At 70.9% G+C, this 112,505-nt stretch carries 97 protein-coding genes, 1 tRNA gene and 4 pseudogenes (2 of these 102 running past the window's edge); 51 read left to right on the top strand and 51 right to left on the bottom strand.

From position 1 onward, the window contains the following. On the bottom strand, window positions 1-1,706 hold the 5' portion of the coding sequence (locus ACOZ90_RS10665) for a S8 family peptidase (RefSeq protein WP_422893630.1). Its footprint begins 196 nt before the window's first position; only the first 1,706 of its 1,902 coding nucleotides appear in the window; the start codon lies at window positions 1,704-1,706; its stop codon lies off the left edge, out of view. A 554-nt stretch (window positions 1,707-2,260) separates the two neighbouring features. On the opposite strand from ACOZ90_RS10665, the gene ACOZ90_RS10660 reads away from it, so the two are divergent. After that, window positions 2,261-5,110, top strand: coding sequence for a winged helix-turn-helix domain-containing protein (locus ACOZ90_RS10660; protein WP_422893629.1), 2,850 nt, complete (start codon window positions 2,261-2,263; stop codon window positions 5,108-5,110). Here ACOZ90_RS10660 and sufT read toward each other — a convergent pair. After that, complete coding sequence (sufT, locus tag ACOZ90_RS10655) at window positions 5,107-5,658, bottom strand: putative Fe-S cluster assembly protein SufT (RefSeq protein WP_422893628.1); 552 nt, start codon at window positions 5,656-5,658, stop codon at window positions 5,107-5,109. The two genes, ACOZ90_RS10660 and sufT, sit on opposite strands and share 4 nt — an antisense overlap. Before the next feature lie 64 nt (window positions 5,659-5,722). Between sufT and ACOZ90_RS10650 the strand changes: the two genes are divergently transcribed. Further along, window positions 5,723-6,136 (top strand): hypothetical protein, encoded by a 414-nt coding sequence (locus tag ACOZ90_RS10650; protein WP_422893627.1) that lies wholly within the window; start codon window positions 5,723-5,725, stop codon window positions 6,134-6,136. Between the two features lie 33 nt (window positions 6,137-6,169). On the opposite strand, the gene ACOZ90_RS10645 is transcribed toward ACOZ90_RS10650, so the two are convergent. Both ACOZ90_RS10645 and ACOZ90_RS10640 read right to left on the bottom strand, forming a co-directional pair. Next, entirely contained in the window at window positions 6,170-7,573 is a 1,404-nt protein-coding gene (locus ACOZ90_RS10645) for an NAD(P)(+) transhydrogenase (Re/Si-specific) subunit beta (protein WP_422893626.1), read from the bottom strand. After that, window positions 7,570-7,884 carry an NAD(P) transhydrogenase subunit alpha part 2 gene (locus ACOZ90_RS10640; RefSeq protein ID WP_422893676.1) on the bottom strand — a complete coding sequence of 105 codons (315 nt, stop codon included), beginning with the start codon at window positions 7,882-7,884 and terminating at the stop codon, window positions 7,570-7,572. The genes ACOZ90_RS10645 and ACOZ90_RS10640 overlap by 4 nt, the downstream gene beginning before the upstream one ends. Window positions 7,885-8,091: 207 nt before the next feature. On the opposite strand from ACOZ90_RS10640, the gene ACOZ90_RS10635 reads away from it, so the two are divergent. The 3 genes from ACOZ90_RS10635 to ACOZ90_RS10625 are packed head-to-tail and all read left to right on the top strand — an operon-like array spanning window position 8,092 to window position 9,440. Beyond that, complete coding sequence (locus ACOZ90_RS10635) at window positions 8,092-8,640, top strand: RNA polymerase sigma factor (protein WP_422893625.1); 549 nt, start codon at window positions 8,092-8,094, stop codon at window positions 8,638-8,640. Then, window positions 8,637-9,023, top strand: a complete 387-nt coding sequence (locus ACOZ90_RS10630; protein ID WP_422893624.1) for a hypothetical protein — start codon at window positions 8,637-8,639, stop codon at window positions 9,021-9,023. Before ACOZ90_RS10635 ends, ACOZ90_RS10630 begins: the two co-directional genes overlap by 4 nt. A 3-nt stretch (window positions 9,024-9,026) precedes the next feature. After that, window positions 9,027-9,440, top strand: a complete 414-nt coding sequence (locus tag ACOZ90_RS10625) for a DUF3106 domain-containing protein (protein ID WP_422893623.1) — start codon at window positions 9,027-9,029, stop codon at window positions 9,438-9,440. A gap of 9 nt (window positions 9,441-9,449) precedes the next feature. Here ACOZ90_RS10625 and ACOZ90_RS10620 read toward each other — a convergent pair whose 3' ends face one another. The 3 genes from ACOZ90_RS10620 to ACOZ90_RS10610 all read right to left on the bottom strand — a co-directional run bounded on the left by ACOZ90_RS10620 (window position 9,450) and on the right by ACOZ90_RS10610 (window position 15,194). Next, window positions 9,450-10,556 carry an NAD(P) transhydrogenase subunit alpha gene (locus tag ACOZ90_RS10620; protein ID WP_422893622.1) on the bottom strand — a complete coding sequence of 369 codons (1,107 nt, stop codon included), beginning with the start codon at window positions 10,554-10,556 and terminating at the stop codon, window positions 9,450-9,452. Window positions 10,557-10,596: 40 nt separating this feature from the next. Further along, window positions 10,597-12,735: a DUF1631 family protein gene (locus ACOZ90_RS10615; protein ID WP_422893621.1), complete on the bottom strand. Its 2,139-nt coding sequence runs from the start codon at window positions 12,733-12,735 to the stop codon at window positions 10,597-10,599. 110 nt (window positions 12,736-12,845) lie between these two features. Continuing rightward, window positions 12,846-15,194, bottom strand: coding sequence for a DUF1631 family protein (locus tag ACOZ90_RS10610; protein ID WP_422893620.1), 2,349 nt, complete (start codon window positions 15,192-15,194; stop codon window positions 12,846-12,848). A gap of 117 nt (window positions 15,195-15,311) precedes the next feature. Between ACOZ90_RS10610 and ACOZ90_RS10605 the strand changes: the two genes are divergently transcribed. From ACOZ90_RS10605 to ACOZ90_RS10595, 3 genes are read left to right on the top strand one after another with little or no spacing between them, the layout of a single operon-like run. Next, window positions 15,312-15,902, top strand: a complete 591-nt coding sequence (locus ACOZ90_RS10605) for a nitroreductase family protein (RefSeq protein ID WP_422893619.1) — start codon at window positions 15,312-15,314, stop codon at window positions 15,900-15,902. Then, window positions 15,890-16,828: a 5'-3' exonuclease gene (locus ACOZ90_RS10600; protein ID WP_422893675.1), complete on the top strand. Its 939-nt coding sequence runs from the start codon at window positions 15,890-15,892 to the stop codon at window positions 16,826-16,828. Before ACOZ90_RS10605 ends, ACOZ90_RS10600 begins: the two co-directional genes overlap by 13 nt. Continuing rightward, window positions 16,825-17,379: an NUDIX hydrolase gene (locus ACOZ90_RS10595; protein WP_422893618.1), complete on the top strand. Its 555-nt coding sequence runs from the start codon at window positions 16,825-16,827 to the stop codon at window positions 17,377-17,379. The genes ACOZ90_RS10600 and ACOZ90_RS10595 overlap by 4 nt, the downstream gene beginning before the upstream one ends. Before the next feature lie 27 nt (window positions 17,380-17,406). Here ACOZ90_RS10595 and pip read toward each other — a convergent pair whose 3' ends face one another. Next, window positions 17,407-18,351, bottom strand: coding sequence for a prolyl aminopeptidase (gene pip, locus ACOZ90_RS10590; protein ID WP_422893617.1), 945 nt, complete (start codon window positions 18,349-18,351; stop codon window positions 17,407-17,409). Window positions 18,352-18,398: 47 nt separating this feature from the next. Then, window positions 18,399-19,253 carry a peptide chain release factor N(5)-glutamine methyltransferase gene (prmC, locus tag ACOZ90_RS10585; protein ID WP_422893616.1) on the bottom strand — a complete coding sequence of 285 codons (855 nt, stop codon included), beginning with the start codon at window positions 19,251-19,253 and terminating at the stop codon, window positions 18,399-18,401. Between the two features lie 531 nt (window positions 19,254-19,784). On the opposite strand from prmC, the gene ahpC reads away from it, so the two are divergent. The 4 genes from ahpC to rnk all read left to right on the top strand — a co-directional run bounded on the left by ahpC (window position 19,785) and on the right by rnk (window position 23,669). Next, window positions 19,785-20,348, top strand: coding sequence for an alkyl hydroperoxide reductase subunit C (gene ahpC / locus ACOZ90_RS10580; protein ID WP_422893615.1), 564 nt, complete (start codon window positions 19,785-19,787; stop codon window positions 20,346-20,348). A gap of 199 nt (window positions 20,349-20,547) precedes the next feature. After that, window positions 20,548-22,137, top strand: coding sequence for an alkyl hydroperoxide reductase subunit F (gene ahpF / locus ACOZ90_RS10575; RefSeq protein WP_422893614.1), 1,590 nt, complete (start codon window positions 20,548-20,550; stop codon window positions 22,135-22,137). Between the two features lie 28 nt (window positions 22,138-22,165). Further along, window positions 22,166-23,119, top strand: coding sequence for a DNA-binding transcriptional regulator OxyR (gene oxyR / locus ACOZ90_RS10570; protein ID WP_422893613.1), 954 nt, complete (start codon window positions 22,166-22,168; stop codon window positions 23,117-23,119). 124 nt (window positions 23,120-23,243) lie between these two features. Further along, the gene (gene rnk / locus ACOZ90_RS10565; RefSeq protein WP_422893612.1) at window positions 23,244-23,669 is read left to right on the top strand and encodes a nucleoside diphosphate kinase regulator; all 426 of its coding nucleotides are present in this window, start codon (window positions 23,244-23,246) and stop codon (window positions 23,667-23,669) included. 19 nt (window positions 23,670-23,688) lie between these two features. On the opposite strand, the pseudogene msrA reads toward rnk, so the two are convergent. From msrA to ACOZ90_RS10550, 3 genes and pseudogenes are all read right to left on the bottom strand, one after another. Next, a pseudogene (gene msrA, locus ACOZ90_RS10560) lies at window positions 23,689-24,249 on the bottom strand (peptide-methionine (S)-S-oxide reductase MsrA); the annotation flags it as partial. A gap of 92 nt (window positions 24,250-24,341) precedes the next feature. Further along, window positions 24,342-25,280, bottom strand: a complete 939-nt coding sequence (locus ACOZ90_RS10555) for a DMT family transporter (protein ID WP_422893611.1) — start codon at window positions 25,278-25,280, stop codon at window positions 24,342-24,344. 62 nt (window positions 25,281-25,342) lie between these two features. Then, window positions 25,343-27,502: a GGDEF domain-containing protein gene (locus tag ACOZ90_RS10550; RefSeq protein ID WP_422893610.1), complete on the bottom strand. Its 2,160-nt coding sequence runs from the start codon at window positions 27,500-27,502 to the stop codon at window positions 25,343-25,345. Between the two features lie 246 nt (window positions 27,503-27,748). On the opposite strand from ACOZ90_RS10550, the gene ACOZ90_RS10545 reads away from it, so the two are divergent. The 4 genes from ACOZ90_RS10545 to rlmM are packed head-to-tail and all read left to right on the top strand — an operon-like array spanning window position 27,749 to window position 31,557. Beyond that, window positions 27,749-29,503, top strand: a complete 1,755-nt coding sequence (locus tag ACOZ90_RS10545; RefSeq protein ID WP_422893609.1) for a glutamine--tRNA ligase/YqeY domain fusion protein — start codon at window positions 27,749-27,751, stop codon at window positions 29,501-29,503. Between the two features lie 33 nt (window positions 29,504-29,536). Next, entirely contained in the window at window positions 29,537-29,899 is a 363-nt protein-coding gene (locus ACOZ90_RS10540; protein WP_422893674.1) for a hypothetical protein, read from the top strand. Then, the gene (locus tag ACOZ90_RS10535) at window positions 29,896-30,486 is read left to right on the top strand and encodes a nucleoside deaminase (protein ID WP_422893608.1); all 591 of its coding nucleotides are present in this window, start codon (window positions 29,896-29,898) and stop codon (window positions 30,484-30,486) included. The genes ACOZ90_RS10540 and ACOZ90_RS10535 overlap by 4 nt, the downstream gene beginning before the upstream one ends. Window positions 30,487-30,510: 24 nt before the next feature. Continuing rightward, window positions 30,511-31,557: a 23S rRNA (cytidine(2498)-2'-O)-methyltransferase RlmM gene (rlmM, locus tag ACOZ90_RS10530; protein WP_422893607.1), complete on the top strand. Its 1,047-nt coding sequence runs from the start codon at window positions 30,511-30,513 to the stop codon at window positions 31,555-31,557. Here the strand turns inward: rlmM and ACOZ90_RS10525 are convergent. Together ACOZ90_RS10525 and ubiH are read right to left on the bottom strand one after the other, a co-directional pair. Then, window positions 31,554-32,723 (bottom strand): FAD-dependent oxidoreductase, encoded by a 1,170-nt coding sequence (locus ACOZ90_RS10525; RefSeq protein WP_422893606.1) that lies wholly within the window; start codon window positions 32,721-32,723, stop codon window positions 31,554-31,556. The two genes, rlmM and ACOZ90_RS10525, sit on opposite strands and share 4 nt — an antisense overlap. Beyond that, window positions 32,720-33,952 carry a 2-octaprenyl-6-methoxyphenyl hydroxylase gene (gene ubiH, locus ACOZ90_RS10520; protein ID WP_422893605.1) on the bottom strand — a complete coding sequence of 411 codons (1,233 nt, stop codon included), beginning with the start codon at window positions 33,950-33,952 and terminating at the stop codon, window positions 32,720-32,722. The genes ACOZ90_RS10525 and ubiH overlap by 4 nt, the downstream gene beginning before the upstream one ends. 45 nt (window positions 33,953-33,997) lie before the next feature. Here ubiH and ACOZ90_RS10515 point away from each other — a divergent pair, with 45 nt between their 5' ends. The 3 genes from ACOZ90_RS10515 to ACOZ90_RS10505 are packed head-to-tail and all read left to right on the top strand — an operon-like array spanning window position 33,998 to window position 36,087. Then, window positions 33,998-34,582 (top strand): DUF6580 family putative transport protein, encoded by a 585-nt coding sequence (locus ACOZ90_RS10515; RefSeq protein ID WP_422893604.1) that lies wholly within the window; start codon window positions 33,998-34,000, stop codon window positions 34,580-34,582. A 12-nt stretch (window positions 34,583-34,594) separates the two neighbouring features. Next, a complete protein-coding gene (locus ACOZ90_RS10510) occupies window positions 34,595-35,149 on the top strand; it encodes a cob(I)yrinic acid a,c-diamide adenosyltransferase (protein WP_422893603.1) in 555 nt (184 codons plus the stop codon). Beyond that, the gene (locus tag ACOZ90_RS10505; protein ID WP_422893602.1) at window positions 35,146-36,087 is read left to right on the top strand and encodes a histone deacetylase family protein; all 942 of its coding nucleotides are present in this window, start codon (window positions 35,146-35,148) and stop codon (window positions 36,085-36,087) included. The genes ACOZ90_RS10510 and ACOZ90_RS10505 overlap by 4 nt, the downstream gene beginning before the upstream one ends. Window positions 36,088-36,115: 28 nt before the next feature. Here the strand turns inward: ACOZ90_RS10505 and msrB are convergent, their stop codons facing one another. Further along, on the bottom strand, window positions 36,116-36,526 hold the full coding sequence (gene msrB / locus ACOZ90_RS10500; protein ID WP_422893601.1) for a peptide-methionine (R)-S-oxide reductase MsrB: 411 nt from the start codon (window positions 36,524-36,526) through the stop codon (window positions 36,116-36,118). A gap of 106 nt (window positions 36,527-36,632) precedes the next feature. Here msrB and lptD point away from each other — a divergent pair, with 106 nt between their 5' ends. From lptD to ACOZ90_RS10470, 6 genes and pseudogenes are all read left to right on the top strand, one after another. Further along, a complete protein-coding gene (lptD, locus tag ACOZ90_RS10495) occupies window positions 36,633-39,014 on the top strand; it encodes an LPS-assembly protein LptD (RefSeq protein ID WP_422893600.1) in 2,382 nt (793 codons plus the stop codon). Next, window positions 39,011-40,315 (top strand): peptidylprolyl isomerase, encoded by a 1,305-nt coding sequence (locus ACOZ90_RS10490; protein ID WP_422893599.1) that lies wholly within the window; start codon window positions 39,011-39,013, stop codon window positions 40,313-40,315. The genes lptD and ACOZ90_RS10490 overlap by 4 nt, the downstream gene beginning before the upstream one ends. Window position 40,316: 1 nt before the next feature. Next, window positions 40,317-41,300, top strand: coding sequence for a 4-hydroxythreonine-4-phosphate dehydrogenase PdxA (pdxA, locus tag ACOZ90_RS10485; protein WP_422893598.1), 984 nt, complete (start codon window positions 40,317-40,319; stop codon window positions 41,298-41,300). Next, window positions 41,297-42,100, top strand: coding sequence for a 16S rRNA (adenine(1518)-N(6)/adenine(1519)-N(6))-dimethyltransferase RsmA (gene rsmA, locus ACOZ90_RS10480; RefSeq protein ID WP_422893597.1), 804 nt, complete (start codon window positions 41,297-41,299; stop codon window positions 42,098-42,100). The genes pdxA and rsmA overlap by 4 nt, the downstream gene beginning before the upstream one ends. 35 nt (window positions 42,101-42,135) lie before the next feature. Next, window positions 42,136-42,519 (top strand): Co2+/Mg2+ efflux protein ApaG, encoded by a 384-nt coding sequence (gene apaG / locus ACOZ90_RS10475; RefSeq protein ID WP_422893596.1) that lies wholly within the window; start codon window positions 42,136-42,138, stop codon window positions 42,517-42,519. A gap of 13 nt (window positions 42,520-42,532) precedes the next feature. Next, window positions 42,533-43,469, top strand: a pseudogene (locus ACOZ90_RS10470) (symmetrical bis(5'-nucleosyl)-tetraphosphatase); the annotation flags it as partial. Here the strand turns inward: ACOZ90_RS10470 and ACOZ90_RS10465 are convergent. The 5 genes from ACOZ90_RS10465 to ACOZ90_RS10445 all read right to left on the bottom strand — a co-directional run bounded on the left by ACOZ90_RS10465 (window position 43,375) and on the right by ACOZ90_RS10445 (window position 46,857). After that, entirely contained in the window at window positions 43,375-43,857 is a 483-nt protein-coding gene (locus tag ACOZ90_RS10465; protein WP_422893595.1) for a dihydrofolate reductase, read from the bottom strand. The pseudogene ACOZ90_RS10470 and the gene ACOZ90_RS10465 overlap by 95 nt on opposite strands. A gap of 69 nt (window positions 43,858-43,926) precedes the next feature. After that, window positions 43,927-44,721 carry a thymidylate synthase gene (locus ACOZ90_RS10460; RefSeq protein ID WP_422893594.1) on the bottom strand — a complete coding sequence of 265 codons (795 nt, stop codon included), beginning with the start codon at window positions 44,719-44,721 and terminating at the stop codon, window positions 43,927-43,929. Continuing rightward, window positions 44,721-45,611 (bottom strand): prolipoprotein diacylglyceryl transferase, encoded by an 891-nt coding sequence (lgt, locus tag ACOZ90_RS10455; protein ID WP_422893593.1) that lies wholly within the window; start codon window positions 45,609-45,611, stop codon window positions 44,721-44,723. Before lgt ends, ACOZ90_RS10460 begins: the two co-directional genes overlap by 1 nt. Before the next feature lie 33 nt (window positions 45,612-45,644). Beyond that, complete coding sequence (locus ACOZ90_RS10450) at window positions 45,645-46,424, bottom strand: TerC family protein (protein WP_422893592.1); 780 nt, start codon at window positions 46,422-46,424, stop codon at window positions 45,645-45,647. 40 nt (window positions 46,425-46,464) lie between these two features. Beyond that, on the bottom strand, window positions 46,465-46,857 hold the full coding sequence (locus ACOZ90_RS10445) for a diacylglycerol kinase (protein ID WP_422893673.1): 393 nt from the start codon (window positions 46,855-46,857) through the stop codon (window positions 46,465-46,467). Window positions 46,858-46,995: 138 nt separating this feature from the next. Between ACOZ90_RS10445 and ACOZ90_RS10440 the strand changes: the two genes are divergently transcribed. Then, window positions 46,996-47,388: a hypothetical protein gene (locus tag ACOZ90_RS10440; RefSeq protein ID WP_422893591.1), complete on the top strand. Its 393-nt coding sequence runs from the start codon at window positions 46,996-46,998 to the stop codon at window positions 47,386-47,388. Window positions 47,389-47,400: 12 nt separating this feature from the next. Here the strand turns inward: ACOZ90_RS10440 and ACOZ90_RS10435 are convergent, their stop codons facing one another. The 11 genes from ACOZ90_RS10435 to nudE all read right to left on the bottom strand — a co-directional run bounded on the left by ACOZ90_RS10435 (window position 47,401) and on the right by nudE (window position 57,659). Beyond that, window positions 47,401-48,051: a LysM peptidoglycan-binding domain-containing protein gene (locus tag ACOZ90_RS10435; protein WP_422893590.1), complete on the bottom strand. Its 651-nt coding sequence runs from the start codon at window positions 48,049-48,051 to the stop codon at window positions 47,401-47,403. Between the two features lie 119 nt (window positions 48,052-48,170). Next, complete coding sequence (locus ACOZ90_RS10430; protein WP_422893589.1) at window positions 48,171-49,178, bottom strand: isoaspartyl peptidase/L-asparaginase family protein; 1,008 nt, start codon at window positions 49,176-49,178, stop codon at window positions 48,171-48,173. 247 nt (window positions 49,179-49,425) lie between these two features. Further along, a complete protein-coding gene (locus tag ACOZ90_RS10425) occupies window positions 49,426-50,658 on the bottom strand; it encodes an ABC transporter permease (RefSeq protein ID WP_422893588.1) in 1,233 nt (410 codons plus the stop codon). Beyond that, a complete protein-coding gene (locus ACOZ90_RS10420) occupies window positions 50,655-51,359 on the bottom strand; it encodes an ABC transporter ATP-binding protein (RefSeq protein ID WP_422893587.1) in 705 nt (234 codons plus the stop codon). Before ACOZ90_RS10420 ends, ACOZ90_RS10425 begins: the two co-directional genes overlap by 4 nt. Beyond that, entirely contained in the window at window positions 51,356-52,855 is a 1,500-nt protein-coding gene (locus ACOZ90_RS10415) for an efflux RND transporter periplasmic adaptor subunit (protein ID WP_422893586.1), read from the bottom strand. The genes ACOZ90_RS10420 and ACOZ90_RS10415 overlap by 4 nt, the downstream gene beginning before the upstream one ends. A gap of 95 nt (window positions 52,856-52,950) precedes the next feature. Then, on the bottom strand, window positions 52,951-54,222 hold the full coding sequence (locus ACOZ90_RS10410; protein WP_422893585.1) for a sensor histidine kinase: 1,272 nt from the start codon (window positions 54,220-54,222) through the stop codon (window positions 52,951-52,953). Between the two features lie 22 nt (window positions 54,223-54,244). After that, window positions 54,245-54,958, bottom strand: coding sequence for a response regulator transcription factor (locus tag ACOZ90_RS10405; RefSeq protein ID WP_422893584.1), 714 nt, complete (start codon window positions 54,956-54,958; stop codon window positions 54,245-54,247). 167 nt (window positions 54,959-55,125) lie between these two features. Next, window positions 55,126-55,428, bottom strand: coding sequence for an Mpo1-like protein (locus tag ACOZ90_RS10400; RefSeq protein WP_422893583.1), 303 nt, complete (start codon window positions 55,426-55,428; stop codon window positions 55,126-55,128). Continuing rightward, the gene (mazG, locus tag ACOZ90_RS10395; RefSeq protein WP_422893582.1) at window positions 55,425-56,258 is read right to left on the bottom strand and encodes a nucleoside triphosphate pyrophosphohydrolase; all 834 of its coding nucleotides are present in this window, start codon (window positions 56,256-56,258) and stop codon (window positions 55,425-55,427) included. The genes ACOZ90_RS10400 and mazG overlap by 4 nt, the downstream gene beginning before the upstream one ends. 44 nt (window positions 56,259-56,302) lie before the next feature. Beyond that, window positions 56,303-57,118, bottom strand: a complete 816-nt coding sequence (cysQ, locus tag ACOZ90_RS10390; protein WP_422893581.1) for a 3'(2'),5'-bisphosphate nucleotidase CysQ — start codon at window positions 57,116-57,118, stop codon at window positions 56,303-56,305. Next, window positions 57,105-57,659: an ADP compounds hydrolase NudE gene (gene nudE, locus ACOZ90_RS10385; RefSeq protein WP_422893580.1), complete on the bottom strand. Its 555-nt coding sequence runs from the start codon at window positions 57,657-57,659 to the stop codon at window positions 57,105-57,107. The genes cysQ and nudE overlap by 14 nt, the downstream gene beginning before the upstream one ends. Before the next feature lie 50 nt (window positions 57,660-57,709). Here nudE and bioA point away from each other — a divergent pair, with 50 nt between their 5' ends. Next, the gene (bioA, locus tag ACOZ90_RS10380; RefSeq protein ID WP_422893579.1) at window positions 57,710-59,113 is read left to right on the top strand and encodes an adenosylmethionine--8-amino-7-oxononanoate transaminase; all 1,404 of its coding nucleotides are present in this window, start codon (window positions 57,710-57,712) and stop codon (window positions 59,111-59,113) included. Further along, on the top strand, window positions 59,104-59,838 hold the full coding sequence (locus tag ACOZ90_RS10375; protein ID WP_422893578.1) for a 16S rRNA (uracil(1498)-N(3))-methyltransferase: 735 nt from the start codon (window positions 59,104-59,106) through the stop codon (window positions 59,836-59,838). Before bioA ends, ACOZ90_RS10375 begins: the two co-directional genes overlap by 10 nt. 22 nt (window positions 59,839-59,860) lie before the next feature. Here the strand turns inward: ACOZ90_RS10375 and ACOZ90_RS10370 are convergent, their stop codons facing one another. From ACOZ90_RS10370 to ACOZ90_RS10360, 3 genes and pseudogenes are all read right to left on the bottom strand, one after another. Next, window positions 59,861-60,334 carry a chemotaxis protein CheW gene (locus tag ACOZ90_RS10370; RefSeq protein WP_422893577.1) on the bottom strand — a complete coding sequence of 158 codons (474 nt, stop codon included), beginning with the start codon at window positions 60,332-60,334 and terminating at the stop codon, window positions 59,861-59,863. Continuing rightward, a complete protein-coding gene (locus tag ACOZ90_RS10365) occupies window positions 60,331-61,647 on the bottom strand; it encodes a chemotaxis protein CheB (RefSeq protein ID WP_422893576.1) in 1,317 nt (438 codons plus the stop codon). Before ACOZ90_RS10365 ends, ACOZ90_RS10370 begins: the two co-directional genes overlap by 4 nt. Beyond that, window positions 61,640-63,916: pseudogene (locus ACOZ90_RS10360) on the bottom strand (response regulator); the annotation flags it as partial. The gene ACOZ90_RS10365 and the pseudogene ACOZ90_RS10360, both read right to left, overlap by 8 nt. Before the next feature lie 146 nt (window positions 63,917-64,062). Here ACOZ90_RS10360 and ACOZ90_RS10355 point away from each other — a divergent pair. Continuing rightward, window positions 64,063-64,878, top strand: coding sequence for a pentapeptide repeat-containing protein (locus tag ACOZ90_RS10355; RefSeq protein ID WP_422893672.1), 816 nt, complete (start codon window positions 64,063-64,065; stop codon window positions 64,876-64,878). A gap of 454 nt (window positions 64,879-65,332) precedes the next feature. Here ACOZ90_RS10355 and ACOZ90_RS10350 read toward each other — a convergent pair. The 5 genes and pseudogenes from ACOZ90_RS10350 to pilG all read right to left on the bottom strand — a co-directional run. Next, window positions 65,333-67,519: pseudogene (locus tag ACOZ90_RS10350) on the bottom strand (Hpt domain-containing protein); the annotation flags it as partial. A gap of 85 nt (window positions 67,520-67,604) precedes the next feature. Continuing rightward, window positions 67,605-69,626, bottom strand: a complete 2,022-nt coding sequence (locus ACOZ90_RS10345; protein ID WP_422893575.1) for a methyl-accepting chemotaxis protein — start codon at window positions 69,624-69,626, stop codon at window positions 67,605-67,607. A 30-nt stretch (window positions 69,627-69,656) separates the two neighbouring features. Continuing rightward, window positions 69,657-70,214 (bottom strand): chemotaxis protein CheW, encoded by a 558-nt coding sequence (locus tag ACOZ90_RS10340; RefSeq protein ID WP_422893574.1) that lies wholly within the window; start codon window positions 70,212-70,214, stop codon window positions 69,657-69,659. Continuing rightward, window positions 70,211-70,582: a response regulator gene (locus ACOZ90_RS10335; RefSeq protein WP_422893573.1), complete on the bottom strand. Its 372-nt coding sequence runs from the start codon at window positions 70,580-70,582 to the stop codon at window positions 70,211-70,213. The genes ACOZ90_RS10340 and ACOZ90_RS10335 overlap by 4 nt, the downstream gene beginning before the upstream one ends. Before the next feature lie 19 nt (window positions 70,583-70,601). Further along, the gene (pilG, locus tag ACOZ90_RS10330) at window positions 70,602-71,003 is read right to left on the bottom strand and encodes a twitching motility response regulator PilG (RefSeq protein ID WP_422893572.1); all 402 of its coding nucleotides are present in this window, start codon (window positions 71,001-71,003) and stop codon (window positions 70,602-70,604) included. A gap of 193 nt (window positions 71,004-71,196) precedes the next feature. Between pilG and gshB the strand changes: the two genes are divergently transcribed. After that, a complete protein-coding gene (gshB, locus tag ACOZ90_RS10325; RefSeq protein ID WP_422893571.1) occupies window positions 71,197-72,141 on the top strand; it encodes a glutathione synthase in 945 nt (314 codons plus the stop codon). A 13-nt stretch (window positions 72,142-72,154) separates the two neighbouring features. Beyond that, on the top strand, window positions 72,155-73,033 hold the full coding sequence (locus ACOZ90_RS10320) for an energy transducer TonB (RefSeq protein ID WP_422893570.1): 879 nt from the start codon (window positions 72,155-72,157) through the stop codon (window positions 73,031-73,033). A 7-nt stretch (window positions 73,034-73,040) separates the two neighbouring features. Here the strand turns inward: ACOZ90_RS10320 and lepB are convergent, their stop codons facing one another. The 7 genes from lepB to mrcB form a co-directional block, all read right to left on the bottom strand. Further along, window positions 73,041-73,670, bottom strand: a complete 630-nt coding sequence (gene lepB / locus ACOZ90_RS10315; RefSeq protein ID WP_422893569.1) for a signal peptidase I — start codon at window positions 73,668-73,670, stop codon at window positions 73,041-73,043. Window positions 73,671-73,696: 26 nt separating this feature from the next. After that, a complete protein-coding gene (gene tsaB, locus ACOZ90_RS10310) occupies window positions 73,697-74,395 on the bottom strand; it encodes a tRNA (adenosine(37)-N6)-threonylcarbamoyltransferase complex dimerization subunit type 1 TsaB (RefSeq protein WP_422893568.1) in 699 nt (232 codons plus the stop codon). An 85-nt stretch (window positions 74,396-74,480) separates the two neighbouring features. Next, window positions 74,481-74,993, bottom strand: coding sequence for a hypothetical protein (locus ACOZ90_RS10305; RefSeq protein WP_422893567.1), 513 nt, complete (start codon window positions 74,991-74,993; stop codon window positions 74,481-74,483). 98 nt (window positions 74,994-75,091) lie between these two features. Then, the gene (locus tag ACOZ90_RS10300; RefSeq protein WP_422893566.1) at window positions 75,092-76,189 is read right to left on the bottom strand and encodes an alpha/beta hydrolase; all 1,098 of its coding nucleotides are present in this window, start codon (window positions 76,187-76,189) and stop codon (window positions 75,092-75,094) included. 66 nt (window positions 76,190-76,255) lie between these two features. Continuing rightward, on the bottom strand, window positions 76,256-78,232 hold the full coding sequence (gene yoaA / locus ACOZ90_RS10295; protein ID WP_422893565.1) for a DNA repair helicase YoaA: 1,977 nt from the start codon (window positions 78,230-78,232) through the stop codon (window positions 76,256-76,258). Window positions 78,233-78,243: 11 nt separating this feature from the next. Beyond that, window positions 78,244-78,765, bottom strand: coding sequence for a hypothetical protein (locus ACOZ90_RS10290; protein WP_422893564.1), 522 nt, complete (start codon window positions 78,763-78,765; stop codon window positions 78,244-78,246). After that, entirely contained in the window at window positions 78,762-81,203 is a 2,442-nt protein-coding gene (mrcB, locus tag ACOZ90_RS10285; RefSeq protein WP_422893563.1) for a penicillin-binding protein 1B, read from the bottom strand. The genes ACOZ90_RS10290 and mrcB overlap by 4 nt, the downstream gene beginning before the upstream one ends. 125 nt (window positions 81,204-81,328) lie before the next feature. On the opposite strand from mrcB, the gene ACOZ90_RS10280 reads away from it, so the two are divergent. Beyond that, the gene (locus ACOZ90_RS10280; RefSeq protein WP_422893562.1) at window positions 81,329-83,419 is read left to right on the top strand and encodes a glycosyltransferase; all 2,091 of its coding nucleotides are present in this window, start codon (window positions 81,329-81,331) and stop codon (window positions 83,417-83,419) included. 3 nt (window positions 83,420-83,422) lie between these two features. On the opposite strand, the gene ACOZ90_RS10275 is transcribed toward ACOZ90_RS10280, so the two are convergent. Together ACOZ90_RS10275 and ACOZ90_RS10270 are read right to left on the bottom strand one after the other, a co-directional pair. Further along, the gene (locus ACOZ90_RS10275; protein ID WP_422893561.1) at window positions 83,423-84,958 is read right to left on the bottom strand and encodes a hypothetical protein; all 1,536 of its coding nucleotides are present in this window, start codon (window positions 84,956-84,958) and stop codon (window positions 83,423-83,425) included. 51 nt (window positions 84,959-85,009) lie between these two features. Beyond that, the gene (locus ACOZ90_RS10270; protein ID WP_422893671.1) at window positions 85,010-87,184 is read right to left on the bottom strand and encodes a RelA/SpoT family protein; all 2,175 of its coding nucleotides are present in this window, start codon (window positions 87,182-87,184) and stop codon (window positions 85,010-85,012) included. Window positions 87,185-87,223: 39 nt separating this feature from the next. On the opposite strand from ACOZ90_RS10270, the gene ACOZ90_RS10265 reads away from it, so the two are divergent. Beyond that, complete coding sequence (locus tag ACOZ90_RS10265; protein ID WP_422893560.1) at window positions 87,224-87,736, top strand: hypothetical protein; 513 nt, start codon at window positions 87,224-87,226, stop codon at window positions 87,734-87,736. Here the strand turns inward: ACOZ90_RS10265 and hrpA are convergent. Continuing rightward, window positions 87,729-91,742: an ATP-dependent RNA helicase HrpA gene (gene hrpA, locus ACOZ90_RS10260; protein WP_422893559.1), complete on the bottom strand. Its 4,014-nt coding sequence runs from the start codon at window positions 91,740-91,742 to the stop codon at window positions 87,729-87,731. The two genes, ACOZ90_RS10265 and hrpA, sit on opposite strands and share 8 nt — an antisense overlap. Window positions 91,743-91,902: 160 nt before the next feature. Here hrpA and recQ point away from each other — a divergent pair, with 160 nt between their 5' ends. After that, a complete protein-coding gene (gene recQ / locus ACOZ90_RS10255; RefSeq protein ID WP_422893558.1) occupies window positions 91,903-93,744 on the top strand; it encodes a DNA helicase RecQ in 1,842 nt (613 codons plus the stop codon). 72 nt (window positions 93,745-93,816) lie between these two features. Here recQ and ACOZ90_RS10250 read toward each other — a convergent pair whose 3' ends face one another. Then, window positions 93,817-94,503 (bottom strand): response regulator transcription factor, encoded by a 687-nt coding sequence (locus ACOZ90_RS10250; RefSeq protein ID WP_422893557.1) that lies wholly within the window; start codon window positions 94,501-94,503, stop codon window positions 93,817-93,819. 144 nt (window positions 94,504-94,647) lie between these two features. Continuing rightward, a tRNA-Lys gene (locus ACOZ90_RS10245) sits at window positions 94,648-94,723 on the bottom strand. A 240-nt stretch (window positions 94,724-94,963) separates the two neighbouring features. On the opposite strand from ACOZ90_RS10245, the gene ccoN reads away from it, so the two are divergent. The 17 genes from ccoN to ACOZ90_RS10160 form a co-directional block, all read left to right on the top strand. Beyond that, window positions 94,964-96,442: a cytochrome-c oxidase, cbb3-type subunit I gene (gene ccoN, locus ACOZ90_RS10240; protein WP_422893556.1), complete on the top strand. Its 1,479-nt coding sequence runs from the start codon at window positions 94,964-94,966 to the stop codon at window positions 96,440-96,442. A 15-nt stretch (window positions 96,443-96,457) separates the two neighbouring features. Then, complete coding sequence (gene ccoO, locus ACOZ90_RS10235; RefSeq protein WP_422893555.1) at window positions 96,458-97,093, top strand: cytochrome-c oxidase, cbb3-type subunit II; 636 nt, start codon at window positions 96,458-96,460, stop codon at window positions 97,091-97,093. A gap of 1 nt (window position 97,094) precedes the next feature. After that, window positions 97,095-97,235, top strand: coding sequence for a cbb3-type cytochrome oxidase subunit 3 (locus tag ACOZ90_RS10230; protein ID WP_422893554.1), 141 nt, complete (start codon window positions 97,095-97,097; stop codon window positions 97,233-97,235). Then, window positions 97,232-98,176, top strand: a complete 945-nt coding sequence (gene ccoP, locus ACOZ90_RS10225; RefSeq protein WP_422893553.1) for a cytochrome-c oxidase, cbb3-type subunit III — start codon at window positions 97,232-97,234, stop codon at window positions 98,174-98,176. Before ACOZ90_RS10230 ends, ccoP begins: the two co-directional genes overlap by 4 nt. 41 nt (window positions 98,177-98,217) lie before the next feature. Then, on the top strand, window positions 98,218-98,469 hold the full coding sequence (locus tag ACOZ90_RS10220; protein WP_422893552.1) for a hypothetical protein: 252 nt from the start codon (window positions 98,218-98,220) through the stop codon (window positions 98,467-98,469). Window positions 98,470-98,473: 4 nt separating this feature from the next. Beyond that, a complete protein-coding gene (locus tag ACOZ90_RS10215) occupies window positions 98,474-100,024 on the top strand; it encodes a 4Fe-4S dicluster domain-containing protein (protein ID WP_422893551.1) in 1,551 nt (516 codons plus the stop codon). Continuing rightward, complete coding sequence (locus ACOZ90_RS10210; RefSeq protein WP_422893550.1) at window positions 100,021-100,539, top strand: FixH family protein; 519 nt, start codon at window positions 100,021-100,023, stop codon at window positions 100,537-100,539. Before ACOZ90_RS10215 ends, ACOZ90_RS10210 begins: the two co-directional genes overlap by 4 nt. Further along, window positions 100,536-103,046, top strand: a complete 2,511-nt coding sequence (locus ACOZ90_RS10205) for a heavy metal translocating P-type ATPase (protein WP_422893549.1) — start codon at window positions 100,536-100,538, stop codon at window positions 103,044-103,046. The genes ACOZ90_RS10210 and ACOZ90_RS10205 overlap by 4 nt, the downstream gene beginning before the upstream one ends. After that, complete coding sequence (gene ccoS / locus ACOZ90_RS10200; RefSeq protein WP_422893548.1) at window positions 103,043-103,252, top strand: cbb3-type cytochrome oxidase assembly protein CcoS; 210 nt, start codon at window positions 103,043-103,045, stop codon at window positions 103,250-103,252. Before ACOZ90_RS10205 ends, ccoS begins: the two co-directional genes overlap by 4 nt. Next, window positions 103,242-103,967, top strand: coding sequence for a sulfite exporter TauE/SafE family protein (locus tag ACOZ90_RS10195; protein WP_422893547.1), 726 nt, complete (start codon window positions 103,242-103,244; stop codon window positions 103,965-103,967). Before ccoS ends, ACOZ90_RS10195 begins: the two co-directional genes overlap by 11 nt. A gap of 126 nt (window positions 103,968-104,093) precedes the next feature. Then, window positions 104,094-104,543, top strand: coding sequence for an azurin (gene azu, locus ACOZ90_RS10190; RefSeq protein ID WP_422893546.1), 450 nt, complete (start codon window positions 104,094-104,096; stop codon window positions 104,541-104,543). A gap of 234 nt (window positions 104,544-104,777) precedes the next feature. Further along, window positions 104,778-105,944, top strand: coding sequence for a copper-containing nitrite reductase (gene nirK / locus ACOZ90_RS10185; RefSeq protein ID WP_422893545.1), 1,167 nt, complete (start codon window positions 104,778-104,780; stop codon window positions 105,942-105,944). Window positions 105,945-106,238: 294 nt separating this feature from the next. Then, window positions 106,239-107,642, top strand: coding sequence for an oxygen-independent coproporphyrinogen III oxidase (gene hemN / locus ACOZ90_RS10180; protein WP_422893544.1), 1,404 nt, complete (start codon window positions 106,239-106,241; stop codon window positions 107,640-107,642). Between the two features lie 19 nt (window positions 107,643-107,661). Then, a complete protein-coding gene (locus ACOZ90_RS10175) occupies window positions 107,662-108,411 on the top strand; it encodes a helix-turn-helix domain-containing protein (protein ID WP_422893543.1) in 750 nt (249 codons plus the stop codon). 112 nt (window positions 108,412-108,523) lie between these two features. Further along, a complete protein-coding gene (locus ACOZ90_RS10170; RefSeq protein WP_422893542.1) occupies window positions 108,524-110,797 on the top strand; it encodes a nitric-oxide reductase large subunit in 2,274 nt (757 codons plus the stop codon). Window positions 110,798-110,969: 172 nt separating this feature from the next. After that, window positions 110,970-112,193, top strand: coding sequence for an NnrS family protein (locus tag ACOZ90_RS10165; RefSeq protein WP_422893541.1), 1,224 nt, complete (start codon window positions 110,970-110,972; stop codon window positions 112,191-112,193). Between the two features lie 12 nt (window positions 112,194-112,205). Continuing rightward, window positions 112,206-112,505 carry the 5' portion of a SirB2 family protein gene (locus ACOZ90_RS10160; RefSeq protein ID WP_422893540.1) on the top strand. It continues 102 nt past the right edge of the window, so only the first 300 of its 402 coding nucleotides appear in the window; its start codon is at window positions 112,206-112,208; the stop codon falls past the right edge of the window.

Raw genomic sequence — 112,505 nt, 5'->3', positions numbered from 1 at the left:
CTGATCCGGATGGCGAGGTTGCTGGCACCGGACGGCACGTTGAACGTGTACCGGCGTTCGCTGTTCGCCGCTCCGGACAGGCCGGTGACCGGCACGCCGTTCTGCAGCTGGTTTCCGCCACCGCCGCCCCCGGCCTGGTAGCTGCCGGTCAGGGTCACGCCGGAGAACGAGGAGTAGCCGCGCACCATCACGTGGTACACGCCGGCCTGCGGCGCGTTGAAGGTGCAGGTCTCGTTGTTGCCGGAGCGGTACGGGCGGCAGTCGTACGTGGAGGTGGTCGGCTGCGCGCCGCGGCGCACGTACAGGTCGGCATCCCCGCTGCCACCGGCCATGCTGATGGTCAGGCTGGTGGCGCCCGACGGCACCGTGATCGTCCAGTACTGGGTGCTGCCGCTGCCACCCGAAACGCCCGTCACCGGCACCCCGTTGCCCAGCTCACCGGGACCGGGGCCCGGGCCGGGACCCGGATCACCGCCACCGCCGCCGAACCGGGAGTACAGCAGCCGGTTGGGCGAGCCGCTGCCCGGATTGCCCACCACGCCGGTGGTCGCGTTGGAGTTGATCGCGCTTTCCACCTGGGCCGGGGTCGCGCCCGGGTTGTTGGCCAGGTACAGCGCCGCGGCGCCGGCCACGTGCGGTGCCGCCATCGAAGTGCCGCTGATGGAGTTGGTGGCCGTATTGCTGGTGTGCCAGGCGGAGGTGATCGACGAGCCGGGGGCGAAGATGTTCACGCAGCTGCCGTAGTTGGAGAACGACGAGCGTGCATCGGTGCTGGTGGTCGAGCCGACCGTAATCGCCGAGGTCGAGCGCGCCGGCGAGAAGCTGCAGGCGTTGGCGCTGTCATTGCCCGCGGCGACCACCACCGTGACGCCGGCGTTGCGCATGCGGGTGACGGCCTGGTCGGTCGCGGTGGAGGCACCGCCGCCCAGGCTCATGTTGGCCACCGCCGGCTTGGTGTGGTTGCCGGCGACCCAGTCCATGCCGGCGATCACGCCGGAATTGGTGCCCGAGCCGTTGCAGCCCAGCACCCGCACCGGGTACAGCCTGACCTGCTTCGCCGCGCCCCAGGTCGCGCCGCCGACGGTGCCGGCCACGTGGGTGCCGTGGCCGTTGCAGTCGTTGCTGCCGCGGCCGTCGTTGATCGCGCTGTAGCCGCTGCCCACGCGGCCACCGAAATCGTTGTGGGAGGCACGGATGCCGGTGTCGATCACGTAGGCATGCACGTTGGACGCGGTGGTGTCGTACACATAGGTGCCGTTGAGCGGCCGGTTGCGCTGGTCGATGCGATCCAGGCCCCAGGTCGCGTTGTTCTGGGTGGCCGAAATGCTGACGATGCCGTCCTCTTCGACGAATTCGACCCGCGGGTCGGCAAGCAGGCGCGCCAGCGCCCTGTCATCGGCACGGGCCACGAACCCGCGCAACACGTTCTCATACGAGTGCACGACGTCCAGGCGATGCGAACGCGCCAGCGACGTGGCGACTTCGGCGACCTGCGGACGGGCAGCCTGGGGCCCCATCTGCAGCGCCTCGCTTGCCAGCGCGGCGGTGTCTTCCTTCAGAACCACGATGTACTGCCCCCTGATCGGCTTCTGCGCCAGCTGCAGGTTGGACAGCTCGTCCGCGGCATATGCGGACATCGAAAGGGAAAGCGCGGTCGCGGCGGCGAGCGCCTTGACCTGCATTGGCAATCCGGTTGCAAGCTTCATCTTGTAGCCTCCCACGATATTGAGCCAAAGGCCGCGGTTGTCCCGCGGACGCGGTTGTCGCACCGGCATGGCTGGATCCCGCCTGCGCCCCCGATCGCCTGCATATCCGGCTGCCGCCGGTCACACGTCCAAAGACACCGGGCAAGGCCCTCCTTGCCATTGCCCGGGTCCGCCGGCCCGGACGTGCGGCCCGACCGGCTTGCAGCGGCTGCTGCCACCACCGACTTCCCTGTCCCGGCGCCTCCCTGACACCGGCATCGCACTCGCCTCCGGGCGTTGTCCGCTTGCGCAGGCCCGCCGGGAAGTCACGCTCGGCCGCCTTCCGGTGCGACCGCACACCGACGTTTTAGGTCGATATCCACCCCAACACTTGCGCCTGCGGGTCAAAAAGTTCTCAAATACGTCACAAACTGTGACCGTGATCGGGTTATTGGCACGCCGAACCGCCGTTCGGGGCCGGCCGGTGGATTTCCCGACCACAATGCAATGCCGATCCCCGGAAGGATCGGACGACGCGCCGTGTCGCAGCTGGCTGTTCCTGGGAGGGAAACTACGTGGCAGCAACCACCGCCGGACCCCCTGGCCCGCCCTGGGCCGCGGACACCCTGCGCCTGGCCGTGGACGACCTGCAGATCGACCTGGTCTACCGCCGGGTCGAGCGCCCGGATGGACACGCCGAACTGCCCAACCGCATGTTCGAGCTGCTGCTGCTGTTCCTGGCCGAGCCCCGGGTGCTGCACACCCGCACCGCGCTGTTTGAACGCGTCTGGAGCGGGGTCGTGGTCGAGGATGCCAACCTGTCCCAGAGCGTGTGGATGCTGCGCAAGGCCCTGGGCCCCGAGCGCAGGCACTGGATACGCACCGTGGCCGGGAGCGGCTACGTGTTCGAACCCCCGGGCCCGGTCGAGGCCCTGGCAGCCGCGGACGCCGCCACGCCCGCGGCAACGGCGGCACCCGCGCCGCCCGCCAGCTCACGGCACGCCGCCGGATACCGGCTCATGGCCGGCGCCCTGGCCATGCTCGCATGCCTGGCCGCCGGCGTTTTCAGCTGGCAGCAGACCCGCGGGGCCGCAGCCGCCGCCGCCGAGGCGCCGATCGCGGTGGCCCTGGTCGAAGTGGGCAAGCACGCCGACGACGACAGTGGCTGGCCGGCCAGGCTGCTGCAGGCGTGGCTCGGCTGGAAACTCGCCCAGCTGCCGGAAGTGACCGTGCTGGACGAAGCGGATCTGGCCTCGGACATCACCCCGCTCAAGCCCGTCATCCTGCTGCTCTCGTCCGGGCAGTCGACCGCGGACGCCGGCGAAGCCTTCCTGCGGGTACGGCTGGCAGCGGATCCCGGCGGCGAGGAGTTCCAGACCGAGCTGCGCGGGCCGGCGGCGCAGATGCCGGCGCTGGTCGACGAACTGTCGCAGCAGCTGCTGGCAAGACTGCTTCCGGGGCGCGCAAAGAGCCAGTGGCCAACGCTGGAGCTGGACGCCGACAGCGCCCGCGACTACGCCCGCGTCCACGCGGCCGTGGAGGCGCGCGACTGGCCCGGCGTGGTGTCCAGCGCGCAGCAGGTCATGCACGACGCACCCGGATTCGGCCTCGTCCGGCTGGATCTGGCACACGCCCAGGCCAGGCTGGGGCAGACCGCGGCGGCCATGGAACAGGCGTCGCTGGCCCGCCGGCTGCTGCGGCCGCTGCCCGACGAGGCCGCGCAGCTGCTCCAGGCGCAGGAGCTGTCGATCAACCCGCGCAGGATCGCGCAGGCGGCCGAAGCCTACGGCGCGCTCGTCCGGCAACACCCCGGGCGTCCCGGCCTGGCCCTTGAGCAGGCCCGCCTGCTGGTGCGCTCGGGCAACGCGGAACAGGCGCTGCAGATCCTGTCCGGGCCGGCGTGGGAACGCCAGCCGACCGGAATCCAGATCGGCCGGCAGCTGGGCCTGGCCCACGCCGGCCTGATGCGGGGGGATCCGGACAGCGCCCGCTCCAGCGCGCGCGAAGCCGCCCGCCTGGCCCAGATGGCGGGCAGCGGATGGGAGCTTGAACGCGGCCACGCCCTGATGATGCTCGGCCAGGCCGAGCTGAACCTGATGCGCACGGATGCCGGGCTGGTGATGCTGGAACAGGCCGCCCGCCAGTTCGAAGCCGCCGGCAGCCCCGTCAATGCCAACTACATGCGCTACCAGGCCGAGCTGGTGCAGTCCCCCGACGCCGCCGACAGCCCGATGCTGGACACCCTGCTCGGGGAAGCCCGCCGGGGCGGCTACCGGAACGTGGAGATCGAGCTGCTGCGCCTGGTCGCCTACCGCCACTACCAGGCCGGCCAGCACGATCGCTTCCGCGAACGCCTGGACCAGGCGTTCGCGGTGGCCAGGGAGGCCGGCAACGCCTTCTGGCAGCACCAGATGGATCTGGATCTGCTCAACGAAGACGTGATGCTGGGCGACCTGGACAGCGCCGCCCGGCGCATCGCCCGGCTGCGCGAGGCCGCCCTGCAGGGTGACCGGGCCAGCTGGGTCGCCCACTTCGACGCCTACCTGCTGCAGCTGCGCGGGCTGACGGGCCAGGCGCTGGCCGTGCTGGAACAGCACGCGCCGGCGGACGCGGCCATTGATGCGCCCGCGGAAATCTCCGCGCTCGCCGCCGCGCGGACGGCGTGCGTGCGCACCGGCCTGTTCCTGCAGCAGGGCGACCTGGCCCGGGCGCGGGCCGAGCTGGCGCGCTGCGGGGCCGCCGGACACCCGGGCATCGCCATCCAGGCCCGGCTGCTCGAAGCCGAGCTGCTGCAGCTGGGCGGACATGGCCAACAGGCGCTCGCCCAGCTGGATGCGGCGGCCACCGACATGGAAGCGCTGGCCCTGCAGGGCCCCGACCAGCTGTGGCTGCAGCTGGCCCGCGCGGCGCTGCTCAGTCGCTCCGGCATGCCCGACCAGGCGCGCCACCTGTTCGACGAAGTCCGCACCCGGGCCGGGGAATCGGGCCACGGCTGGATGCTGGCGCTGGCCGAAACCGGCCTGGCCGAAGCCGCAGCGGCCAGCGGCGACTGGGACGCGGGCGAACGCCACCTTGCCGCCGCCTGGCACCACGTGCCCGATGACACCTGGACGCTGGCCCGGCGGCTGGAGCAGGTCGAGGTGGTGCTGTCGCTGGCGCGCGAGGAAGGCGACCGCGCCAGCGAGCTGCTGGCGCGGCTGGATGCCCAGGCACACCTGCTCAAGGACGCCCCTGCCGTGCTCGAAGTGCACAGCCTGATCCCCGCACGTACGCGTTCGGACGCCTGCCGCGAACACGCCGGCCCGCTCCTGGCTGCGGACAAGGGCCTGGCCGGCGCCGACCTGTCGTGGCTGACCGCCGCGCTGCCCTCACCCGACGACCGCGCGCTGGCCCTTGCGGATGCCGACGCGCTCGCCGAGCGCTAGAACATCCCGGTTTCCAGGCGCGCGGCCTCGGACATCATGGTCGCGTTCCAGGGCGGGTCGAACACCAGCTCCACGTCGGCCTCGGCCACCGTCGGGATCATCTCGATCCGGCTGCGGGCGTCGTCCACCAGGATCTCGCCCATGCCGCAACCCGGCGCGGTCAGGGTCATCTGCACCGAGACCTTGCGCTGACCGTCGCCGGCCGGCTCCACCACCACCTCGTACACCAGGCCCAGATCAACCACGTTGATCGGGATCTCCGGGTCGAAGCAGGTGCGCAGCTGCGCCCACACCAGCTTTTCCACCGCGCTCTCATCGGCACCCTCGGGCAGCTCGATCGGCGGCGGCACCTCCTTGCCGATCGCGTCCGCGTCCTTGCCGGCAATGCGGAACAGGTTGCCTTCCACGAACACCGTATAGCTGCCGCCCAGGGCCTGGGTGATGTAGCCGGCGCTGCCCACGGGCAGGGTCACCGCATCGCCCTGGGGCACCAGGACGGCGGGGCAGTCGCGCTCGAAACGCACGGGTTCGCTGGTTCGGGAGTACATGGCGCCCATTGTATCGCCCCGCCCCGGTGACGGTATGCTGTCGCGCCCCGGAATCCGCGCCTCCATGACCTCGATCAACCCCCCGCCCCGGCCCTGGCTCGCGGTGCTGCTGCTGTTGCTGGGCATCGCCGGCTGCGCGGCGCTGTGGGTGCTGGTGTCGATGGCGACCGCCGGCGTGGCCAGCTGGATGGCGGTGGTGGCGGCGCTGGACGCGGCCCTGCTGCTGCGGATGGCACAGGTGCGCCCGGGCGCCTGGCGGGCGCTGTGGGGCGTGCTGGCCACCGCGGTCTGCATCGCGGTGTCACTGTGGGTGGTGGTCGGCGGCCTGCTGGGGCGGATGTTCGGCCTGACGCCGTGGGAGGCCGCCACCAGGCTCGGCCCCTACCACGTCTGGAACCTGATCCAGACCAGCCACTCGGCCGCCGATGCCGCGTGGCTGGCGGCCGGCGTCATCATCGCCGCGGTGCTGTCGCGCTGAGCCCGGGGCCCTTGCCGGAGCCCGCGGCGGCCGTCAGTGCCCGCCGTCGAGCGCCTTGAGCTCCGTCACCAGGGCGTTGGCCATGTCGGCGCCGTCGCCGTACAGCATGCGGGTGTTGTCGGCGTAGAACAGCGCGTTCTCGATCCCGGCGAAGCCGGTGCCCTTGCCGCGCTTGATCACGATGGTGTTCTTCGAATCCACCACGTCCAGGATCGGCATGCCGTAGATCGGGCTGGCCGGATCGGTCCTGGCCACCGGGTTGACCACGTCGTTGGCGCCGATCACCAGCGACACGTCGGTATTTTTGAACTCGGGGTTGATGTCGTCCATGTCCACGATCAGGTCGTAGGGCACCCCGGCCTCGGCCAGCAGCACGTTCATGTGCCCGGGCATGCGCCCGGCGACCGGGTGGATGGCGAACTTCACCTTCACCCCGCGCTCGATCAGCTTCTGGCTCAGCTCCCAGATCTTGTGCTGGGCCTGGGCCACGGCCATGCCGTAGCCGGGCACGATCACCACCCGCTCGGCGTAGGCCATCATCGCCGCCACGTCGCCGGCCTCGATCGGCTTCTGGCTGCCCTCGATCGCCTGCGCCTCGCCACCACCGCCGAAGCTGGAGAACAGCACGCTCTTGATCGACCGGTTCATGGCCTTGGCCATCAGCCGGGTGAGCAGGATGCCGGCCGCGCCGACCATCATGCCGGCGATGATCAGCGCCTCGTTGCCCAGCACGTAGCCCTCGAAGGCCACCGCCAGCCCGGTCAGCGCGTTGTACAGCGAGATCACCACCGGCATGTCGGCGCCGCCGATGGGCAGGGTCATCAGCACGCCCAGCGCCAGCGCCACCAGGAAGAAGGCGATGATCCACGGCACGCCCAGCGTCCACATCGCCAGCCCGCCCAGCACGATGGCCGAAGCGAACACCAGGAAATTGAACACCTGCATGCCCGGGAACGCGTAGCGCTTGTCCATGCGCCCGTCGAGCTTGGCCCAGGCGATCAGCGAGCCCGACAGCGCCACCGCGCCGATCAGCGCGCCGGTCACCGCCAGCACCTGCCCGGTCACGCCCGGTGAAGGATTGCCGCCCGACCAGCGCAGCAGCTCCACCGCGCCGATCGCCGCCGCCGAGCCGCCGCCCAGGCCGTTGTACATCGCCACCATCTGCGGCATGTCGGTGATGGGCACCTTCTTGCCCGAATACCACGCCAGCGCCGTTCCCATCACGATCGCGACCAGGATCAGGGCGATGTTCTCCAGTCCGGGCTGGAAGAAGGTCACCACCGTGGCCAGCAGCATGCCCACGCCGGCCCACTGGATGCCGCTGCGCGCAGTCCGTGGCGAGGCCATGCGCTGCAGGCCCAGCAGGAACAGGGCCGCGGCCACCAGGTAGCTGGACTCGACCACCAGCCGCAGCGTTTCGGGAAGTGTCCAGCTCATGGCGCGCCCTCCTTGCCGCCGTCCCCGGGCTTCTTGCTGGACTTGAACATCTCCAGCATGCGCTCGGTGACCACGTAGCCGCCGGCCGCGTTGCCCGCGCCCATCATCACCGCGATGAACCCGATGACCTTTTCGGCGGTGGTGTCGGCATGGCCGAGCACGATCATGGCCCCGATCAGCACCACGCCGTGGATGAAGTTGGAGCCCGACATCAGCGGCGTGTGCAGGATCACCGGCACCCGCGAGATGATCACGTGGCCGGCGATCGCGGCCAGCATGAAGATGTACAGCGCGGCGAATCCGTCCATCAGTGCCTGCTCCCCTGCCCGGATAGGCGTTGCCCCGCATCATAACCGGACATGAATCGCGCGCCAGTACGTCAACCCCGGCGGCACTGGCGCGTTGACGTTGGCGAACCCGGAATGGAACGCGACTCGACGGTGGACGGCAATCTCGCCAGGCGATCCCCCCTGCCCCAGGCCGCGCCGGCGCGGGCGGCCGGCGGTAAGCTGGCCGGGATGGACGTATCCGCCACCGCCGCCAACGCCGAGACCCGCCCGGCGCAGACGCTGGAAGAATTCTTCGCGTCCGTGCGCGGCCGCGCGTTCCGCTTCGCCGAGCTCGGCCTGCGCAGCCGCGACGACGCGCTGGACGTGGTGCAGGACGCGATGACCCGGATGCTCGGCTATGCCGATCGCCCGGAGAACGAGTGGACGGCGCTGTTCTGGACGATCCTGCGCAGCCGGATCATCGACACCCAGCGCCGGCGCACGTTCCGGCTGGGCTGGATGACCAGCGCCGACGAGCGCGAGGGAGAAAGCCTGGACTGGGCCGACAGCGGGCCCGACCCGTCCCGGGCCCACGACGGCCGCGAAGCCTGGAAACGGCTGTCCCAGGCGCTGCGCGAACTGCCGCGGCGCCAGCGCGAGGCCTTCACCCTGCGGGTGCTGGAGGAGATGGACGTGGCCACCACCGCAAAGGTGATGGGCTGCAGCGAGGGATCGGTCAAGACACACCTGTCGCGCGCCCGCGGCGCGCTGCAAAAGCAACTGGAGGAGTTCCAATGAACGGCGAGTACGAGAGCAGCGAGCGCATCGACCAGATCGCACGGGCGATCCACGCCGAAGCGGTCGACCGCGTGCCGCAGCACACCCTGGCGCGGCTGCGCCCGCGCAGCGCCGCCGCCCCGGCGCGCCGCGGCTGGCGGCCGACGCCCGCGCTGGGCTGGTCGCTGGCGACCGCCTGCGCCGCGGTGTTCGTGTTCGCGGTGGGCATGCATGCGCTGGTGGCACCTGAAGACCCGCAGGCCCTCCCGGCCCCGGCGCTGGCCGAGGCACCGGAAACGCTGCCCGCCTTCGACCCCTATGACGACCCGCTGATCGCGTTCAACGAAGACCCCGACCTGTTCGTGTGGCTGGATTCGGACGCCCAGCCCCTGGCGATGGAGTAACCCATGCGATTCCCCACCCTCACCCTGACACTCGCGCTGGCCGCCGCCCTGGCGATGCCGGCGATGGCGCAATCCGGGCAGCAGCTGCCGCAATGGGATCAGCTCACCGCCGACCAGCGCGAGACGCTGATGTCCACCGTGCGCGACCGCTGGAACGATGCCCCCGAGCACCGCGAGCGCATGCTGCGCCACGCCGAGCGCTGGCAGCAGATGACGCCCGCCGAGCGCCGCAGCGCGCACCACGGCATGAAGCGCTGGCGTGACATGAGCCCGGAGCGCCGCGAGGAAGCGCGCGCCCTCTACCACCGCATGCGCGAGATGCCCGACGCCGAACGCGAGGCGCTGCGCAAGCGCTGGAAGGAGATGAGCCCCGAGCAGCGCCGCGCCTGGCTGGAAGCCAACCCGGCATCGGAGTAGGAGCGCGTCTTACGCCGGTGGCGCCTCGCGCTCGGGCCAGACGGTCTTCGCCAGCAGCTCGTCTTCCCAGTCGAACGCGAGCGCGCCCTCCTCGCTGATCAGCAGCCGGGTGAAGTTGAGCACGTTGCGCGCGTACATCTCGCTGGCGTGCTGGGCACCCTGGCTGGCCAGGTTCAGCGGGCCGGCGATCGACACCCCGCCGTGCTCGACGGTCTCGCCGGGCCGGGTCAGCTCGCAGTTGCCGCCGGTTTCGGCGGCCAGGTCGACCACCACGGTGCCGGGCTTCATGCCCTCCACCATGGCCGCGCTGACGATCTTCGGCGCCGGCCGCCCGGGTACCGCGGCGGTGCATACGATCACGTCGATGTTCTTCAGGTACTCGCCCAGCCGCCGCTGCTGCTCGGCGCGCTCCTCGTCGGTGAGCTGGCGCGCATAGCCGCCCTCGCCCGCGGCGCTCACGCCCAGATCCAGGAAACGGCCGCCCAGCGACTCGATCTGCTCGCGGGTCTCCGGGCGCACGTCGAAGCCCTCCACCTGCGCGCCCAGCCGCTTGGCGGTGGCGATCGCCTGCAGGCCCGCCACACCGGCGCCGATCACCAGCACCTTCGACGGCCGGATGGTGCCGGCCGCGGTGGTCAGCATCGGGAAGAACCGCGGTGCCAGCCAGGCCGCCGCCAGCACCGCCTTGTAGCCGGCCATGCCGGCCTGCGAGCTGAGCACGTCCATGGCCTGGGCGCGGGTGGTGCGCGGCAGGCGTTCGAGCGGGAAGGCGACGATGCCGCGCGCGGCCAGCGCCTCGGCGCGCGCCGGATCCGACTGCGGCTGCAGGATCCCGACCAGCGCCGCGCCCTGCTTCAACAGCGGGATCGCCGTGGCTTCCGGCGGCTGCACGCACAGCACCAGGTCGGCATCGCCAAGCGCGGCCGCGGCCGAGTCGGCCAGCGTGGCGCCTGCGTCCTCATAGGCCTGGTCAGGAAAATGCGCGCCGGCACCGCTGCCACGCTCGACCCGCACGCTGGCGCCGGCGGCGACGAGCTTGCCGCAGGTTTCCGGCGTGACGGCGACCCGCCGCTCCCCTTGCGCGGTCTCGCGCGCGACACCGATGGTCAGGCTCATCCCGCTCTCCGTGTTCCCTCTTGGCCCATCCTAGCGCGAATCAGTCCGCGTCCGGAGATGCCGCCGCCGCTTCCAGGCCGGCCAGCGCGGCCTCCACCGGGCCTTCCGTCGGCCGCGGCACGAGGCTGCCGTCAGCCAGCATCCGCGCAAGCTCTTCCGGACGCAGCAGCAGCTCGCGCGTGCCCTGGGTATTGACCAGCAGGCTGGCGCCGGTCAGCGGGCTGCGCCACACCAGCCGCAGCGCGCGCGCCGGCTCGCCATCCCTGATCCATGCCAGCACCTGTCCGGGCTCCACGCCGGACGATGCCTGGCCGCCGCCATCTGCGGTGCCACCGGGAGCGGACTTCGACAGCGGCGTGAAGTCGTGGTTCCGGCGCGGCATGTCGGGATTGGCGAACTCCGACACCAGCCCGGCCAGCAGGTTGCCCGCGGCCGACGCGTCCAGCCCGCAGGCCAGGTAGCACGCCTGCAGCCTCGGCTGGAGATCGACCAGCTGATCCGCGACCGCCGCGCCGCTTGCCTGCGCAGCCGCAGCGTCCAGCTCCACCAGCGCATCCCCCAGCGCCGCCGCTTCGGCGTAGCGCTGCGAGTCGGGGCCTGACCGCAGCCACGCCTGGGCCAGCGACTGCCGCCACTGATCCTGGAGGAAGCCGGCCACCGCGGGCAGCAGCGGCCTGTCGCCCACGCGTGCAGCCAGCGCCCGGTCGGCCGCCTGGCGGGCGGCGTCAAGGCGTTCGCCGCCCTCGATGGCCTGCCAGGCCCGGCGGCCGCTGATCGTGGCCCGCCGCTCCAGCGGCTCAAGGGCGGCGTCCAGGCGCGCCAGGACATGTGCGAATACCCCGGCATCACCGTGGTATTCCTCCACCAGCTCGCGGGCGGCAACGTCGGCCAGACCGTGCCGCTGTGCATCCTGGTCGGATTCGGCCGGGTTGGCGTCCCACAGCGCCACCAGGCGTGCCAGCAGCTCCAACGCGGGCGGCGCCGGCCGTTCGAAAAGCCGCGGGTCTTCCAGCGCCAGGCGCAGGTAGGGCAGAACCAGCCCGCCCAGCTGCTCCCGCGCGGCGTCCTGCAGCTGGTGGTTGCCGGCCAGCTGGTCGAACAGCAGGCCGACCAGATCCAGCGCATCCTCCTGCTCGGGCGAGGGTGCCGCTGAATTGCTGTCGATCCCGAGGCTGGCCGTCACGCCCAGCAGGCCTGCGCGCGTCGCGTCGGCGTAGCCGCCGCCCGGAACCGGCGCTGGTGCCGCCCCCTGCAGCAGCGAAAGCGCGGCCATGAACTCCTCCGGCCGCAGGTGACGCACCCCGTCACCGCGGCCGGCGGCCGTGGCCGCGCGGCGCTTGCGCATTGCGTGCCGCAGGGCGACGCCGCGGCCGGCATCCCCCGCACCCCCCTCGTCGGCGGGGTTTGCGCGCCAGCTGGCCCGGGCCGGCTCGAGCGCGTTGTCGGCACCCCACATCTGGATCCTGGCCGCACTGGACGCCGGATGGGACGCGACGGTCGCCGCGGCCAGGGTGGCGTAGTCGCTGGTGCCCGCCAACGCGATTCCGGCCTCGGCCAGCTGGCGGTTGCACCAGGCGTAGGCCTCGCCCAGCGCCTCTCCGGCCAGGCGCTCGAAGCGGCGCACCAGCGCGGCGCGCAGCCGCGGCCCGCAATCGGCCGGGGTGAAGGTGTCGAGGAATCCCTGCACCAGGTGGCGCGGCGCGAACGGATTGTCCGGACGCACCTCCCCGCCCAGGGCGGCGGCCAGCGACCACAGGCGCTTGTCGATGGTGTCGAGGATGTCGGCATGGCGGCGCTCGAGCGCCTCGATCGTCGGCTGGCCGATCAGCTGGCCCTGCAGTTCGTCGTCGGACACCAGGCTGAAGGCGTCGCGCGCCACCGAGGCGGCGGGCACCGGCCAGGTGCGCAGCGGATGGCTGAAGCGCGCGCGCCAGCGGCGCTCGTAGGCGGTGATCTCGCCGGCGAGGATATTGAGGTTGGCCAGATCCTCGGCGCCATCCGACGGCGGGGAGTCTTCACGCATCCGGCGCGCCAGTCCGCTGCGCTCGGCGTCGATGGTCGCCAGCAGCAACGGCTGCAGCTGGGCGAGCATGCCGCTGCCCAGCGAGGGCATGAGCTCGGCGCGCGGACTGCCGGCGCGCCCATGCTCATGGCCACCCTTGGTCTGCACACCGGACATGTCCCTGTTCTGCTCCCCCCGCTCGCCGCACGGACTGTAGCAGCCCGTGACGAGCTTGGCAGTTTACGCCAGCGGTTTCACGCACACCGTGAATGCGCGGGCGGATGCGGTCAGCCGTTGGCAGCGCGTGGCGGGACGTCGGACGCCTTGTTCAAGCGCTGCCACAGCTGCTTCATCGCTTCGTCGAACGGCGCATCGACAGATCGCACCACCACCCTGCCGTTGGCCACCAGCATCGCGAGCTCTTCCGGCGAGACCACCATCTGCCGCGCACCGCGGCGGTTGACGATCAGGAAACGCGAGGTCAACGGACTGATCCAGGCGATGCGCCCGGCCGACTCGCGGCCGTGGCGGTCGATCAGGCGCAGGCCCTGTCCGACCCGCAGCCGGCGCATCCGTGCGGCGATCGCGGGATCGTGCTCAACGCTGTCCAGCCCGCCCGCCAGGCGCAGCGGGACGCCGTTGTCCTCGTCTTCGGGCTGCTCGGGCGCCAGGCCCCGCGGCTCGTGGGTGGCGCGCGGGGTATCGGGCATCGCCAGGGCGGAAATGATCCGCGCCAGCGTGTCACGCGCGCCGGCCGCATCCAGTCCGCAGCTGGTGTAGCACTCGCCCAGCGGCGACTGCAGCGCCAGCAGCTGGGCGGCAACCGCCGAACCGCGCACCTGGGCGGCATCGGCATCCACCTGCACCATCGCGTCGCCAAGGCCGATCGCCCTGCGGTGGCGCTCGGACTCCGGCCCCTCGCGCAGCCAGGTCTGGGTGAGGTAGTGGCGCCAGTGTTCATCGATGAACTGCGCGATCGGCTGGGTCAGCGGGCGTCCGGCCAGGCGCGAGGCCACCAGGCTCTCGGCGTTGCGGCGTGCGGCCAGCAGCCGCTCGCGGCCGTGGATGGCTTCGGCGACCCGCTTCTCGGCCACTTCCGAACGCCGGTGCTGCTGGTCCAGCTGGTCGCGCAGCTCGCTGGCGGCCAGTTCGAAGATCGCCTGGTCGTCCTGGTACTCCTCCACCACCCGGTCGACCGCGTGCTCGGCGCGATCCAGGGTTTCGCGATCCTGCGGGCTCTGCCCGGTGTTGCCGTCGCAGGCCTCGGTCAGCGCGTCCAGCAGGCGCCGCGCCGGGTGGCTGCGGCGGTTGAACATGGAGTCGTCGGTCAGCGCCACCTTGACGTACGGCACCACCAGCCGGCCGTACATCGAGCGCGCCCGCTGCAGCAGGTCGTTGGCCTCGCACAGCGACTGGAACAGGATGCCGACCAGGTCGATCGCATCCTCCTCGTCGGCGGCGAAGCGGGTGGTCTTCGGATCCAGGCCCAGCTGCTCCACGCCGCCGAGGATCTCCGCGCGGATCACGTCCGCCAGCGCGCGCCGGTCTTCCCCGGCCAGCACCCGCGCGTACGGCGCCGGATCCTCGCCCTGCAGCAGCGAGGCGACGTTGAGCATGTCCTGGGTTTCCAGCAACTCGCCCGCGGCGTCGGCAGCCGCATCGGCGAGCGCGGTGACCTCGTCGGCCACGCTGTCGCCTTCTTCGGCGGCCACCGGCTGGAAGCCGCCCCGGGCGCGCCAGGCGCGCAGCTGTTCGCGCACGATGTCGCGATAGCGCAGCGGCTGGCCGGCTTCACCCGCAGCCAGGGCCCCGCCGGGGCCACCGCTGCCGCCACCCGGGCCGGCCGCACCTGCCTGCCCGCTTCCCGCGACCGGTGACTGTGCGGCGGAGCCGCCGCCCTGGGGGACGGTCTCCACCACCCCGCCGTCGGGAGTCCACTGGCCACGATCCTCCGCCGTGCGGGCCTGGCCGCTGGCGGCCGGCCGCCCCGACCGTGGCCGGTAGCCGCCCTGCCGGTTTCCGCCGTACGCGGCCTCGGCCAGGGTGGCGTTGGCCTTGGAGTAGACCTCGCCAAGGAGCTTGGGCAGGCGCTTGTCGAACTGCTGGAACACCATCGTGCGCAGGCCGGGAGTGAGGTCGTCGGCCTCGAACAGATCCACGAACGCGGACACCGCGACCTCCGGGCGCAGCGGATTGCGCGGAGTGCCTTCGATCCCGATGCTCGCCGCCAGCGCTTCCAGCCGCTCGTCCAGCTGGGCCAGCGGATGCAGGAACTGGTGTTCGAGCAGTTCGATGATCTGCTGCCCGGCCAGGTGCGTCTCCAGCTCGCCTTCGGACATCAGCTCCAGATCGTGCGGGCGTTCCGGCTCGCTCACGGACTCGCGCCAGCCTTCGAACGCCGCCTCCACCGCCTCGCGGTAGCGGGTGGCAAGCTCCAGCGCGCGATGGCTGAGCGCGAGCACGGCGACGCGGTCTTCCTGGGCGGCGCTGAAGTCATGGCCGGCCAGCGCCGCGAGCCTGACCTGCTCTTCGATCGAGCTCCAGAACCCGGACAGCACGCCCACCAGTTCGGTCACGGCCTCGCGCTTGAGCCGCTCAAGAATCCGTTCCGCGTCCCTGCTGCCGGAAGATGCCATGCGGGGGCGCGGAATGTCTGCGATGTCGTCTCTGGACGCCATTCGGGTCACAATCGGGGGAAAGGCGCGGGCTGCGCGCCATGCCGCATACCATCCTGAATACACGAGGTTACGTCTGTGAACCCCGTCCCAAATGATACCAACGGCCCGCCGGCGCTGGCCAACCGCCGCTCCACCCCGGCCCGCCTGCTCGGCGCCCCCGGCCCCGACCGCGACACCCTGCTGCGCATGCTGACCGCCGCCGTGCGGGTGCCCGACCACGGCCGCCGGGTTCCGTTCCGCTTCATCACCATCCAGGGCGATGCCCGGCACCGGCTCGGCGAGGAGCTGGAGCGCATCACCCGCGAACGCGACCCCGACGCTCCGGCCGCGGTGCTGGACAAGGATCGCGGGCGCTTCTCGCACGCGCCGCTGGTGGTCGCCGTGGTTGCCGTGCTGGATCCGGAGGATGAAAAGATCCCCGCCCAGGAGCGCCTGCTCAGCGCCGGCTGCGTGTGCTTCTCGCTGCTCATCGCGGCGCAGGCCGAAGGCTTCGGCGCCCAGTGGCTGACCGGCTGGCCGTCCCATGACGAACAGGTGCTGACGCGCCTGGGGCTGTCCGCCGACGAGCGTATCGCCGGCTTCATCCACATCGGCACCGCATCGGGCGAAGTGCCCGAGCGCGAGCGCCCGGATCCCGCCGCGCTGCTGAGCGACTGGCAGCCGTGAGCCCCGCGCCACGCCCGCCGCTGCACCTGGTGGACGCCAGCCTGTACGTGTTCCGGGCCTGGCACTCGATGCCGGACGACTTCCACGACGCCGACGGCTGGCCGACCAACGCCGTGCACGGCTTCGCCCGTTTCCTGCTGGAGCTGCTGGAGCGCGAGCGCCCCCGGCACATCGTGGTGGCCTTCGACGAGGCCCACGACAGCTGCTTCCGCAACGCGCTTTACCCGCCCTACAAGGCCAACCGGCCGCCCGCGCCGGATACGCTCAAGCGCCAGTTCGCCTACTGCCGCACGCTGTGCATGGTGCTGGGCCTGCCGGTGCTCTCGCACCGCGAGTACGAGGCCGACGACCTCATCGGCAGCGCCCTGCGCCAGGGCCGCGCGCTGGGCCATCGCGGCGTGATCGTGTCCGCGGACAAGGACCTCTCGCAGCTGCTGGAAACCGGCGACGAGCAGTGGGACTTCGCCCGCGGCGTGCGCTGGGGCCGCGACGGCGTGCATGCGCGCCACGGCGTGCACCCGGAGCAGATCGCCGACTACCTGGCCCTGAGCGGCGACAGCATCGACAACATCCCCGGCGTGCCCGGCGTCGGCGCGCGGACGGCGGCGGCGCTGCTGGCCCACTTCGGCAGCCTGGATGCGCTGCTGGAGCGGATTGACGAGGTGCCGTTCCTGCGCCTGCGCGGCGCGGCCGGGATCGCCAGCCGCCTGCGCGAACACCGCGAGGAGGCGCTGCTGTACCGGCAGCTGGCGACGGTTGCCTGCGATGCGCCCGTCACCGGCGCGCCGTTCGCACGCGCGCCGGCAGACGGCGACGCCCTGCCGGAGCTGTGCCAGGCGCTGGCGTTCGGCCCGATGACCCGGCGGCGGATGCTCGAGGCCACCGGCCTGCCGCTGGCCGGCACGCATCCGGAGGTACCGGCATGAGCGAAGCAACCGCAGCAACCACCGAGCTGCTGCACGAAGGCAAATGGCTGCGGCTGGTCAAGCGCGGCCGCTGGGAATGGTGCGAGCGCACCCACAGCAGCGAAGGCCTGGCGGTGCTGGTGATCGCGGTGACGCCCGATGACGAAGTGCTGTTCGTCGAGCAGCATCGCGAAGCGCTTGGCGCGCCGGCGATCGAGATGCCGGCCGGCCTGATCGGCGACGACTTCGACGACGACACCATCGAACGCGCCGCGCACCGCGAGCTGGTCGAGGAAACCGGCTGGGAGCCCGGCAGGCTGGACGTGCTGCTGGCCGGCCCGACCACCGCCGGCATGAGCAACGAGCGCATCGTGCTGGTGCGCGCGCGCGATCTGCGCAAGGTCGGCGAAGGCGGCGGCGTGGGCGGCGAGAACATCACCGTCCACGCGGTGCCGCGCGCGGACGTCCCGGCCTGGCTCATGCAAAAACACGCCGAAGGCTACGAACTCGACCTCAAGCTCTGGGCCGGGCTGTGGATGATCGACCGCAACCCGGATGGCAGCCCCGCGTAGTCCGGGGCCAAGCCCCCGGCGCCCTGCTCAGCCGGCGAACCGGTCGGTCGCCTGCACCAGCGCGTCGACGTTCTCCGCCTCGAAGGCGGAGTGGCCCGACGCCGGGGTGATCACCAGGTCCGACTTCGGCCAGGCCTTGTGCAGGTCCCAGGCGTTGGCCACCGGGCAGACCACGTCGTAGCGGCCGTGGACGATGACGCCGGGGATATCGATCATCCGGTACACGTCGCGCAGCAGCTGGCCGTCGACTTCGAAAAAGCCGCGGTTGCTGAAGTAGTGGTTCTCGATCCGCGCGAAGGCGAGCGCGAACTGCGGATCCTCGTGATCCTGCATGAACGCCTCGTCCACGTGCAGGAACGACGTCGCCGCCTCCCACACGCTCCAGGCGCGCGCGGCCGCCAGCCGGGTCGCCTCGTCATCGCTGGTCAGGCGGCGGTGGTAGGCGCCGATGAAGTCGTCGTGCTCGTCCTCCGGGATCGCCGCCTCGTACTGCTCCCAGGCCTCCGGGAACAGGCGCGAGGCCCCCTGCTGGTAGAACCACTCCACCTCCCAGCGGCGCAGGGTGAAGATGCCGCGCAGCACCAGCTCGGTGACCGCGCGCGGATGGCTCTGCGCGTACGCCAGCGCCAGGGTCGAGCCCCACGAGCCGCCGAACACCTGCCAGCTCTCGATACCCAGGTGCCCGCGCAGGGTCTCGATATCCTCCACCAGGTGCCAGGTGGTGTTGTCGGTCAGATCCGCGTGCGGGGTAGAGCGGCCCGAGCCGCGCTGGTCGAACAGCACGATCCGGTACCTGGTCGGGTCGTGGAAGCGGCGCATCTTGTCGCTGCAGCCGCCGCCCGGGCCCCCGTGCAGCAGCACCACCGGCTTGCCCTTGGGGTTGCCGCACTGTTCGTAATAGAGGGTGTGGCGCCCGTCCACCGGCAGCATGCCGCTGTCGTAGGGTTCGATCTCCGGATACAGCGTGCGCATGCGGGACTCCCAGCCTGTGTCTGCAAACCGCGCAGTTTACCAGCCGCTCATCCGCCGCCCGCGGCGGCGGCCGGCAAGCGGCCGAGCGTCACCCGCTCCCGATCCTCGAGGTCGCGGGCGGATTCCACCGCCGCCAGCCCCGCCGCGACAAACAGCGCGCGCACCGCGGCGCCCTGCTCCAGCCCATGTTCAACCAGCAGCCAGCCGCCGGGGCTCAGATGCTCCGGCGCCCCGGCGGCGATCATGCGCAGAGCGTCCAGGCCATCGCCCCCCGGGGACAGCGCCCCAGCAGGCTCGAAGCGCAGGTCGCCGCGCTCCAGGTGCACGTCCCCGCCGGCGATGTAGGGCGGGTTGGAGGCGATCAGGTCGAAACGCATCCCTGCCACGGGCCGGTACCAGTCCCCCTGTACGAAGCGCACGTTGGCGATGCCGTGGTCAAGCGCATTCCGGCGCGCCACCTCCAGCGCCCCTGCGCTGCAATCGGTGGCCGTGACCTGTGCCCCGGGCCGCTCGCTGGCCAGGGCCAGCGCGATCGCGCCGCTGCCCGTCCCCATGTCCAGCAGCCTCACCGGCGCACCCGCCGGCACCCGCTCCAGCGCAAGCTCCACCAGCCGCTCCGTTTCCGGCCGTGGAATCAGGGTGTCGCGGTTCACCGCAAGATCAAGCGTCCAGAAGCCGCGCCGGCCGGTCAGGTAGGCCACGGGCTCCCCCGCGACGCGGCGCTCGACCAGCGCATAAAAGCGCCGGACATCCGCCTCCGCAAGCACATCACCCCCATGCGCATACAGCCACGCGGGAGCCTGCCCGAGGACGTGCGCCAGCAGCAGCGACGCCTCGTGCGGCGCGATACGCGCACGCGCCTGCCGCAGCAGCGCGTCGGAAGTCGGGGGCACCTGGTTCATCGGCGCATCCTATGGTTCCCGGCGGAAGGTCGCCAGCAGACTGCAGTTCGGGCCCTGTCTGCAACAGAACGTGCCTCGGGCGCATGGCGTATCCCTGCAGCAAGAGGGGGAGCGCGGTGATACGACGACGGGGCCCATCAGCTCACGGCGCTGGACAACAAAAGCCATTCAGCCCCACCCGACACGGCCCGGTCATTTCCGCTGGCGAAACTCCATGCCAGCACCACCGGATCCACGCGCAAAAAGAAAGGCGGCCGAAGCCGCCTTCCGAAATTCCGTATACGCGTGGGAGGGAGTACGGATACGGAAAAGGTCAAGCAAACACCTGACCTGGATCAATGCTGCTGCATCGCAGCATAAATGACAATAGCCCCTGCCCGCCTACCCAAACCACGAACTCGATTGATACGGACTATTAATTAAATCATATCTATCGATTTTACAGATCAATTCACCACCCCTATCATTCACCCCGACGTCGGCAGCACGCCCGCCGGCCTTTCCCCCTCTCTCCAACCCCACGAGGATTCCATGTCCCTGATCAACACCGAAGTCCAGCCGTTCAAGACCACCGCCTACCGCAACGGCGAGTTCATCGAAGTCACCGACGCCGACCTCAAGGGCCAGTGGTCCGTGCTGATCTTCATGCCGGCCGCCTTCACCTTCAACTGCCCCACCGAAGTCGAAGACGCCGCCGACAGCTACGAGGAGTTCAAGAAGATCGGTGCCGAGGTGTACATCGTCACCACCGACACCCACTTCTCGCACAAGGTGTGGCACGAGACCTCCGACGCCGTCGGCAAGGCCCAGTTCCCGCTGGTCGGCGATCCGACCCACCAGCTGACCCGCGCCTTCGGCGTGCACCTGGATGACGAGGGCCTGGCCCTGCGCGGCACCTTCGTGATCAACCCGGAAGGCGTGATCAAGACGATGGAGATCCACGACAACGCCATCGCCCGCGACGTCACCGAGACCCTGCGCAAGCTCAAGGCCGCCCAGTACGTCGCCGCCAACCCGAACGAGGTCTGCCCGGCCAAGTGGAAGGAAGGCGAGAAGACCATCAAGCCGTCGCTGGACCTGGTCGGCAAGATCTAAGCAGTCCCTCCCCCACTCGCTCCCGTCCCGCAGTCGCGGGGCGGGAGTGAACCGGAGCCCGTGCCCGCATCGCCAGCCAGCCGACGCCAGCACGCCGCGGACCCGCGCGGGCTCCGGTTCACTCCCTCCCCTCCCCCACGTCCGATGCCCGCTGCGCGGTGCGTCGCGACCCCACGCATCCGCACCCAGGAGACTCCCCATGTTGGATCCCGACCTGAAAGCCCAGCTCAAGGCCTACCTGGAGCGCGCCACGCGCCCGATCCACATCACCGCCTCGGTCGACGACGGCGAAAAGTCGGCCGAGCTGCTGTCGCTGCTGGACGACCTGAAGGACGCCAGCGCGCGCATCAGCGTCGAGGTCGTGCGCGACGACGCCGAGCGCAAGCCCTCGTTCGCCCTGACAACCCCGGGCGAGGACATCGGCCTGCGCTTCGCCGGCCTGCCGATGGGCCACGAGTTCACCTCGCTGGTGCTGGCACTGCTGCAGGTCGGCGGACATCCGTCCAAGGCGGCCCAGGAGACCCTGGAGCAGATCCGCGGCCTGGAAGGCGAGTTCCTGTTCGAGACCTATTACTCGCTCAGCTGCCAGAACTGCCCGGACGTGGTGCAGGCGCTGAACCTGATGGCGGTGCTGAACCCGAACATCCGCCACGTGGCGATCGACGGCGCGCTGTTCCAGGACGAGGTCGAGGCGCGCGAGATCATGTCGGTGCCCACCGTGTTCCTCAACGGCAAGCCGTTCGACCAGGGCCGGATGAGCCTGGAGCAGGTGGTGGCGAAGATCGACACCGGCGCCGAGAAGCGCGCGGCCGAGCAGATCGCGGCCAGGGAGCCGTTCGACGTGCTCGTGGTGGGCGGTGGCCCGGCCGGCGCTGCGGCGGCAGTCTATGCCGCGCGCAAGGGCATCCGCACCGGCGTCGCCTCCGAGCGCTTCGGCGGCCAGGTGCTGGACACGCTGTCGATCGAGAACCTGATCTCGGTGCCGCACACCGAGGGCCCGAAGCTGGCCACGGCGCTGGAGCAGCACGTGCGCGAGTACGACGTGGACATCATGGATCTGCAGACCGCCGAGGCGCTGGTGCCCGCCGGCGAGGATGGCCTGCACGAGATCAAGCTGGCCAACGGCGCCTCGCTGCGCTCGAAGACCGTGGTGCTGTCCACCGGCGCGCGCTGGCGGCAGATGAACGTGCCCGGCGAGAACGAATACCGCAACAAGGGCGTGGCCTACTGCCCGCACTGCGACGGCCCGCTGTTCAAGGGCAAACACGTGGCGGTGATCGGCGGCGGCAACTCGGGCGTGGAGGCCGCGATCGACCTGGCCGGCATCGTCGCCCACGTCACCCTGCTGGAGTTCGACAGCCAGCTGCGCGCCGACCAGGTGCTGCAGCGCAAGCTGCACAGCCTGCCCAACGTGACCGTGCTCACCAGCGCCCAGACCACGAAGGTGCTCGGCGACGGCAAGCGGGTGAACGGGCTGGTCTACACCGACCGCGCCAGCGGCGAGAGCCGCGAGGTCGCGCTGGAAGGCATCTTCGTGCAGATCGGCCTGCTGCCCAACAGCGAGTGGCTCAAGGGCACGGTGGAGCTGTCCGGGCGCGGCGAGATCGTCACCGACGGCCACGGCCGCACCAGCGTGCCGGGCGTGTTCGCCGCCGGCGACTGCACCACCACGCCTTACAAGCAGATCGTGATCGCGATGGGCGAGGGTTCGCGCGCGGCGCTGGCCGCGTTCGACCACATCATCCGCACCTCGGCCCCGGCGGCCGCAGCGGACAAGGCCGCAGCGTGAAACCGCGCGCGCGGCAGGCGGCACGGCCGTGAACCTGCGCGACCTGTACTACCTGGTCGCGCTGGCCGACCACCGGCACTTCGGCCGCGCCGCGGCCGCGTGCTTCGTCAGCCAGCCGACCCTGTCCACCCAGATCCGCAAGCTGGAGGAAGAGCTCGGCGTGGCGCTGGTGGAGCGCAACCCGCGCCGGGTGATGCTGACCCCGGCCGGACACGAGGCCACCGAGCGGGCGCGCCGGATCGTGGCCGAGGTCGAACAGCTCAAGGAAGCCGCCCGCCGCGACCAGGATCCCGAATCGGGCACGGTGCGCCTGGGCATCTTCCCCACCCTGGCCCCCTACCTGCTGCCGCACGCGGTGCCGGCGGTGCGCGCCCGCTTCCCCCGGCTCGAGCTGCTGCTGGTGGAAGAAAAGAGCGACGTACTGATGGCGCGCCTGCGCGAGGGCCGGCTGGACGCGGCGATCCTGGCCCTGCCGGTCGAGGACGACCAGTTGCACAGCGAGCTGCTGTTCGAGGAGGACTTCGTGCTGGCGGTGCCCGAGGGGCATCCGATGGCCAGCCGTGAATCGCTGCGCATGCGCGACCTGGGCAGCGAGCGCCTGCTGCTGCTCGAGGACGGCCACTGCATGCGCGAGCAGGCGCTGGAGGTCTGCCACCTTGCCGGCGCGCACGAGAAGAGCGAGTTCCGCGCCACCAGCCTGGAAACCCTGCGCCAGATGGTCGCCGCCAACGTCGGCCTGACCCTGCTGCCCGCGCTGGCGGTCAAGCCGCCGGTGGCGCCCTCGCCGGACATCCGCCTGCTGGCCTTCGACAGTCCCCCGCCCAGCCGCCGGATCGCCATGGTCTGGCGCCGCACGTCGGCCCTGGACGGGTTCCTGCGCCACCTCGCCGGGGTGTTCCGCTCGCTGCCGGGCGATCTGTTCGAATATCATTCGCCGCCCGGCGCCGGGAACCCGGCGCAGGATCCTGCCGCAGACGCTTGATCGCCATCACAAGCGGAGCTACGGTAGAACCGTACCGACAGCGGGCGGCGCGCCAAGCGTCGCCCGCTGTTCGTTCAGGACTGACAACAGCCCCAGCGAAGGGGCCCATCCAGGAAGCAGACCCATGACTGACCGCCGTCCCGACCAGGCGCCCCCGGCCCTGATCGTCTCAAGCCTCGACGCCGCCCGCCTGGAGGCGCTGCTCGAGTCGCCGCGCTGGCGCGACCTGCCGGCCGCGCAGGCCCTGCAGGAAGAATTGCTGCGCGCCGAAGTGCGCCCGCTCGACAGCATGCCCGCCGGCGTGGTGGGCATGCACTCGCGGGTGGAGTGCGAGGACGAGGACAGCGGCAAGCGCTACCACCTGACCCTGGTGTACCCGCACGAAGCCGACGTGGCCACCTGGCGGGTGTCGGTGCTGGCGCCGATGGGCAGCGCCCTGATCGGCCTGTCCGTGGGTCAGCACATCGACTGGAACAACCCCGAGGGCCGCCCCCTGCACCTGAAGGTGATCGCGGTGGAACCGCCGGCCGCCCCGGAAGCGGCCTCCTGAGCCGCCACGCGGGCGCCGCTCAGGCGCCCGTGCCCACCGGGCAGCTCACGCCCGTGCCGCCGATGCCGCAGTAGCCGGCGGGATTCTTCGACAGATACTGCTGGTGCTCGGGCTCGGCGTAATGGAATGCCGGGGCCGGGTGCACGATCTCGGTGGTGATGTCGCCCAGGCCGGCCTCGCGCAGGCGCTGCGCGTAGAGCGAGCGGCTGTCCAGCGCCGCCTGGTGCTGCTGCGGGGTGTAGCAGTGGATCACCGAGCGGTACTGGCTGCCCACGTCGTTGCCCTGGCGCATGCCCTGGGTGGGGTCGTGGCCTTCCCAGAACACGCGCAGCAGGTCGGCGAAGTCCACCACCTGCGGCTCGTACACCAGCAGCACCACTTCGGCATGGCCGGTGTTGTTGCTGCAGACCTGGCGGTAGGTCGGGTCGGGCGCGTGGCCGCCGGCATAGCCGGCCGCGGTGGTGACCACGCCGGGCATCGACCAGAACAGCCGCTCCACGCCCCAGAAACAGCCCATGCCGAAGTGCACCCGCTCCGTGCCGGGGAACTCGCCCTGCAGCGGGCGGCCGTGGACATGGTGGAGTCCGGACATCATGCGTTTCCTCGGTCAGCGGTCATGCGCCCATGATGTGGCCTGCGGCGGCGCCTTCCAAGCCGCCGCCCGGCGTCCGTTCACGCGGCCTGCGCCGGCAGCCGCGAGCGGCCCCTGAGGCTGGCCAGGAAGATGCCGGCCAGGGTCAGCGCCAGGCCCAGCCAGGCCCGCGGCTCGACGACCAGATCCAGCACCATCAGATCCAGCAGGAAGGCGACGATGGGCTGCAGCAGCAGCAACAGGCCGATCACGGCCACCTTCAGGTGCGCCATCGCCCGCGAAATCAGCACCCAGCTCAGGCAGTGGCCGAGCCCGGCCAGCAGCAGCAGCCAGCCCAGCGAGCGCCAGGTCGGAATGACGAAGGAACTGCCTTCGGCCACGCCCGCCAGCCCCAGCAGCACCGCGCACAGCAGCGCGCTCATGGCCAGCACCTGGACGATCGGCGCGTCGCGATGGCCGGCGGCCAGCCCGGCATCGTGCGCCTGCCGCTGCGCGCGGCGCAGCGACAGGTTGTACAGCGCGTAGCACAGCCCGGTGCCCAGCCCGGCCCACACACCCCAGCGGTAGTCCGCCGGCAGGCTGTCCCAGTCGCCGCCCAGCATCAGGGTCAGGCCGAAGAAGGCCAGCGCGATGCCGGACATGAAGCGCAGCCCGACCCGCTCGCCGAACAGCACCACCCCGGCCAGCGCCATGAAAAACACCTGCGCGTTGGCCAGCAGCGTCGCCAGCCCGGGCCCTACCAGCAGGATGCTGCGGTGCCACAGCCACAGGTCGGCGGCAAAGGCCGCCGCCGCCGCCGCCGACCACCACCACACCTGCCGCGGCAATGGCCGCCAGCCGCGCTGCAGGAGGATCACCGCGCCCAGCATCAGCCCGGCGAACAGCATCCGGTAGAACGCCGAAATCGTCGGCGGAGTCTCGGCGAAGCGAACCATCAGCCCGTTGCTGCCGATCACCGCCGCACCGGACAGCATCCACAGCAGCGCCTGCCCGCTTCGAACATCGCCCTGCTGCTGCATGCCACGCACTGCCGGGAAAAGGGAGCGCGCAGCTTAGCAGCGCGCGACGGCGCCCGACCGCGTCAGGTAAACACCGCTGGCGCCACGTGCACGCAGTTGCGGCCGGCGCGCTTGGAGGCGTACAGCGCCTTGTCCGCACGCTCGATGGTGGCCTCCGGCGTACGCTCGCCATCGCGGCGCGTGGCCACGCCCACGCTCACCGTCAGCCGGATCGGCTGCCCCTCCCAGTCCACCACCAGCCGCTCGACCGCGGCCCGCAGCCGTTCACCCACCTCGCGCGCCGCCGCCCCGCCGCGCCCGGGCAGGATGGCGATGAACTCCTCGCCGCCGTAGCGGCCGAACAGGTCGCCGTCATCCAGCGCGCCCGACAGGGTGGCCGCCACGGCGCGCAGGCACTGGTCGCCGCCCGCGTGCCCGTAGCGGTCGTTGATGCCCTTGAACCGGTCCAGGTCCACGAACAGCATCGAAAGCTGCAGCCCGTCGCTGTCGGCCTCGGCGAAGCTGCGCAGCAGCCACTGGTCGATCGAACGCCGGTTCAGGCTGCCGGTCAGCGCATCCAGCTCCGCCGACTGGCGCAGCTTGATCGCCGCCAGCGCCTGCTCCACGTGGATCTGGGCAATGCGGCAGAACTCGCTTGCCAGGGCCATTTCGTCCGCGGCAAAGCCACCTGCCCCGGCGCGCCTGAGCAGCAGCGCGCCCCAGGCCGGGGAGCGGAGCTTCAACGGCACCAGGGCCTCGGTGAACAGGCCGTCGGGGGTCGTGACCGCCTGCTGCAGCGCAATCCCGTTGGCGGCCTGGCGACGCAGCGCGAGACCGCGCGCGCCCAGGTCGGCCAGCACACGCGCCTTGATGTCCCCGGGGTCGACCAGCAGAAACTCGCGTTCGTGGAAGCCTTCGGCCACCACCACCAGTTCGTCCACCGGCAGCAGCGGCAGCAGGTGGTCGGCCATGACCCGGAATCCCGTCCACGGCACTTCGCCCTGCCCCACCTGGCGGAGCCTGGACTGCAGCGCGTTGACCAGATCCGTGCGCGCCGCCTCGCGCAGCATCCTGCGCTCGGTGTCGGCGCGCGCCAGGCGGTCACGGTCGCGCTGCTCGCGGTACTCGCTGATCCGGTGCACCAGCCCGACCGCGCACACCGCCAGGAAAGCCATCAGCCCGGCCTGGTACATCAGGCGCGTCACCAGCGGCCCCAGCCGTTCACCTTCGGCCAGCAGCTGCAGCATCAGCGTCATTGCGAACACGGCCACCAGCAGCACCAGCAGCGGAACCGCCATCGCCACCCTGCGCCTGACCGCACCTGCCAGCAGGAACAGGCTGCCCACGCCCACCACGATCCAGAACGCATAGGCCACGTACCACCAGATCCCGACCGGCAGGCCCAGCCCGACCAGGCAAACGGCGGTGGTGGCCAGCAGGCACCAGAACACCACGTCGATCGCCCTGTCGATGCGGGCGCCGGGGAGTCCCGCGCCCACGTACTGCTGGATCAGCCGCAGCCACGTGGCCAGGAACAGGAACACCAGCGCCCACAGCCCCGTCGTGCCCAGGTGGGCAAACAGCCGCACCCCGGGAAACGTGTACAGGTGGCCATTGATCGCGGCCAGCAGCGCGGCCACGGCGGCGGTACAGGCGAACAGGGTCAGGAACACCCGGTCACGCGCGGCCGCGTACAGCGACAGCGCAAGCATCGCCAGCATCAGCAGGCTGCCGTAGATCGCGGCGTTTGCGCCCGCCACCGCCTGTTCGAGCCGGGCAGCGTCGGTGGCCGACATGATCCGCGCCTGCCAGGTGCCTCCCAGCGCGGGCCGGGCGTGCAGGGTCACTTCCACCGGGCCCTCCCACTCCGCCGGCAGCGGAAAGGTGTAGCCGCCGGGCAGCAGGCCTTCGTCCGCGCCGGGTGCGTAGAACGCCCGCTCCGGACTGCGCCAGCCGGGGGCCTCGAGCCAGATCGACTCCCTGGCCGAGCGCGGAAACCAGGCGACCCACGGATCACCGTCGGCCCGGCGTGGAGGCAGGTTGAACCGGATCGTCACCGTTTCCACCCCGGCATCGGCCGTGGCCGCGCCCGCGGCAGGCATGGCCTCCACCGCGACCTGGCCGTCGTCGACGCTGCCCGCCACGGCCAGCGTGCTCGCCAGCAGGCAGGCAAGGAGCAGCAGCCCGGCAAGGTGCCACGGGCTGCTCCTGCGCAATTGTCCATCGCGCAGGCGGCTCAGCATCCGGGTACGTCCGCTTCCTGCAGCAACTGATCCCCCCTGACCAGCACGACCGCCCTGGCCCGTTGGCACGCAAGGCTCGTACCAGCAAAATGGTACCAGCGTCACAGTTTCGCCCGTCACCGGTTACGATGGGGGCATGGCCGGAGCCCAGCGGCGGGGGCCCGCGCGTCCGGGCGCTTCCACCCTGCTCTCGGCTACACTGACCGGTTCACGGCGCAGGCACGCGCCCGCACTCCCCCGGACCACATGAACCAGCCCAACGACACCGCGGCAGGCGCCGCACCGGCGGCCGCCGGCAAGCAGGACTTCATCCGCCAGATCGTCCGCGACGACCTGGCCAGCGGGAAGCATTCCGCCATCCGCACCCGGTTCCCGCCCGAGCCCAACGGCTACCTGCACATCGGCCATGCCAAGGCGATCTGCCTGGACTTCGGCATCGCCGGAGAGTTCGGCGGCACCTGCAACCTGCGCTTCGACGACACCAACCCGGAGAAGGAGCATCCCGAGTTCGTGCAGGCCATCCAGGAAGACGTGCGCTGGCTGGGCTTTGAATGGGCCAGCCTGCGGCACGCGTCGGACTACTTCGGCGTGTTCTACCTGGCCGCCGAGAAGCTGATCCGCCAGGGCGACGCCTTCGTCTGCGACCTGAGCGCCGAGCAGGTGCGCGAGTACCGCGGCAGCCTCACCGAACCCGGCCGCGAATCGCCCTGGCGCAACCGTTCGGTCGAAGAAAACCTGGACCTGTTCCGGCGCATGCGCGCGGGCGAGTTCGAAGACGGCGCACGCACCCTGCGGGCGAAGATCGACATGGCCAGCGGCAACATCAACCTGCGCGACCCGGCCCTGTACCGGATCAAGAAGGTGCCGCACCAGAACACCGGCGACGCCTGGCCGATCTATCCCATGTACGACATCGCCCACGCCCTGGGCGACGCGGTGGAGGGCATCACCCACTCGCTGTGCACGCTGGAGTTCGAGGATCACCGCCCGCTGTACGACTGGTGCGTGGACAGGGTGGACCTGGCCGGCAACCCGGAACTGCTGGAGCCGCTGAAGGAAAAGGGCCTGCCGATCGAGGCCGCCAAACCGCGCCAGATCGAGTTCTCCCGGCTCAACATCAACTACACGGTGATGAGCAAGCGCAAGCTCACCCAGCTGGTTGTCGACGGCCTGGTGGACGGCTGGGACGACCCGCGCATGTACACCCTGCAGGGCCTGCACCGGCGCGGCTACACGCCCGAGGCGCTGCGCCTGTTCGTGGACAGGATCGGGGTCAGCAAGCAGAACTCGGTGATCGACTTCTCGGTGCTGGAGGGCGCCCTGCGCGACGACCTGGACGCGCGCGCGCCGCGGCGGATGGCGGTGATCGAGCCGCTGAAGCTGGTGCTCACCAACCTGCCCGAGGGCCACGAGGAAACGCTGGAGTTCCCCAACCACCCCAAGGATGCGTCCTTCGGCAGCCGCCGGATGCCGTTCTCGCGCGAGGTGTGGATCGAGCGCGACGACTTCGCCGAGGTTCCGCCCAAGGGCTTCAAGCGCCTGGTGCCGGGCGGCGAGGTGCGCCTGCGCGGCGCCGGCATCATCCGCTGCGAGGAAGTGGTCAAGGACGCGGACGGCCAGGTCGTCGAGCTGCGCGGCACCCTGGATCCGGAGTCCCGCCCGGGCATGGAAGGCGCCAACCGCAAGGTCAAGGGCACCATCCACTGGGTCGGCGCGGCCAGGGCGGTGGCGGCGGAAATCCGCCTCTACGACCGCCTGTTCTCGGTTCCGGATCCGGACAGCGGCGCCGACGGCAAGACCTATCGCGACCACCTCAACCCCGACTCGCGCCGCAGCGTCCGGGGCTGGGTGGAACCGGCCGCGGCCGAAGCCGCGCCGGAAACGAACTTCCAGTTCGAGCGCCAGGGCTATTTCGTGGCCGACCGCCACGACCACCGGCCGGACGCGCCCGTCTTCAACCGCAGCGTGACGCTGCGCGACACCTGGGCCACCAGGGCCTGACCGGAAAGGAGCGCTCCCGTGCACAAGTCATTGATGCCGTTGCTCACCACCCTGCTGCTGATGCTGACCCTGGGCGCCTGCGCGGCGCCCACGGCGGACACGGCAAACCCGGCGCCGGTGGATGCCGGCAGCCCCGCCCAGGTCGCGGGCGATCCGCTGCAGCTGGATTACAGCTGCCGGGTCGACAGCGACTGCGAGGTCAAGAACGTCGGCAACTGCTGCGGCTATTTCCCGGCCTGCGTGAACAAGGACGCCCAGCCGGATCCGGAGGCCGTCCAGGCGCACTGCGCCGAGACCGGCATGGCCTCGGTCTGCGGCTTCCGCGAGATCCAGGCCTGCAGCTGCGTCGACAACCGCTGCGAGGCTGCCGGGCAGCCGCGGGCACCGCTGCAGTGACCGGCACCGGCGCGCTGCCGGCGCGGGTCGAGCTGACCCTGCCGGACTGGATTGCCGACGCGGTGGCCGGCGTGGGCGCGGTGGCCGGCGACCAGGACAAGGTGGCGCTGGCGATCGAACTGTCCCGGCGCAACCTCCAGGCCGGCACCGGCGGGCCGTTCGGGGCGGTGGTGTTCGGGCCGGACGACCGGGTGGTCGCCGCCGCGGTCAACCGGGTGATGCCCGGCAACTGCTCGCTGGCCCACGCCGAGGCCATGGCCTACATGCTGGCCCAGCAGCGGCTGGGCCGGGCGCGCCTGAACCGCGACGACGACGGCCAGCCGCTGGGCCGCTTCGTGCTGGCGACCTCGTCGCAGCCGTGCTGCCAGTGCTACGGCGCGACGGTGTGGGCCGGCATCGACCGGCTGCTGATCGGCGCCCGCTCCGAAGACGTGGAGGCGCTGACCGAATTCGACGAGGGGCCGCTGCCCCGGGACTGGGTGGGCGAGCTGGAGAAGCGCGGCATCACCGTCGTGCGCGACCTGCTGCGCGAGGACGCCCGGGCCGTGCTGCGCGCCTACGGCGAGTCCGGCGGCGACCGCTACTGAGCCGCCAGGACGCCGGATCCCGACATGCAAGACGCCCTGCTGTGCTACAGCCGCGCCGGTTTCGAACCCGAGCTGGCGGCCGAGCTCACCGACCGCGCCGCCGCGGCCGGCCTGGCCGGCTACGCGCGCGCCAGCCGCGGCGATGGCTACATGCTGTTCCACGTGGAGGATGCGCAGGCGCTGTCGCAGGCATTGCCCTGGCACTCGCTGGTGTTCGCGCGCCAGAAGCTGGTGCTGGTGGCCGACCTGCCGGGGCTGGATCCAAGCGACCGGATCGCGCCGGTGCTCGAAGCGCTGGCCGGACGCGGGCGCTGGGGCGAGCTGTGGGTCGAACACCCCGACTCCGACGCCGGCAAGCCGCTGTCCGGGCTGGCCCGCAGCTTCGGCAACGCGCTGCGCCCGGCGCTGCGCAAGCGCGGGTTCCTGAGCGAAAAGGACAACCCGCGGCTGCCGCGCCTGCACGTGTGCCTGCTCGACGGCGACCACCTGATGCTGGCTCGCGGCGAGCCGGCCGACAGCGCGCCGTGGCCGCTGGGCATCCCGCGCCTGCGCCTGCACGCCGACGCCCCCTCGCGCTCGGCGCTCAAGCTGGAGGAAGCGCTGCTGTCACTGCTGGACGAGCGCGAGCGCGACACCCTGCTGCGCCCCGGCATGCGCGCCGCCGACCTGGGCGCCGCGCCGGGCGGCTGGACGTGGGTGCTCACCCGCCACCACATCCAGGTCACCGCGGTCGACAACGGGCCGATGCAGCCGGCGCTGCTGGACAGCGGCCTGGTCACCCACCGGCGCGAGGACGGCTTCCGCTGGGTGCCCGAGCGCACCCTGGACTGGATGGTGTGCGACATGGTCGACCAGCCGCGGCGGGTGGCCACGCGCATGGGCGAGTGGTTCCACAACGAATGGTGCCGGCACGCGGTGTTCAACCTCAAGCTGCCGATGAAGAAGCGCTGGCACGAGGTGCAGGCCTGCCTGGATCTGTTCCGCGAGGCCGCCGGCCGGCCGCTGGACGTGCGCGCCCGGCAGCTCTACCACGACCGCGAGGAAATCACGGTCTACGCGACGGGGGCCTAGAGCCCGGCCGCGCGCCGCCACAGCAGGTGCGCCACCGGCGGCACCCGGGCCGCGGCGCCGAACAGGTGGCCACGCAGCAGGGTTGGCAGCACCGCGTCATTGGAGAAGACCCGGTCGATGCCGTCGAACGCCAGCGCGGCCACGGTGTTCTCGCTGCGGCGCCGGCGCTCCCAGCGGCGCAGCCGGTGCGGTGAATCCCAGCTGTCGCCGGCGCCGGCGACCAGTTCGCGCAGGCCGGCCACGTCGCGCAGGCCCAGGTTCACGCCCTGCCCGGCCAGCGGGTGCACCACGTGCGCGGCATCGCCCAGCAGCAGCAGCCGGCCCGCCAGCGCATCGTCGGCCAGCTGCAGCCGCAGCGGGAACGTCGCGCGCGGCGAGCAGGGCCGCACGTCGCCAAGGCGCCCGCCGAAGGCGCGGGACAGCTCGCCGCCGAAGGCATCGTCGTCCAGTGCCAGCACCCGGGCCGCCTGGTCGTCGGGCAGCGACCACACGATCGAACAGGTGCCGTCCGCGCACGGCAGGAACGCCAGCGGCCCGCCCGGCAGGAACCGCTGCCACGCCGTATCCCCGTGCGGGCGCTCCGTGCGCACGTAGCCGACCACTCCGCGCTGGCCGTAGTCGCGCCCGCAGGTGCCGATCCCGGACATCCGCCGCAGGGCCGAGTTCGCGCCGTCGGCGGCGATCGCCAACCGCGCGGCGATCCGCCCGCCGTCTTCCAGCTCCAGGCGCACGCCGTCCTCGTCCTGTTCGAAGCCGGCCACCTTCGCCGGGCAGTGCAGCGCGACTCCGGCCGCGCCCAGCGCCGCCCACAGCCGATCCACCAGCAGCCCGTTTTCAACGATCCAGCCCAGGGCCTGGCGGCCGAAGGCGTCGCCGTCGAAGTCCAGCTCGCCGCCGCCGGCGGCGTCCCAGACCCGCATGCGCCGGTAGGGATGCGCGCGCGCGCCGCGGATCGATTCCCAGGCGCCGATCGAATCCAGCAGCGCCACGTTGTCCGCCGCCAGCGCGAACACCCGCAGGTCGGGCGCCTGAACGCTCCACGGCCGCGGCGGCGCCGCTTCCACCAGCTCCACCCGCAGATCCTGCCGGGCCAGGGCCAGCGCGCACGCGGCGCCGACCACGCCGCCGCCGACGACCACCGCGTCCGCGCGCATGCGCCGGCTCACGGCTGCGCCTGCCGGCACAGCGCCGGCACGTCGCCGCGGTACCCCATCGCCCCGCCGGCCACCCGCGCCTGCAGCGCCGGCAGCCTGTCCACGGCCAGCAGGCCCAGCGAACGCAGCGGCCGCAGCAGCGGCGCGTCGTTGGCGGTGAGCCTTGCCAGCCCGTCGGAGAACTCCAGGGTGCGCTCGCGATCTTCCCGCCTGCGCGCCGCATAGGCCTCCAGCACGGCGGCGCTGCCCGGGTCGTCACGATTGGCCGCCACCAGCTCGGCCAGGGTCAGCGCATCGCGCAGTCCCAGGTTGAAGCCCTGGGCGCCGACCGGATGCATGCTCTGCGCCGCATTGCCCACCAGCACGGCGCGCGGCGCGGTGGTCCGGCGTGCCACCGTCCTGACCATCGGGTAGGCGCTGCGCGGGCCGGCGGAAACAAAACGCCCGGCGCGCCAGCCGAAGGCCGCCTGGATGCGGGCCAGGTAGCCGGCCTCGTCCAGTTCCATCGCCGCGGCGGCCTGCCCGCGTGCGACGCCGTGGACCACCCCGTAGTGGCGGTCGCCGCGCGGCAGCAGCGCGGTCGGCCCGTGCGCGGTGAAGCGCTCCCAGGCGGTGCCGTCCGGCGCCCGTGAAGCACGCACCCGCGCCACCAGCAGCGTCTGTCCGTAATCGTGTTCATCGGCCGCAATCCCGAGCACGCCGCGCACCCCGCTGGCAGCGCCATCGGCCCCCACCAGCAGCCGCGTGCGCAGCGTGCGCTCGCCGCCGTCATCGGCAATCCGCACCTCGCGCACGCCATCCCCATCGACGCAGCCGAGGAAACGTGCCGGCCGGTAGCGGACAAGGCCCTGCACCCGCGCCAGGCGCGCTTCCAGCGCATGGCCGAAATCACTGGCCACCACCACCTGGCCGAACGCTTCGCGGCCGTACTCGGACGCTTCCATCAGCACCCGGCCGAAATCACCGGCGCGGCTGACATGGATGCGCCGGATCGGGCCGGGCGGCACCCGCAGCTCCTGCAGCACCCCCAGCGCGGTGAGCGCGTTGACGGTGGCGTCGGCGAAGCTGAGGTTGCGCTGGTCGAACACCGGCGGCAGCGCCCCGGCCGGGGCCGCCTCCACCTGGGCCACGTCCAGGCCCAGCCCGTCCAGGGCGATCGCCAGGCTGGCGCCCACCAGGCCACCGCCGATGATCAGCACGTCGTGGCAGCGGGTCTGTGCGTCGGGGAGGTCTGGCGTCATTGCGCTATGCTATCCGCTTCCGCCCGATTGCTCCTGTGCGAAACGATGAACAGTCCCGACCAAGCCCCCCGCATCGCCCTCGGCCCGCTCCTGCTGGCCGGCCTGATCATCGCCGCGGCGCTGACCCGGCTGCTGCCGCAGCCGCCGAACTTCTCGCCGGTGATCGCCATCGCGCTGTTCGCCGGCGCGTATTTCGCGAGCCGCCGCTGGGCGATGCTGGTGCCGCTGGCGGCGATGCTGGTGTCCGACCTGGCCCTGGCCGCCACCCACGGCGGCATCTACCTGCAGCACCTGGCCAGCCCGGTGGCGCTGTCGGTGTACGCCTGCATCGCGCTGTCCACGGTGATGGGCTTCGGCCTGCGCGGCAGCGTCAGCGGCGGGCGCGTGCTGGGCGGCTCGGTGGCCGGCTCGGTGCTGTTCTTCGTGGTCACCAACTTCATGGTCTGGCTGGGCACCGGCCCGGCCTCGGCCAACCTCGCCTGCCAGGCCGGCCTGGCGCCGTGCTACGCGGCGGCGATCCCGTTCTTCCACTGGACGCTGCTGGGCACGCTGTTCTGGTCGGCGCTGCTGTTCGGCGGCTTCGAGCTGCTGCGGCGCCGGGTTCCGGCGCTGCGCGCCCAGACCGCCTGACGGCCGCCGCCGGTGGGCAATCGGCTCTCGAAGATCTACACCCGCACCGGCGACGACGGCTCGACCGGCCTGGGTGACGGCAGCCGGGTCGGCAAGGACTCGGCCCGGGTGGAGGCCTACGGCACCGTCGACGAAGCCAACTCCACCATCGGCCTGGTGCTGGCCTGCGAGCTTTCCGACGAGGTGCGCGAAACCCTGACCCGGGTCCAGCACCACCTGTTCGACCTCGGCGGCGAGCTGTGCATCCCGGGCCACGCGGCCATCGAGGATGCGCACATCGAGGGCCTGGAAGCGCACCTGGACCGGTTCAACGAGCAGCTGCCGCCGCTGAAGGAATTCATCCTCCCCGGCGGCGGCGAGGCCGCCGCGCGCTGCCACGTGGCCCGCACCGTGGTTCGCCGCGCCGAGCGCGCCGCGGTCAGCCTGGCGCGCGAGGAAGCCGTGCGGCCGCAGCCGGTGCGCTACCTCAACCGCCTGTCGGACCTGCTGTTCGTGCTGGCGCGGGTGCTGGCCCGCGCCGACGGCCAGGGCGAAGTGCTCTGGGACCACGAGCGGCGCAAGCCGTGAGCCGGCTCCGGGTCTACACGCACCCGGCCTGCATCGCCCACGACCCCGGGGCCGGCCATCCCGAGAGTCCGGAACGGCTGGGCACGGTGATCCAGACGCTGCGCGACCACATGCCCGCGGTGGACTGGCAGCAGGCACCGTCAGCCACCCGCGGCCAGCTGCTGCGGGTGCACTCGGAAGCGCTGCTGCAGGCGGTGCTGGACTCCGGGGCCACCGAAAGCGTGCGCCTGGATCCCGACACCATGCTGTCGCCGGCCTCGCCGGAAGCCGCGCTGCGCGCCGCCGGCGCCGGCATCGCGGCGGTGGACGCGGTGATGGCCGGCGAGGTGCCGGTGGCCTTCTGCGCGGTCCGCCCGCCCGGCCACCACGCCACCGGCGGCGAGGCGATGGGGTTCTGCCTGTTCAACAACGTGGCCGTGGCCGCCGCCCACGCGGTGGAGCGCCACGGGCTGTCGCGGGTGGCGGTGATCGACTTCGACGTCCACCACGGCAACGGCACCCAGGCGATCTTTGCCGAAGAGCCGCGGGTGATGTACCTGAGCTCGCACCAGGACGCCCTGTTCCCCGGCACCGGCGCGCGCGCGGATCGCGGGGTGGGCAACCTGGTCAACGTGCCGCTGCCGGCGGGCAGCGGCAGCCGCGCCTTCCGCGAGGCCTGGAGCGAGCGGCTGCTGCCGGAGCTGGACGGGTTCGCGCCGCAGCTGCTGCTGATCTCAGCCGGTTTCGACGCCCACTGGCGGGATCCGCTGGCCCAGTTCCAGCTCGACGGCGAGGACTTCGCCTGGATCACCGCCGGGCTGCGCGCGATCGCGCAGCGGCACGCCGCCGGCCGCATGGTGTCCACGCTGGAAGGCGGCTACGATCTGCGCGCGCTGCAGGAAGGCTGCCTGGCCCACGCCAGGGCGCTGGTGGGCCTGCCGGACGCCGCCGAAGGCTGAGTGCCGGGGCGGCAGCGCCGGAACCGGGTCAGCCCCGATCCGCCTCCGCCACGAAGTCCAGCGCCGCCGAATTGATGCAGTAGCGCAGGCCGGTCGGCGGCGGGCCGTCGGGGAACACGTGGCCCAGGTGGGACTCGCAGGCCGCGCACCTGGCCTCGATCCGGCGCATGCCGTGGCTGAGATCCTCGTGCTCGCTCACCGCCTCGATCGAGACCGGGGCGTGGAAGCTGGGCCAGCCGCTACCGGACTCGTACTTCGCTGCGGATTCGAACAGCGGCGCCTCGCACGCCACGCAGCGGTAGGTGCCGGTTTCCGCGTGATTCCAGTACTTGCCGGAGAACGGCGGCTCGGTGGCCGAACAGCGGCAGACGGCGTACTGCTCGTCGGTCAGGGCTTCGCGCCATTCAGCATCGGTTTTGTCGCCGGGCTTGTTGCTCATGATCTTTTCCATGGCCCCAATGATGCACCACATGACATTGCATTGCCGCTTCACCGGGGATGCGGCATGCTGGCGACCGCTTTTGGATCAACCGGAAAATCCCCGAGTGCGCCCAGCCCTCCGACTGCTGCCACTGCCGTTGTTCATCGCCGTTTCGCTGAACGCAGCCGCCTACGACGAACGCCCCGGCATGTGGCGCCTGTGCCCGCTGGAGGACGCGGTGCCGGTGTTCCCGGATGCGCCTCCCCCGGTGGGCACCGCGGCCGATCGCGACCAGCACCCCACCGACATCGAAGGCGACGCGCTGAGCGGCGTCTACGACCAGGTTATGAACTACGACGGCAACGTCAGGCTGCAGCGTGGCGACCAGTTCCTGAGCGCCGACAACCTCACCCTCGACACTCAGGCCGGCACTTACGCCGCCGAGGGCAGCATCCGCTACCAGGACTCGGGCATGCGGATCGTGGCCGAGCGGCTGCAGGGCAGCCAGGACGAGGACACCCACAGCATCGAGAACGTGCGCTACCAGCTGATCGACCGGCGCGGCAGCGGCGGCGCCGAGCGCGCGGAGCTGGCGGGCGAGCAGGGCTCGCTGATCGGGTCGAGCTATTCGACCTGCCCGCCGGGAGAGCGGATGTGGGAACTGCGCTCGCGGCAGATCGACATCGACATGGAAGAGGGCTTCGGCACCGCCAAGGGCGCCACCCTGCACCTGGGCAAGGTGCCGGTGCTGTACATGCCGTGGTTCAAGTTCCCCATCGACGACCGCCGCAAGACCGGCCTGCTGTACCCGGCCCTGGGCTACAACAGCCGCAACGGCTTCGACTGGGCGCAGCCGATCTACCTGAACCTGGCGCCCAACTACGACATGACCCTGGAGCCGCGGGTGATGTCCCGCCGCGGCATCCTGATGGGCACCGAGTTCCGCTACCTGACCGAGTCCGGCCGCGGCACCCTGGATCTGGAGTACATCCCCTCCGACGATCTGGCCGCAAATGACCGCGAGCGCGAGATCGAGGAAGTGCCGATCGTGGACAACCGGCGCAAGGAAGAGCGCGGCCTGTTCCGCTACCGCGGCCAGCACCGCTTCAACAGCACCTGGAGCGCACGCGCCAACCTCAACTGGATGAGCGATCCACGCTACCTGGAGGACATGAGCGGCAGCCTGGCCGACGCTGCACCAAGCGCCATCGGGAGCACGGCCGGCCTTTACGGCAGGGGTCGCTACTGGGAGGCCAGCCTGAGCGCCGACTACCGGGTGCTGTCCGACTACACCCTGAGCCGGGGGCGGCTTCCCTACTACCGGGCTCCGCGCGCCTTCTGGAACTGGGAGCGGCCGTACGCCCCGTGGCTGGTGACCGGCGCCTACGTGGACCTGACCCGGTTCGCCCATTATGAAAGCGATGCCCGCCCGGGCGGCAGCCGCCTGGACATCAAGCCATGGGTTTCGATGCCCCTGGAGGGCAACGCCTGGTTCATCACGCCCACTCTCGCCTGGCGCTATACCGGCTACCAGCTCGAGGATGAACTGGCGGCCGACATCAACCCCGGCGCACCGGACACCTCGCCCAGTCGAAGCCTGCCGATTGCCAGCGTCGAAGCCGGCCTGTTCTTCGACCGCAACGCCACGTTCCGCGGCGAGCAGTACCTGCACACGCTGGAGCCGCGGCTGTTCTACCTCAACGTGCCCTACCGCAACCAGGACAACCTGCCGCGGTTCGACACCCGCAACCTGACCTTCAGCTGGGGCCAGCTGTTCCGCGACAACCGCTTCGCTGGCGGCGACCGCCACGCCGACGCCAACCAGCTCACCCTGGCCGTGTCCACGCGCATGCTGCGCGAGTCCGACGGCCTGGAGAAGCTGAACCTGAGCGTCGGCCAGATCCGCTACTTCGACGACTCGCGGGTGGGCCTGACCGCCAGCTCGGGCCAGATCGAGGCCGGCCGCTCCTCGTGGGTCGCCGAGGGCTCGTACGCGATCAACGACCGCTGGAACTTCAACGCCGGCTACCAGTGGGATCCCAAGGAGCGCCGCGACGAGCTGGTCTCCCTACGCACGCGCTACCTGCTGGGCGACGACGGCATCATCAACCTGGGCTACCGCTACCGGCGCGCGCCGCGCCTGGAGCAGGTGGACTTCTCCTTCCTGTACCCCATCAACGCCACCTGGAGCGTGGTTGGGCGCTACTACTACTCGCTGCACGACCAGCAGGCGCTGGAGGGGATCGCCGGCATCCAGTGGGACAGCTGCTGCCTGTCGGTGCGGCTGGTCGGGCGCCACTACGTGCGCAACCGCCTGGGCGAGACCAACGATTCGATCCAGCTTGAGATCGAATTCAAGGGCATGGGCTCGGCCGGCGCCGACCTGGAGGACCGCCTGCGCCGTGCTATTCTGGGCTATTACCGTGACGACCTCTATCTGGTCCCCCCGTCCGAGATCGACGGCGGCGATGATCGGGACGACTTCTACTTCGACCCCCTGCCATGAAGAATCTCCTGCTTTCCCTCCTCGCCGCGGCCCTGCTGTGCGGCACCGCGCACGCCCAGCAGGTACAGCCGCTGGACGAAATCGTCGCCGTCGTCGACGAGGACGTGATCCTCAAGAGCGAACTGGACCGTGCGATGAACAACATCCTGGCCCAGTACGCCGGCCAGGAGGCCCAGCTGCCGCCGATGGCCATCCTGCAGCGGCAGGTGCTGGAGCGCCTGATCCTGATGCGCCTGCAGACCGAGCGCGCCGCTGCCAGCGGCATCCGGGTGACCGACGCGCAGATCGATGCCACGGTCGGCGCCATCGCCGAGCAGAACGGCATGAGCGTGGATCAGCTGCGCGCGCAGCTGGCAAGCGACGGCCTGGTGTTCGACGATTTCCGCAGCTCGCTGCGCGAGGAGCTGCTGACCCAGCAGCTGCAGCAGCGTTTCGCCCAGGGCCGGATCGTGGTCAGCGAGGGCGAGGTGGACGCGGCCATGAGCGCGGCAGCCGCCGGCGGCAGCCAGTACCGGCTGGCCCACATCCTGGTGGCGCTGCCCGACGGCGCCACCCCCGAGCAGATCGGCACCGGCCAGGAAAAGGTGGACGGCATCAAGGCCCTGATCGACCGCGGCGACATGGAGTTCGCCGCCGCGGCGGTGCGCTACTCCGACAGCCCCAACGCGCTGGAAGGCGGCGACCTGGGCTGGCGCCGGGCCGATGAGATTCCGCCCGTCTTCGGCTCCGCCGTGCGCACCATGCAGCCCGGCGAGGTGCTTGGGCCCGTCCGCGGCCCCAGCGGCTTCCAGCTGCTGCAGCTCGTGGACGTGCGCCAGCAGGGCGCCGGCGAGGCGGTGGTGCAGTACAACGCCCGGCATATCCTGATCCGCAGCGGAACCGACGCGGCCAGCGACGATGCCGCGCGCGCCCGGGCCGAAGCCCTGCGATCGCGGATCGTTGCAGGCGAAGACTTCGCCACCGTGGCTACGGAGGCCTCCGAGGACGCCAGCAGCAGCGCCCGCGGCGGCGACCTGGGCTGGTTCGGCGCCAATGATTTCGGCCCCGATTTCGGCAGCCAGGTGGCGCCCCTGCAGGACGGCGAAGTGTCGCAGCCGTTCCGCACCCAGGCCGGCTGGCACGTGGTGCAGAAGGTCGCCTCGCGCGAGACCCAGGTGGACGACGAGCGGCGCCGCGCGGCGGTGCGCGAGAGCATCGGCCAGCGCAAGATGGAAGACGAATGGGAACGCTACCTGCGCGAGCTGCGCAGCGAAGCCTACGTCGACATCCGGGTGGGCACCGACGCCGACGGCGGCGGCTGAGATGACCCGCCCGCGCCTCGCGCTGGTGCCGGGTGAGCCGGCCGGCGTGGGGCCGGAGCTGTGCGTGGCCGCGCTGCAGCGCGACCACGGCGCCGACATCACCGTATTCGGCGACCGCGCCGCCCTGGAACGGGCCGCCGGCGCGCTGCGTCTGCCGCTGCCGCTGGACGGCACCGGCCCCGGCCGCACCCGGCTGGTCGAAGTCGTCCACCCCGCCCTGCCCGCCTTCGGCAGCCCCGACCCCGCCAACGCCGCCAGCGTCATCGGCGCGCTGCGGGCGGCGGCCGGCGCCTGCGCGGACGGACAGGTGGACGGCATGGTCACCGGCCCGGTGCACAAGGCCGCGATCGACGCCGGCGGGATCGCCTATACCGGCACCACCGGCCTGCTGGCGCAGTGGGCCGGTTGCGACGTGGTGATGATGCTGGCCAACGACGTGGTGCGCGTGGCCCTGGCCAGCGTCCACATCCCGCTGCGCGAGGTGGCCGACGCGATCACTGCCGACGGCCTGGAACGCACCATCGGCATCGTGCACCGCGCGCTGCGCACGGATTTCGGCATCGACGATCCGGTCATCGCGGTGCTCGGGCTCAACCCGCATGCCGGAGAAGACGGACTGCTGGGACGCGAGGAGACCGAAGTGATCACACCGCTGCTTGAACGCCTGCGCGCACAGGGCATGCGCCTGCAGGGCCCGCTGCCGGCGGACACCGCCTTCCTGCCGCGCCGGCTGCGCGAGGTCGACGCGGTGCTGGCGATGTACCACGACCAGGGGCTGCCGGTGCTCAAGTACAGCGGCTTCGAACAGGCCGTGAACCTGACCCTGGGCCTGCCCTGGCCGCGGGTGGCGGTGGATCACGGGACGGCGCTGGATCTTGCCGGCACCGGGCGCGCGGATCCTTCCAGCCTCGTCGCCGCCATCGGCACCTGCGCCAGGCTGGCGGCCGCGCGGCCTGGCCCGGCCGCCGCGGGAGCCCGCACATGAGCGCCGCGCCGGGGCCGGGCTTCGGGCGCGCCAAGAAGGCGCTCGGCCAGCATTTCCTGCACGAAGTGGCCTACATCGAGCGCATCGTCGACGCGGTCGATCCCCGCCCCGGCGACCGCCTGGTCGAGATCGGCCCCGGCCAGGGCGCCCTGACCCTGCCGCTGCTGCGCCGGCACGGCGCGCTGACCGTGGTCGAGTTCGACCGCGACCTGATCGCCCCGCTGACCCGCGCCGCCGAAGGCGCGGGCGCGCTGGAAGTGATCCACCGCGACGTGCTTGAGGTGGACTTCAGCGCCCTGGCCGGCGACGGCCCGCCGCTGCGGGTGGTCGGCAACCTGCCCTACAACATCTCCTCGCCGATCCTGTTCCACATGCTCGAGCATTCCACGGCCGTCGCCGACATGCACTTCATGCTGCAAAAGGAAGTGGTCGAGCGCATGGCCGCCGAGCCGGGCAGCAAGGCCTACGGCCGGCTCAGCGTGATGCTCCAGGCCGGGTGCGTGGTGGTGCCGCTGTTCGAAGTGCCACCCGAAGCATTCCGGCCGCCGCCGAAGGTCGACTCGGCGGTGGTTCGCCTGGCGCCGCGGCCGCCCGGCGAGGCGGGCATCCATGACCCGGCGCGATTCGCGGCCGTGGTGCGGGCCGCGTTCGGGCAGCGCCGCAAGACCCTGCGCAATTCGCTCTCCGGACTGTGTGCCCCGGAAGCCTTCGAAGCCGCCGGCATCGACCCCGGCACCCGCGCCGAACGCCTGTCGGTGGCGGAATTCGTACGCCTTGCGAACGCGACGAGCGCCGATTGACCCAGGCCTTCACCCGCGGCCATTACACTGTGCGCATGAACGACACACCGGACTACACTCTGGAAATCCAGATCGCGACCCGTTTCCTCGACGAGGAATCCGAGCCCGAGCGCGAGCACTACGTCTTCGCCTACACCATCCGCATCCGCAACCTGGGCCGCCTGCCGGCGCAGCTGGTGAAGCGGCACTGGATCATCACCGACGGCAACGGCAAGGTCGAGGAAGTGCACGGCGACGGCGTGGTCGGCCAGCAGCCCCGGCTGGAGCCGGGCGAGCAGTTCGAATACACCTCCGGCGCGGTGCTGGAGACCGCGGTGGGCAGCATGCAGGGCAGCTACGACATGGTCGGCGACGACGGCACCCACTTCGACGCATCGATCCCGCCCTTCACCCTCGCCGCCCCGCGCACCCTGCACTGAGGCAGGCAACGGCATGGCGATCTGGGCGATTGGCGACCTGCAGGGCTGCTACGGGCCGACCCGGCGGCTGCTGGATCGGATCGGCTTCGATCCGGCCGCCGACACCCTGTGGTTCTGCGGCGACCTGGTCAACCGCGGTGGCCAGTCGCTGGACACCCTGCGCCTGGTGCACTCGCTGCGCGACCACTGCCACGTCGTGCTGGGCAACCACGACCTGTCGCTGCTGGCGATCGCCGAGCGCGACGAGGCCCAGCAGCGGCGGGTGAACCCGGATCTGCGCAGCATCCTGTTCGCGCCCGACCGCGACGAACTGCTGGACTGGCTGCGCGGCCGCCCGCTGCTGCACGCCGACCGCGAGCTGGGCTGGATGATGGTTCACGCCGGCCTCGCCCCCAGCTGGACTACCCGCATGGCCCAGGAGCGGGCGCAGGAGGTCGAACGCCGCCTGCGCAGCAGCGGCCGCCACAAGCTGCTGCGCAACATGTACGGCGACCGCCCGGCCTGGTCGAACGGCCTGCGCGGGGTGGATCGCGAACGGGCGATCATCAACGTGTTCACCCGGATGCGCTATTGCACGCCGCGCGGGCGCATCGCGTTCGACGAAAAAGGAGCGCCGGGCACCCAGGCACCCGGCCTCTACCCTTGGTACGCGGCGCCCGGCCGCGTCGAGCGCGACCTGAAGATCGTCTGCGGGCACTGGTCCACCCTCGGGTTCTTCATCGGCCAGGGCGTGCACGGCCTGGACACCGGCGCGGTCTGGGGCGGAACCCTGACCGCGCTGCAGCTGGACAGCGAGGAGCTGCGGGTGGTGCAGGTGCCGGGGCAGGAAAGCCCGAGCGACTGAGCCGGCGCAGGCTAGCCGGCTTCCACCACCCGCAGGTAATCCACGAACGCGTAGCCGAAGGCGTGGCGGGAATCGGCCGGGTGCGCTTCCCGGCGGGTTTCCACCCAGTCGGCGGCGTCGAACTCCGGAAAGAACGTATCGGCGCCTTCCACCGCCGCGTCCACCAGGGTCAGGTGCATCGCATCGGCACGCGGCAGCAGCAGCCGGTAGACCTGGGCGCCGCCGATCACGCACAGATCGGCCGCCCCCGCCTCGCGCGCCGCCTGCAGCGCCTCGTCCACCGAGGCCACCGCCTCCATCCCGTCGAACGGCACCCGGCCGCCGCGGGTCAGCACCAGGTTGCGGCGGCCGGGCAGCGCGCGGCCGAGTGATTCCGCGGTTTTCCGGCCCATCAGCACCGGCTTGCCCAGGGTCAGCGCCTTGAAGCGCTTCAGGTCGTCGGGAAGCCGCCACGGCAGGTCGTTGTCACGGCCGATGGCGCGGTTGCGATCCATGGCGGCCACCAGGACGACGCGCGGATGCTGCCGCGCGCGATCGCCCGCCGAAACCGTCACCACCGCCGCTCAGACCGCAACCGGCGCCCGGATGGCCGGGTGCGGGTCGTAGCCTTCAATGGCGATGTCGTCGAAACCGAAGGCGAACAGGTCGTCCACCTGCGGATTGAGCACCAGCCGCGGCAGCGCGCGCGGCGCGCGTGAGAGCTGCTCGCGCGCCTGCTCCACGTGGTTGGAGTACAGGTGCGCATCGCCCAGCGTATGCACAAAGTCGCCCACGCCCAGCCCGGTGACCTGCGCCACCATGTGGGTGAGCAGCGCGTAGCTGGCGATGTTGAACGGCACCCCCAGGAAGATATCGCCGCTGCGCTGGTACAGCTGGCAGCTGAGCTTGCCGTCCACCACGTAGAACTGGAACAGCGCATGGCACGGCTGCAGCGCCATGTCCGGCAGCTCGGCCACGTTCCAGGCGCTGACCACCAGCCGGCGCGAATCGGGATTGCGGCGGATCTCGTCCACCACCCAGCGGATCTGGTCGATCTCCCCGCCCTGGCCATCGCCCCAGCGCCGCCACTGCTTGCCGTACACCGGGCCGAGCTCGCCGTGCTCATCCGCCCACTCGTCCCAGATCGAGACCCTGTTGTCCTTCAGGTAGGCGATGTTCGTCTCGCCCTTCAGGAACCACAGCAGCTCGTGGATGATCGAGCGCAGGTGCAGCTTCTTGGTGGTGACCAGCGGAAAGCCTTCGCCCAGGTCGAAGCGCATCTGCCAGCCGAACACGCTGCGCGTGCCGGTGCCGGTGCGATCGCCCTTGTCGGTGCCCTTGTCCAGCACGTGTTCCAGCATGTCCAGGTATTGCCGCATCAGCCTGCCTCCCCCTTGTCAGCCGCCGGCTGCGGCTGCAGCACCGGCGCGCCGCGTGATTTCCACAGCCAGAACAGTCCCAGCGCCACCAGCGGCAGGCTCAGCACCTGGCCCATGGTCAGCCAGCCGAACGCCAGGTAGCCCAGGTGCGCGTCCGGCTCGCGCACGAACTCGACCAGGAACCGGAACACGCCATAGCCCAGCGCGAACAGCCCCGACACCGCATAGCGCGCCCGCGGCCGTCGCGAGTACCACCACAGCACCGCGAACAGCACCAGCCCCTCCAGGAAGGCCTGGTACAGCTGCGAGGGATGGCGCGCGAACGCCTCCAGCGCCCCGCTCTCATGCAGGCCGCGCAGGGTGGCGGCGTCCAGCCCGCGGAACTCCCCGGGCAGCGCGTTGGGGAACACCACGCCCCACGGCCCGTCGGTCGTCTTTCCCCACAGCTCGCCGCCGATCCAGTTGCCGAGCCGGCCCAGCCCCAGCCCCGGCGGCACCAGCGGGGCGACAAAATCCATGGTGTCGAAGAAATGCAGCCGGTGCCTGCGTGACCACCACCAGGCCGCCGCCAGCACGCCCAGCAGCCCGCCGTGGAAGCTCATCCCGCCCTCCCAGGGGCGCAGCAGCATCAGCGGGTCGGCCAGGAAGTCGCCGAACGCATAGAACAGCACGTAGCCGATCCGCCCGCCCAGGATCACGCCGAGCAGGCCGTAGAACATCAGGTCGCCGAACGCGTTCGCGTCCACCCCCGGCAGCCGGCCCTGGCGCACGCGCCGGCTGCCCAGCCACCAGGCCACGGCGAATCCCACCACGTACATCAGCCCGTACCAGTGCACCCGCAGCGGGCCCAGGCCCAGGGCCACCGGATCGATCTGGTGCAGGTAACTCATCGGCCGCGCCCCCTGGTCATCGCCACCAGCGTATCAGCGTGGCATCGGCCGGCGCGGCTCGTCGACCGGCGGCGGCTCGATCCCGCGCCGGCGCATGTCGTTGCGCTTGGCCCACAAGTTGAGGATCTCGACCAGCGCCGAAAAGCCCATCGCGCCGTAGATGTAACCACGCGGGATGTGCAGCTCGAAGCCCTCGGCCACCAGATAGGCGCCGATCAGCACGATGAAGGCCAGGGCCAGCATCTTGACGGTGGGATTGGCGTCGATGAACCGGCCCAGCGGCTGCGCCGCCAGCAGCATCACCGCCACCGCGATCAGGATCGCCACCACCATCACCGGCACGTAGTCGCCGGCCATGCCGACCGCGGCGATCACCGAGTCGAGCGAAAACACGATGTCGATCACCGCGATCTGCGCGATCACCGCGCCGAAGGACACCGCGGCCTTGCCCTTGATGTCGGCCGCATCGTCGTGCTCGACGCTGACCATCTCGCGGATCTCCATGGCGCCCTTCACCAGCAGGAAGAGCCCGCCCAGGATCAGGACCAGGTCCCGCACCGAGATTCCCTGCCCGAACAGCATGAACAAGTCGGTGGTCAGCCGCGCCAGCCACGCCAGCGTCAGCAGCAGCCCGATGCGGGTGATGCAGGCCACCGCGATGCCGAACTTGCGCGCGAACTCGCGCTGCTCGACCGGCAGCTTGCCGACCGCGATCGAGATGAACACGAGGTTGTCGATGCCCAGCACGATCTCGATCGTGCTCAGCGTGAGCAGCAGGATCCACACCTGCGGATCGGTCACCAACTCCATCATTCGGGAAAATTCCTCGATTCGTTGAAAATGTTCTTGTTGTTCAGCCGGTCGCCTGGAGCCAGCGCGGCAGCAGGATCAGCGCCCACACGACGCCGACGTTGAGCATGGCCACGAATACCGCCGCCGATCCCATGTCCTTGGCCCGGCCGACCAGCTGGTGGTGTTCGTTGCCGAAGCGCTCGATCACCGCCTCCAGCGCCGAATTGAGCAGTTCCACCAGCGGCACCAGCAGGCAGCTTCCAAGCAGCAGGGCCCGCTCCACCCCGGTGTCGCCCAGCCACAGCGCCAGCGGCGCGAGCACTGCCAGCAGGTAGACCTCCAGACGGAACGAGGATTCGTGCAGCCACGCGGCGCGGAGCCCCTGCATCGACCAGATCGTCGCCTTGATGATCCGTTCCGGCCTGCGCGGCAGATGCCCGAACTCGTCGGCCATGGGAATGCGGTCAACCTGATCCAAACCGCTATTTTGCCACACTGGAGCCCGCGCCCCGTCAACGCGGCGGCAGGTTTGCAATGCGCCGCCGGCGCTGCTTCACTGGCATCCCCCCTTCACCCGGAAGCGCCGACCCGCATGGAAGCCCACGAGCCCGGACACCCCTCCCCCGTCTCTCTGCAGCCCGACCACCCCGACCACGAGATCCTGACGGAAATGGCCGCCGGCCAGGCCCGGGAAGCGCTTGGAAAGGAGGTGGAGCTCGACCTGCAGGCCGTCGACCGCAGCGGCCACTGGGCGCTGGTACGCGCACGCCTGCGCGACGCCGGCGACGACACGCTGTCACTGCAGGACACGCCGTTCGCTGAACAGGCAGCCGCCGGCGCCACCTCAGACCTGGCAGTGGTGCTGTTCAGGCTGGACGACGGGGAATGGACGGTGGTGGATCAGGCCTTCCTGTCCACGCACGTGGCATGGCTGGACTGGCCCCGCAGCCACGGGGCGCCCAGCCAGCTGCTCGGAATCGGCTGAAAGCCGCCGCGCTCAGCGCGGCGGGGTCAGGATGGTGTAGTTGCCCCAGGCGCCGCCCCAGCTGACCTGCTGGCTGCCATCGGAGTTGATGTTGTTGGAGCCGATGAACCTCGGCTGGCCGTTGGCATCCATGCCGGCGAACAGCACCACGTGCTGGTTGCCCATGTGCACCACGTCACCGGGGCGGGCGTTGGCCAGCGAGACCTGCTGCCAGCCATCGGCGCGCAGGTTGGCAGTCAGGTTCGCCACCGAGGCGCTGGCCTGGCCGGAACTGATCAGCCCCGCCTGCTGCAGGCAGGCCGACACGAAGTTGGCGCAGTTGACGTTGTTGGGCACCCAGCTTTCCATCGGCAGCTCGTCGCTGAACTTCAGCTCCCCGGCGTTGCGGCCGATGAACTGCTCGGCGATGGCCGCGGCGTTGGCTCCGTCCAGCGCAAGCGCAGGGCCTTCAACCGCACCGGTGCCGACCGCGGTGGCCGTCCCCTGTGCCTGCCCGTCGGGCGCGGCGCCGGACACGCGCAGCGAATCCCCGGCATAGATCACGTCGGGATTGGTGATGTGCGGATTCAGTGCCTGGAGCTGCTGGATGGTGCTACCCGCGCGCAGGGCGATCTGCGACAGGGTGTCGCCCCAGCTGATGTTGACCGAACCGATCGCGCTCATTTCGTCTCCGTGTCCGTTGGACTGACAGGCTTTCCGCGAGTCTGGACACCGGCGCCGGGCCCCGCAATCGGGGCTGACCCTTGCTGGGGTTTACCCGAGGGCGGGCGCTCGCGCCGCGGCTATTCGTCGCCGAAGATCGCCGTTCCGCGGCTGCCGTCCGGCCCGACCCAGCCGCGGTACATGCCGGCGGTATTGAACGGCAGCGCGATGTTGCCCTGCGCATCCAGCGCGATCACCCCGCCATCGCCCCCGTGCGCCGGGATCACCTCCATCACCACCGCGTCGGAAGCCTCGGCCAGGCTCGCGCCGCCATAGGCCATCCGCGCGCAGATATCGTGCGCCACCGCGTTGCGGATGAAGAACTCGCCCCAGCCCGTCGCCGACACGCCGCAATTGGCATCGGCCCAGGTGCCGGCGCCGATGATCGGCGAATCGCCCACCCGGCCCCACTTCTTGTTGGTCATCCCGCCGGTCGAAGTGGCCGCAGCGATCCGTCCCTGCGCATCCAGCGCCACCGCCCCCACGGTGCCGAAATACCGCCCGCGCAGCTCCGCCGCGCCCGCCTGCCGATCCCCGGCCTCGCGCTGCCGGGCGCGCTCAAGCTGCCCGCGCCTCACCTCGGTATCGAACCAGTCGTTCGGCACCCGCTCCAGGTCGGCGTGGTCGTCCGCGAAACGCTCCGCGCCCGCGCCCATCAGCATCACGTGCGGCGACTGCTCCATCACCCGGCGCGCCAGCCGGATCGGATTGCGCACCGTGGTCACCGACGCCACCGCGCCCGCCTGGCGAGCGTCGCTGGACATGATCGACGCATCCAGCTCATGGCGCCCCTCGGCGTTGAACACCGCGCCCTTGCCCGCGTTGAAGCGCGGCTCTTCCTCCAGCGACACCACTGCCGCCTCCACCGCATCCAGCGCGCTACCGCCGCGCGCAAGCACCGCATGGCCGGCATCCAGCGCCGCGTCCAGCGCGGCGCGGATCTCGCGCTCGTCCCCGGCACTCATCGATGCGCGCTCGATGACCCCGGCACCGCCGTGGATCACCAGCGCGGTGGGCGACACGGCTTCGTCTTGTGCGGTTGCGGTCATTGCCGTGGCCGCGAGCAGCAGGAACGTCAGAAAACGCATGCGTCCAACTCCATCCGAAACCCCGGAGGATACCGAAGCCATCGCGAAGTTTAAGGGGCCGGAGGGGTAGCCCCTGGCGGGACTGTCGGCGACATGGACGTCGCCGACAAGCCTCCATGGACGGATTCACGGCGTGTCCCGCCAGGGGCTACCCCTCCGGCCCGCCCGCGTGGCATCAGCTCTGATGTTCCGACCGAAGCACGCAGTAAAGCCCGAGTTCACGCGGTTTCGCGCGCATGGCGCGCTCCTACTGGCGCAGCGCTTCGATGGGATCCAGCTGGGAGGCCTTGCGGGCGGGGTAGTAGCCGAAGAACAGGCCGGTGGCGATCGAAAAACCCGCCGCCAGCCCGATCACCTGGCCGTTGAGCTGCACCGGCAGCGCGCCCAGCCGGCCCACCAGCAGCGCACCTACCACCCCCAGCGCAATCCCGACCGCGCCGCCGACCAGCGAAATCAGCATCGCCTCGGCCAGGAACTGACGGCGCACCGCCGAAGGCCCGGCGCCCACCGCCATCCGCAGCCCGATCTCGCGGATCCGCTCGGTCACCGACACCAGCATGATGTTCATGATCCCGATCCCGCCCACGATCAGCGAAATCGTCGCCACCGCGCCCAGCAGCAGCGACATCAGCCGCGTCGTCGCCGTGCGCGCCGCCACGATCTCGGAGATGTTGCGCACCACGAAATCATCGTCCTCGCCCGGCCCGATCCGGTGGCGCTGGCGCAGCAGCCCCTCCACCTCGGTCTGCACGTAGCCCAGGTCGTCCGCATCGACCACCGTCAGCGCGATCGACATCACCGCCTTGGGCGGCACCGCCGAGGAGCCCAGCAGCCGCCGGCGCCCGGTCTCCAGCGGCACCATCATCACGTCGTCCTGATCCTGGCCCCAGCCGCCCTGGCCCTTCGGCTCCAGCACCCCGGTCACCGTGAACAGCGCGCGCCCCAGCCGCACCGTCTCGCCGATGCCCGGCTGGTCGCCGAACAGTTCGCGGCGCACCGTCTCGCCCAGGATCACCACGTTGGACGAACCGCCGTAGTCCTGCGGCTGGAAGAACTCGCCGTCCGCAAGCTGCCAGGCGTTGATCTCGAAATAGTCCGGCTCCACGCCCTGCCAGCTCGCCGCCCAGTTGTTCTCCGCGAACACCACCTGGGCGTTGCCGCGCAGCGAACCGGACACGTACTGCACCTCCGGGATCTCGTTGCGGATCGCGTCCGAGTCGCCCTGGTACAGGGTGTAGCGGCTGCCCGCCCCCATCCGCGCGCCGCCCGGCCCGCGCTGCGCGGCCGATGAAATATCCAGCCGCTGCGAACCCAGCCCGGACACCAGGCTGTCGATCTCCGACTGCGTGCCCTGGCCCACCGACACCATCACGATCACCGCCGCGATGCCGATGATCACGCCCAGCGAAGTCAGCGCGCTGCGCACCCAGTTGCCGCGCAGCGCATGGATCGCGGTGCGCAGGACGTCGGCGTTGGTCATGGCCCGGCCTCCTCTTGGAGCTGCTCGTGCAGCTCGCCGTCGTGGATCATGAAGATGCGGTCGGCGTGCGCCGCCACCTCGGCGTCATGGGTGATCAGCACCACCGTATGGCCGTCGTCGCGCAGCTGCTTGAACAGCGCCAGAATCTCCGCGCCGGTCTTCGAATCCAGCGCGCCGGTCGGCTCGTCCGCCAGCAGGATCGGCGGCCGGTTGATCAGCGCCCGCGCGATCGCCACCCGCTGCTGCTGGCCGCCGGACATCTCGTTGGGCCGATGCCCGGCGCGCTCGCCCAGCCCCACCGCCTCCAGCGCCTGGAACGCCAGCTCCTGGCGCTCCTCGGGCGGTACCTCGGCATACACCAGCGGCATCGCCACGTTGTCCTGCGCGGTCATGCGCGGCAGCAGGTGGAAGCCCTGGAACACGAAGCCGATCCTGTCGCGGCGCAGCGCCGCCAGCTCCTCCGCGTCCAGCGTGGACACATCGATGCCATCGCACAGGTAGGTGCCGCTGCTGGGCGTGTCCAGGCAGCCGATCAGGTTCATCAGGGTGGATTTGCCCGACCCCGACGGCCCCATGATGGCCACGAACTCGCCCTGCCCGATCCGCAGGTCGGCATTGCGCAGCGCGACCACCTCCGCCTGGGTGCCGGGCGAGTACACCTTGCCCAGGCCGTGCGCCTCGATGACCGGCACCTGGCTCACTGCGGCGCCCGCTCGCCGGTGACAATCACGTCGCCCTCGGCGATATCACCGGCAATCTCGGTATTGCTGCCGTCGCTGGCACCAATCCGCACCAGCACCGCCTGCGGCGCATTGCCGGCCAGCCGGTACAGCGGCGCGAAGCGCGCGTTGCCGATCGCCAGCAGTTCGCGCTCCCAGCGCGCGCGCTGCTCCTCGCCGAGGCTGGCGCTGAACTGCGCGAAGTCCTGCTGGTAGCGCTGCACCAGGCGCTGGCGCATCTGCGCCTGCATGCCGGCACCGCCGCCGCTGCGGCGCATTCCACCGCCGAACATGCCCGGGGTTCCGCTGGCCGGCGCGGCCTGGCGGGCGCTGGCCCGGGCCTGGATCTCGCCCATGGCCTGGTCGAAGGCCGCCTGCTGGGCGCCATCCAGCTCCAGGGTGCCGGCAATGCGCTGCAGCTCATCGGCCATGCCGTTGCGGGCCCCGCCCTGCCCGCCCGCGCGCGCGGCGGTGTCCGAGGGCTGGTAGCGCAGCGCCGCGTTGGACACCACCAGCACGTCGTCGCGGCGGCTGACCTCGATCTCTGCGTTCACGGTCAGCCCCGGCAGCAGGGTGCCGTCGGAGTTGTCCACGCCCACCATCACCGGGTAGGTGATCACGTTGCTGGTGTCGGTGGCCGCCAGGCGCACCTGCAGCACCTCGCCGCGGAACTGGCGGCCCTGGAACGCATCCACCGTGAACGACACCTGCTGCCCCACCTCGACCTGGCCGATGTCGGCCTCGTCCACCGCCAGCTCGATCTGCATCTTCGACAGATCCTCGGCGATGGTGAACAGCTCCGGTGCCTGCAGGCTGGCCGCCACGGTCTGGCCCGGCTCGATGGTGCGGGTCAGCACCACGCCGTCCACCGGCGAGCGGATCACGGTGCGATCCAGGTTGACCTGGGTGGTGCGCGTTGAAGCGCTCTGCTGGCGGATCTGGGCCTGCGCGGAGGCGACCTGGGCACGCGCCTGGTCGCGCGCGGCGCGGGCCAGGTCGATGTCGCTGCGCGACACCAGCTGCCGCTCGCCCAGGCCGGCCTTGCGCTGGTAATCGGCCTCGGCATTGGCCAGCGAGGCCTGGGCCTGGGCCAGCGAGGCGCGGGCGCTGGCGATCTGCGCGTTGCCCTGCTCGATCTGCGCCTGGTAGCTGCTCGGATCGATGCGCGCGATCACCTGATCCTTCTGCACCGTGTCGTTGAAGTCGACCAGCACGTCGGTGACCTGGCCGGAGATCTGGCTGCCCACCACCACGGTGGAAGTGGCGCTGAGGCTGCCGGTGGCCGAGATCGCCACCCGGATGTTGCCGCGCTCGACCTGGGTCGTGCGCCAGGCCCCCTCGTCAGCCGCGCTGCCGCGCTGCTGCCAGAACCACCAGCCGGCGGCGACGGCAAGCACCACCGCGACGATCACCACCGGACGGGAAAGGCCACGGCGCGCGGGGCGTGGACGGACAGGCTTGCGGGAGGGCTGGCTCATTGCTGGTTCGGAACCGGAAAGTGGGAGTTACCATGGGAACGCCCACCGCACGCCGGCGTTGACACCGGCCCGCAACACTTCGTGAACCAGCCCGCTCAGCCGGCGAAACGGATCTCGGCGACGGTTCCCTCGCCGGCCGCGCTGTCCAGCACCACCGGCCAGCCGAAACGCTCGCCCAGGCGGCGCACGATGGACAGGCCCATGCCCTTGCCACCGGCGCGGAACTGGTCCGCACGGTAGAACGGGTCGAACACCCGCTGCAGGGTGCCCGGGGACATGCCGATGCCGGTATCGCGGATCGTCACCCGATCCTGGCCGACCTCCACCTCGATCACCCCTTCCTCGGTGAACACGCAGGCGTTGTTGAGCAGGTTGCCCACCATCACCCCGAGCACCCGGGGCGGGGCCGAGATCAGCGGATCGCCATCGCCGGTCATCCGCAGCTCCACCGGCTTGCCGGCGACCAGCGGCTGGGCCCGCTCGACCTCCTCCTCGACCACCTCGCGCACCCGGAACTCCTCGCCCTGGGGCTCGACATCGGCATCGCGGGCCAGGATCAGGAACGCGTCGATCACCGCCTCCATGTCCCGCCCGGACGCCTGGATGCGCTGCAGCGAGCGGCGCGAACGCTCCGGGGTTTCCGGATCGGCCAGCAGCATGTCGCTGGCCACCCTGATCACCGTCAGCGGCGTGCGCAGCTCATGGCTGGCATCGCGGGTGAAGTCACGCTCGCGCTGCACCAGCGCCCGCACCCGCGTGGTCAGGTCACGCAGGGCGCGGCTGAGCTGGCGCACCTCGCTGCCGACCTCGCCGGGCCCGCGCTGCGGATCGAGCATTTCGGTGTCCGCACTTTCCAGGTTCCAGTCCGACACCTGGCTGGCCAGCCAGGTCACCGGCATCACCAGCCGTCGGGTGGCGCGGTAGCTCAGCCAGCTGACCAGGATCAGTCCCAGCGTGCCCGCCAGCGCGAACACCAGCGTCGCCCCCCACAGCACCCGCTTGGCATGGGCGAACGACATGTCCACGTAGACCGAACCTTCCGGCCGCGCCTCCACCCGCACATGGCGGTCGAAACCGGGCAGGTCATGGTTGCCCGGCGCCAGCCGCAGCTCGGGCGGAACGCTTTCGATGGCCCCGCCCGCGGGCACGAACCAGGCCCTTACCCGATCGGTCTTTGCCGGCACGTAGCCGGGATTGGCCTCGCGCGCGGCCCAGAACTCCTCGGCCTGCGACTGCAGCCTGGCATCGATCAGCACCTGCAGCGCCCAGACCCCGCCGGACACGATCGCGGCCACCAGCACCAGGCTGGCGAGCGCCGCCTGGATGATGAACCTGCGGCGCAGCCGGCGCGGAAGACCCTGTGGCATGTGCGGATGCGCCGACGCCCGGTCAGGCCGGCGACTGCTCGATGTCGGCGATCCGGTAGCCCGCGCTCTGCACCGTGTGCAGCAGCGGCCGGTCGAACGGCTTGTCGATGGTCTTGCGCAGGTTGTACAGGTGGCTGCGCAGGGTGTCCGAATCGGGCAGGCTGTTGCCCCAGATCTCGCGCTCGATCTCCTGCCGGCTCACCACCCGCGGCGACTCGCGCATGAGGATGGTCAGCAGCTTCAGGCCGATCGGCGAAAGCTGCAGCTCCTGGCCGGCGCGGGTGGCGCGCAGGCTGGCCGGATCCAGCACCAGGTCGGCCACCTTCAGCACCTCCGAACCCACCTGGCGGCGCTCGCGGCGGATCAGTGCCCGCAGCCGCGCCTCCAGCTCCTGGATCGCGAACGGCTTGGTCAGGTAGTCGTCGGCGCCCGACTCCAGCCCGGTCAGCTTCTCGTCCAGGGTGTCGCGCGCGGTGAGCATCAGCACCGGGGTGGACTTGCGCGCTTCCTCGCGCAGCCGCCGGCAGACCTCGATCCCGTCCAGCCGCGGCAGCATCAGATCCAGCACGATGACGTCGTAGCTGTTCTCCGAGGCCAGCCGGTAGCCGTCCAGGCCATCGGCCGCATAGTCGACCTCGAACCCCCTGCCCTCCAGGTACTCACCCACCATTTCGGAAATGTTGCGATTGTCTTCGACGATCAGGATCAATCCGCCCGGTTCCTGGGTTCCGCGCATAAGAGCGACTCCAACGATTGGAATGGAAAAACGACAGGGAACCCGGCAGGCTCCCTTCAGCTTTGTGAAACATGCCGGGATGCCGGTGCAGGCGCCGTGAAGACGCTGTTACCCGAAGCGCTCCGCACGCCGGGCCCGCCGTTGGCAGGCCGCTCAAAGGACGGGGATCAGAACGGGATCTTCCCCGACAGGATGTCCTTGAACATCACCCAGTCCCCCATGAACGAATAGACCGGGTGCCGGAACGTCGCCGGCCGGTTCTTCTCGAAGAAGAAGTGCCCCACCCAGGCGAAGCCGTAGCCGCACACCAGCGCCGCCAGCAGCCACCAGGCATTGAGCTCGCGTATCGCCAGCACCACCAGCAGCAGCACGCCGCAGCTGCCGATGAAATGCAGCCGCCGCGAGGTGCGGTTGGAGTGCTCCTGCAGATAGAACGGATAGAACTCGCGGAAGCTGGAAAACCGGCTCATCGTCCCGTCCCTTCCCCTTGTTTCACGCGCGCCCAGTATGCCTCATGCGCCTGCAGCGGCAGGTCGGCCAGCGTGGTTCCCTCATCGGCGGCCAGCGCCTCCATCGCCCGGAACCGGCGCTCGAACTTCAGGTTGGCCCTGCGCAGCGCCGACCCCACGTCCACCCGCGCGTGCCGGGCCAGGTTCGCCGCCACGAACAGCAGGTCGCCGACCTCTTCTTCCAGGCGATCTCGCGCCGCGGCGTCGCCGGGCTGCGCGGCCACCGCATCCAGCTCCGCGCGCACCTCGTCGATCTCCTCGTGCAGCTTGTCGATCACCGGGCCCGGGCCGGGCCAGTCGAATCCGGTGCGGGCGGCGCGGTTCTGCAGCTTCATCGCCCGCATCCACTCCGGCATTCCCCGCGACACGCCGGCCAGCGCCGAACGGTCGGTCTCGCCGCGCGCCTCGCGCTCGCGCCGCTTGTGTTCCTCCCACTCGCGGGTCTGCGCCCGGGCATCGGCCACGTCCGCACCGCCGAACACGTGCGGATGGCGGCTGACCATCTTGTCGCAGATCGCATCCACCACGTCGCCGAAGGCGAAGTGCTCCGCCTCCTCGGCCATGCGCGCATGGAACACCACCTGCAGCAGCAGGTCGCCCAGCTCCCCGCGCAGGTCGTCCATGTCGCCCCGGTCGATCGCGTCGGCGACCTCGTAGGCCTCCTCGACCGTGTACGGCGCGATGCTGGCGAAGTCCTGCTCCAGATCCCACGGGCAGCCGCCGTCGGGGTCGCGCAGGCGGGCCATGATGTCGATCAGGTTGCGGATGTCACCGCGATCGGCACTGCTCATCCGGAAAGCCTCCTGTCTTCTGTAGGAGCGCGCCATGCGCGCCCCTACCGCGGTGAAGTCGCCCCGACCCAGTCGCGCCACGGCAGCGACGGGTCGCCGAGGGCGATGAAGTCGCCGTTGAGGATGGTCTGGCGCTGGTTGTAGCGGAAGGGGCGGCCGGCCGGGTCGACCAGGATGCCGCCGGCACCCTCCAGGATCGCCTGCCCCGCCGCCGTGTCCCACTCGCTGGTCGGCCCGAACCGCGGATACACGTCCATCCGCCCCTCCGCCAGCCAGCAGAACTTCAGCGACGAGCCCAGCGCGACCGGATCGATGTCCCCGATCCGCGCCATCAGCGCCTCCGTCCGTCCGTCACGATGCGAACGGCTGGCGGCCACCCGCAGCGGGCCCGGCGCGTCCCCCCGGCCCGCGTGCAGCGCCCGATCGCTGGCGCCCTCGCGCATCCACGCGCCTCGCCCCGGCGCGCCGAACCACAGCGTCCCGGTCACCGGCTGCTGGATCACCCCGAACGTCGCCACTCCGTCCTCGATCAGCGCGATGTTCACGCTGAACTCGCCGTTGCGCTTGACGAACTCGCGGGTGCCGTCCAGCGGATCCACCAGCCACAGCCGCGGCCAGCGCAGCCGCTCGGCCGCCGCCACCTCGTGCGCGCACTCTTCCGACAGCACCGGGATATCCGGCGTCAGCGCGCGCAGCCCGTCGACGATCAGGTGGTGGGCCGCCATGTCCGCCGCCGTCACCGGCGACGCGTCGTCCTTGCTCTCGACCTCGAACGCGCCGGCGTAGACCTCCAGGATCGCCGCCGCGGCCTGGCGGGCGATGTCGATCACGCCTTCGCGGACGGCCTCAGCGACCGGCATGGTGGCGCAGGTATTCGCGGACGATGAACAGCGCGGCGATCGAGCGGCCTTCGGAGAACTCCTCGCGCAGCACCAGCTCGTGCAGCGCGTCCAGCTTCCACGGCACCACCTCCAGCTCCTCCGGCTCGTCGCCGGGCAGGCGCTCGGGATACAGGTCGCGCGCCAGCACCAGGTGGGTCTGGTGACTCATGTAGGTCGGCGCCAGGGTGAGCTGGCGCAGCACCTGGACGCTTCGCGCCCCGTAGCCGGCCTCTTCCTTCAGCTCGCGGTCGGCCGCCTGCTCGGGCGTCTCGCCGGCGTCGATCCGGCCCTTCACCAGGCCCAGCTCGTAGCGGTGCAGGCCGGCGGCGTACTCGCGCACGAGCAGTACTGTTTCGTTGTCGAGCATCGGCACCACCGCCACCGCGCCGTGACCGCGCCCGTGCACGCGCTCGTAGCGGCGGCGCTCGCCGTTGCTGAACTCCAGGTCCAGCCGCTCCATGCGGTACGGCCCGGCGTCGTGCTCGCTGACCGAGTGGATGATCGGCAGGCGGCGGCTCATCGGCGCGGGCCGTCCGCCGCCGGTGCGCGCAGGCAGGCGATAATGGGGGAATGAACGAAAGCCATCACGATCCAGCCATTCTAGCCGACGCCGACGACTGGCGATCCCGCGACCTGGAGGTGCTGTGGCACCCCTGCACGCAGATGCGCGAGCATCCGGATACGCTGCCGCTGCTGCCGGTGGCCAGCGGCGACGGCGCCTGGCTGGTCGGCCCCGACGGGCGCCGCACCCTGGACGCGGTCTCGAGCTGGTGGGTGAACATCTTCGGCCACGCCGAGCCGCGCATCGCCGAGGCGATCGGCCGCCAGGCCCGCACCCTGGAGCACGTGATCCTGGCCGGCTGCTCGCACCTGCCCGCGGTGGAGCTGGCCGAACGGCTGCTGGCACTGGCCCCGCGCCAGCCCGGCCGCGACCCGCTGGCCAAGGTGTTCTACGCCGACAACGGCTCGGCCGGCATCGAGGTGGCGCTGAAGATGGCCTTCCAGTGGTTCCGCAACCGCGGCGACGAGCCGCGGCGGACGAAGTTCGTGGCGCTGGAGAACGGCTACCACGGCGAGACCATCGGCGCGCTGTCGGTGGGCGACATCCCACTGTACCGGCGGGTGTATGCGCCGCTGCTGATCGAAGCCCTGTTCGCCCCGTCCCCGGACGCCTACATGGCCGGCGACGCGGGTGATGCCGAAGCGCGCGCAGAAGCCGCTGCAGACGCGCTGGCGAGGCTGTTCGACGAGCATCCGGGCGAGATCTGCGCGCTGGTGCTCGAGCCGCTGGTGCAGTGCGCCGGCGGCATGCGCATGTACCACCCGACGTACCTCAGGCGCGCGCGCGAGCTGTGCGACGTGCACGGCGCGTTCCTGATCGCCGACGAGATCGCGGTCGGCTTCGGCCGCACCGGCACCCTGTTCGCCTGCGAGCAGGCGGGTATCCAGCCCGACCTGATGTGCCTGTCCAAGGGCCTGACCGGCGGCTTCCTGCCGCTGGCGGCGGTGCTGGCCACGCAGTCGATCTATGACGGCTTCCTGGACGAGTCGCGCGAGCGCGCCTTCCTGCACTCGCACAGCTACACCGGCAACCCGCTGGCCTGCGCCGCCGCGCTGGCGACCCTGGACATCTTCGAATCCGACGACGTGCTGGCCCGCAACCGCGAGACCGCGCAGCGAATGGCCATGCTTGCCGCGCCGCTGGCCGACCACCCGCACGTGGCCGAGGTGCGCCAGACCGGCATGATCCTGGCCATCGAACTGGCGCAGGACGGCAATCCGAACACCCCGTTCGACCCCGCCCGCCGCGTCGGCCTGCGCGCCTATCGCGCCGCGGTCGAGCGCGGCGTCCTGCTGCGCCCGCTTGGCGACGTGCTGTACTGGATGCCGCCCTACTGCATCACCGAAGACGAGCTGCAGCTGCTGGCCGGGGTCACCCGCATCGCCATCGACGAGGCCACCGCGTGCGACTGAACCGCGCCTACGTCGACACCCCGCTGGCGAAGGGCGCCCGGATCGCCCTGCCGGAACCGGCGGCGCAGCACCTGCTGCGTGTTCTGCGGCTGCGCCAGGGCGATGCCTGCGCGCTCTTCAACGGCGACGGCAACGACTACGACGCCCGCATCACCGCCGCGGGCAAGCGCGGCGGCGAGGTGGAGATCCTCGGCGCCGAGGCGGTCGACAACGAGTCACCGCTGCGCATCACCCTGCTCCAGGGCATCGCCCGCGGCGAGAAGATGGATCTCATCCTGCAGAAGACGACCGAACTGGGCGTGGCCGCCTTCATCCCGGCCAGCAGCCAGCGCAGCGAAGTGAAGCTGGACGCGGCGCGCGCGCAAAAGCGCCTGGCGCACTGGAACAGCGTGGTCGCCTCGGCCTGCGAGCAGTGCGGCCGCGCGCGCGTTCCCGGGGTGGCGCCACCGGCATCCCTGGAGGACGCGCTGGCAGCGCTGGCCGACAGCGGCCCGCGCCTGCTGCTGGATCCTTTCGCGCAGGCCACGGTTGCCAGCCTGGATCCACCGCCAGGCGCCTCGCTCGTCATCGCCGTCGGCCCCGAGGGCGGCTGGTCGCCACGCGACCGGCAGGCGCTTGAGTCCGCCGGCTTCACCGGCATCCGCCTCGGCCCGCGGGTGCTGCGCACGGAAACCGCCGGCCTGGCCGCAATTGCGGCCCTGCAGGCCCGGTTCGGAGACCTCTGACGAAACCGGACAGGGGGCCGCGCTACAGCGCGGCGTCGATCCGGGCGGCGACCGCGTCCAGGTCGGGAACCAGGGCGCGATCCTTGTTGAGCATCACGCTGGCAAGGGCGCCATCGGGAAGCGATTCGTCGGCATCGGGCACCAGCGCGCCGCGGGACACGGTGACCAGGCGCGGGAAGCCCTGGGTCAGCAGCGCGAAGTAGGGCCGGCGCGGATTGCCGTCGAAGGCCTTGAGCACCGCGACCTTGCTGCCCAGGTCGCCGGCTTCCTCCGGCGCGGTACCCGCCAGGCGCGCCCAGGCCACCAGCGGCAGCTGCCAGCCGCGCCAGCGGATGCTGCCCAGGATCCAGTCCGGTGCGCCTTCCAGCGGCTCGGGCGGCGCGAATGACAGCACCTCGGACACGGTGGCGTTGGGCAACAGCAAGCGGCCGCCCGCGATCTGGATCAGCACGCCCCGGATGTCGTTGGGCGTGTCGTTGTGATCGGGTTGGCTCACGATTCCTGGTCCTCGAGATCGGCACCGGCCGCACGCCCGGGCGGCGGCCAGCGCTCCATCAGCTGTTCTGCAATCTGCGCCGGGCTGGCCGCGCTGCCGCCCAGCTCCGCCAGCCGGCGGGTGGCAGCGGGGTCGAAGTTGTCTTCCGGGGCCTGACCAAGCACCAGGGCGCCCTGCCCGGCGCGGGCCATGGCCTCGCCGACCAGCTCCGGATCGCTGCCGCTCAGGAACAGGATCGCGCTGTCGTCGGCAGGCAGCCCGTCCGGCAAACCTTGGCCCCCGGCCGCGTCCTCGACGAACAGCAGCCGGCCCTTGTCACGGACGACCGCCATCCCGGGGGGCAGGAAGTAAACGTGTCCCGGCTCGATCCCGGCGCCCGTCTCGGCAAGCGCCACGGTGAGGATCGTGGCCCGGTCCATCTGCCGGACCAGGCGGTCGTAGCGGCCGCCGTCCAGGCGCATGCGCACCAGCAGCGGGCGCGGGAACCCGTCATGCAGCGCGGCCAGCAGCTGGCGCACCGCGTCGGGCCCGCCCAGGCCGGCCTCCACCACCACGGCCCCGCGCTCGGGGCCGTGCCCATAGCTGTCCACGTCGGCGAGACTGAGGCCGGAAATGCGCGCTTCCAGCGCGTCCAGATCCGGAGCATCCGGCTCCGCCGAGGGGCCGGCGACCAGCGGGCCGGGTTCGTCGACCAGGCTGAGGGCATCACCGCCGGTCACCGCCGGTGCGGGGCCGGTTTCAGCCGCCGGAACTTCATCGTCCGGCCGTGCGGCGGACGCGGGTTCGTCGGCATCATCGGTCGACATCCTCGCCAGCCACCCTTCCAGGCCCTCGTCGGCCGGAACGTCGTCGACGATCTCCCGCGCCTCCTGCCGGATCGACTGGAAGTCTTCCTCGGACACCTCCGGCACCTGCGACTGCAGCGGGCCGGGTGCCAGCTGCCAGTCCTCCTCCGGTTCGGTGCCCGGCGGAAGGACGTCGTCATGGCGGTTGAGCTTGGCCCGCAGGTGGCGCACCCAGCGCGCCGCGTCCCAGCCCGAGCGCCTGGCGGCCAGCTCGGCCTCGTCGAAGATCACCAGGATGCCGGGATCCGACAACAGCGGCTCCCAGGCATCCAGCGCATCCTCGATCGCCTGCTCCAGCGCCACCAGCACCGCCTGCGGCGCGGCGGAGACGACCTCGTCCATGGAGCCGCTTCCCGGGTCGGCCGTCGCGACCAACTGCGCACCGGCTTCTCCAAGCGCCTGCTGCAGGCGCTCGCGCGCTTCGCCTTCGCGCGCGAGCAGCGCGACCCGTGCGCCCTGCTCAGTCATTCGGCTTCTCCAGGCCGAGCAGCTCGTACACGTTGTGGACCAGCTCGGTCTCCTGGTACGGCTTGCCGAGATAGCGTTCAACGCCGATCTCGAACGCCCGCTGGCGATGCTTCTCGCCGGTACGCGAGGTGATCATCACGATCGGCACCCCGCGCAGCCGCGCCTCGGCCTTCATGTGCGTGGCCAGCTCGTAGCCGTCCATGCGCGGCATCTCGATGTCCAGCAGCATCAGATCGGGAACCCGCTCGTCCATGCGCTCGATCGCATCGATGCCGTCGCGCGCGGTCACCACTTCGAAGTTGTGGCGCTCGAGCACGCGGCCGGTGACCTTGCGCATGGTGACCGAGTCGTCGACCACCATCACCAGCGGCACCTGGCGCCGCTCCTCGGCCTGCGCCACCGGCGCGGCGTCCTGCGGCATGGCGGCGTGCCTGCGCGCCAGCGGAGCCACGTCCAGGATCACCCGCACGCTGCCGTCGCCCATGATGGTGGCGCCGAAGATGCCGGGCAGCGAAGCGACCTGCGGCCCGACCGGCTTCACCACGATCTCGCGGTTGCCCAGGATCTGGTCGACCGCCACCGCGGCGCGCAGGTCACCGGCGCCGACCAGCAGAAGCGGCATCTGCAGGTGGCCCTCGGCCCGCGCCGGCGCCTGGCCCACCAGGCGGCCCAAGTCGTGCAGCGCGTACTCTTCGCCGCCGTATTCGTAGACCCCGCCGGCATCGGCCAGCGCCTCGCGCTGGATGCGGCCGACGCCGCGCACCGATGCGATCGGCACCGCGAAGCTGGTCTCGCCGATCTGCACGAACACCGCCTGGGTCACCGCCAGCGTCTGCGGCAGGCGCAGGGTGAAGGTGGTGCCCTGGCCCTTGCGCGTGCTGATCTCCAGCGTGCCGCCAAGCTGGCGCACTTCGCTGGCGACCACGTCCATGCCCACGCCGCGGCCGGCCAGGCGGCTGACCTCGTCGGTAGTGGTGAAGCCGGGCTCGAAGATCATCGCGTCCAGCGCGCCGTCCGACAGCACCGCGTCCGGCTTGACCAGCCCGCGCTCCTCGGCCCGGCGGCGGATGCCGCCACGATCCAGGCCGCGGCCATCGTCGGACACCGCCAGCACCACTTCCGAACCCTCGCGGCGGATGGTGATCCGGACTTCGCCCTCCTCGGCTTTCTTCGCCTTGCGGCGCGCCTTGGGATCCTCCAGGCCATGAACCACGGCGTTGCGCAGCATGTGCTCCAGCGGCGCGGTCATGCGTTCCAGGACGTTGCGGTCGAGTTCGCCCTGGGCGCCGTCCAGGCGCAGCTGCACCTGCTTGCCGGTTTCCGTCGACGCCTGGCGCACCACCCGGCGCAGGCGCGGCAGCAGGGCGTCGAAGGGCACCATGCGGGTGCGCATCAGGCCTTCCTGCAGCTCCGAGCTGACCCGCGACTGCTGGGTGAGCAGGGTCTCGTACTGGCGGGTCAGATCGTCCAGCGTGCCCTGCAGACTGGTCATGTCGGCGGCCGATTCGGCCAGCGCGCGCGAGAGCTGCTGCAGGGTGGAGAAGCGGTCGAGTTCGAGCGGATCGAAGGTCGCGTCCGGCGTGTCGGACTCGCGCTGGTAGCGGGCGATGATCTGCGCTTCGGTCTCGCTGTCCAGGCGCCGGAGCTGGTCGCGCAGACGCATGTTGGTCTGCTCCATCTCGCTCATCGCGCCGCGGAACGCGCCCAGCTGCTGCTCCAGGCGGGCGCGGTAGATGGCGACCTCGCCGGCGTAGTTGACCAGGCGGTCGAGCAGGTCGGCGCGGATGCGCACCTGCTCCTGCGGCGCGCGCACGGAGATGTCGTCTTCGCCGGCGTCGGCATCGCCGAAGACCGGCGGCGACAGCGGATCCAGAACCACCTTGGGCGCGTACACCGGCTGCCCGGCCGGCGCGGTGTCGCCGGAAACGCGGTTCTCGAAATCACCGATCAATTCCAGCGACGGCGAGATCGCACGCTGCCTGCCGACCCGGGTGACCATCACGTGCAGACGGTCGAAGCCGCGCTGGAGCAGGGTCACGCCTTCACGGTCGAGCTCACTGCGGCTTTCGGCCACTGACTCGAGCAGCGACTCCATCGCGTGGCCCAGCTCGCCGATCGGCATCAGGCCGGCCATGCGCGCGCCGCCCTTGATGGTGTGCAGGTCGCGCTGCAGCCCGACCACGCTTTCGCGGTCGCCGGGCTCGTCGCCCAGCTTCGCGAGCAGGTCGTCGGAGTGGTCGAGCAGGTCGCTGGCCTCCTCGACGAATATCTCGATCAGCTCGGCGTCCAGGCCCTCCAGATCGAGGGGCTCGTTCGGGTCACCGGTCTCGGCGGAGGCTTCGGCTTCGAGGCGCTCGGCTTCGAGGCGTTCGGCCTCGATACGCTCTGCCTCGATACGCTCTGCCTCGATACGCTGTGCCTCGATGCGTTCGGCCTCGATACGTTCGGCTTCGATACGCTCGGCTTCGACGCGTTCGGCTTCGACGCGCTCTGCCTCGATACGCTCTGCCTCGATGCGTTCGGCCTCGAGGCGCTCGGCTTCGATACGTTCGGCTTCGATACGTTCGGCTTCGAGGCGTTCGGCTTCGAGGCGTTCGGCTTCGGCGCGTTCGGCTTCGGCGCGTTCGGCTTCGGCGCGCTCGGCCTCGATGCGTTCGGCCTCGATGCGTTCGGCCTCGATACGTTCGGCTTCGATACGTTCTGCTTCGATACGTTCTGCTTCGACGCGCTCGGCCTCGATGCGTTCGGCCTCGATGCGTTCGGCCTCGATGCGTTCGGCCTCGATACGTTCGGCTTCGATACGTTCTGCTTCGACGCGCTCGGCCTCGATCCGCTCGGCTTCGAGTCGTTCGGCTTCGACGCGTTCGGCTTCGACGCGTTCGGCTTCAAGTCGTTCGGCCTCGATGCGCTCGGCTTCGGCGCGTTCGCTTTCGAGACGCTCGGCCTCCAGGCATTCGGCATCCACTTCCGGGCTGTCCGGCGCGTCGGGTGCCAGCATCTCGTGGAGCGGCGCGCGGGCGGCTTCTGGCAGTGCGTCCCGCAGCGCGGCCCAGCGCGATGCCAGCGCGCCGCACTCGGGGACGCCGGGCTGGCTGGACTTCAGGCCTTCGATGGACGCGCGCACCAGCGCCGCCAGCTCACCCATCGCATCGACGGCTTCAGCGCCGGCGCTGTCGCCGGCGACCAGCAGGCGGCGCACCCAGGATTCGGCCGGGGCCAGCACCGCGGTGATGGCCGGCACTTCCGCCATCGCGAAAGCGCCGTTCATGGTGTGAACCGCGCGCAGCAGGGCCTCGTCGGCATTGGCGGATCCGGAAGCGGCCGATTCCAGCCAGCCGTCGACCACGGCGAGGTGTCCGGTGACTTCGGTGTCGAGGATTTCCAGCAGGAGCTCATCGACCTGGGCCGGAACCATCTCCGGCAGCGGAGCCGCCGCTTCACCGGGCTCAACGGCCTGGACTGCTTCGACTTCGGCTTCGGCCTCAACCGCGCCAGGCCCGGCCGGGTCAACCGGCTCATCGGGCTGCGGCGCCGGAACGGATTCCCCGGCGGGCGCGGCGCGCAGCGGGGACTGCGGCATGGCCTCGTCGCCTGCCGCGATGCGCTCGGCATCGGCCTCCAGGGTCGCAAGGTCGACCTGGATGCCGTGCTCGCCCTTCAGCGCCGCCAGCAGGCTGGGCAGCGCGTGGAAGGCGTGGTCGACCACGGCAAGCACGGCCGGCGTGGCCGGGCGGCTGCCGTCGAGCACGCGGTTGAGCAGGCTCTCGACCTTCCAGCTGAACTCGCCCAGGGTGCGGGCGCCGACCAGGCGGCCGCTGCCCTTGAGGGTGTGGAACACGCGGCGGATCGGGCGCAGGCGCTCCAGATCCTCGGGCGCATCGCGCCACGGCGGCAGCAGGGTGTCGAGGTTGTCGATTTCTTCGGCGAACTCTTCCAGAAAGACTTCGCGGATCTCGTCGTCGATTTCGTCGCCGGTGGCTTCGAAGCCGCCGCTGGCACCGACCTGGATCGGCGCCGCGGCCGTGGCCGGAACCGCCGCTTCCGCCTGGCCGGCTTCGGCGTCGGAATCGCCCGGGGCGTCGGCCGCCGGCTGGCTGCGATCCTGGAACGCGGCAACCGTGGCCGCCGCGTCCGTTTCGTCGGGCACCATTTCAGCCGGCGCCACGTCATCCGTTTCGAGCTGTACCGGCTCTTCCGGCAGCGGCCAGTAGCCCAGGGCCTCCAGGCTGTTGCGGGCGATGTCGAGGATGTCCTGGCGGTTGCCGCGATGCTCGCGCAGCGCTTCCAGGTAGTACTCGAGGCTGGCCAGGGTGTCGGCGAGGGTGTCGAGCTGGCGGCCATTGGGCACCCGGCGGCGGCCGAGCAGCTCGGTCTCGGTGAACCTGCACACCCCGGTCAGGAAGTCCGCGGGCTGCTGCAGATCCAGCATGCGCAGGGCACCGGCGACTTCGCTCAGCAGCCGCGGCACCTCGACCAGCTCGCCGTGATCCCAGCTGGTCTCCACGAACGCCACGAACGCCTGGCGCGCATCGGCGAAGTTGGCGATCGCCTCGCGGGCAATGACCTCGATGGCCTTGCGCGATTCGCCGGCCAGCGGATCCTGTTCGTCGTCGGCGCCGCCCGCGCCCAGCCGGGCAACCTGTTCATCCAGCGATGCGTCCACGTACAGCAGCGAGCCGGCGATATCCAGCAGCGCGTCCTCGCTGGCGGCGCGGTCGCCGCGCACGATCGCGTCCACCGCGTTGCGCTGGTCGAGCACCACCGTACGCGCCACGCCAAGGCCGAGCATGCCGAGCGTGTCGGCCACCTGGTCGAGCACTTCGACCTGAGGCTCCAGCCCGGCCGGGCTGCCCGCGCCGGTGCGCAGGTGCAGGTCGAGCGCATCCTTGACCCGCAGCAGGTCTTCCTTCACCGCCGCCGCAACGGTGTCCAGCAGCGCGCGATTGCGGCCGCTCAGGCTGCCGCGGGCATGGGTGATTTCGTCCTCGCTGGGCGTGGCCTGCTCAAGCTCGAAGGTCGTGCGCAGCTCGCCCAGCGCGGGATGGTCGCCGTTGCTGCCGGCGACGTGGAACAGCACCTGGCGGGTCGCCTCCAGCGCCAGCTCCGGGCCTGCGAACGCGTCCTCTCCGCCCGCGTGGCGCCCGGCCTCGCGAACCACGCTGGAAAACGCCTGGCGCAAGCCGGCACCGGCCTCGATCGCGCCGTCGGCGACCGCCTGCATCACCCGCTGGGCGACCCACAGCATCCGCCGCACGGCTTCGTCACCGGTACGCGGAAGCCGGGACTGGATGGCGGCCGCGAATCCGGCCGCATCCGCGGGCGCGCCGCCCTCGGGCCACGCCCGCATCCACTCCGCCAGATCCCCGGCCCGGTCTGCGCCAGCTTCGGCTGCATCGTCGGGATCGGCCTGGGCGACGCCGTCGGGAACCGGCCGCTCCAGATCCGGGGTGAACAGCACGCTTTCGCTCAGCCCGGCCGCACCGCGCGCCGCGCGCAGCTCGTTGAGCAGCGGCATGAGCACGATCGGGATGTCCTTGTGCCCGCCCTGCAGCCGCTCCAGGTAGTCGGGCAGCAGCACCGCGCCGCGCATCAGCGTGGCGCAGGCGGCGTCGCGATCGGACCCCTCGTTGTTCTGCAGCGCCTGGGCCAGGCGCTCCATTTCCTCGGCCACCATCGCCGGCGCATACAGCTCGACCATGCGCAGGGTGCCCTGCACCTGGTGCAGGTAGCCGGCGCAGAAGCGCATCCGGCTGGTATCGGCCGGATCCTCGACGAAGGCCTCGATCTCAAGCCGCGCCTGGGCCAGGGTCTCGTCGAGCTCCGGCTTGACCCAGCCCAGCGCGGTGTAGTCGATCGCGTCGCGAAGCGCCATCGTCATCGTGCGCCCCCTTGCGGGTGCGCGCGCGCTGCGCTGCATTGGCTGCAGTTGCGGGTCATGTCCTTCCCGGTCTCCGCGGTCAGGCCGGCAGCTTGAAGTCGGCGACCGAGCGGCGCAGATCCGCGGCGAGCTGGGCCAGGTTGCCGATGGACTCGGCGGTCTGGTTGGCGCCCTGCGAGGTCTGCGCGGTGATCGACTGGATGGTGCCCATCGTCTCGGTGATGTTGGTCGCCGCCGCCGACTGCTGCTGGGCGGCACTGGAGATGCCCTGAATCAGGTCGGCCAGGCTGGTGGACACGCTTTCGATCTCGCCCAGCGCGGTGCCTGCGTCCTCGGCCAGGCGCGCACCGGCCACCACCTCGGAGGTGGTCTGCTCCATCGAGCTGACCGCTTCGTTGGTATCGGACTGAATCGTCTCGACCAGGGTCTCGATGCGCTTGGTCGCGTTGGACGCGCGCTCGGCCAGTCGCTGCACTTCGTCGGCCACGACCGCGAAGCCGCGGCCCGCTTCACCGGCCGACGCCGCCTGGATGGCCGCGTTCAGCGCCAGGATGTTGGTCTGCTCGGAGATGTCGTTGATCAGTTCAACGATCGAGCCGATCTCCTGGGAGCTTTCGCCCAGGCGCTTGATGCGCTTGGAGGTCTCCTGGATCTGGTCGCGGATCGAGTCCATGCCGGCGATCGTCTCGCGCACCACGCCCGCGCCCTTGGTCGCGATCTGCACCGAGCGCTGGGCCACGTCGGCCGATTCGGCGGAGTTCTTGGAGACCTGGTCGATGCTGGCCGCGATCTCGGTGATGCGGTTGGAGGCGGAAGTGATCTCGCGCGCCTGGTGCTCGGCGGCCTCGGCCAGGTGCATGGCGGTGGCCTGGGTCTCCTGGGCGCTGGAGGAAACCTGCACCGAAGTGTCGTTGATGGTCTGCACCAGGTTGCGCAGCTGCTCGACCGCGAAGTTGATCGAGTCCGCGATCGCGCCGGTCATGTCCTCGGTGACCGTGGCCTTCACCGTCAGGTCGCCTTCTGCCAGCGAGCCCATTTCATCCAGCAGGCGCATGATCGCCTCCTGGTTGCGGTTGTTGAGCTCCATGGTGGTTTCGTAACGCTCGCGCTGGGCGCGGTTGAGGCTGAACACCAGGCCGACGATGGCGGCCAGTGCCAGGGCGCCGAACAGGATGCTGATCCAGATGTTGCCCAGGATGCTGGTGTCGGCCATCGAGCCGAACGCGGTGAAGGCCTGGAACAGGCTTTCGCTGTCGGCCAGCAGGCGGTCGGAACCGCCGGTGATCGCCGCGGCGGCGGCCTGCGCGCCGGACAGGCTCGGCGCCGCCTCGAGAACCGAATCCAGCGCCGGACGGATCTCGCCCCAGAGCGTGTCCACCTGGTCGAGCGCGGCCAGCGCGCTGGAGTTGGTCAGCGGCTGCACGTTGAGGTTTTCGTCGCCCGCGCGCAGGCCCACGCGCACCTGCTCGAACAGGCTCACCCGCCGCTGCAGCGTGTCGGCGGCGCCGACGGCGCCGTCGCCACCGGCCTGGATCTCGGTCACGAAGCGCACCATGTCACCGGTCAGCACCACCTCGCGCAGCGCCATGTAGACCTGCGACGCGGGCGAGCCGGTGTTGGACATCGCGCGCACCAGTTCGTCCAGCTGCGCCTGCAGGCCCGGCACGCCCTGGATGAAGCGTTCGGCGCTGCCCGCCAGGCCCAGCACCGTGTCCTGGCTGTCGATCACCTGCTGCGCGTTCTGCCCGATCGGCTCCCAGGTCGCGGCGACCGTCTGGATCGGGCCGGACACGCCGGCGGTATCGCCGAAGCCGGACTGCAGGCCGGCGATGTCGCCGTCGATCTGCGCCTTGGTGTCGCGGAACGCCTGGTAGGCGGCGCTGTCACCGGCCACCGCCTCACGGCCCTGGATCGCCAGCCGCTGCGAGTTCACCTGCAGGTTGGATGCCGCCGAACTGGCACCACCCAGCTGCGCCGCCTTCCAGATCGCGTAGCCGGTGTTGGCGCCGAAGATCAACAGCGCGACAGCCAGCACGGTCAGCCAGAAGTTGGTGCCCAGGTTGCGGCCCTTGCCGGCGACGGTATCCACTACTGTGCTCATGATCGTGTCCCAGTTGCTATGCGATGCGGCCTATGCCGCGGCCTGTCTGAATTCCGGCGTGCGCGACAGCCGGTCAAGGCTGAAGATCCCCCACGCGTGGTCGTCCACCCGGTAGGCGCGCTCGATGAAGTGCACGTAGCGCCCCTCGGCGAGTCCTTCGGGTTCCTGCTGTTGCTCCTGCTGGAAGCTGCGCTGGCCGTACATCTCGTCGATGGTCACCGCCACGTCGCCGCCGGGCTGACGCACGATCAGCACGCGCTGGCCTTCGTGCAGCACGGTGCGCTCGCCTTCCAGGAACTGCTTGAGATCCACGATCGGCAGCAGGTTGCCGCGGATGTTGGCCACCCCCAGCATCCACGGCTGCGCGCCGGGAACCTGCGTGACCTGCGGCATCGGCAGCACTTCCAGCACCTCGTCGAAGCCCGAGGCCAGGCGGCGCGCGCCGATGCGGTAGCCGACGCCACGCCACAGCCCGGGCGCATCCAGCTGCTCCGGCAGCCCGACCTCATGCGCCAGCGAGCGGCGCTCGTAGTCGAGCAGGATGCCGAACGGGTCGCCAGGGCCGGCCTTGGTGCGCTCCGTGCTCACGTGGCGGCGCCGAGCAGCCCGTCGATGCTGCCGATCAGATCCGCCTCGCTCGGCGGCTTGACCAGGTAGCCGCGCGCGCCCTGGCGCATGCCCCAGGCGCGGTCGGTCTCCATGCCCTTGGTGCTCACGATCACCACCGGGATGTGGCTGGTATCCGGGTCGCGCGACAGCGCACGGGTGGCCTGGAAGCCGTTCATCCCGGGCAGCACCACGTCCATGATCACCAGGTCCGGGAGCTCGCGCCTGCACACCGCGATGCCGTCCTCGGCGCTCTCCGAAGCCAGCACCTGGTGGCCGTTGCGTTCAAGCAGCTGGGTCAGGACCGCCGTGTCGGTCGGCGAGTCTTCGATCAACAGGATTCGTGCCATGGATGTGCCTGCCCCCCGGTCAGGCGTTGACGTGCTTGCGGATGGCGTCGAGGAGTTCCTCGCGCGTGAATGGCTTGGTGACGTACTGCTCGGAACCGACGATGCGTCCGCGCGCCTTGTCGAACAGGCCGTCCTTGGAGGACAGCATGATCACCGGCGTGGACTTGAACAGCTGGTTGTTCTTGATCAGCGCACAGGTCTGGTAGCCATCCAGGCGCGGCATCATGATGTCGACGAAAATGATCTGCGGCTGCTGATCCGCGATCTTCGCCAGCGCCTCGAAGCCATCGACCGCCGTGGTGACCTCGGCCCCTTCCCTTCGGAGCAGCGTCTCGGCGGTACGGCGGATCGTCTTCGAGTCGTCGATCACCATGACCCGCAGGCCTTCAAGGCTGCCGACGGGTTTGTCTTGTGCAGTCATCAAATTTTCCCCTGGCGCGACGGCGCGATTACCAGCGTCGCTGCGAACGCGACATATATCCCGATCGATGGCCGGGCTGTCAAGCACGTGATGCCGGTTTTTCCGCATCCGTGGACGCAGCGCACGCCTTTTACGCAGGCACCTGCTGCTAAGATCCGGTCACTCCCGCCGCCCCCAGGTTGACGCTGCCGCCATGGTGCTTGATGTCGTCGTCGTGATGGATCCGATCGGTTCGATCAACGTTGCGAAGGACTCGACCTTCGCCATGTTGCTGGCCGCCCAGAGGCGCGGACACCGCCTGCATTACGTCATGCCCGGCGGGCTGTCGGTGACCGACGGCGTCGCCCATGGACGCATGGCGTCGCTTTCCGTGCGCGACGATCCGGACAACTGGCATGAACTGGGATCGGAGTCACGCCGCGCGTTCGGCCCGGGCGACGTCATCCTGATGCGCCGCGACCCGCCCGTCGACCCGGAATACGTGTACGACACCCAGATCCTGGGACTGGCCCAGGCGGCCGGCGCGCGGGTGGTGAACGACCCGCGCGGGCTGCGCGATCTGAACGAAAAACTGGCCGCGCTGGAGTTCCCCCAATGCTGCCCGCCGACCCTGGTTTCACGCAGCGCGGCGGAGCTGAAAGAATTCGTGGCTGAACAGGGCGAAGCGGTGCTCAAGCCGCTGGACGGAATGGGCGGGCGCTCGATTTTCCGCACCCGGCCCGGCGATCCCAACCTGGCGGTGATCCTGGAAACGCTCACCGACAACGGCCGGCGCACGGCGATGGCCCAGCGCTACCTGCCCGAGATCGTCGAGGGCGACAAGCGCATCCTGCTCATCGACGGCGAGCCGGTGCCCTACTGCCTGGCGCGGATCCCGCAGGGCGACGACTTCCGCGGCAACCTCGCCGTGGGCGGCCGCGGCGAGGGCCGGCCGCTGAGCGAACGCGACCGCTGGATCGCCGCCCAGGTGGGCCCGGAGATGAAGCGCCGCGGCATGGTGTTCGTCGGACTGGACGTGATCGGCGACTGGCTGACCGAGGTCAACGTCACCAGCCCCACCTGCATCCGCGAACTGGACGCGCAGTACGGCCTGGACATCGCCGGCGACCTGTTCGCCGCGATCGAGGCCGGATGCTGACGCCACACTCCCGATGAGCCTTGCGATCGCGCCGTCCGGGCCGCAGGTCGGCGACCAGCAGCGGCTGGGCGCCACCATGGTGCTGTCGCTGCTGCTGCACGGCATGCTGGTGCTCGGGCTCGGCTTCACCCTGGACGACGCCGCGCCGGTGACGCCGACGCTGGACGTGATCCTGACCGAGACCACCAGCCCGCTGACGGTGAGCCAGGCGGACTTCCTGGCCCAGGCCAGCAACCAGGGCGGCGGCGAGCACGAGCAGAGCCGGCGTCCGCGCGAATCCCAGCTCGGGCTGGCACCGCGCGACGAGCCCGGCATCGCCCCGGAGGCGATGCGCGCGCAGTCGCCCGACGCGCAGCCGCCGCCGCAGGCCCGCGTCGTCAGCAGCCATCGCGGCGAACAGGCCGTGGCCACGCCGGATCCGACGCCGCAGAGCGAGCCGAACCTGCTTCCCCAGGGCCCCGACCGGGTCGAGCGCGACATGGAAATGGCGCGCCTGGCGGCCGAGATCCACCTGCGCTCGGAGCTGTACGCCAAGCGTCCCAAGCGCAAGTTCGTTTCCGCCAGCACCCAGGAATACGCCTACGCGGCCTACCTGCGGCAGTGGGTGGATCGGGTGGAGCGGATCGGCAACCTCAACTATCCGGACGAGGCGCGCCGGCGCCAGCTGGCCGGCGAACTGGTCATCAGCGTGGCGATCCGCCGCGACGGCTCGGTGGAGAACGCGCAGGTGATCCGCTCCAGCGGCACCCGCCTGCTCGACGACGCCGCGCTGCGCATCGCCAGGCTGGCGGAGCCCTACCCGCCCCTGCCGCGCACCGAGGAGGACATCGACATCCTCCACGTCACCCGCACCTGGCAGTTCCTGCCCGCCGGCACCCTGGTCGACGGCTGACCGGGCGCTACAGCGGCCGCCACACCGGGCCTTCGCCGCGGCGCCAGTACACCGCGACCGCGCGGCCGTAGAACGCATCCACCGGAACCAGCCCGAAGTGGCGGCCGTCATGACTGCCGCCGCGGTGGTCGCCCATCACCAGCGCCATGCCGGCAGGCACTTCAAACCGGGGCACGTCCGGGCCGCCGCCGCGGCGCAGATCCAGCGGCACGCTGCGGCCGGGGAAGATCTCCACCGCGCGCAGCGGGCCCGAGGCAAGCGCCTGGCCGTTGATGCGCAGCCGGCCATCGACCACCTCCACGGTGTCTCCGCCCACCGCGACCAGCCGCTTGATCAGGCGGGTGCCGTCCTCGGGCGAGGAAAACACCACCACTTCGCCGGGCGCGGGATCGCGCACATCGATCAGGTCACGGCTGCTGAAGGGAAGCCGCCAGCCGTACGCGCGCATGTCCACCGCCACCCGGTCGCCCGGCTGCAGGTTGGGCTGCATCGAGCCGGAAGGCACGTGGTAGTGGTTGGCGAACGAGGAGCGCGCCACCAGCATCAGCAGCACGAGCACCGCCAGGGGCAGGATCTCGGCGCGCATCCATGCCAGGGCCCTGCGGCTGCGGGGGTTTGCGGTCGGGGTCTGCTGCATCGTGGGCTCCAAAGGGCCCGGACGCCTCAACGGGCGCTGCGCAGGGCCTGCTGCTGTTCCAGGGTCAGGGCGACATTGTCGCGAAGATACGCCGGTTCGACCCGCTCGGGCGCCACGAGTTCACCGCGCTCCCAGGCCCTGGCAGCCAGCCGGGCCACGTCGGCCGCGCGCGGCAGCGCGGCGGCGTCCACCGCCGGCACCTGCGCGACCAGGCGGGCCCGCAGCGCCGCGTCCGCCGCGGCGAAGCCGGTGCCCATGCCCTGCCAGGCACCTTCGGCGGCCGGCAGTTCGACCGCCTCCGGCGCGCACACCGTTTCCGCGCCGAGCGCGCGGACATCATCGCCCGACCGCATGAACGCGCCGGCGTAGACCTCGCCCATGCGCGCGTCGATCGCCGCCAGCACCGGCCCCGGCTGCGGTGCGCGCATGGCCAGCGCGGCCAGGGTGGACACAGGCAGCATCGGCAGATCCAGCCCCAGCGCGATGCCCTGGGCCAGCGCGATCCCCAGCCGAACCCCGGTGAAGGCACCCGGCCCGCGGCCGATCGCGATGGCATCCAGCTGCGTTCGCGCCAGGCCCGCCTCGGCCAACAGCGCCTGGGCCCAGGGCAGGGCCAGCTCGGCGTGGCGGCGCGGCGCGATCTCGAAGCGCTCCAGCACCTCGCCGTCGCGCCAGACCGCGACCGAACAGGCCTCGGTGGAGGTTTCCAATGCAAGCAGGTTCATGCGCGACGTACGGCAGCAAGCGGCAGACGGCACAGGATACGGACGCGCGCAGCGGACTGCACTGCCCCCATGCGCTGCGGGCCGGTCAGCCCTCCGCTTCGCCGGTCGACCCGTTGCCCACCATCGCCGGTGGGAACGCGGGAGCCGCTTCCAGCCCGTTGAGGATCTCGCCGAAGTTCACCCGGCCCTCGGGGTTGTGCAGGCACGGCGTGTTGAACATGCCCACCACGTAGGTGTTCGGCCCCTTGTTCAGGCCCGAATCCAGCGCATACACGTTGCCGGTGCCCGGCTCGACCGCCGCCAGGTTCACCCCGCCGTTGTCGAGCCGACGGAAACGGGTGATCTCCCAGCCCGCCTCCTGCCAGCGCGCGTGTACGTCTTCGATGATCTGCCCGGCGTCCTCGTTGCGGGCCGCACCGCGCACCCCGACCCAGATGTAGTAGACGTCGTCGCGATCCCGGGCCTCGCCGCCCTCGGGAATCTCACAGCGGTTCACCCGCACCGTGAACTTCTCGCGGGTGAGCGGAAGGCCGGAGAAAAACGCCTCGACCTGCGGCGCGATCTCGCGCGCCGCCTGCAAACTGTTCTTGGTCTCCATGGCGCCTACCTCTACTCCATCCACCGAACCCTGACAAGCAACGGCGCCCATCAACAGCAGCGCGGCAGCCGCGGCCCTCACCGGACGCCGTGACCGGTTCAGCGGAACTCCCGGGTGGTCACCATCTGTTCGTTGCCGGTCACGATGTAGCCCTGGTTGCGCAGCGACTCGCTGCCGGATGTCCAGTAGCCCGAATGGCCGGAAGCACCGCCATTGGCGATCCGGGTTCCGCCGAAGCCGTCATTCACCGGATTGGTGCCGTGGATGAAGCCGGGGACGAACCGGATCTCATCATCATCGGCCATCGTCGTCCAGAGGCTGCCGTTGTCGATGCTCAGCTCATCGGCGCTGCCCACGCCCATGCCGGGGCTGCCGGCCACGATGATGTTGTCCACCCCGAGGCCGCCGGTACCGTCACGATCGGCATGGCCAACCACGGTCGAACCGTAGGAGTGGCCGATCACGGTCAGGTTCGCGCCCTCGTCGCCCTGGTGCGATGCACGCAGCCCATGGGTGAACTCGCGCAGCGCGGGTGCGCCGTCACGTGCCGGGCCGGCACCGGTGGCGGCAGCCAGGTTGTTGGGGGCGTCATAGCCGAGCCAGACGATGGTGGAGGTGGTGGCCTCGTCGTCGATGAGCTCGGCCTGCGCCTTCAGGTCGCCCATGCGGTCGATGTTGCCGCCGATGCTGGCGACCGTGGAAGTGGTGCCGGGAACGAAGATCGCCACGTTGTCGGCGGTATCCGGGTTGCTGACCGCGACGATGGCCATCGCATCGGTACCGCCCTCCTGCGGCGTGTAGCCGAGCAGGAACAGGTGCCCGGAAGGATCCACCTGGCCGCGGGAATCCTCGATCCGGGTCAGCAGATCCTGTGCGGCCTGATCGCCGCCGGCGGCCTGCTGGCGCAGAACCTCCATGTTCGCTTCGTGCCTGATCTCGGAGGGCACGCCGTCCATCGCGCCGATCTCTGCGCCGTAGGTGGACAGGTAGTTCGACTGCTCCTGAGGCGACAGGCCGCCCCACCACTCCGCGTTGAGCGCCGCATCCTGCTCCGGGGACATGCCCCCGACGGGGCACATGACCGGCTGCTCGCGGGTGCCGATGCAGCGGTCGCCGGGCGGCGGCAGGGCCGGACAGGCGTTGGGATCCGGCAGGCCGGGATAGGTGGTCTGGGTGGAACCAACGGGCGGGCTCATGGCCGACACTCCAACCGTCTCGTTGACGTTGCCGGTGAAAATGGCACGAAACCGGTCCCGCCGGAACTAGGGCAAACCCTTGTCGGAGCCGCCAGCGCCGCCGAAAAACGCCTGCACATGCCCCACCTCGCGGGTCACCGCGAACGGCGGCATGGAGTCCAGGAACACCCGCCCGTAGCCCTTCGTGGTCAGCCGCGGATCGCACAGCACCAGCACCCCGCGGTCGCGTTCGCTGCGGATCAGCCGGCCCACGCCCTGCTTGAGCGCGATCACCGCCTGCGGCAGCTGCTCGTCAAAGAACGGATTGCCGCCGGCCCGCCGGATCGCATCCAGCCGCGCCTCGAACACCGGATCGTCCGGCGCCGCGAACGGCAGCTTGTCGATCACCACCACGCTCAGCGCATCGCCGGGCACGTCCACGCCCTCGCGGAAGCTGGCCGACCCCAGCAGCACCCCGTTGCCGGACTCGCGGAAGCGCTGCAGCAGCACGTGCCGCGGCGCTTCGCCCTGCACGAACAGCGGCCACGGCCCGTCGCGCAGCAGGCCCGCGGTCTCGCGCAGCGCGCGGTGGGAGGCGAACAGCAGGAAGGCGCGGCCGCCGGAGGCGTGCAGCACAGGCAGCACCGCGTCCAGCACCGCCGCGCTGTAGTCGCGCGCGGCCGGGGCCGGCAGGCCGGGCGGCAGGTAGCACAGCGCCTGGCCCGGCCAGTCGAACGGGCCGGGCGCCATCAGCGTGCGCGGCTCCTCAAGACCCAGCCGCGAGGCGATATGGTCGAAGCGTCCGTCCACCGCCAGCGTGGCCGAGGTGAACACCCACGCCGCCATCGACGCCTCCCGGTGCGCGCGCAGCGGCCCGGCCACGTCCAGCGGCGTGCGCTGCAGGCGGAAACCGCGCGCCGACAGCTCGTACCAGCGCACGTCGTCGTCGGTTTCGCCCTCTCCACCGCGCCAGCGCTGCAGCCGGCTGCCGAAGTCCACCGCGCGGGCGTGGCAGGCATCAAGCGCCGGGGAACCCTCGCGCAGCGGCTCCAGCGCCCAGGCCAGTTCCTGCAGGCATGTGGCCACCCCGTCCAGCGCCTCCTGCACCGCGGTTTCGTCCTGCAGCCGCACCAGGGTGCCGCGCAGGGGCAGCGGCTCCATCTGCGCGCGCAGCGCGCGCACCGACTGCTCCAGCGCCTGCGCCGGCGCCTGCAGCACCGACAGCGCGCCGTCGACATCGCCGCTCTCCGTGATTGCATCGCGCGCCAGCTCCACCAGCGGCCGCGCGCTCAGGGCCTCGCCGAAGAACTGCGCGGCCAGCTCCGGCAGCTGGTGCGCCTCGTCGACCACGAACGCCTGCGCCCCGGGCAGGATCTCGCCGAAGCCCTCCTGCTTGAGCGCCAGATCTGCCAGCAGCAGGTGGTGGTTGACCACCACCATGTCGGCCGACTGGGCGCGCTGGCGGGCCTGGACGACGAAGCATTCGCTCCAGAACGGGCACTCGCTGCCCAGGCAGTTGTCGACGGTGGAGGTCACCATCGGGATCAGCGGCGAGCCTTCCGGCAGCGCCTCCAGCTCGGCCAGGTCGCCCATCCGGGTGCGCCCGGCCCAGGTCACCACGCGCTGGAACAGCGCCACCTGGTCGCGGCTGCTGAAGCGCGGCTCGCCCTTGGCCCGCTCCAGCCGGTGCCGGCACAGGTAGTTGGCCCGGCCCTTGAGCAGGGCGATGCGCGGGTTCACGCCCAGCGCATCGCGCACCGCCGGCAGGTCGCGATGGAACAGCTGATCCTGCAGCGCCCTGGTGCCGGTGGAGACGATGGTCTTCAGCCCCGACAGCAGCGCCGGCACCAGGTAGGCGAAGGTCTTGCCGGTGCCGGTGCCCGCCTCGGCCAGCAGGCAGCCGCGGTCTTCCAGTGCCTGCGCGATCGCCGTGGAGAGCTCCTGCTGCGCCGGCCTGGGCACGAAGCCCGGCAGCGCGGCGGCCAGCGGCCCCTCGTCGCCAAGGGCCTCATGCACCGCCTGCTCCAGCGGCGGAGCCTCGGCCTGGATCCCCTGAATGCCCACCGCGCCGCCGCTCAGTACCGCACGGGGCCGGTGACCCGGCAGGCCTGGATCTGCTCGCTGGCGGACGCGGCGCCCGCCGCATCGCCCTCGCCCAGCCGCAGCTGCTCGAGCGTGGCCCAGTGCCGCCGGCACAGCGGGCCGACCCGGGCGCCCAGCGCGTAGGCACGCTCGGCCAGGCTGCCGGCCAGCGCGCGGTCACCCTGCAGCAGGGCCACTTCGGCCCGCTCCTGCATCAGTGCCGGATCGTCGGGCACCACCGCCATCGCCTCGTCCAGCGCGGCCGCCGCAGCGGCAAAATCGCCGGCCGCCTCCAGCCGCGCCGCATCGGCACGCAGGTCTTCCACGCGCGGATCGCGCAGCGGCTGCACCGCCAGCTCGGCGTCGTCGCCGGCCGCGTGGGCGCGGACGGCGGCCACCATCTCCGCCGGTGCCGGCCCGCCGGGCACGGCCCGCTGTCCGGGGCCGGCCGCACAGCCGGCGATGAGCAGGGAAATGACGGCTGCCGCCGGGAAGAACTTCACCGTGCGCGTCATGGTTCGATCGCCGGGGGGTCGGGAGCCGGCGTCGGCTGCGTGGGCTCGCGCTCGTCCAGGCCGAACCAGCTGCGCCAGCCGCGCCGCGCCGGTCGCGGCGCGGGCGCGGGCGTGGCACCTGGCGTGCCGGCGTAGGCGCCGTCGGCAGCTTCCTGCGGGCCCTGGTAGCACGGCTGGTAGGCCGGGGCGAAGCCGGGCACGAAGGCATACCGGCGCGCCTGCGGGCAGTCGGAGTCGGTGCTGTACCCGTGCGCGACCCAGCGCCAGTCCAGCCCGCCCTCGCCCACTTCCAGCGGCGCGCTGGGCAGGCGCGAGAACATGTCCGACCACACCCGCATGGCGCCGGTGGCGCCGTACAGCCCGGTCGCCTCGTTGCGGTCGTTGCCCATCCACACCACCGCCAGGTGGTCGCCCGTCCAGCCGGCGAACCAGCTGTCGCGGCCGTCGTTGCTGGTGCCGGTCTTGCCGGCCGCCTGCAGGTGCCCCAGGCCGTCGTCGACCAGCCGGCGCGCGGTGCCGCTGGTGACCGCGCGCTGCAGGGCCAGGGTGACCAGTCGCACGGCCACCGCGTCGCCGGCCTGGGCCTCGCCCACGCCGTGGTCGTAGCGGTTCACGGTCACCCCTTCGTCGTTGATCACCCCGCGCACCATGCGCAGGGTCTGGAACTCGCCGCCGGAGGCGAGGAACTGGTAGAGCTGGGCCATCGCGTACGGGCTCTGGTCGAGCGAACCCAGGATCAGCGACGGATTGGGCTGGGCCTCGATCCCGGCCAGGGTGCCGATCAGGGCGGCCAGCCGGCGCGGATCGATCTGCATGCCCAGCCGCACCGTGGCCTGGTTGTAGGAGCGGGCCAGCGCGTCCATCAGCGGCACCACGCCGTGGCTGCGGTTGTCGGCGTTGGCGGGCGTCCAGCGCTGGCCGTTGGGCAGGGTCACGGTCACCGGCGCATCGTCGATCGGGCTGGCCAGCGACCAGTCCCCCGGCAGCGCCAGCGCCAGCAGGTACACGAACGGCTTGAGCAGCGAGCCCACCGGCCGCTGCGCCTCGATCGCGCGGTTGAATCCGTGCTGGCCCGGATCGCGGTTGCCCACCACCGCCAGCACCTCGCCGCTGTGCACGTCGGTGAGCACCAGCGCGGACTGCAGTTCGGGCCGGTCGTCGCTGCCCAGTGATTCGATGGTGCGCGTCACCGCGCCCTCGGCGTAGCCCTGCGCCGAGGGCGACATCGCCGTCATCACGCTCAGGCCGGCGCCCTGCAGCTCGCTGGCGTCGTAGTCGCTGGCCAGCTGCTGGCGCACCAGATCCACGTAGGCGGGGAAGCGGTTGGCGGCCAGGCTGCCCGGCCGGTCGGTCACCCCCAGCGGCGCGGCCAGCGCGCGCTGGTAGGCCTCCTCGTCAAGCAGCCCGGTGGAATGCATCTGCGCCAGGGCGAAGTCGCGGCGCTCGCGGGCGCGCTCCGGGTGCCGGCGCGGGTCGTACCAGGACGGCCCGCGAATCATGCCCACCAGCAGCGCCACGTGCTCGGGATCCAGATCCTCCAGCCGGCGGCCGAACCAGAACTCGGCGCCGGCGGCCACGCCGCGGATCGCCTGCGCGCCGCGCTGGCCCACGTACACCTGGTTCAGGTACGTCTCCATGATCATGCCCTTTTCGTAGCGGGCCTCGATCAGCAACGCGTAGATAATCTCGTTGAACTTGCGCGACCAGGTCTGCTCGCGGCCGATCCCGAACAGCCCCGAGCGGGCCAGCTGCTGGGTCAGGGTGCTGCCGCCCTGGCGGGTGGAGCGGGTGCGCAGGTTGACCCAGGCCGCGCGGGCCATACCGCTCAGGTCGATGCCGCGGTGGCGGGCGAAGTCGCGATCCTCCACCGCCTGCAGGGTATCGGTCACCAGCACGGGCACGTCCTCCACCCGCACCATCCGGCGCTCCTCCTGGCGGGCACCGTACAGGGTGGCGATCCGCGCCGGGTCGAGCCTCACCTGCTCCAGCGCCTCGCCCTGGCCGTCGCGCAGGCGCGAGACGCGCCCGCCTGCCAGCCGGACTTCGACCTGCGAGGGTGCCACCAGGCCGCCCACGTCACGGAAACCGTGGCTGGAGATGAGCCAGCGGCCCTCCTCTCCATCGACGTTCCAGGTGCCGGGCCGCAGCCCGTCACCCTCGCGGTAGCCGGCCGCCTGCAGCTCGTGGCGCAGGGTCTGCGCGTCCAGCGCCAGGCCCGGGGCAAGCTGCAGCGGCCGCGCATAGACCCGGGTCGGCTCCTGCCAGGTCAGCGCGGCGAACTGCTCGCTGAGCAGGCTGTTCAGGTACAGCGTGTAGGGAATGAGGAAGCCGAGCCCCAGCCCCACCAGCGCCAGCCCCCAGACCAGCACGCGGCGGCGCCAGGGGCTGCGCGGGCTGTCGGGATGCGGGTCGTCTTCGTCGTACTTCAGTCGGGCCATGGAACCTCGATCCCGCCGCAGCGGGATGCCGGCAAATGCAACAATGTCATCCGTGCGCAGTCTAGCCCAGCCCCCCTGTGGCCGCGCCTGCGCCGCGTTGACCAGTCAGCTGGAGTTCCGGACAGATGCCGTTTTCCCTGGCCGATGCGCGCTTCGCGCTCGACCGTTCCATTTCACTGCTGCGCCGGGGCGCGACCAGCCTGGGCACGCGCGGCTGGCGGGCGACCTGGCAGCGGGTGACCGCGCAGCTGGGCCTGCTGGCACCGCCGCAGCGGCGTCCGCTGCTGGCCGCCGACCCCAGCCCGTTCAGCCCGTTCTCCGTGCCCTGCGCGGCCGAGCCGCGGGCCACCATCGTGATCCCGGTCTACAACGGGTTCGGCCACACCCTCGCCTGCCTGCGGGCCATCGCCGCCGCGCCGCCGGAGGCCGGCGTCGAGATCGTGGTGGTGGACGACGGCTCCAGCGATGAAACCGTCGAGGCACTGCCGCAGGTGGAAGGCCTGCGCTACCACCGGCGCCCCGCCAACGGCGGGTTCATCGCCGCCTGCAACGACGGCGCCGCGCTGGCCACGGGCGACTGTCTGGTGTTCCTCAACAACGACACCGTGCCGCAGCCGGGCTGGCTGGACGCGCTGCTGCGCACGTTCGAGCAGCATCCGGGCACCGGCCTGGTCGGCGCCCAGCTGCTGTATCCCGACGGCCGCCTGCAGGAGTCTGGCGGCCTGGTGCTGCGCGACGGGCGCGGGGAAAGCCGCGGCCGCTTTGCGGATCCGGATCATTCGCTGCTGCGGTTCGCCTGCGAGGTGGACTACTGCTCCGGCGCGGCGCTGGCGATCCCGCGCGCGCTGTTCCAGTCCCTGGGCGGATTCGATCCGCTCTACGCGCCGGCCTATTACGAGGACACCGACCTGGCGTTCCGGGTGCGCGCCGCCGGCCACCGGGTGCTGTGCCAGCCCGACGCGCGGGTGGTGCACGTGGAGGGCGCCAGCGCCGGCAACGACCTCTCCTCGGGAATGAAATCGGCACAGCTGCGCAACCAGCCGGTGTTCGCCGGGCGCTGGGCGCAGGTGCTGGCTTCGCACCCGGACAGTCCCCCGGACTCGCTCAAGCCGGTCGCCGATGGCCGCCAGGTGCTGGTGATCGACGCCCTTACCCCCACCCCGGATCGCGACTCGGGCTCGCTGCGCATGGTCAACCTGATGCGGCTGCTGCGCGAGGAGGGCGCGCACGTGGTGTTCGTTCCCGCCGACCGCCGCCATGCGGGCGAGGACACCGAGCGGCTGCAGGCGCTGGGCATCGAGGCCTGGTACGCGCCGCACATGGGCGGGCTGCCCGCCTGGCTGAAGGCGCACGGGCCACGTTTCTCCAGCGTGATCGCCAGCCGCCACTACGTCGCCCGCGGGCTGCTGCCGCTGCTGCGCAAACATGCTCCGCAGGCGCGGCTGGTGTTCGACAGCGTGGATCTGCACTACCTGCGCGAGCGGCGCGCGGCCGACCTGGCCGGCGACGCGCGGCTGCAGCGCACCGCCATGCGCACGCAGGCGCTGGAGCTGGACGTGATGGCGCGCAGCGACGTGACCCTGGTGGTCAGTCCCGCCGAGCGCGAACTGCTGGCGCGCGACGCGCCGCAGGTGCGGGTGGAGGTGATCTCCAACCTGCACCAGGTGGCCGGTGCCGGGCGGCCGTTCGAGCAGCGCCGCGACCTGGTGTTCGTGGGCGGGTTCCGCCACCCGCCCAACGTGGACGCGGTGCGCTGGTTCGTGGAGTCGGTGTTCGCGCGGGTGCGCGCCGCGCTGCCGGACGTGCGGTTCCACTGCATCGGCGGCGACCTGGTGCCGGAGATCGAGGCCCTGCGCGAGCACCCGGGCGTGCTCGTGCACGGCTACGTGCCCGACATCACCCCGTACATGGATGGCTGCCGGATCGCGATCGCGCCGCTGCGCTATGGCGCCGGGGTCAAGGGCAAGATCAACCTGAGCATGGCCCACGGCCAGCCGGTGGTGGCGACCGCGACGGCGGTGGAAGGCATGCACCTGCGCCATGGCCACGACGTGCTGGTGGCCGATGACGCGGACGGTTTCGCCGACGCGGTCATCCGCCTGTACGGCGACGCCACGCTGTGGATGGAGCTGAGTATCCACGGCCACGAGAACATCCGCCGGCACTTCTCACCCGATGCCGCGCGCGCCACCGTGCGCGAGGTATTCTTCGACTGAGCGTCAGGGCCCCGATGCGGAAGCGGTGCGCAGCCGCTCGCTGAACTCGGCCAGCCCCGGCACCGACGGATCGGTCTCGCGCGCGTACTGCAGCGCGGACGTGGCCCTGCCCAGCTCGCCGGCGCCAAGGCGCTCGTCGCCCACGGCAAGCCAGCGCTGGGCCAGCCGCTGCCGGGCGGTGGCCAGTTCGCCGGCGTCGTCGGTGAGCGCCGTGCGCGCGTCCAGGCAGGCGCCCGCGCGGCCGAGGCTGTTGCTGCGCAGCTCGCGTTCGAAGCAGTCCGTGGCCGTTTCCAGCAGGCGCACCCGGGTTTCAATCACCTGCGGGTCATCGGGGGCGATTGAACGGGCCGCGTGCAGCTTGTCGTAGGCGTTGCCGCCGGGCGGCTCCAGCAGTTCGCCGCGCTCTTCCGCCGCGGCGATTTCCTCGAGCAGCACCGCGACCCGCTGCCGGCGCTCGGCGGGAGACTGCGCCGGATCCACCCGCGCGTGGAGCGCACGTGATGCCTCGATGCGTTCGGCCACCGCCCGCAGCTGCCCGTCGCCGGGCGCCAGCTCGCGCGCCCGGGCCAGGGCCGCTTCGGCCTCGGCGAACCGGTATTCCACCGCCAGCCGATCCGCACGGCGCCCCAGCGCCCGGCCGACCTGGATCAGGCCGGCCGCCGCCGAATCGTCATCGGCGTCCATCGCAAGCAGCGCACGGTAGAGCTCGGCCGCACGCTCCAGGCGCCCGTTTTCCAGCTCCTCGCCCGCCAGGGCCAGGATGGCGTCGTACTCCTCGGTCAGGCGCGCCCGGGTGTCGGGCAGATCCATGTGGCCCGGGTCGAACCCACTCGACAGCGCGATCAGCGCAGCCGCCTCGGCCAGCTCCCCGCCGCGCAGCGACGCACGGGCCTGCTGCAGCAGCTCGGCCACCGCGTCATCGCGCCCGCGCAGCGCGCCCAGGTGGGCGGGATCCAGACGCAGGATGCGCCGGTACAGCGGCAGCGCCGCATCGTTGGCCCCGTGCAGGCGCCCGTCCCGGTACGCCTCTTCCGCCCGTTCCCACAGCTCGTCCAGGCCGGCCCCGGCGATCTCGCGCTCGCGCAGGGCGGCAGCGACCGCGTCGGTATCGGCCCGCGGCGCGGACAGCTCGCGCGCAAGGCGCAGGGCATCGTGGGCGGCGGTGAAGTTGCCCGCGCCGGTTTCCCGCCGGGCAACGTCCAGCGCCGCCCGGGCCACGTTGGCCAGCCCCTGCCGCGGCCCGGGGCGGTCGGGATCCATCGCCAGCGCCGCCTCGTACAGTTCACGCGCACCGCTGCCGTCGGCGGCGCTGAGATGGCCGCGCGCCAGGGCGGCGTCGGCTTCGGACAGGGCCTGCTGGGCGGAGTTCTGTGGCCACAACCGCTCCGCCAGCGGCTGCCTGACCGCCAGCAGCACGAGCAGCAGCAAACCACCCGCCGCCGCCATCCACGGCCAGTTGCGCCGGAGGAAGTCGTCGGGCGGCCGCGAGCCTCCGCTGTCCGGTTCCCGGGTGGACGACATCTGTTCCTGCGCGCGCATCACCGGCCAAGCATAAGAGCAGGCGATGAACGGCGGCGTGAGCCGCCTGGATCAGGAGCGGTAGGCGCGCTCCACGCCGGGGATGGCTTCCATCCTCCCCAGCAGCCTGGACAGCTGCCCGAAGTCGCGCACCCGCACCTGCAGGCGCAGCCGCACCAGCCCCGACCCGCCCATGCGCTCGCTGCTGATCGCATGCACGTGGGCATCCTCCTGGGCGATCAGGGTGGTCAGATCCTTGAGCAGGTACTTGCGATCCACGCCCTCCACCGCCACCGCCACCTCCTGCGCGCCGCTGGCGCTGCCCCACTCCACCGGCAGCGCGCGCTGCGGTTCACGCGAGACCAGGCGCAGGTAGGCCGGGCAATCGCGGCGGTGGACGCTGACGCCGCGCCCGCGCGTGAGGTAGCCGCCAATCTGCTCTCCCGGCACCGGGTGGCAGCAGCGGGCCACCTGCACCAGCAGGTTGTCGACCCCGACCACGCTGAACTCGGCGCTGCCCGCCGGCCGGCGCCGCGGCGGCCTGGGCGCGGCCACCGGCGGCTCCTCGCTGCGCCTGGCCTCGGCCTCGTGCTCCAGCAGGGCCCGGGTGACCTGGTGCGGGCCGACGTCTCCCAGCGCCACCAGCACGTACAGATCCTCGATGCTGGCGACGCGAAACTTGCGCAGGGCCGGCCCCGGATCCGCATGCTGCAGGCCCACGCGCTTGAACTCGCGATCCAGCAGCTCGCGCCCGTCCTGCTCGTTGCGGGCCCGGTCGAGCTTGTGGAACCAGTTGCGCACCTTCTCGCGCGAGCGTGCGCTGGCCAGGTATCCGTTGGCGGCCACCAGCCAGTCGCGGCGCGGCTCGGCCGTCTTGCCGGTCAGGATCTCGACGCGGTCGCCACTGGCAAGCCGGTGGTCAAGCGGGACGATCCGGCCGTTGACCTTGGCCCCCCGGCAGCGGTGCCCGACCATGGTGTGCACGTGATAGGCGAAGTCCAGCGGCGTGGCCCCGTGCGGCAGGTCTATCACCTCGCCCATCGGGGTCAGGGTGTAGATGCGGTCCTCGACCAGCTCGGTGTCCAGGGCGCTTGCCAGCGACGCATCTTCCCCGCCCTCCTGGTGTGAATCCAGCAGCCGGCGCATCCACTCGATCTTGCGCTCCAGCGCCGCGTCGCCCGCGCCGCCCTCCTTGTAGCGCCAGTGCGCGGCCACGCCCAGCTCGGCCTGCTCGTGCATCTGGAAGGTGCGGATCTGCACTTCCAGGTTCTTGCCCTCCGGCCCCACCACGGCGGTATGCAGGGAACGGTAGTCGTTGCGCTTGGGCCGGGCGATGTAGTCGTCGAACTCGCTGGGGATCGGCGTCCACAGCGCGTGCACCACGCCCAGCGCGGCGTAGCAGGCGCCCACGTCGTCCACCAGCACGCGCACCGCGCGCAGGTCGTAGAGCTCGCCGAACGGCACGTTCTTGCGCTGCATCTTCTTCCAGATGCTGTAGATGTGCTTGGGCCGGCCGTCAATTTCGGCACGGATGCCCTGCGCGGCCATGGCCCGGGCCAGCTGCTTGCGAACCTGTTCGATATAGCGTTCGCGGCCTTCGCGCTTGTCGTCCAGCAGCCCGGCGATGCGGTGGTAGGTCTCCGGCTCCAGGTAGCGGAAGGCCAGGTCCTCCAGCTCCCACTTGAGCTGCCAGATGCCCAGCCGGTTGGCCAGCGGGGCGTGGATGTCGCGGGTCAGGGCCGCCAGCGCCAGGCGGTGTTCTTCGGGCCCGTCCGCCGCCGCGCGCATGTGCGCCAGCTGCTGCGCCAGCAGGATCGGCACCACCCGCAGGTCGCGCACGATCGCCAGCAGCAGGCGCCGCAGGCCCTCCTGGTTGCCGCGCCCGCTGCGCTCGGCGTGCAGGTCCCAGACCTGGCCGCTGGCCTGCAGGCCGTCCATCAGGGCGTGGGCGGCCGGATGCTGCTTCTGGATCCGGGACACCAGCGGCACTGCCCATTCGCGCACCGCGACCAGCACCGCCGCTGCGACCATGTCGGCATCGGCCTCCAGCCGTGCCAGCGCCTCCAGGGTGTCGGCCAGCACCGGCAACGGCTCTTCCAGTCCGACCACCGCATCGGGGTCGCCTGCGTGCTGCTCCAGCAGCTGTCGAAGCCCGGGCGCGAGGGTCTCGGCTCCGGGCAGTGCCAGCAGGGCCTGGAGCGATGTGCGGGCTTCGGACACCGCCGTTCGTGCCTCTTGGTGGGGGATGTGCTTACACTAATGCGGTCCGCCGAAGAGGAACAGCCCATGCCCCGTTTCCGCACCCTGCTCGCCGGCGCCCTGCTGGCATGCGCCGCACCGCTCGCGTTCGCGCAGCAGCCCCTCCAGCAGGAGATGACCGCCGAGGAGTTCGCCGCCGCGGGCCTGGACAAGCTCAGCGCCGCGGAACTGGATGTCCTCAACCGCTGGCTGCAGCGGCAGGTGGAGGAGGAAACATCGGTGGTGGTCGAGCAGGCGCGCGAGGAAGGCCGCCAGCAGGCCCAGGTCGAGGCGGCCGGGCGCAACGACGGCGGCCTGTTCGGCAGCTCGGGCCCGCGCGAAGAGTTCCAGAGCAGTATCGTGGGCGAGTTCTCGGGCTTCGGCCGCGGCCAGCGCTACACCCTGGCCAACGGCCAGGTGTGGGAACAGATCGACGCCTCCACGCTGGCAGGCGTACGCAAGACGGATCCGCAGGTCACCGTCTCGCCCGGCATGCTGGGCGCCTGGTTCCTGCGCATCGACGGCTACAACACCCGGGCCAAGGTACGCCGGGTCAACTGACCTCCTGCAGGGCCTGCAGGCGCCGCGCCAGCTTCTTGCTGGAGACGTTGCCGCGGGCCCCCAGCTCCTGGGCGTGGATTGAGACCCGGAGCTCTTCCAGGTCGCGGCGGAAGTCGCGCCAGCCGGGCTCGTCACCCGCGCCCTCCAGCCGCGCCTGCATCAGCGCCTGGACGAACGGCGCCAGCTCCAGCATCCGCTGCTGGTCGCGCACCGGGTCGCGCAAGGCGCGCTCGGCGCGCAGCTCCAGCGCCTGCAGGTAGCGCGGGTACTGCGCCAGCAGGGTTTCGGGCACGTCGCGCAGGAAGCCCGGCGGTGCCAGCGCGGCCAGGTGGGCGTGCATGTCGTCGAGGTTGGCCCGCGCCCAGCCCATCAGGTTCGACTCCAGGCCGGCGCGCACCGCGGCCACCCGCTCCAGGATTTCCTCGGCCAGGCGCAGCCTGCGGGTGGCTTCGGCGAACACGCCGCGGCCGACCCGGTCACGCAGATCCGCGAACGCCCCGGCATCACGCACGTCCTCTAGGCCGTCGACGGTGAGCGCGGCGAACGCCCCCTCCACCAGGTCTTCGCGCAGCAGGTCGCCCTCGCGCACGCCGCCCGCGGCCTCGATCGCCGCATACAGCAGCGCGGTCTTCGGCTTCACCGGCAGCTGCTTGCGGGCCTGGCGCAGCTTCACCTCCAGCGCGATGCGCAGCAGCCGGCGCACGCCGCCCGGGTGCAGGCGGCGGGCCCGGGCCGGGTCGGCATGCACCGCCAGGGCGACGGAATCACCCTCGTCCGACAGCGCCGGATAGGCGGCCACGCCGCCTGCGCCGGGCACCGAAACCGGCACCGGCTCGTCCGGGAACGCGGTCAGCCCCTGCCGGGCCATGCCTTTCGCGGCGCGAGCGGAGAACGCTTCCGCCGCCCGCTTGCCGAACCGCGCCCGCAGCGCTTCCAGATCGCGTGACTCGGCCAGCACCTTGCGCCCGCCGGTATCGAGCAGGCGCAGGTTCATGCGCAGGTGCGGCTCGAGCGCGGCCTCTTCGAAATCCAGCCCGGCCACCTCCACGCCCGTCATCCGGCGCAGGAACGCCGCCAGCGCGCCGGCGAAACCGTCCGCTTCCGGCTGCACATGCGCCTGCGCGAATGCCCGCGCGAAGTCCGGCGCCGGCACGAAGTTGCGCCGCAGCGCCTTGGGCAGCGAGCGGATCATCGCCGCCGCCTTGTCTTCGAAGAAACCGGGCGCGAGCCAGGTCAGCCGGGCCGGATCAAGCGCGTTGAGCAGGTGCAGCGGCACCACCAGGGTCATGCCGTCGTCCACCGCGCCGGGTTCGAAGCGGTACTGCACGTCGAGCCGGGCATCGCCCAGCGCGATCACCGGCGGGAACTTCGCCGCGTCGCTCTCGTCGCCCACCAGCAGGTCGTCGCGGCTCCACTCCAGGGTGCGCTGCGCATCCTTGGGAGCCTTGCGGTACCAGGCGTCGAGCGAGCGCGCATCGACGATGTCCGACGGGATCCGCTGGCCATACCAGTCGGCCATCCAGTCCTCGTCCACCACCAGCCCGACCCGGCGCTGCTTGGCTTCCTCCTCGCGCGCCTGCTCCAGCGCGTCCAGGTTGCGGGCCAGGAACGGGCTGCGCAGGTTGACCTCGCCCATCGCGAGGCCTTCGCGCAGGAAAATCGCGCGGGCCTCGGACGGGTACAGGCGGCCGTAGTCCACCGGCTTCTTCGGCGCCAGCACCAGGCCGAACAGGCTCACCTGCTCGCTGCCGATGACCCGCCCCTGCGAACGCGACCAGCGCGGGTCGTGGTGGCGCCGGGCCAGCAGGTGCGGCAATTCAGCGATCGCCCATTCCGGCTCGATCGCGGCGTTGGTCAGCGCCCACACCTTCTCCGTGTCCAGCAGCGTTGCCGAAAGCACCCACGGCGGCGGCTTGCGCGCCAGGTTTGAGCCGGGGAACAGCTGGAATTTGCGACCACGCGGGCCTTCGTACAGGCCACTGTCGGCGCGCTTGCCGATCTGGGTCGGCAATCCGGCGATCAGGGCGCGGTGGAGGACCACGTACGACGCGGCATCCAGGCCAGGCGGCGAGCCGCCCGACGGATCCTGTCCTGCCTTCGCAGCCCCGACCGCCTTCTCGCTCCACCCCAGCTCCGCGCACTGCAGCTTCAGCTGCCGGTGCAGTTCGCGCCACTCGCGCATGCGCAGGAAACCGAGGAAATGCTTCGTGCACCAGCGCCGCAGCTGCGACTGGGTCAGGTCCTCGTGCGCCTGCCGGTACGCCTCCCACAGCTTCAGGATGCCGACGAACTCCGACTTCGGATCGGCAAACACCGCATGCGCATTGTCGGCCGCCGCGCGCTGGTCGGCGGGCCGCTCGCGCGGGTCCTGGATGCCGAGGAAGGAGGCCACCACCAGCATTTCGCGCAGGCAGCCATGCGCCTGCGCGGCCACCAGCATCCGCGCCAGCTTCACGTCCACCGGCAGCCTGGCCATGGAATGGCCAGTCGCGGTCAGCCGCCGGTCCTCGTCCACCGCGCCCAGTTCGGTCAACTGCTGCCAGCCGTCGGCGACCGCACGCGGATCGGGCGGGTCGATGAACGGGAAGTCCTCGACCAGGCGTGGATTGGGCTTCGCCCCACCCCGGCCCCGCCCGCGGCCTCGCCGCCCGCCACCGCCTTCCTCCCCCAGCCCGAGCGAGCGCATGCGCAGGATCACCCCGGCCAGCGCCGCACGGCGGATTTCCGGATCGGTGTACGCCGGCCGGGCCAGGAAATCCGCCTCCGCGTACAGCCGGATGCAGGTCCCCGGCGCCACCCGCCCGCAGCGACCCTTGCGCTGGTCGGCGCTGGCCTGCGACACCGGCTCCACGTGCAGCCGGTCCAGCTTCTGCCGCGGGCTGTAGCGCTTGACCCGGGCCAGCCCCGGATCGACCACGTAATGGATGCGCGGCACGGTGAGCGAAGTCTCGGCCACGTTGGTCGCCAGCACGATCCGCCGCTGCGGCCCCGGATTGAACACCCGGTCCTGGTCGCGCGCCGACAGCCGCGCGTACAGCGGCAGCACCTCGGTATGGCGGTATTTGCGCTGCTCCAGCGCCCGGTGCGCGTCGCGGATCTCGCGCTCGCCGGGCAGGAACACCAGGGTGTCGCCGGTGCCGCGCTCGCGCATGATTTCGTCGCAGGCGGCGACGACGCCGTCGAGCACGCTGCGCTGGCCCTCGTCCTCGCCCTCCCCTTCCAGCGGCCGGTACCGGACCTCCACCGGGTATCCGCGCCCCTCCACGTCCACCACCGGCGCATCGGCGAAATGTTCGGCGAATCGCCCGGTGTCGATGGTGGCCGAGGTGACGATCAGCTTCAGGTCCGGCCGCCGCTTCAGCAACTGCTTGAGGTATCCCAGCAGGAAATCGATGTTGAGGCTGCGCTCGTGGGCCTCGTCGATGATGATCGTGTCGTAGGCCGACAGCCAGCGGTCCGAAGCGATCTCGGCCAGCAGGATGCCGTCGGTCATGAACTTCACCGCCGTCTCCGCGCTGGCGTGATCGCTGAAGCGGACCTGGAAGCCCACCGCCCCGCCCAGCGGCACCTGCAACTCCTCCGCCACCCGCCGCGCCACCGCACGCGCTGCGATCCGGCGCGGCTGGGTGCAACCGATCGTCCCCGCGGCCCCGCGCCCGGCCGCCAGGCACAGCTTGGGCAACTGGGTGGTCTTGCCCGAGCCGGTCTCCCCGGCCACCACCACCACCTGGTGGTCGCGGATCAGCTCCACCAGGCGCTCGGCGTGGGCTGCGATCGGCAGCGAAGCGTCCACCTGAGCCTGCGGCAGCCGCGCGGCCCGCTCGCCGCACTCGGCCACCGAGGCCTGCAGGGCCTGCTCGAAGCGTTCGCGCGCCTCGGCCCGCGCCGGTTCGGCATTCCACTTCGACCACAGGCCGATCAGGCGGCCGCGGTCGCGCGCCATCGCGCCGTCGATCGCGCGCCGGGCCTGGCGGGGCGTGCCGCTGGAAGAATCGGGGGACTTCATCGTGTACTGGAGTTGGGCGCCTGGCGCGTGGAATCAACCGGCTGCGGCCATCCATTGTCGCCCTATGGAGGCTGCCGCGCCCGTGACGGCGGCGATGCCCGACCCCGGGCCGGGCGGTTCACCGATGGGCCGGCCACGGGACGGCCGGTATCCTAGTGGCATGTCACTCCCCCAGCATCCACGCGCGCTGGAGACCCTGCAGCGCGTCTTCGGCCACTCCGCGTTCCGCGGCGAACAGGCCGCGATCGTCGACCACCTCGCCGCCGGCAACGACGCCCTGGTGCTCATGCCCACCGGCGGCGGCAAATCGCTGTGCTACCAGCTGCCGGCGCTGCTGCGGGACGGCACCGCGGTGGTGGTTTCACCGCTGATCGCGCTGATGCAGGATCAGGTGGAGGCCCTGCTGCAGCTGGGCGTGCGCGCCGCCTACCTCAACTCCACCCTGGAGCTGGAGCAGGCCCAGGCGATCGAGCGCCAGCTGCTGGCCGGCGAGCTGGACCTGCTCTACGTCGCCCCCGAGCGCCTGCTGACAGCGCGCTTCCTGTCCCTGCTCGACCGCGCCCGGATCGCACTGTTCGCGATCGACGAGGCCCACTGCGTGTCGCAATGGGGCCACGATTTCCGGCCCGAGTACCGCGAGCTGACCATCCTGCACGAGCGCTGGCCGCAGGTGCCGCGGGTCGCCCTGACCGCCACTGCCGACCCGCCGACCCAGCGCGAGATCGCCGAACGCCTGCAGCTGGAGGACGCGCGGCGCTTCGTCAGCTCGTTCGACCGCGCCAACATCCGCTACGCGGTGGTGCAGAAGGACAGCGCCAGGCGCCAGCTGCTGGACTTCATGGGCGGGCGCGAGGGGCAGGCCGGCATCGTCTACTGCCTGTCACGGCGCAAGGTGGAGGAATTCGCGGACTTCCTGGTCGCCAACGGATTCGACGCCGTGCCCTACCACGCGGGCATGCCGGCGGCCGAACGCGCCGCCAACCAGCGCCGGTTCCTGCTCGAAGAGGGCGTGGTGGTGGTGGCCACCATTGCCTTTGGCATGGGCATCGACAAGCCGGACGTGCGCTTCGTGGCCCACATGGACCTGCCCAAGTCGATCGAGGGCTATTACCAGGAAACCGGCCGCGCCGGCCGCGACAGCGAGCCGGCCGACGCCTGGATGTGCTACGGCCTGGCCGACCTGGTGCTGCTGCGGCAGATGATCGAACAGTCCGAATCGGGCGAGGAGCGCAAGCGCCTAGAGCACCGCAAGCTCGACGCCCTGGTGGGCTACTGCGAGTCGATGCGCTGCCGGCGCGAGGTGCTGCTGGCCAACTTCGGGGAGGACTACGCGCCCGCCGACGGCGCCTCCGCCGGCTGCGGGAACTGCGACAACTGCCTGCAGCCGCCCGAAAGCTGGGACGCCACCGAGGCCGCGCGCAAGGCCATGAGCGCGGTGTACCGGAGCGGCCAACGCTTCGGCGCCGCCCACGTGATCGACATCCTGCGCGGCTCGGAAAACGCGAAGATCCAGCAGTTCGGCCACGACCGGCTGAGCACCTACGGCATCGGCAGCGACATCGACGCGCGCAGCTGGCGCGGCGTGTTCCGCCAGCTGGTGGCCCACGGCCTGCTGGAAGTGGACGCCGAAGGCTACGGCGGGCTGCGGCTGACCGCGGCCAGCCGCCCGGTGCTCAGGGGCGAACAGCAGGTGCTGCTGCGCAAGGTCGCGCCGCCGCGCCGCGAGCGCGAGCGCAGCCGCAACGCACGCACGCCGGCACCGGAGCTGGAGCTGGCGCCCGCCGACCTGCCCTTGTTCGAGGCCCTGCGCCAGCTGCGCGCGGAGCTGGCGCGCGAGCAGGGCGTGCCCGCGTACGTGATCTTCCACGACAGCACGCTGCGGGAGATTGCCGCCACCCGCCCGGCCTCGGAGGCCGAGCTTGCCGGCGTCGGCGGCATCGGTGCCGGCAAGCTGGCCCGCTACGGGGAGATGGTGCTGGAGACGGTGATGGACACGCCATGAAAAGACGGCCGCGCCCCGCCCATCCTGGTGATCGACGGGGGCGCGGCCGTCAAAACTTCCGACGCGGAACGCTCAGCGCTGGCCGCCGACCTCGATCTCCACGCGGCGGTCCAGCCGGTGGGGGTCGAAGTCGTGGATGTTTTCCACCAGCAGCCCGATCAGGGCATCCCGCGGCACGGGCGATCCGGGGGTGGCGGCCAGCGTTTCCATGATCCGCCGCTCGGCCAGGCCCAGCACCACTTCGCCCCCGTCGGGGGACAGGATCTTCCAGCCGCCCTCGTCCAGCCGCCAGCCGCTGGCGCCCGGCGCTGGCGGACGAACCTGGGCCGGCTCCACGGCCGGCGCGGCGGCGCCGGTTTCGGCCGAGACCCTGTTGCCGAGGTTGCGCAGGGTGGCGGCCAGCTCCCGCAGGTCGGCAGGCTTGGACACGTAGGCGTCAACGCCCGCCTCCAGCCCGCGCATGCGGTCGGCTGCCGAGCTGCGCCCGGTGAGCATCACGATCCCGATCGAGGGCGACAGCCCGCGCAGGTGGCGGGCGATGGAAAAGCCGTCGTCGTCAGGCAGGCCCACGTCCAGCACGACCAGGTCGTAGGGATCGGCGAGCATCGCCCGGTACAGCTCCAGCGCGCTGCCCATGCCCCGCACCTGGAACCCCGCGCGCGACAGCACCGGCACAAGGATCGCATCCCGGTATTCGGGATCGTCCTCGACCACCGCGAGCCTGGCTCCGGTATTGACCTGACCTGATTGCGTATCCATCAACCCTGCTGCTGCACCCCTGCCCTGCACGCCCGGCGCCGGTGATGCTGCCGATGGCCCGGGCACCTTCGACTTTGGTCGAATGCGGACGTGAATCCGGCGCCGGAAGGCCTTTCGACGCCCTGCCGGAGAAGACCGCGAAGCTGGTGGGCCGTGATGGATTCGAACCATCGACCAGCGGATTAAAAGTCCGATGCTCTACCGACTGAGCTAACGGCCCGGAGGCGTGGACCAGCCTGCATTTCGCTTGCGGACGGCCTACAATGGGACCGATTTTACACGCGGCAACGGTTCGGGGTCACCCCGGGCCGGCGATGGAGCGCGCGGGGGCAGCGTCCCGCGGCACCGGTCGTCAGGAAGGTGCGGTTTTCCGCCTTGATCCAGATCAAGCGCGGGACGCCCTCCAGCCGCAACAATATCGCCCGGACCAGAGACCACCCCCACCATGGCAGAATCCAGCATGAGCGCGGCCATCGACCCCAGCGCGGGGCCGGCCGATTCCACAACCAAGGGCTACTACAACGACAAGGTGGTGCTGCAGTTCGCCGTCGCCACGGTGGTCTGGGGCATCGTCGGCATGCTGGTGGGCGTGGTCATCGCCGCCCAGCTGTACTGGCCCACGCTGTTCGAAGGCATTCCGTGGCTCAGCTACGGCCGGCTGCGCCCGCTGCACACCAACGCGGTGATCTTCGCCTTCGGCGGCAGCGCGCTGTTCGCCACCAGCCTGCACGTGGTCCAGCGCACCTGCCATGTGCGGGTCATCAGCGACAAGCTGGCCGCGTTCGTGTTCTGGGGCTGGCAGGCGATCATCGTCGCGGTGGCCATCACCCTGCCGCTGGGCTACACCCAGAGCAAGGAATACGCGGAGATGGAGTGGCCGATCGACATCGCCATCACGGTGGTGTGGGTGGCCTACGCGGTGCTGTTCTTCGGCACCATCGCCAAGCGCCGGGTTTCGCACATCTACGTGGCGAACTGGTTCTACGGCGCCTACATCATCGCCATCGCCCTGCTGCACATCGTCAACAACCTGGCCCTGCCGGCCGGGCTGGACAAGTCCTACATCATCTACACCGGCGCGGTCGATGCGATGGTGCAGTGGTGGTACGGCCACAACGCGGTGGGCTTCCTGCTGACCGCCGGCTTCCTGGGCATGATGTACTACTACGTGCCCAAGCAGGCCGGGCGCCCGGTGTACTCCTACCGGCTGTCGATCGTGCACTTCTGGGCGCTGATCTCCATCTACATGTGGGCCGGCCCGCACCACCTGCACTACACCGCCCTGCCCGACTGGGTGCAGTCGGTGGGCATGGTGTTCTCGCTGATCCTGCTGGCCCCCAGCTGGGGCGGCGCGATCAACGGCATCCTCACCCTGTCGGGCGTGTGGCACAAGCTGCGCACCGACCCGATCCTGAAGTTCCTCATCGTCGCGATCAGCTTCTACATGATCGCCACCTTCGAGGGGCCGATGATGTCGATCAAGACCGTCAACTCGCTGTCCCACTACACCGACTGGACGGTGGGCCACGTGCACGCCGGCGCGCTGGGCTGGGTGGCGATGATCTCGATCGGCTCGATCTACGCGCTGATGCCGCGCCTGCTGGGCCGGGAGACCATGTACTCGGTGAAGTGGATCGACGCCCACTTCTGGGTGCACACCATCGGCGTGGTGCTGTACATCGCCTCGATGTGGATCGCCGGCGTCATGCAGGGCCTGATGTGGCGCGCCACCAACGACGACGGCACCCTGACCTACTCCTTCGTCGAGGCGCTCAACGCCACCTACCCCTACTACTTCGTGCGCCTGCTGGGCGGCGTGCTGGTGGTGAGCGGCATGGTGCTGATGGCCGTGAACACGTGGAAGACGTTCGCAGCCGCCCGCGACACGCGGGCACCGCAGCCGGTGCTGCCGCCCGACGCGACCAACGTTCGCGCCTGACGCCTGGATACGAACATGAGCAACGACAACAACACGCCCAACAACCCGCACGAGAAGGTCGAGAAGAACATCGGCCTGATGGCGGTACTGATCGCGGTGGTGGTCGCCATGGGCGGCCTGGTCGAGATCGTGCCGCTGATGCACCAGGCCGAGGCGATCGAGCCGCTGCCCGGGGTCGAGCCCTACCCGCCGCTGGAGCTGGCCGGCCGCGACGTCTACGTGCGCGAAGGCTGCTACAACTGCCACTCGCAGATGGTCCGCACCCTGCGCTTCGAGACCGAGCGCTACGGCCACTACTCGCTGGCCGGCGAGTCGGTCTACGACCGCCCGCACCAGTGGGGTTCCAAGCGCACCGGCCCCGACCTGGCGCGCGTGGGCGGCCGCTACTCGGACGACTGGCACCGGGTGCACCTGATCAACCCGCGCGACGTGGTGCCCGAGTCCAACATGCCGTCCTACCCCTGGCTGGACCGCAACATGGTCAACCCGGAGAAGGTCGCAAGCCGCGTGCGCACCCTGCAGCGCCTGGGCGACCCCTACAGCGACGAGCAGGTGGCCGGAGCCGCCGAAGAGGTGCGCGGCAAGACCGAACTGGACGCCGTCGTGGCCTACCTGCAGGGCCTTGGCCGCAATGCACCCAGGGGGCAGTGAGATGGTGTCCGGAATCGTGACCGTGGTGTTGCTGGTGCTGTTCGTGGGCGGCTGGATCTGGGCCTGGAGCCCGCGGCGCAAACACAGCTTCGACGAGGCGGCCCGGCTGCCGCTGGAAGATGATCAGGAGAACGTGCGATGAGCCAGGGCTGGTCCCTGTTCGTGATCGTGCTGGTGGTGGCACACATCATCGGCTACGCGTGGCTGCTGTGGTGGACGGCGCGCCGGCGCCCGGGCGATCCCGCGCCCACCGATACCAGCCACGTCTGGGACGGTGACATCACCGAGTACAACAAGCCGCTGCCCAAGTGGTGGATCAACCTGTTCTACCTGACCATCATCTTCGCCATCGGCTACCTGGCCTGGTATCCGGGCATGGGCAACCTGCCCGGCCTGGGCGGCTGGACGTCCGCCGGCGAGCACGACGAGCAGCGGGCGAAGAACGACGCCGTGCTGGAGGAAACCTTCGCGGTGCACGCCGGCCAGCCGATCCCGGTACTGGCGCGCAACGACGAGGCGCTGGAGCTGGGCCGCTCGATCTTCGCCAACACCTGCGCCACCTGCCATGGCTCGACCGCGCAGGGTGCCGTGGGCTACCCCAACCTCACCGACGGCATCTGGAACTGGGGCGGCGAGCCCGAGGACATCCTGACCACCATCCTGGACGGCCGCGAAGGCATCATGCCGGGCTGGGAGTCGGTGCTGGTGGGCATGGGCGGCGACCAGGCGATGACCCAGATCGTGGCCTACACCCGCTCGCTGTCGCAGCCCGACGCGCCGCGCGACTACTTCGCCACCCGCGGCGAGAGCCTGTTCGAAGGGCTCTGCGTGGCCTGCCACAACGAGGGCGGCGTGGGCAACCAGATGCTGGGCGCGCCGGACCTGACCACCGGCAGCTGGCTGTACGGCGGCGGTACCGATGCGCTGCACAGGACCATCGCCGAGGGCCGGCACGGCGTCATGCCGCCGCATCGCGACCTGCTGGGTGAAACCCGCGCGCGGCTGGTGGCGGCCTACGTCTGGTCGCTGTCCAATCCGCCGGAAGGCACCGCCCCGCCGGCGGCGGGGAGCGGGCAGCGGTGACCCCGCTGCCCCCATCGGCGCCGGAGCATCCGCCCCGGCCGATGGCGCAAAGGCTCGGCGCGATCCTGTGGCCGAGCTTTTTTGCTGCCGGCGTGGCGACGATGGTGCTGTTCGCGCACGTCGACCCGCTTGAGCTGCGCGACATGACGTTCCCGGGCCTGGCGATCAGCCGGACCATGGGCTACACGATCGGCTTCTTCATGTTCTGGCTGGCTACGGCGTCCTCCAGCCTGTTCACGTGGTGGCTGCTGCGCCCCGCCAGCCGCTTCAACCGGACGCTGACCGGCGACTGAGAGAATGTCTGGTCGTATTCCAATCAAGATGCTCGACGAAGGCGGGCAAGACAGCTTCTACGTCAGCGAAGGCAAGATCTATCCGCGCGAAGTGAGCGGGCGGCTGGACAACCTGCGCAAGCTGGCGGTGTTCTGGCTGCTGGGCATGTTCTACGTGTTCCCGTGGCTGCGCTGGGACGGCCGCCAGGCGGTGCTGTTCGACCTGCCCGCGCGCCAGTTCCACGTGTTCGGCCTGACCTTCTGGCCGCAGGACTTCGTGTTCCTGGCCCTGCTGCTGATCATCGCGGCGATGGCGCTGTTCTTCTTCACCGCGCTGGCCGGGCGCCTGTTCTGCGGCTACGCCTGTCCGCAGACGGTGTGGACCGAGGTGTTCCTGTGGATCGAGCAGTGGACCGAGGGCACGCGCAACCAGCGCATGAAGCTCGATGCCGGCCCGTGGACGCGGGAGAAGGTGCTGCGCAAGGGCGCCAAGCACTTCCTGTGGCTGGTGCTGGCGCTGTGGACCGGCTTCACCTTCGTCGGCTTCTTCACCCCCATCGGCGACCTGGGCATGCGCCTGCCGCGGCTCGAGTGGGGCGGCTGGGAAACCTTCTGGGTGCTGTTCTACGCCCTGGCCACCTGGGGCAACGCCGGCTTCCTGCGCGAGCAGGTGTGCAAGTACATGTGCCCCTACGCGCGCTTCCAGAGCGCGATGTTCGACCGCAACACCCTGCTGATCGCCTACGACCCGATGCGCGGCGAGCCGCGCGGCCCGCGCAAGCGCGGCCTGGGCAGCGTGCTTGAGCGCGGCCGCGGGCTGCTGGACAAGATCACCGCCTACGACTTCGTGTTCCGCGCCGCCCAGCATCCGACCGCGGCCGACAACCGCGCCCACGCGCGCGGCACCATCACCTTCGACGGCGAGACGGAGCCGGCCGAGCCGCTGCCGAAGTTCGAACCCGACGCGCTGGGCGACTGCATCGACTGCACCATCTGCGTCCAGGTCTGCCCCACCGGCATCGACATCCGCAACGGCCTGCAGTACGAGTGCATCGCCTGCGGCGCCTGCATCGACGCCTGTGACGAGGTCATGGACAAGATGGGCTTCGAGCGCGGCCTGATCCGCTACACCACCCAGAACGCCATCGACGGCAAGCCCAGCCGGGTCATGCGCCCGCGGATCATGATCTACGGCACCATCCTGCTGGCCCTGGTGCTGGCCTGGGGCTGGGGCGTGGGCAGCCGCAGCCCGCTGATCGCCGAGGTGCTGCGCGACCGCAACGCCCTGTACCGCGAGACCCCGACGGGCGTTGAAAATGGCTACACGCTGAAGCTGATCAACAAGAGCGACGCACCGGCGGAGTACAATATCGCCATTGAAAGCGGGCTCGAAGGCCTCCAGCTGGGAGCCGACGGCACCGTTTCCCTGGACGCGCAGCAGGTGCTGTCGCTGCCACTGACCATTGCCGCTCCGGCCAGCGTCACCGGCCGCCACGAAATCGTGTTCGTGGTCGAGTCGCCCGATGGCCAGGTCCGCCAGGAAGTCGACAGCAGCTTCTTTGGTCCCATGCAATGACTGAAAAACTCCCCATCTGGCGCAACCCGGTCCTGATCCTGGTGTTCGTGCTGCCCGCCATCTCCATCATCGCCGGCGTCGGCCTGCTGGTGATGGCGCTGCGTACCGGCGGCGACGACCCGGTGCTGGACGAGGTCCGGCGCACCGCCCGCGGCGCCCAGGTCACCGACCTGAGCGCCGACCAGGCCGCGCTGGACGGGCGCTTCGCGGCGGTGGTGCGGGTGGACGCGGAGAACGGCGCGGTGGAGGTGTTTCCGGTGAGCGGCCGCTTCACCCGCAACGCCCCGCTGCGGCTGGTGCTCAGCCACCCCGTGCACTCCTCCGAGGACATGACGCTGCAGCTGTCGCCCAGCGACAACGGCTGGCGCACCGAGGCGGCGATCGACACCGGCCACGACTGGAACCTGCGCCTGTCCCCCGGCGACGGCGAATGGCGCCTGCAGGGGCGCCTGGAGAGCGGCGAGCTCGCGGCCCGGGTGCAACCGGCACTGCAGGACGCCGGCGACGCGCCATGAGCGCGGCCGCGCCGGGCGCCACCCTGCACGCGGACGCCGCGCAGCAGGCGCGGCCCGGCTGCCACCACTGCGCTGAATCCCTGCCCGCCAACCCGGCGCTGCGCACCATCGGCGGCGATACCCGCGAGTTCTGCTGCGAGGGCTGCGCCGCCGCCGCCGAGTGGATCCAGGACGCGCGCCTGGGCGACTACTACCGCCTGCGCACGGCGCCCGCGAGCCGGATCGACCAGGACGCCCTGGACGAAGACCTGTCGCTGTGGGATCGCGAGGAAGTGCAGGCCGAACACGCGCGCAACGTGCCCGGCGGACGCGAGATCACCCTGCTCACCGACGGCATGCGCTGCGCCGCCTGCGCCTGGCTGATCGACCGCGCGCTCTCGCGCGAGGAAGGCGTGGTGGAAACCGGGGCCAACGCCGTCACCGGCCGCATCCGCCTGACCTGGGATCCATCGCGCACCTCGCTGTCGGCGCCGCTGCGGCGGCTGGCCGCGCTGGGCTACCGGCCCTACCTGGCCACCGGCGAGGCGCGCGAGCGCGAGCGCCGGCGCCAGCGCAACCGCGACCTGCTGCGGATCGGCATCGCCGGCATCGGCGCCATGCAGGCCATGATGATGGCCGAGGCGCTGTACCTGGACATCCATTTCACGATGCCCATCCCGACGCGGGATTTCTTCCGCTGGCTGACCTTCCTGCTGTCCACGCCGGTGGTGTTCTACGCCGGCTGGCCGTTCCTGCTCGGCGCCTGGCGCGAGCTCTCGCACCGCCGGCTGGGCATGGACACGCTGATCGCCAGCGCCACCCTGCTGGCCTGGGGTGCGAGCGTGCTGGAGACCGTGCGCGGCGGCGTGCACGTGTGGTACGACGCGGCGGTGATGTTCGTGTTCCTGCTGCTGGTGGCGCGGATGCTGGAACAGCGCGCGCGCGCCACCGCCAGCGCCCAGGTCGACGCCCTGGCCCGCGCCCGGCCGGCCTTCGCCGTGCGCGAAGGCCCCGATGGCGAACGCGAGACGGTGCCGGTGGCGGCACTGTCGCCCGGTGACACCGCCTGCGTGGCGGTTGGCGGCGTGGTGCCCGCCGACGGCACCCTGCTCGATTCCTCCAGCTTCGAGGAAGCGCTGCTGACCGGCGAGTGGACTCCGGTGGCGCGCCAGGCCGGCGAGCGCGTCTATGCCGGCACGCTGTGCCGCGAGCGCCCGGCGCGGCTGCGGGTGGACGAGACCGGCGCGGCCACCAGGCTGTCGCAGCTGACCGCGCTGGTGGAGAAGGCGCAGGCGCAGCGGCCGAAGCTGGCCGAAGTCGGCGAACGCATCGCCCACCATTTCGTCTCATGGCTGCTGGTGATCGCCGCGCTGGTGTACGTGGGCTGGCGCATGTACGACCCCTCGCGCGCGCTCGAAGTCACCCTGGCGCTGCTGGTGATCAGCTGCCCCTGCGCGCTGGCCCTGGCCGCGCCGGCCGCCCTGGCCGCCACGCACGGCACCCTGGCCCGGCTGGGCGTGCTGGCGCTGGGCGAATCCGCGCTCGAGCGCCTGGCCGCGGTGACCGACGTGGTGTTCGACAAGACCGGCACCCTCAGCGACGGCCACCCGGTGCTGTCGGAGGTGACCGCGCTGGGCGGCCACGAACGCGACCGCGTGCTGGCGATCGCCGCGGCGCTGGAAAGCGACAGCGGCCATCCGCTGGCGCGCGCGTTCGCCGGCATCCAGCCCGCCGTGGCGGCGACGGACGTGCGGGCGGTGCCCGGACAGGGCATCGAAGGCAACGTCGACGGCGTGCACTGGCGCCTGGGCCGGGCCGGCTTCGCTGCAGGGCGGGAGGACGACGACGCGATCTGGCTCGGCGACGGCAGCCATGCGGCCGCCCGTTTCCGGGTCCAGGAATCCGCCCGTCCCGACGCCGCGCAGGCCGTGGCCCTGCTCGGCCAAATGGGCATCCGCGTACACCTGTCCAGCGGTGATGCGGACGTGCCGGTGAACGCCTTCGCCCGGCGCCTGGGGATCGAGCACGCGCACGCGCGCCAGAGCCCCGAGGACAAGCTGGCCTACGCACGCGCGCTGCAGGCCGATGGACGCGTGGTGGCGATGGTCGGGGACGGGCTCAACGATGCGCCCGTGCTCGCCGGCGCCGACGTCTCGCTGGCGCTGGCCGCCGGCGCGCCGCTGGCCCAGCAGTCGGCCGACCTGGTGCTCACCGGCAGCTCGCTGCTGCGGGTGCCGCAGGCCATCTCCACCGCGGGCCGGACCCGCCGCATCGTGCGCCAGAACCTGGCCTGGGCCGGCGGCTACAACATCATCGCCCTGCCGGTGGCCATCGCCGGCCTGGTGACCCCGTGGCTGGCGGCGCTGGGCATGGCACTCTCTTCGCTGCTGGTGGTGGGCAACGCGCTGCGCCTGACCCGCACCCCGGGCAGCCGCACCGGCAAGGCCAGCGCGGGCGACCTGTCCGCGCAACGCGTGCAGACGCGCTCAAATTCGCAGCCACGTCCACAGGCACCCGGCCCGGCATGAACATCCTCTTCGTCCTGATCCCGATCAGCCTGGTGCTGCTGCTGGTGATCATCGCCACCTTCATCTGGGCGGTGCGCCGCGGCCAGTTCGAAGACCTGGACACGCCGGCGATCGACATCCTCAGCGACGACGCACCGCCGCCCGGCCATTTCGGCGAAGTCACCCCGGCCGGGTCCGCGTCCACAGCCGACCGCGATGCCGATTGACTGGCTGACCCTGGGCGCCGCGCTGCTGGCGGGACTGATGGGCGGCGTGCACTGCGCGGCCATGTGCGGCGGCATCGCCACCGGCTTCTCGGCCATCTCCGGCCGCAGCAGCTGGCTGGCCGCGCTGGAGCCCAACCTGGGCCGCGTACTCGGTTACACCCTGGCCGGCGCCATCGTCGGTGGGCTGGGCCACGGCCTGCTCAGCGTCGCCCGCGTGGACTGGCTGGCGTGGGGCCTGCGCGCCGCGGTCGGGCTGGTGCTGATCAGCGTGGCCGTGCGCATGCTCAACCCGCGCGCCGGCCCGGGCATTCTGGCCGGGCCGGCGCAGCGGCTGTGGAGCCGCCTTCGGCCCCTGCAGCGCCACCTGCTGCCGGCCGACTCCAGCGCCAAGCGCATCGGTCTGGGCATGCTGTGGGGGTGGCTGCCATGCGGCCTGAGCACCACCCTGCTCGCCGCCGCGTGGCTGCAGGCGGACGCGCGCAACGGCGCGCTCACCATGGCCGCCTTTGGCCTGGGCACGCTGCCGCTGATGGTGCCGCTGACCTGGTCGGGCGCGCGCGTCGCCCGCTGGCTGCAGAAGCCGGGTCTGCGCCGGACCGCCGGCGTGCTGGTGCTTGCCGCGGGCGTGCTCACGCTGGCCTCTCCGTGGCTGATGCAGATCCCCGCGCTGCACGGCGCACTGACCGCGCTGGGCTGCGTGCCGCGGACAACCTGAACGCAAGCTCCACCATCCGTCCTCCGGCCCGTTCGCAGCTGATCCAGGTCAAGGCCGGCCCGGTCCGGCTGGACCATACTTCCCCCATCGAATCCAAACCTCTTTCCATTCCCCAGGAGCAATCGCATGAAACGTTATTTCGCCATCTTCGGCCTTGTCCTGCTCGGCGCCGTCGGCACCGCCCAGGCCCAGAACTGCACCATCAGCCTTGAAGGCAACGACCGCATGCAGTTCAACGAGAAGGCCGTGAGCGTGTCGGCCAGCTGCCCGTCCATCACCGTCGAGCTCAAGCACACCGGTTCGCTGCCGGTCGCCGCGATGGGCCACAACGTGGTCATCAGCGAAACCGCCGACGTCGCCGACGTCGCCCAGGCCGGCATCAAGGCCGGCGCGCCGCAGTACCTGCCCGAGGGCGATGCCCGGGTGATCGCCGCGACCGACATGATCGGCGGCGGCCAGACCACCTCCATCACCTTCCCCGGCAGCAAGCTGACCGCCGGTGGCGACTACACCTTCTTCTGCTCGTTCCCCGGCCACTCCGGGATCATGCGCGGCAAGGTTGAAGTCACCAACTGATCCACGCTCCAGCAAGCGCTCTCCCCCTGACATGCCGGCGAAAGCCGGCATGTTTTTTTTGCGTCTTCGCCCTTCCACGACTGCACGGCACACGCGCGCGCAAGGAACGGATTGCGCTGCAAAACAAGCACTTTTCGACAGCGAAAGATGTTGCGCTTGACTCCGGTCAAGGCGTCGGAAACGCGCGAGCGAGACCATACGCCCAGACAAGATTTACCTCACTGGAGCAACACCATGAAAGTGCTGAAGACCACCCTGCTCGCCGCCGCGATTGCCCTCGGAATGGGCGCCATGCCGGCCCCGGCCCAGGCCATGGACGCGATGGACCTGGTGCAGAAGAACATCGCCGAAGCTTCCGACCTGGCCCACCTGCCGCGTGAGCAGGTGCAGCTGGTGCGCCCCCCCTTCGTGCATGACCACGAACAGGTTGCCAGCACCGGACCGAAGGTCGTGCAGTTCACCATGGCGATCGAGGAGAAGGAGGTCGTCATCGACGACAAGGGCACCACCCTGCAGGCGATGACTTTCGGCGGCACCATCCCCGGCCCGATGATGGTCGTCCACCAGGGCGACTACGTGGAGCTGACGCTGGTCAACCCGGCCACCAACACCATGCCCCACAACATCGACTTCCACTCCGCCACCGGCGCCATGGGCGGCGGCGACATCACCATCATCGCCCCGGGCGAGGAAGTCACCCTGCGCTGGAAGGCGGACCGCGCCGGCACCTTCATCTACCACTGCGCCCCGGGCGGCACGATGACCCCGTGGCACATCATGGCAGGCATGCACGGCGCCATCACCGTGCTGCCGCGCGACGGCCTGAAGGACGCCAACGACAACCCGCTGCGCTACGACCAGATGTATTACATCGGCGAGACCGACTTCTACATCCCGCGCGACGAGGACGGCAACTTCAAGCGCTACGCCTCGGCCGCCGAATCGCTGCCCGAGACCCTGGACGTGATGCGCGGGCTGGTCCCCACCCACGTGGTGTTCAACGGCGCGGCCGGAGCGCTCACGGGTGACGACTCCATGCGCAGCAAGGTCGGTGAAACGGTCCTGCTCGTGCACTCCACCGCCACCCGCGACACCCGGCCCCACCTGATCGGTGGCCACGCCGACTACGTGTGGGAGCACGGCAAGTTCGCCAACGACCCCGACCGGGACTACGAGACCTGGTTCATCCGCGGCGGGTCGGCCGGTGCCGCGCTGTACACCTTCAAACAGCCGGGCCTATACGCCTACGTCAACCACAACCTGATCGAGGGCATCGAACTGGGCGCCGCCGGCCACATGCTGGTGGAAGGCGACACCTGGGACCACGACCTCATGACCCTGCCGTCGGCGCCGGGCGCGATCAAGCCCGACACCGACCAGTCCACGCTCCCCGAGCGCTGACCCACCCCGGCGCCACGAGGCTCCCCCACCGCCGCCGCCCATCCAGGGCGGCGGCTCTTTGCCTTCCCGACCGCGCTCCGCGCTTCGAAGCCGAGCCCTGCCGTGGCCGGGAGGTCTTTGCGCGCAAGTAAAGGAGGAGGCCGTAGCCGCAGGCGCAGGCCGGGGGACATGAGCGCAAAGGCCTGCCGGCCACGGCGGGGTCCCCCAGGTCGCGGCACAGAACCCCGGAGAAGCAGTCCCCCCGATTGACCAGGGTCAAGGCACCCCACCCCAGCCAGGCGTAACCTCTCCACCATGCAGATCCAGGCCAACACCCATTTCGATGCCGAGCTGCTGCGGCGCTACAACCGCCCCGGCCCACGCTACACCTCCTACCCCACCGCGCCCAGGTTCAACGACGCATTCGGGGAAACCGAGCTGCGCGACGCCGCCGCCGCCAGCAACGGCGACCCCATCCCGCGCCGGCTCTCGCTCTACGTGCACGTCCCCTTCTGCATGAGCCCCTGCTTCTACTGCGGCTGCAACCGCATCATCACCCGCGACCTCTCCCGCGGCGGCGCCTACCTCGCGCGCCTGTATCGCGAAGTCGCCATGACCGCCGAAATGTTCGACCGCGACCGCGAGGTGATCCAGCTGCATTTCGGCGGTGGCACCCCCAACTTCCTCTCCCCCGCCCAGCTTGGCGAACTGGTGGACGCCCTGCGCAGCCAGTTCCGCTTCTCCGAACACCGCGACCGCGACATCTCCATCGAGCTGGACCCGCGCTTCATCGGCCCGGAGGAAGTCGCCGAACTCGCGCAGATCGGCTTCAACCGCGCCAGCCTGGGCGTGCAGGATTTCGACCCCGCCGTGCAAGCCGCCGTCAACCGCATCCAGTCGGTGGAGGAGACTTTCGCCGTCGTGGACGCCTGCCGCGCGAACGGCTTCCGCTCCATCAACCTGGACCTGATCTACGGCCTGCCGCTGCAGACCCGGGAAGGCTTCGGCCGCACCCTGGACCGGGTGCTGGAAGCGCGCCCTGACCGGCTGGCGGTGTACAGCTACGCCCACCTGCCGCACATGTTCCGCCCGCAGAAGCAGATCGACGAAAGCCAGCTGCCGGACGCGGAGACCAAGCTCGGCCTGCTGCAGCTGGCCATCGAAAGGCTCACCCACGCCGGCTACGTCTACATCGGCATGGACCACTTCGCCCTGCCCGACGACGACCTGGCCCGGGCCCAGGAGCGCGGCGGCCTGCACCGCAACTTCATGGGCTACACCACCCACTCCGACACCGACCTGGTGGGCCTGGGCGTGAGCGCGATCAGCCATATCGGCGACACCTTCAGCCAGAATCCGCGCGACCTGCCCTCCTGGCAGATCGCCCTGGACGAAGGCCGCCTGCCGGTGTTCCGCGGGCTGCGCCTGGACGAGGACGACTGCCTGCGCGCGGACCTGATCCAGCGCCTGATGTGCCAGGGCGAAATCCCGGTGAATGCACTGGAGCGGCGCTACCTGATCAACTTCCCCGAGTACTTCGCCGACGCCCTGGACCGGCTGCACCCGCTGGTGGAGGACGGGCTGGTGCGGGTGGAGGCCGACAGGATCATCGCAACCTCGCGCGGACGGCTCCTGTTGCGTAATATTGCGATGTGCTTCGATCGATATCTCAATCAGCCGGACGCGCCGGCCACCCCCCGATTCTCACGTGCGATCTGACCTTTCAGGCGGGGCGGCGGTGAGTACCCCCTTCCCGTTCCAGGACCGGCATACCCTTGCCGACGACGGCGACGAGTTCACCTTCTGCTCCACGTGCGCCTTCTCCCAGGCGTGCCTGGCCGAGGGCATGGACAAGTCGGGGCTGCGCAACCTGCACATGCTGGTCGAGCACACCGGGCCGCTGCGTGCGGGCGAGCACGTGTTCCGCGCCGGCGATCCGTTCGAGGCGATCGCAGCGGTGCGCTCGGGCACGGTCAAGACCTACACCATCGACCGCGACGGCCGCGAACACGTGCTGGGCTTCCACTTCCCGGGCGAGGTGATCGGCCTGGACGGCATCGACGGCGACCGCTACCCCTGCAACGCGGTGGCGCTGGACACGGTGATGCTGTGCCGGTTCTCGTTCCCGAAGATCTCGGTTCTGGCGGCCCAGCTGCCCGGGCTGCAGCGGCACCTGTTCCGCCTGCTCAGCCGCAACATGGGCCGCGCCGCGCTGCTGGCCGGCGACTGGACCGCCGACCAGCGCATGGCGGCGTTCCTGATGGGCCTGTCTCGGCGGCTTGCCGCGCGCGGGTTCTCGCCGCACCGGTTCCAGCTGACCATGGCCCGCACCGACATCGGCAACTACCTGCGCCTGGCGCCGGAAACCGTGAGCCGGGTGCTGCGCCGCTTCCAGAAGGACGGCCTGCTGGCGATCGACCGGCGCGACGTCGAACTGCTGGATCCGGCCGGCCTGGAAGCGCTTGCCGAGCCGCTGATGCGCGGCTGATCCTGCGTCGGCCGCAACGGTCCACGCACATTTGATTCCCGCTTGACCCAGGTCAATCCGCCTGGGCAACACCTGCCTCAGCATGCCGCCACCATTCCGGAGAGGCGGCAAAATGGATACAACCAGGCGATTGTGGTGGGGGCTGGGCACCCTGCTGGCGGTGACGTTCGTCATCATGTTGTGGATGGGGCGCGAGATCCACCAGCAGGCACCGCCCTTGCCTGAAAAGATCGTGACCGAGAGCGGCCAGGTGGTGTACACCCGGGCCGAACTGGAAACCGGCCGCCAGGTCTGGCAGAGCTTCGGCGGCCAGCAGATCGGCTCGATCTGGGGCCACGGCGCCCTGCTTGCACCCGACTGGTCGGCCGAATGGCTGCACCTGGAGGCGCTGGCGATCCTGGAGATGCGCGCGCAGGACCAGTACGGCATGCCCTACGACGAACTCGGCGCCGATGACCAGGCCAGGCTGCAGGCCCAGATCCGGCCCGACCTGCGCGCCAACACCTACGACCCGGACACCGACACGATCGTCATCAGCGACGAGCGCGCCCGGGCAATCGACGTGGTATCGGCACACTACGACCGCGTCTTCTCCGACGACCCCGGCACCGCCCACCTGCGCGAGACCTACGCGCTGCGCGAGGACCCGATCCCGGACGCCGAACACCGGCGCCTGATGTCGGGCTTCTTCTTCTGGGCCTCCTGGGCCACGGTGACCGAGCGCCCCGGCAGCGACATCACCTACACCCACAACTTCCCGCACGATCCGATCGTGGGCAACACGCCCACGTCGAGCAGCTTCATGTGGTCGGTGTTCTCGATCCTGCTGATGATCGCCGGCATCGCCCTGCTGGTCTGGCACTACGCGGTCAACCACGGCAAGGAAGAGCCGCTGGTGCCGCCGAAGAGCGACCCCTCGCTGATGATCAGGGTCACCCCCTCGATGCGCGCGGTAGGCAAGTACTTCTGGCTGGTGATGGGCCTGTTCCTGGTGCAGATCCTGCTGGGCGCGACCACGGCCCACTACCAGGTCGAAGGCCAGGCCGCCTACGGCCTGCCGCTTGCGGAGTTCCTGCCCTATACGCTCACCCGCACCTGGCACACCCAGCTTGCGATCCTGTGGATCGCGACCGCCTGGCTGGCCACCGGCCTGTACCTGGCGCCGGCGATCTCCGGCCATGAGCCGAAGTTCCAGCGCCTGGGGGTGAACTTCCTGTTCATCAGCCTGATCCTGATCGTGGTCGGCTCGTTCGCCGGCCAGTGGATGGCGGTGATGAACAAGCTTGGCCTGGACCACAACTTCTGGTTCGGCCACCAGGGCTGGGAGTACACCGACATCGGCCGCTTCTGGCAGATCTACCTGTTCATCGGCCTGCTGCTGTGGCTGGCCCTGATGGGACGCGCGCTGTGGCCGGCGCTCAAGCGGAAGGACGAGATGTCCTCGATCGCCGGCCTGCTGTTCCTGTCGGTGGTCGCGATCGGCCTGCTGTACGCGGCCGGCCTGATGTGGCGCGAGCACTCGCACATCTCGATCATCACCTACTGGCGCTTCTGGGTCGTCCACCTGTGGGTGGAAGGATTCTTCGAGGTGTTCGCGGTCGCCGTGATCAGCTTCATCTTCGTCAAGCTGGGGCTGGTGCGCGGCAGGAGCGCGACCAACGCGGTGCTGTTCGCGACCATCATATTCATGGCCGGCGGCGTGCTGGGGATCTTCCACCACATGTACTTCTCCGGCACGACCACGGCGATCATCGCGGTGGGCGCGAGCATCTCGGCGCTGGAGGTGGTGCCGCTGGCGCTGATCGGTCTGGAGGCCTACGACACCTGGAAGAACGGCCAGGCCACGCCGTGGATGGCCCGCTACAAGTGGCCGATCATGTTCTTCCTGGCGGTCAGCTTCTGGAACCTGATCGGCGCCGGCCTGCTCGGCTTCATGATCAACACCCCCATCGCGCTGTACTTCATGCAGGGCACCAACCTGACCGCGGCCCATGGCCACACCGCGCTGTTCGGCGTGTACGGCATGCTCGGCATCGGCCTGATGCTGTACTGCCTGCGCGGACTGAAGCCCAACCTGGTCTGGCGCGAGGGGCTGATCCGCTCGGCGTTCTGGGCGTTCAACATCGGCCTGGCGCTGATGACGGTGCTGACCCTGCTGCCGCTGGGGGCGCTGCAGCTCGAGGCCAGCATGGACGTCGGCTACTGGTACGCCCGCTCGGCGGAGTTCATGGACCGCCCGATCGTGGACGTGCTGGTCTGGCTGCGCACGCCCGGCGACGTGGTGTTCGCCGCCGGCGCGGTATTGATCGCCGCCTTCGTGGCCTCGCTGTGGCTGCCCTCGCGCCGCCCGGCGGCCGTGTCCGGGGGTGCCGCCGAGGAGGCGTGACGGCCCGGCGCATGGCAACGAAAGGGGGGCGGAGCAATCCGCCCCCCTTTTTCCTTCCGCCACGCGCAGGGCGGGCGATGAGCGAAGCCCCGGGGAGGCGGGGATGTGCGCGTCGACCGGCGGCTGACCTGGGTCAAGAGCCGGGCACGGGACTGCCGCCATACTTGCGACCATGGATACACGACTGTCTTCGCAGCTTTCACTCAATCGCCTGGGCGACGCCCCGCACCGGCTGATGTTCTTCGTCGGCGCCGGCAACCTGCTGCTGGCGATGGCCTGGTGGGCTGCCTGGCTGGGCGCCCTGCGCTGGCCGCTCGTGGAGATGCACCAGCCATGGCCGTACGCGGGCTGGCTGCACGCCTTCATCATGCAGTACCAGATGCTGCCCAGCTTCATCTTCGGATTCCTGCTGACCACCTTCCCCAAGTGGATGGGGCAGCCGGAATTCGAGCGCTGGCGTTACGCACCGGTGGGCGTGGGCCTGTTCGGCGGCCAGATCGCAACCCTGCTGGGGGCGGTCGGCTGGGACGCCGGGATCGTGGTCGGGCTGTTCATGACCATGGGCGGCTGGCTGGCCGGGCTGCTGACCCTGGGCCCGCTGCTGTGGCGCGAGAAGGGCACCACCTGGCACGCCCGCTCGTGCTTTGCCGCGCTCAGCCTGGGCTTCCTGGGCCTGCTGGCGTGGCTGGCTCACGTGCTGGGCGCGTCGCCGTTCTGGGCCTTCGTGAGCATCAAGATCGGCACCTTCGGCGTGCTGCTGCCGGTGTACCTGACGGTGGCCCACCGGATGTTCCCGTTCTTCGCCGCCAACGTGGTGCCCGGTTACCAGGCCTGGCGGCCGCTGTGGCTGCTGGCGGCGCTGTGGCCGCTGAGCCTGGCGCACCTGGTGCTGGAGCTGTTCCACCTGTACGGACTGCTATGGCTGGTGGACGTGCCGTTGCTGGGGCTCACTGCGTACATGCTGTGGCGCTGGTGGCCGCATGGCGCCAAGCCGCGGCTGCTGACGGTGCTGTTCGTCGGCGTGGCGTGGCTGCCGCTGACCTTCGCCCTGTACACGGGGCAGTCGATCGCCTACGCGCTGACCGGGGTGTACTGGCTCGGGCGTGGGCCGGCGCACGCGCTGTTCGTGGGTTTCTTCGGCAGCGTGCTGGTAGCGATGGTCACGCGGGTCACCCAGGGCCATTCCGGGCAGGGGCTGTACATGCCGGGGGTGGCCTGGTTCGCCTTCGTCGCCATCCAGGTGGTGGCGGTGACGCGGGTGCTGGCCGAGGTGCTGCCGGACACGCCGATGTGGCAGGCGGTTTCCGCACTGGGCTGGCTGGTCGTGTTCCTGCCCTGGGTGGCCAGGATTGGGCGGATCTACCTGAGCCCGCGCGCCGACGGCCGGCCCGGCTGAGGAGGTGGCGGGATGATCGAGTTCTATCCGCAGATCAAGCACGCCCACATCGGACTGGCGCTGGCCAGCGGCGCGCTGTTCGCGCTGCGCGGCGCCGGTGCCCTGGCCAACATGCGCTGGCCGCGCTGGGCGGCCGTGCGCTATGCCAGCTACGCCATCGACACCGGGCTGCTGACCGCCGCGCTGATGCTGCTGACCATCCTGCCCGGCGGGCTGTACGCCAACGGCTGGCTGACGGCGAAGCTGGTGCTGCTGGTGGTGTACGTGGTGCTGGGGGTGTTCGCGCTGCGGCGCGCGCGCAGCCGCGCCGGC

This window comes from Luteimonas dalianensis, assembly GCF_049339425.1.
GTDB classification, from domain to species: domain Bacteria; phylum Pseudomonadota; class Gammaproteobacteria; order Xanthomonadales; family Xanthomonadaceae; genus Luteimonas; species Luteimonas dalianensis.
The sequence above is the reverse complement of the archived record's forward strand: the minus strand, read 5'-3'. Positions and strand labels throughout refer to the sequence as shown.

What these genes read in the sequence shown, in the direction of transcription:
- lepB (WP_422893569.1), bottom strand. Translation starts at nt 73,670, where the DNA reads ATGCAGCAGACCCCGACCGCAAACCCCCGCAGCCGCAGGGCCCTGGCA.
- ACOZ90_RS10620 (WP_422893622.1), bottom strand. Translation starts at nt 10,556, where the DNA reads ATGAGCCTGACCATCGGTGTCGCGCGCGAGACCGCGCAAGGGGAGCGG.
- ACOZ90_RS10635 (WP_422893625.1), top strand. Translation starts at nt 8,092, where the DNA reads ATGGACGTATCCGCCACCGCCGCCAACGCCGAGACCCGCCCGGCGCAG.
- ACOZ90_RS10630 (WP_422893624.1), top strand. Translation starts at nt 8,637, where the DNA reads ATGAACGGCGAGTACGAGAGCAGCGAGCGCATCGACCAGATCGCACGG.
- ccoS (WP_422893548.1), top strand. Translation starts at nt 103,043, where the DNA reads ATGAACATCCTCTTCGTCCTGATCCCGATCAGCCTGGTGCTGCTGCTG.
- ACOZ90_RS10345 (WP_422893575.1), bottom strand. Translation starts at nt 69,626, where the DNA reads ATGAGCACAGTAGTGGATACCGTCGCCGGCAAGGGCCGCAACCTGGGC.
- pdxA (WP_422893598.1), top strand. Translation starts at nt 40,317, where the DNA reads ATGACCCGCCCGCGCCTCGCGCTGGTGCCGGGTGAGCCGGCCGGCGTG.
- ACOZ90_RS10425 (WP_422893588.1), bottom strand. Translation starts at nt 50,658, where the DNA reads ATGACCAACGCCGACGTCCTGCGCACCGCGATCCATGCGCTGCGCGGC.
- ACOZ90_RS10230 (WP_422893554.1), top strand. Translation starts at nt 97,095, where the DNA reads ATGGTGTCCGGAATCGTGACCGTGGTGTTGCTGGTGCTGTTCGTGGGC.
- ACOZ90_RS10300 (WP_422893566.1), bottom strand. Translation starts at nt 76,189, where the DNA reads ATGAGCCCGCCCGTTGGTTCCACCCAGACCACCTATCCCGGCCTGCCG.
- ACOZ90_RS10290 (WP_422893564.1), bottom strand. Translation starts at nt 78,765, where the DNA reads ATGACGCGCACGGTGAAGTTCTTCCCGGCGGCAGCCGTCATTTCCCTG.
- rlmM (WP_422893607.1), top strand. Translation starts at nt 30,511, where the DNA reads ATGCAAGACGCCCTGCTGTGCTACAGCCGCGCCGGTTTCGAACCCGAG.
- ACOZ90_RS10210 (WP_422893550.1), top strand. Translation starts at nt 100,021, where the DNA reads ATGACTGAAAAACTCCCCATCTGGCGCAACCCGGTCCTGATCCTGGTG.
- ahpF (WP_422893614.1), top strand. Translation starts at nt 20,548, where the DNA reads ATGTTGGATCCCGACCTGAAAGCCCAGCTCAAGGCCTACCTGGAGCGC.
- ACOZ90_RS10445 (WP_422893673.1), bottom strand. Translation starts at nt 46,857, where the DNA reads ATGGCCGACGAGTTCGGGCATCTGCCGCGCAGGCCGGAACGGATCATC.
- ACOZ90_RS10610 (WP_422893620.1), bottom strand. Translation starts at nt 15,194, where the DNA reads ATGGCATCTTCCGGCAGCAGGGACGCGGAACGGATTCTTGAGCGGCTC.
- ubiH (WP_422893605.1), bottom strand. Translation starts at nt 33,952, where the DNA reads ATGACGCCAGACCTCCCCGACGCACAGACCCGCTGCCACGACGTGCTG.
- ACOZ90_RS10205 (WP_422893549.1), top strand. Translation starts at nt 100,536, where the DNA reads ATGAGCGCGGCCGCGCCGGGCGCCACCCTGCACGCGGACGCCGCGCAG.
- ACOZ90_RS10320 (WP_422893570.1), top strand. Translation starts at nt 72,155, where the DNA reads ATGAGCCTTGCGATCGCGCCGTCCGGGCCGCAGGTCGGCGACCAGCAG.
- bioA (WP_422893579.1), top strand. Translation starts at nt 57,710, where the DNA reads ATGAACGAAAGCCATCACGATCCAGCCATTCTAGCCGACGCCGACGAC.
- sufT (WP_422893628.1), bottom strand. Translation starts at nt 5,658, where the DNA reads ATGTACTCCCGAACCAGCGAACCCGTGCGTTTCGAGCGCGACTGCCCC.
- ACOZ90_RS10595 (WP_422893618.1), top strand. Translation starts at nt 16,825, where the DNA reads ATGAGCGAAGCAACCGCAGCAACCACCGAGCTGCTGCACGAAGGCAAA.
- ACOZ90_RS10440 (WP_422893591.1), top strand. Translation starts at nt 46,996, where the DNA reads ATGGAAGCCCACGAGCCCGGACACCCCTCCCCCGTCTCTCTGCAGCCC.
- cysQ (WP_422893581.1), bottom strand. Translation starts at nt 57,118, where the DNA reads ATGCCGGTCGCTGAGGCCGTCCGCGAAGGCGTGATCGACATCGCCCGC.
- ACOZ90_RS10540 (WP_422893674.1), top strand. Translation starts at nt 29,537, where the DNA reads ATGCCGTTGCTCACCACCCTGCTGCTGATGCTGACCCTGGGCGCCTGC.
- pilG (WP_422893572.1), bottom strand. Translation starts at nt 71,003, where the DNA reads ATGACTGCACAAGACAAACCCGTCGGCAGCCTTGAAGGCCTGCGGGTC.
- ACOZ90_RS10280 (WP_422893562.1), top strand. Translation starts at nt 81,329, where the DNA reads ATGCCGTTTTCCCTGGCCGATGCGCGCTTCGCGCTCGACCGTTCCATT.
- msrB (WP_422893601.1), bottom strand. Translation starts at nt 36,526, where the DNA reads ATGAGCAACAAGCCCGGCGACAAAACCGATGCTGAATGGCGCGAAGCC.
- hrpA (WP_422893559.1), bottom strand. Translation starts at nt 91,742, where the DNA reads ATGAAGTCCCCCGATTCTTCCAGCGGCACGCCCCGCCAGGCCCGGCGC.
- ACOZ90_RS10515 (WP_422893604.1), top strand. Translation starts at nt 33,998, where the DNA reads ATGAACAGTCCCGACCAAGCCCCCCGCATCGCCCTCGGCCCGCTCCTG.
- ACOZ90_RS10400 (WP_422893583.1), bottom strand. Translation starts at nt 55,428, where the DNA reads ATGAGCCGGTTTTCCAGCTTCCGCGAGTTCTATCCGTTCTATCTGCAG.
- lgt (WP_422893593.1), bottom strand. Translation starts at nt 45,611, where the DNA reads ATGAGTTACCTGCACCAGATCGATCCGGTGGCCCTGGGCCTGGGCCCG.
- ACOZ90_RS10405 (WP_422893584.1), bottom strand. Translation starts at nt 54,958, where the DNA reads ATGCGCGGAACCCAGGAACCGGGCGGATTGATCCTGATCGTCGAAGAC.
- ACOZ90_RS10365 (WP_422893576.1), bottom strand. Translation starts at nt 61,647, where the DNA reads ATGACTGAGCAGGGCGCACGGGTCGCGCTGCTCGCGCGCGAAGGCGAA.
- ccoN (WP_422893556.1), top strand. Translation starts at nt 94,964, where the DNA reads ATGAGCGCGGCCATCGACCCCAGCGCGGGGCCGGCCGATTCCACAACC.
- ACOZ90_RS10195 (WP_422893547.1), top strand. Translation starts at nt 103,242, where the DNA reads ATGCCGATTGACTGGCTGACCCTGGGCGCCGCGCTGCTGGCGGGACTG.
- pip (WP_422893617.1), bottom strand. Translation starts at nt 18,351, where the DNA reads ATGCGCACGCTGTATCCGGAGATCGAACCCTACGACAGCGGCATGCTG.
- ACOZ90_RS10650 (WP_422893627.1), top strand. Translation starts at nt 5,723, where the DNA reads ATGACCTCGATCAACCCCCCGCCCCGGCCCTGGCTCGCGGTGCTGCTG.
- azu (WP_422893546.1), top strand. Translation starts at nt 104,094, where the DNA reads ATGAAACGTTATTTCGCCATCTTCGGCCTTGTCCTGCTCGGCGCCGTC.
- hemN (WP_422893544.1), top strand. Translation starts at nt 106,239, where the DNA reads ATGCAGATCCAGGCCAACACCCATTTCGATGCCGAGCTGCTGCGGCGC.
- ACOZ90_RS10615 (WP_422893621.1), bottom strand. Translation starts at nt 12,735, where the DNA reads ATGTCCGGTGTGCAGACCAAGGGTGGCCATGAGCATGGGCGCGCCGGC.
- ACOZ90_RS10430 (WP_422893589.1), bottom strand. Translation starts at nt 49,178, where the DNA reads ATGCGTTTTCTGACGTTCCTGCTGCTCGCGGCCACGGCAATGACCGCA.
- ACOZ90_RS10645 (WP_422893626.1), bottom strand. Translation starts at nt 7,573, where the DNA reads ATGAGCTGGACACTTCCCGAAACGCTGCGGCTGGTGGTCGAGTCCAGC.
- ACOZ90_RS10165 (WP_422893541.1), top strand. Translation starts at nt 110,970, where the DNA reads ATGGATACACGACTGTCTTCGCAGCTTTCACTCAATCGCCTGGGCGAC.
- rsmA (WP_422893597.1), top strand. Translation starts at nt 41,297, where the DNA reads ATGAGCGCCGCGCCGGGGCCGGGCTTCGGGCGCGCCAAGAAGGCGCTC.
- ACOZ90_RS10625 (WP_422893623.1), top strand. Translation starts at nt 9,027, where the DNA reads ATGCGATTCCCCACCCTCACCCTGACACTCGCGCTGGCCGCCGCCCTG.
- mazG (WP_422893582.1), bottom strand. Translation starts at nt 56,258, where the DNA reads ATGAGCAGTGCCGATCGCGGTGACATCCGCAACCTGATCGACATCATG.
- ACOZ90_RS10550 (WP_422893610.1), bottom strand. Translation starts at nt 27,502, where the DNA reads ATGCTGAGCCGCCTGCGCGATGGACAATTGCGCAGGAGCAGCCCGTGG.
- ahpC (WP_422893615.1), top strand. Translation starts at nt 19,785, where the DNA reads ATGTCCCTGATCAACACCGAAGTCCAGCCGTTCAAGACCACCGCCTAC.
- ACOZ90_RS10410 (WP_422893585.1), bottom strand. Translation starts at nt 54,222, where the DNA reads ATGCCACAGGGTCTTCCGCGCCGGCTGCGCCGCAGGTTCATCATCCAG.
- ACOZ90_RS10415 (WP_422893586.1), bottom strand. Translation starts at nt 52,855, where the DNA reads ATGAGCCAGCCCTCCCGCAAGCCTGTCCGTCCACGCCCCGCGCGCCGT.
- ACOZ90_RS10490 (WP_422893599.1), top strand. Translation starts at nt 39,011, where the DNA reads ATGAAGAATCTCCTGCTTTCCCTCCTCGCCGCGGCCCTGCTGTGCGGC.
- ACOZ90_RS10275 (WP_422893561.1), bottom strand. Translation starts at nt 84,958, where the DNA reads ATGCGCGCGCAGGAACAGATGTCGTCCACCCGGGAACCGGACAGCGGA.
- ACOZ90_RS10460 (WP_422893594.1), bottom strand. Translation starts at nt 44,721, where the DNA reads ATGCGGCAATACCTGGACATGCTGGAACACGTGCTGGACAAGGGCACC.
- ACOZ90_RS10545 (WP_422893609.1), top strand. Translation starts at nt 27,749, where the DNA reads ATGAACCAGCCCAACGACACCGCGGCAGGCGCCGCACCGGCGGCCGCC.
- rnk (WP_422893612.1), top strand. Translation starts at nt 23,244, where the DNA reads ATGACTGACCGCCGTCCCGACCAGGCGCCCCCGGCCCTGATCGTCTCA.
- ACOZ90_RS10170 (WP_422893542.1), top strand. Translation starts at nt 108,524, where the DNA reads ATGGATACAACCAGGCGATTGTGGTGGGGGCTGGGCACCCTGCTGGCG.
- nirK (WP_422893545.1), top strand. Translation starts at nt 104,778, where the DNA reads ATGAAAGTGCTGAAGACCACCCTGCTCGCCGCCGCGATTGCCCTCGGA.
- ACOZ90_RS10450 (WP_422893592.1), bottom strand. Translation starts at nt 46,424, where the DNA reads ATGATGGAGTTGGTGACCGATCCGCAGGTGTGGATCCTGCTGCTCACG.
- ACOZ90_RS10265 (WP_422893560.1), top strand. Translation starts at nt 87,224, where the DNA reads ATGCCCCGTTTCCGCACCCTGCTCGCCGGCGCCCTGCTGGCATGCGCC.
- ACOZ90_RS10465 (WP_422893595.1), bottom strand. Translation starts at nt 43,857, where the DNA reads ATGGATCGCAACCGCGCCATCGGCCGTGACAACGACCTGCCGTGGCGG.
- ACOZ90_RS10555 (WP_422893611.1), bottom strand. Translation starts at nt 25,280, where the DNA reads ATGCAGCAGCAGGGCGATGTTCGAAGCGGGCAGGCGCTGCTGTGGATG.
- ccoO (WP_422893555.1), top strand. Translation starts at nt 96,458, where the DNA reads ATGAGCAACGACAACAACACGCCCAACAACCCGCACGAGAAGGTCGAG.
- prmC (WP_422893616.1), bottom strand. Translation starts at nt 19,253, where the DNA reads ATGAACCAGGTGCCCCCGACTTCCGACGCGCTGCTGCGGCAGGCGCGT.
- mrcB (WP_422893563.1), bottom strand. Translation starts at nt 81,203, where the DNA reads ATGGCCCGACTGAAGTACGACGAAGACGACCCGCATCCCGACAGCCCG.
- ccoP (WP_422893553.1), top strand. Translation starts at nt 97,232, where the DNA reads ATGAGCCAGGGCTGGTCCCTGTTCGTGATCGTGCTGGTGGTGGCACAC.
- ACOZ90_RS10305 (WP_422893567.1), bottom strand. Translation starts at nt 74,993, where the DNA reads ATGGAGACCAAGAACAGTTTGCAGGCGGCGCGCGAGATCGCGCCGCAG.
- ACOZ90_RS10215 (WP_422893551.1), top strand. Translation starts at nt 98,474, where the DNA reads ATGTCTGGTCGTATTCCAATCAAGATGCTCGACGAAGGCGGGCAAGAC.
- ACOZ90_RS10435 (WP_422893590.1), bottom strand. Translation starts at nt 48,051, where the DNA reads ATGAGCGCGATCGGTTCGGTCAACATCAGCTGGGGCGACACCCTGTCG.
- tsaB (WP_422893568.1), bottom strand. Translation starts at nt 74,395, where the DNA reads ATGAACCTGCTTGCATTGGAAACCTCCACCGAGGCCTGTTCGGTCGCG.
- gshB (WP_422893571.1), top strand. Translation starts at nt 71,197, where the DNA reads ATGGTGCTTGATGTCGTCGTCGTGATGGATCCGATCGGTTCGATCAAC.
- apaG (WP_422893596.1), top strand. Translation starts at nt 42,136, where the DNA reads ATGAACGACACACCGGACTACACTCTGGAAATCCAGATCGCGACCCGT.
- recQ (WP_422893558.1), top strand. Translation starts at nt 91,903, where the DNA reads ATGTCACTCCCCCAGCATCCACGCGCGCTGGAGACCCTGCAGCGCGTC.
- nudE (WP_422893580.1), bottom strand. Translation starts at nt 57,659, where the DNA reads ATGAGCCGCCGCCTGCCGATCATCCACTCGGTCAGCGAGCACGACGCC.
- ACOZ90_RS10335 (WP_422893573.1), bottom strand. Translation starts at nt 70,582, where the DNA reads ATGGCACGAATCCTGTTGATCGAAGACTCGCCGACCGACACGGCGGTC.
- ACOZ90_RS10250 (WP_422893557.1), bottom strand. Translation starts at nt 94,503, where the DNA reads ATGGATACGCAATCAGGTCAGGTCAATACCGGAGCCAGGCTCGCGGTG.
- ACOZ90_RS10220 (WP_422893552.1), top strand. Translation starts at nt 98,218, where the DNA reads ATGGCGCAAAGGCTCGGCGCGATCCTGTGGCCGAGCTTTTTTGCTGCC.